The organism is Pseudoalteromonas piscicida, assembly GCF_002208135.1.
Taxonomy (GTDB): domain Bacteria; phylum Pseudomonadota; class Gammaproteobacteria; order Enterobacterales; family Alteromonadaceae; genus Pseudoalteromonas; species Pseudoalteromonas piscicida_A.
The window spans coordinates 3,260,111-3,375,453 of record NZ_CP021646.1 but is presented as its reverse complement, the minus strand read 5'-3'; the positions used below and the strand labels follow the sequence as shown (position 1 = coordinate 3,375,453).

The 115,343-nt window shown below is 44.7% G+C and carries 83 protein-coding genes, 6 tRNA genes and 1 riboswitch (2 of these 90 running past the window's edge); of the genes, 67 read left to right on the top strand and 22 right to left on the bottom strand.

Annotated features, from left to right (window positions below; genetic code table 11):
• The 5 genes from astA to speD form a co-directional block, all read left to right on the top strand.
• Window positions 1-309, top strand: partial view of an arginine N-succinyltransferase gene (astA, locus tag B1L02_RS15495; RefSeq protein WP_088531751.1) — the end only. Its footprint begins 705 nt before the window's first position; 309 of the gene's 1,014 nt are visible here — the last part of the coding sequence; its start codon lies off the left edge, out of view; the stop codon is at window positions 307-309.
• A 15-nt stretch (window positions 310-324) separates the two neighbouring features.
• On the top strand, window positions 325-1,797 hold the full coding sequence (gene astD / locus B1L02_RS15490) for a succinylglutamate-semialdehyde dehydrogenase (protein ID WP_088531750.1): 1,473 nt from the start codon (window positions 325-327) through the stop codon (window positions 1,795-1,797).
• Window positions 1,798-1,949: 152 nt separating this feature from the next.
• Window positions 1,950-2,285, top strand: a complete 336-nt coding sequence (locus tag B1L02_RS15485) for a DUF3802 family protein (protein ID WP_174694580.1) — start codon at window positions 1,950-1,952, stop codon at window positions 2,283-2,285.
• A 104-nt stretch (window positions 2,286-2,389) separates the two neighbouring features.
• Entirely contained in the window at window positions 2,390-2,803 is a 414-nt protein-coding gene (locus B1L02_RS15480) for an OsmC family protein (RefSeq protein WP_088531748.1), read from the top strand.
• An 85-nt stretch (window positions 2,804-2,888) separates the two neighbouring features.
• Window positions 2,889-3,698 carry an adenosylmethionine decarboxylase gene (speD, locus tag B1L02_RS15475; protein ID WP_088531747.1) on the top strand — a complete coding sequence of 270 codons (810 nt, stop codon included), beginning with the start codon at window positions 2,889-2,891 and terminating at the stop codon, window positions 3,696-3,698.
• A 129-nt stretch (window positions 3,699-3,827) separates the two neighbouring features.
• Here speD and B1L02_RS15470 read toward each other — a convergent pair whose 3' ends face one another.
• The 3 genes from B1L02_RS15470 to B1L02_RS15460 all read right to left on the bottom strand — a co-directional run bounded on the left by B1L02_RS15470 (window position 3,828) and on the right by B1L02_RS15460 (window position 5,475).
• Window positions 3,828-4,484: a hypothetical protein gene (locus B1L02_RS15470; protein WP_088531746.1), complete on the bottom strand. Its 657-nt coding sequence runs from the start codon at window positions 4,482-4,484 to the stop codon at window positions 3,828-3,830.
• 33 nt (window positions 4,485-4,517) lie between these two features.
• The gene (locus B1L02_RS15465) at window positions 4,518-4,967 is read right to left on the bottom strand and encodes a hypothetical protein (protein WP_223191986.1); all 450 of its coding nucleotides are present in this window, start codon (window positions 4,965-4,967) and stop codon (window positions 4,518-4,520) included.
• Window positions 4,968-5,124: 157 nt separating this feature from the next.
• Window positions 5,125-5,475 carry a helix-turn-helix domain-containing protein gene (locus B1L02_RS15460; protein WP_088531745.1) on the bottom strand — a complete coding sequence of 117 codons (351 nt, stop codon included), beginning with the start codon at window positions 5,473-5,475 and terminating at the stop codon, window positions 5,125-5,127.
• Window positions 5,476-5,821: 346 nt separating this feature from the next.
• Here B1L02_RS15460 and B1L02_RS15455 point away from each other — a divergent pair, with 346 nt between their 5' ends.
• Complete coding sequence (locus tag B1L02_RS15455; protein ID WP_088531744.1) at window positions 5,822-6,055, top strand: hypothetical protein; 234 nt, start codon at window positions 5,822-5,824, stop codon at window positions 6,053-6,055.
• 126 nt (window positions 6,056-6,181) lie between these two features.
• Here B1L02_RS15455 and B1L02_RS15450 read toward each other — a convergent pair whose 3' ends face one another.
• Complete coding sequence (locus B1L02_RS15450; protein ID WP_088531743.1) at window positions 6,182-8,260, bottom strand: TonB-dependent receptor; 2,079 nt, start codon at window positions 8,258-8,260, stop codon at window positions 6,182-6,184.
• Between the two features lie 111 nt (window positions 8,261-8,371).
• On the opposite strand from B1L02_RS15450, the gene B1L02_RS15445 reads away from it, so the two are divergent.
• The 8 genes from B1L02_RS15445 (at window position 8,372) to B1L02_RS15410 (ending at window position 16,152) form a co-directional block, all read left to right on the top strand.
• Window positions 8,372-8,761 (top strand): acyl-CoA thioesterase, encoded by a 390-nt coding sequence (locus tag B1L02_RS15445; RefSeq protein ID WP_088531742.1) that lies wholly within the window; start codon window positions 8,372-8,374, stop codon window positions 8,759-8,761.
• A gap of 125 nt (window positions 8,762-8,886) precedes the next feature.
• Window positions 8,887-9,306, top strand: a complete 420-nt coding sequence (locus B1L02_RS15440; protein WP_088531741.1) for an META domain-containing protein — start codon at window positions 8,887-8,889, stop codon at window positions 9,304-9,306.
• 68 nt (window positions 9,307-9,374) lie between these two features.
• Window positions 9,375-9,505: riboswitch (TPP riboswitch) on the top strand.
• A gap of 118 nt (window positions 9,506-9,623) precedes the next feature.
• Window positions 9,624-11,576, top strand: coding sequence for a phosphomethylpyrimidine synthase ThiC (gene thiC / locus B1L02_RS15435; protein WP_088531740.1), 1,953 nt, complete (start codon window positions 9,624-9,626; stop codon window positions 11,574-11,576).
• A 269-nt stretch (window positions 11,577-11,845) separates the two neighbouring features.
• Complete coding sequence (locus tag B1L02_RS15430; RefSeq protein ID WP_088531739.1) at window positions 11,846-12,859, top strand: FAD-dependent oxidoreductase; 1,014 nt, start codon at window positions 11,846-11,848, stop codon at window positions 12,857-12,859.
• Window positions 12,856-13,071, top strand: coding sequence for a sulfur carrier protein ThiS (thiS, locus tag B1L02_RS15425; protein ID WP_088531738.1), 216 nt, complete (start codon window positions 12,856-12,858; stop codon window positions 13,069-13,071). The genes B1L02_RS15430 and thiS overlap by 4 nt, the downstream gene beginning before the upstream one ends.
• Window positions 13,055-13,852 (top strand): thiazole synthase, encoded by a 798-nt coding sequence (locus tag B1L02_RS15420; protein WP_088531737.1) that lies wholly within the window; start codon window positions 13,055-13,057, stop codon window positions 13,850-13,852. The genes thiS and B1L02_RS15420 overlap by 17 nt, the downstream gene beginning before the upstream one ends.
• Window positions 13,853-13,886: 34 nt before the next feature.
• Window positions 13,887-15,410 carry a thiamine phosphate synthase gene (thiE, locus tag B1L02_RS15415; RefSeq protein WP_088531736.1) on the top strand — a complete coding sequence of 508 codons (1,524 nt, stop codon included), beginning with the start codon at window positions 13,887-13,889 and terminating at the stop codon, window positions 15,408-15,410.
• The gene (locus B1L02_RS15410) at window positions 15,403-16,152 is read left to right on the top strand and encodes a HesA/MoeB/ThiF family protein (protein WP_088531735.1); all 750 of its coding nucleotides are present in this window, start codon (window positions 15,403-15,405) and stop codon (window positions 16,150-16,152) included. Before thiE ends, B1L02_RS15410 begins: the two co-directional genes overlap by 8 nt.
• 23 nt (window positions 16,153-16,175) lie before the next feature.
• On the opposite strand, the gene asd is transcribed toward B1L02_RS15410, so the two are convergent.
• Together asd and rsgA are read right to left on the bottom strand one after the other, a co-directional pair.
• Window positions 16,176-17,042, bottom strand: coding sequence for an archaetidylserine decarboxylase (gene asd / locus B1L02_RS15405; RefSeq protein WP_088531734.1), 867 nt, complete (start codon window positions 17,040-17,042; stop codon window positions 16,176-16,178).
• Window positions 17,043-17,139: 97 nt separating this feature from the next.
• Entirely contained in the window at window positions 17,140-18,192 is a 1,053-nt protein-coding gene (gene rsgA, locus B1L02_RS15400) for a small ribosomal subunit biogenesis GTPase RsgA (protein WP_088531733.1), read from the bottom strand.
• Window positions 18,193-18,353: 161 nt separating this feature from the next.
• Between rsgA and orn the strand changes: the two genes are divergently transcribed.
• The 20 genes from orn (at window position 18,354) to alr (ending at window position 30,375) form a co-directional block, all read left to right on the top strand.
• A complete protein-coding gene (gene orn / locus B1L02_RS15395) occupies window positions 18,354-18,899 on the top strand; it encodes an oligoribonuclease (protein ID WP_088531732.1) in 546 nt (181 codons plus the stop codon).
• Window positions 18,900-19,064: 165 nt separating this feature from the next.
• Window positions 19,065-19,140: transfer RNA gene (locus B1L02_RS15390), tRNA-Gly, on the top strand.
• A 126-nt stretch (window positions 19,141-19,266) separates the two neighbouring features.
• A tRNA-Gly gene (locus B1L02_RS15385) sits at window positions 19,267-19,342 on the top strand.
• Between the two features lie 126 nt (window positions 19,343-19,468).
• A tRNA-Gly gene (locus tag B1L02_RS15380) sits at window positions 19,469-19,544 on the top strand.
• 115 nt (window positions 19,545-19,659) lie between these two features.
• Window positions 19,660-19,735: transfer RNA gene (locus B1L02_RS15375), tRNA-Gly, on the top strand.
• A 205-nt stretch (window positions 19,736-19,940) separates the two neighbouring features.
• A tRNA-Gly gene (locus B1L02_RS15370) sits at window positions 19,941-20,016 on the top strand.
• A 206-nt stretch (window positions 20,017-20,222) separates the two neighbouring features.
• Window positions 20,223-20,564, top strand: a complete 342-nt coding sequence (rpsF, locus tag B1L02_RS15365) for a 30S ribosomal protein S6 (RefSeq protein WP_010368810.1) — start codon at window positions 20,223-20,225, stop codon at window positions 20,562-20,564.
• 38 nt (window positions 20,565-20,602) lie between these two features.
• The gene (gene priB, locus B1L02_RS15360; RefSeq protein WP_088531731.1) at window positions 20,603-20,932 is read left to right on the top strand and encodes a primosomal replication protein N; all 330 of its coding nucleotides are present in this window, start codon (window positions 20,603-20,605) and stop codon (window positions 20,930-20,932) included.
• An 11-nt stretch (window positions 20,933-20,943) separates the two neighbouring features.
• Window positions 20,944-21,171, top strand: a complete 228-nt coding sequence (rpsR, locus tag B1L02_RS15355; RefSeq protein WP_002962753.1) for a 30S ribosomal protein S18 — start codon at window positions 20,944-20,946, stop codon at window positions 21,169-21,171.
• Window positions 21,172-21,206: 35 nt separating this feature from the next.
• Complete coding sequence (gene rplI / locus B1L02_RS15350; RefSeq protein WP_010368808.1) at window positions 21,207-21,659, top strand: 50S ribosomal protein L9; 453 nt, start codon at window positions 21,207-21,209, stop codon at window positions 21,657-21,659.
• Window positions 21,660-22,094: 435 nt separating this feature from the next.
• Window positions 22,095-22,508: a type IV pilin protein gene (locus tag B1L02_RS15345; RefSeq protein WP_088531730.1), complete on the top strand. Its 414-nt coding sequence runs from the start codon at window positions 22,095-22,097 to the stop codon at window positions 22,506-22,508.
• Window positions 22,492-22,950 (top strand): GspH/FimT family pseudopilin, encoded by a 459-nt coding sequence (locus B1L02_RS15340; RefSeq protein ID WP_088531729.1) that lies wholly within the window; start codon window positions 22,492-22,494, stop codon window positions 22,948-22,950. Before B1L02_RS15345 ends, B1L02_RS15340 begins: the two co-directional genes overlap by 17 nt.
• A complete protein-coding gene (locus B1L02_RS15335) occupies window positions 22,941-23,363 on the top strand; it encodes a type IV pilus modification PilV family protein (protein WP_088531728.1) in 423 nt (140 codons plus the stop codon). The genes B1L02_RS15340 and B1L02_RS15335 overlap by 10 nt, the downstream gene beginning before the upstream one ends.
• Window positions 23,360-23,848 (top strand): PilW family protein, encoded by a 489-nt coding sequence (locus B1L02_RS15330; protein ID WP_088531727.1) that lies wholly within the window; start codon window positions 23,360-23,362, stop codon window positions 23,846-23,848. The genes B1L02_RS15335 and B1L02_RS15330 overlap by 4 nt, the downstream gene beginning before the upstream one ends.
• Before the next feature lie 4 nt (window positions 23,849-23,852).
• Window positions 23,853-25,592 carry a DUF7305 domain-containing protein gene (locus tag B1L02_RS15325; protein WP_088531726.1) on the top strand — a complete coding sequence of 580 codons (1,740 nt, stop codon included), beginning with the start codon at window positions 23,853-23,855 and terminating at the stop codon, window positions 25,590-25,592.
• Between the two features lie 210 nt (window positions 25,593-25,802).
• Complete coding sequence (locus B1L02_RS15320) at window positions 25,803-26,354, top strand: RNA polymerase sigma factor (protein ID WP_010368802.1); 552 nt, start codon at window positions 25,803-25,805, stop codon at window positions 26,352-26,354.
• On the top strand, window positions 26,347-26,826 hold the full coding sequence (locus B1L02_RS15315; RefSeq protein WP_088531725.1) for a hypothetical protein: 480 nt from the start codon (window positions 26,347-26,349) through the stop codon (window positions 26,824-26,826). Before B1L02_RS15320 ends, B1L02_RS15315 begins: the two co-directional genes overlap by 8 nt.
• A 10-nt stretch (window positions 26,827-26,836) precedes the next feature.
• Window positions 26,837-27,775, top strand: a complete 939-nt coding sequence (locus tag B1L02_RS15310) for a DUF4097 family beta strand repeat-containing protein (RefSeq protein WP_088531724.1) — start codon at window positions 26,837-26,839, stop codon at window positions 27,773-27,775.
• 118 nt (window positions 27,776-27,893) lie between these two features.
• The gene (gene dnaB, locus B1L02_RS15305) at window positions 27,894-29,273 is read left to right on the top strand and encodes a replicative DNA helicase (protein ID WP_088531723.1); all 1,380 of its coding nucleotides are present in this window, start codon (window positions 27,894-27,896) and stop codon (window positions 29,271-29,273) included.
• A gap of 19 nt (window positions 29,274-29,292) precedes the next feature.
• On the top strand, window positions 29,293-30,375 hold the full coding sequence (alr, locus tag B1L02_RS15300; protein ID WP_088531722.1) for an alanine racemase: 1,083 nt from the start codon (window positions 29,293-29,295) through the stop codon (window positions 30,373-30,375).
• An 11-nt stretch (window positions 30,376-30,386) separates the two neighbouring features.
• On the opposite strand, the gene B1L02_RS15295 is transcribed toward alr, so the two are convergent.
• The 4 genes from B1L02_RS15295 to B1L02_RS15280 form a co-directional block, all read right to left on the bottom strand.
• Entirely contained in the window at window positions 30,387-30,818 is a 432-nt protein-coding gene (locus tag B1L02_RS15295; RefSeq protein WP_088531721.1) for a secondary thiamine-phosphate synthase enzyme YjbQ, read from the bottom strand.
• Window positions 30,819-30,839: 21 nt separating this feature from the next.
• The gene (locus B1L02_RS15290) at window positions 30,840-31,310 is read right to left on the bottom strand and encodes a chemotaxis protein CheX (RefSeq protein ID WP_010368796.1); all 471 of its coding nucleotides are present in this window, start codon (window positions 31,308-31,310) and stop codon (window positions 30,840-30,842) included.
• 80 nt (window positions 31,311-31,390) lie between these two features.
• Entirely contained in the window at window positions 31,391-31,825 is a 435-nt protein-coding gene (zur, locus tag B1L02_RS15285; RefSeq protein WP_010368795.1) for a zinc uptake transcriptional repressor Zur, read from the bottom strand.
• A gap of 126 nt (window positions 31,826-31,951) precedes the next feature.
• Complete coding sequence (locus tag B1L02_RS15280) at window positions 31,952-34,414, bottom strand: EAL domain-containing protein (protein ID WP_223191987.1); 2,463 nt, start codon at window positions 34,412-34,414, stop codon at window positions 31,952-31,954.
• Between the two features lie 261 nt (window positions 34,415-34,675).
• Between B1L02_RS15280 and ggt the strand changes: the two genes are divergently transcribed.
• From ggt to B1L02_RS15220, 15 genes are all read left to right on the top strand, one after another.
• The gene (gene ggt, locus B1L02_RS15270) at window positions 34,676-36,370 is read left to right on the top strand and encodes a gamma-glutamyltransferase (RefSeq protein WP_088531720.1); all 1,695 of its coding nucleotides are present in this window, start codon (window positions 34,676-34,678) and stop codon (window positions 36,368-36,370) included.
• A 110-nt stretch (window positions 36,371-36,480) separates the two neighbouring features.
• Complete coding sequence (locus B1L02_RS15265) at window positions 36,481-38,496, top strand: amidohydrolase family protein (protein ID WP_088531719.1); 2,016 nt, start codon at window positions 36,481-36,483, stop codon at window positions 38,494-38,496.
• A gap of 945 nt (window positions 38,497-39,441) precedes the next feature.
• On the top strand, window positions 39,442-49,383 hold the full coding sequence (locus B1L02_RS15260; RefSeq protein ID WP_088531718.1) for a hybrid non-ribosomal peptide synthetase/type I polyketide synthase: 9,942 nt from the start codon (window positions 39,442-39,444) through the stop codon (window positions 49,381-49,383).
• Window positions 49,383-59,066, top strand: coding sequence for a non-ribosomal peptide synthetase (locus B1L02_RS15255; RefSeq protein WP_232003101.1), 9,684 nt, complete (start codon window positions 49,383-49,385; stop codon window positions 59,064-59,066). The genes B1L02_RS15260 and B1L02_RS15255 overlap by 1 nt, the downstream gene beginning before the upstream one ends.
• Window positions 59,067-59,083: 17 nt before the next feature.
• Window positions 59,084-59,209 (top strand): hypothetical protein, encoded by a 126-nt coding sequence (locus B1L02_RS24585; protein ID WP_232003100.1) that lies wholly within the window; start codon window positions 59,084-59,086, stop codon window positions 59,207-59,209.
• On the top strand, window positions 59,209-71,268 hold the full coding sequence (locus B1L02_RS15250; protein ID WP_088531717.1) for a non-ribosomal peptide synthetase: 12,060 nt from the start codon (window positions 59,209-59,211) through the stop codon (window positions 71,266-71,268). Before B1L02_RS24585 ends, B1L02_RS15250 begins: the two co-directional genes overlap by 1 nt.
• Window positions 71,269-71,300: 32 nt before the next feature.
• Window positions 71,301-72,269 (top strand): TauD/TfdA family dioxygenase, encoded by a 969-nt coding sequence (locus B1L02_RS15245; protein ID WP_088531716.1) that lies wholly within the window; start codon window positions 71,301-71,303, stop codon window positions 72,267-72,269.
• 81 nt (window positions 72,270-72,350) lie between these two features.
• On the top strand, window positions 72,351-73,727 hold the full coding sequence (locus B1L02_RS15240) for a serine hydrolase domain-containing protein (protein WP_088531715.1): 1,377 nt from the start codon (window positions 72,351-72,353) through the stop codon (window positions 73,725-73,727).
• Window positions 73,728-73,992: 265 nt separating this feature from the next.
• Window positions 73,993-74,553 carry a YcjF family protein gene (locus B1L02_RS15235; protein WP_088531714.1) on the top strand — a complete coding sequence of 187 codons (561 nt, stop codon included), beginning with the start codon at window positions 73,993-73,995 and terminating at the stop codon, window positions 74,551-74,553.
• 77 nt (window positions 74,554-74,630) lie between these two features.
• Entirely contained in the window at window positions 74,631-74,810 is a 180-nt protein-coding gene (locus B1L02_RS23800; RefSeq protein ID WP_151201435.1) for a hypothetical protein, read from the top strand.
• 155 nt (window positions 74,811-74,965) lie between these two features.
• Window positions 74,966-75,877 (top strand): ABC transporter transmembrane domain-containing protein, encoded by a 912-nt coding sequence (locus tag B1L02_RS24580; protein ID WP_232003099.1) that lies wholly within the window; start codon window positions 74,966-74,968, stop codon window positions 75,875-75,877.
• 155 nt (window positions 75,878-76,032) lie between these two features.
• Entirely contained in the window at window positions 76,033-76,626 is a 594-nt protein-coding gene (locus B1L02_RS24575; RefSeq protein WP_232003098.1) for an ATP-binding cassette domain-containing protein, read from the top strand.
• A complete protein-coding gene (locus B1L02_RS15225) occupies window positions 76,623-77,450 on the top strand; it encodes a prohibitin family protein (protein ID WP_232003097.1) in 828 nt (275 codons plus the stop codon). The genes B1L02_RS24575 and B1L02_RS15225 overlap by 4 nt, the downstream gene beginning before the upstream one ends.
• Before the next feature lie 17 nt (window positions 77,451-77,467).
• Complete coding sequence (locus B1L02_RS24570) at window positions 77,468-77,695, top strand: hypothetical protein (RefSeq protein ID WP_232003096.1); 228 nt, start codon at window positions 77,468-77,470, stop codon at window positions 77,693-77,695.
• A gap of 75 nt (window positions 77,696-77,770) precedes the next feature.
• Complete coding sequence (locus B1L02_RS15220) at window positions 77,771-78,832, top strand: DUF6765 family protein (protein ID WP_088531713.1); 1,062 nt, start codon at window positions 77,771-77,773, stop codon at window positions 78,830-78,832.
• Between the two features lie 557 nt (window positions 78,833-79,389).
• On the opposite strand, the gene B1L02_RS15210 is transcribed toward B1L02_RS15220, so the two are convergent.
• From B1L02_RS15210 to cutA, 6 genes are all read right to left on the bottom strand, one after another.
• Window positions 79,390-79,466: transfer RNA gene (locus B1L02_RS15210), tRNA-Ile, on the bottom strand.
• Between the two features lie 609 nt (window positions 79,467-80,075).
• Entirely contained in the window at window positions 80,076-81,422 is a 1,347-nt protein-coding gene (gene accC, locus B1L02_RS15205; RefSeq protein ID WP_045987969.1) for an acetyl-CoA carboxylase biotin carboxylase subunit, read from the bottom strand.
• Window positions 81,423-81,442: 20 nt separating this feature from the next.
• Window positions 81,443-81,907 carry an acetyl-CoA carboxylase biotin carboxyl carrier protein gene (accB, locus tag B1L02_RS15200; protein WP_069021388.1) on the bottom strand — a complete coding sequence of 155 codons (465 nt, stop codon included), beginning with the start codon at window positions 81,905-81,907 and terminating at the stop codon, window positions 81,443-81,445.
• 19 nt (window positions 81,908-81,926) lie between these two features.
• Complete coding sequence (gene aroQ, locus B1L02_RS15195; protein ID WP_088531712.1) at window positions 81,927-82,388, bottom strand: type II 3-dehydroquinate dehydratase; 462 nt, start codon at window positions 82,386-82,388, stop codon at window positions 81,927-81,929.
• Between the two features lie 195 nt (window positions 82,389-82,583).
• The gene (locus B1L02_RS15190) at window positions 82,584-84,410 is read right to left on the bottom strand and encodes a protein-disulfide reductase DsbD (RefSeq protein ID WP_088531711.1); all 1,827 of its coding nucleotides are present in this window, start codon (window positions 84,408-84,410) and stop codon (window positions 82,584-82,586) included.
• Window positions 84,410-84,730 (bottom strand): divalent-cation tolerance protein CutA, encoded by a 321-nt coding sequence (cutA, locus tag B1L02_RS15185; RefSeq protein ID WP_088531710.1) that lies wholly within the window; start codon window positions 84,728-84,730, stop codon window positions 84,410-84,412. The genes B1L02_RS15190 and cutA overlap by 1 nt, the downstream gene beginning before the upstream one ends.
• A 129-nt stretch (window positions 84,731-84,859) precedes the next feature.
• Between cutA and B1L02_RS15180 the strand changes: the two genes are divergently transcribed.
• The 11 genes from B1L02_RS15180 (at window position 84,860) to B1L02_RS15125 (ending at window position 98,186) form a co-directional block, all read left to right on the top strand.
• A complete protein-coding gene (locus B1L02_RS15180; protein WP_088531709.1) occupies window positions 84,860-85,372 on the top strand; it encodes an FxsA family protein in 513 nt (170 codons plus the stop codon).
• Between the two features lie 156 nt (window positions 85,373-85,528).
• On the top strand, window positions 85,529-85,816 hold the full coding sequence (locus B1L02_RS15175) for a co-chaperone GroES (protein ID WP_010368755.1): 288 nt from the start codon (window positions 85,529-85,531) through the stop codon (window positions 85,814-85,816).
• Between the two features lie 50 nt (window positions 85,817-85,866).
• On the top strand, window positions 85,867-87,513 hold the full coding sequence (groL, locus tag B1L02_RS15170; RefSeq protein WP_088531708.1) for a chaperonin GroEL: 1,647 nt from the start codon (window positions 85,867-85,869) through the stop codon (window positions 87,511-87,513).
• Between the two features lie 1,328 nt (window positions 87,514-88,841).
• Window positions 88,842-89,351: a DUF3016 domain-containing protein gene (locus tag B1L02_RS15160; protein WP_088531706.1), complete on the top strand. Its 510-nt coding sequence runs from the start codon at window positions 88,842-88,844 to the stop codon at window positions 89,349-89,351.
• A gap of 354 nt (window positions 89,352-89,705) precedes the next feature.
• Window positions 89,706-90,290 carry a TetR/AcrR family transcriptional regulator gene (locus B1L02_RS15155; protein ID WP_167651261.1) on the top strand — a complete coding sequence of 195 codons (585 nt, stop codon included), beginning with the start codon at window positions 89,706-89,708 and terminating at the stop codon, window positions 90,288-90,290.
• Between the two features lie 156 nt (window positions 90,291-90,446).
• On the top strand, window positions 90,447-92,813 hold the full coding sequence (locus B1L02_RS15150; protein ID WP_088531704.1) for an efflux RND transporter permease subunit: 2,367 nt from the start codon (window positions 90,447-90,449) through the stop codon (window positions 92,811-92,813).
• A complete protein-coding gene (locus B1L02_RS15145; RefSeq protein ID WP_088531703.1) occupies window positions 92,794-93,585 on the top strand; it encodes an outer membrane lipoprotein-sorting protein in 792 nt (263 codons plus the stop codon). The genes B1L02_RS15150 and B1L02_RS15145 overlap by 20 nt, the downstream gene beginning before the upstream one ends.
• Before the next feature lie 8 nt (window positions 93,586-93,593).
• Entirely contained in the window at window positions 93,594-94,772 is a 1,179-nt protein-coding gene (locus tag B1L02_RS15140; protein ID WP_088531702.1) for a hypothetical protein, read from the top strand.
• Window positions 94,773-94,781: 9 nt separating this feature from the next.
• Window positions 94,782-96,395 carry an NAD(P)/FAD-dependent oxidoreductase gene (locus B1L02_RS15135; RefSeq protein ID WP_088531701.1) on the top strand — a complete coding sequence of 538 codons (1,614 nt, stop codon included), beginning with the start codon at window positions 94,782-94,784 and terminating at the stop codon, window positions 96,393-96,395.
• 16 nt (window positions 96,396-96,411) lie between these two features.
• Window positions 96,412-97,392 carry an L-tyrosine/L-tryptophan isonitrile synthase family protein gene (locus tag B1L02_RS15130; RefSeq protein ID WP_088531700.1) on the top strand — a complete coding sequence of 327 codons (981 nt, stop codon included), beginning with the start codon at window positions 96,412-96,414 and terminating at the stop codon, window positions 97,390-97,392.
• Window positions 97,392-98,186 (top strand): TauD/TfdA family dioxygenase, encoded by a 795-nt coding sequence (locus B1L02_RS15125; protein ID WP_088531699.1) that lies wholly within the window; start codon window positions 97,392-97,394, stop codon window positions 98,184-98,186. Before B1L02_RS15130 ends, B1L02_RS15125 begins: the two co-directional genes overlap by 1 nt.
• 371 nt (window positions 98,187-98,557) lie before the next feature.
• Here the strand turns inward: B1L02_RS15125 and gph are convergent, their stop codons facing one another.
• Entirely contained in the window at window positions 98,558-99,217 is a 660-nt protein-coding gene (gene gph, locus B1L02_RS15120; RefSeq protein WP_088531698.1) for a phosphoglycolate phosphatase, read from the bottom strand.
• A 56-nt stretch (window positions 99,218-99,273) separates the two neighbouring features.
• Window positions 99,274-99,567, bottom strand: a complete 294-nt coding sequence (locus tag B1L02_RS15115) for a prephenate dehydrogenase (RefSeq protein ID WP_088531697.1) — start codon at window positions 99,565-99,567, stop codon at window positions 99,274-99,276.
• A gap of 185 nt (window positions 99,568-99,752) precedes the next feature.
• Here B1L02_RS15115 and B1L02_RS15110 point away from each other — a divergent pair, with 185 nt between their 5' ends.
• The gene (locus B1L02_RS15110) at window positions 99,753-99,962 is read left to right on the top strand and encodes a hypothetical protein (RefSeq protein ID WP_010368721.1); all 210 of its coding nucleotides are present in this window, start codon (window positions 99,753-99,755) and stop codon (window positions 99,960-99,962) included.
• A 93-nt stretch (window positions 99,963-100,055) separates the two neighbouring features.
• Here B1L02_RS15110 and epmB read toward each other — a convergent pair whose 3' ends face one another.
• Window positions 100,056-101,072, bottom strand: a complete 1,017-nt coding sequence (epmB, locus tag B1L02_RS15105) for an EF-P beta-lysylation protein EpmB (RefSeq protein WP_088531696.1) — start codon at window positions 101,070-101,072, stop codon at window positions 100,056-100,058.
• A 42-nt stretch (window positions 101,073-101,114) separates the two neighbouring features.
• Here epmB and efp point away from each other — a divergent pair, with 42 nt between their 5' ends.
• Window positions 101,115-101,681, top strand: a complete 567-nt coding sequence (efp, locus tag B1L02_RS15100) for an elongation factor P (RefSeq protein ID WP_010605834.1) — start codon at window positions 101,115-101,117, stop codon at window positions 101,679-101,681.
• A 67-nt stretch (window positions 101,682-101,748) separates the two neighbouring features.
• Entirely contained in the window at window positions 101,749-102,723 is a 975-nt protein-coding gene (gene epmA, locus B1L02_RS15095) for an elongation factor P--(R)-beta-lysine ligase (protein WP_088531695.1), read from the top strand.
• On the opposite strand, the gene B1L02_RS15090 is transcribed toward epmA, so the two are convergent.
• From B1L02_RS15090 to B1L02_RS15080, 3 genes are all read right to left on the bottom strand, one after another.
• On the bottom strand, window positions 102,720-103,934 hold the full coding sequence (locus B1L02_RS15090; RefSeq protein ID WP_088531694.1) for a methyl-accepting chemotaxis protein: 1,215 nt from the start codon (window positions 103,932-103,934) through the stop codon (window positions 102,720-102,722). The two genes, epmA and B1L02_RS15090, sit on opposite strands and share 4 nt — an antisense overlap.
• A 93-nt stretch (window positions 103,935-104,027) precedes the next feature.
• The gene (locus tag B1L02_RS15085; protein WP_088531693.1) at window positions 104,028-104,750 is read right to left on the bottom strand and encodes a glycerophosphodiester phosphodiesterase; all 723 of its coding nucleotides are present in this window, start codon (window positions 104,748-104,750) and stop codon (window positions 104,028-104,030) included.
• Window positions 104,747-105,610, bottom strand: a complete 864-nt coding sequence (locus B1L02_RS15080) for a DMT family transporter (RefSeq protein WP_088531692.1) — start codon at window positions 105,608-105,610, stop codon at window positions 104,747-104,749. The genes B1L02_RS15085 and B1L02_RS15080 overlap by 4 nt, the downstream gene beginning before the upstream one ends.
• A 246-nt stretch (window positions 105,611-105,856) precedes the next feature.
• On the opposite strand from B1L02_RS15080, the gene B1L02_RS15075 reads away from it, so the two are divergent.
• The 4 genes from B1L02_RS15075 to B1L02_RS15060 form a co-directional block, all read left to right on the top strand.
• Window positions 105,857-106,837 carry a sensor histidine kinase gene (locus tag B1L02_RS15075; protein WP_223191990.1) on the top strand — a complete coding sequence of 327 codons (981 nt, stop codon included), beginning with the start codon at window positions 105,857-105,859 and terminating at the stop codon, window positions 106,835-106,837.
• Window positions 106,834-107,436, top strand: coding sequence for a response regulator transcription factor (locus B1L02_RS15070; protein ID WP_088531690.1), 603 nt, complete (start codon window positions 106,834-106,836; stop codon window positions 107,434-107,436). The genes B1L02_RS15075 and B1L02_RS15070 overlap by 4 nt, the downstream gene beginning before the upstream one ends.
• Before the next feature lie 106 nt (window positions 107,437-107,542).
• Window positions 107,543-109,729: a hybrid sensor histidine kinase/response regulator gene (locus B1L02_RS15065; RefSeq protein WP_088531689.1), complete on the top strand. Its 2,187-nt coding sequence runs from the start codon at window positions 107,543-107,545 to the stop codon at window positions 109,727-109,729.
• Window positions 109,730-110,609: 880 nt separating this feature from the next.
• Window positions 110,610-115,343, top strand: the beginning of a protein-coding gene (locus tag B1L02_RS15060; RefSeq protein WP_167651260.1) for an SdrD B-like domain-containing protein. 6,909 nt of this gene lie beyond the right edge of the window; 4,734 of the gene's 11,643 nt are visible here — the first part of the coding sequence; it begins with the start codon at window positions 110,610-110,612; its stop codon lies beyond the right edge, outside the window.

The following is a 115,343-nucleotide window of genomic DNA, read 5'->3' as shown; positions in this document are numbered from 1 at the left end:
GCTATTGAGCTACTAAAAAGCGAAGGTTTCACATTTAATGGTTATGTTGATATCTTCGACGCGGGTCCAACGGTAGAAGCGAAAGTGGGGAATATCCGCACGGTTCGCAATAGTGAAACTCGTACTGTGAAAATAGGTGAAAGCAACGGTGGATTCCCTGTTATGGTCGCAAATGGTAAACTTGTTGATTATCGCGCGGCGGTGATCGAGTTAGCCCTGACTGATGGCAATGAAGTAACACTTGCTCCACATGTTGCCGCGGCGCTCAAAGTAGAAGAAGGCGATCAAGTAAGCCTAGTGAAGATTTAAGATTGGGAACAGATTATGACAACACACGCAGCACAACTAATAAATGGTGAGTGGATTGCAGGACAAGGCGTAAGCTTTAGCTCTGTAAACCCAGCAAACAACGACGTTATTTGGAGCGCAAACGCAGCCACAGCTGAGCAAGTGGATAGCGCGGTAAAAGCAGCTCGTGAAGCTTTCTATTCATGGAGCGACATGAGCTTTGAAGCGCGTCTAGAAATTGTTAAGCGTTTCGCTGAAGTACTAAAAGAAAATAGCGAAGAGCTGGCTATCGCAATTGCTAAAGAAACGGGTAAGCCACTTTGGGAAACTCGTACAGAAGCGGGTGCTATGGTAGGTAAAATCGCGATTTCTGAGAAAGCCTATCAAGAGCGTACAGGCGTTGTTGAAAATCCAATGCCAGTTGGCCGTGCCGTGATCCGTCACAAGGCACATGGTGTAGTTGCTGTATTTGGCCCATATAACTTCCCAGGTCACTTACCTAATGGCCATATCGTACCTGCGCTACTTGCTGGTAACACGGTTATCTTTAAGCCATCTGAACTGACGCCATATGTTGCTGAGCTAACGCTTAAATACTGGCAACAAGCAGGTCTTCCTGCTGGCGTGATTAACCTAGTTCAGGGTGAAGTTGAAACAGGTAAAGCACTTGCGTCACACGCGGGTATTGACGGCTTATTCTTTACTGGCTCTTCTCGTACGGGTCACTTGCTACATGAGCAATATGCAGGTCAACCGGGTAAGATCCTAGCGCTTGAAATGGGTGGTAATAACCCACTCATCGTAAAAGATGTAGCGGATACGAAAGCAGCAGTGCACGACATTATTCAATCTGCGTTTATCTCAAGTGGTCAACGTTGTACTTGTGCTCGTAAACTATTCCTTCCTGCAGGTGAACAAGGTGACACAATCCTTGAGCAGCTGATCAAAGCAACTAAAGCGATTAAAGTGGGTAACTTTGACGATACAGATCAACCGTTCATGGGTTCAATGATATCAAATGCAGCAGCCGCAGGCATGGTAAAAGCACAGCAACAGCTTGTTGAGCTAGGTGGTGAGTCGCTTATCGAGCTAACGCACACAGAGGGCACAGGCTTTGTGACGCCGGGGATCATTGAATGTACGAATATTTCTGACTTCCCTGATGAAGAGCACTTTGGTCCGTTATTAAAAGTATTCCGTTACACAGACTTTGACGCTGCAATCGAAAAAGCGAACGAGACGAGCTTTGGCTTATCAGCAGGTCTGCTTGGCGACAACGAAGCTGACTACGACCGTTTCTTACGTCGTATTCGTGCAGGTATCGTAAACTGGAACCGCCCAATCACTGGCGCTTCAAGTGCTGCTCCGTTTGGTGGTATCGGTGCGTCAGGTAACCACCGTGCAAGTGCATACTACGCGGCAGACTACTGTGCATACCCAGTGGCTTCTGTGGAACTAGAAAAGGTAACTTTACCTTCTAGCTTGAGCCCAGGTTTATCTTTGGATTAAAATGCCAATATTGAGGTTTACTCAATAAAAATTGATAAGAAAAGCAGCTTCGGCTGCTTTTTTGTGTCTACTTGACTACAAAAGTAGCAATCGAAAAAACTTTCTGCTTAAATCAATAGGAGATGTCTTTGATAGGTTCGGGTGAGCAAAGTATGGTTTTAGATAAACAAGGGTACGATGATTTAGTCATGTATTTGACGCAAAACTTAGCCTTGTTTGAGAAGTCTGGGACGGTTGAACCAGGGGCTCCAACAGTCATGGAATTAATCGAAGATGTAATCGCTGAAAACGTTATCCGTATATGCGAGCAGCACACCGAGTTATCTACAGAGCAGCGTAGCATGATTGTGCGTGAGGTAGATGGCATTGTGTATGACTTACAAGAAGTGCTATCAAGTGTTGTTGATAGACGTGTCACCGTAGAACAAAAAGAATTTATCAAAGAATTCGCAGGTTTGGTCAAAAACCTGTTTGATTCTGCTGTATAGCTTGGCACAATCACTATCGACAGTGTAGACAAACACACTTAGAGGCAATTCTAGGTTTAAGATACACCGCCATTTGGCGGTGTTATGCGTTATAGAGGATAACTATGTTAGCTAGCGTAAAATGGGTTGAAGGAGATACCTTTATCGGTCGCTCTGCGTCGGGACATAATGTGGTATTTGATACCGGTTCAGACAGTGCAGCGCCAAGTCCAATGGAGATGGTATTAATGTCAGCGGGATGTTGTTCTTCAGTCGATGTAGTCAGCATTCTACAAAAGGCGCGTCAGGATGTTACCGACGTGGAAGTAAAGTTAACCGCAGAGCGCGCAGAAAGCGCTCCTCGGGTTTTTACCAAGATCAATTTACACTTCGTGGTGAAAGGGCGCAATGTCTCTGAAAAACACCTAGAAAGAGCCGTAAGTTTATCCGCTGAAAAGTATTGTTCAGTGGCATTAATGCTTGAAAAAGCAGTAGAAATTACGCATAGCCATGAAGTGGTTGAAATTGACGAAAAATAACGCTTTTTCATAGCGCTATTTTCGTATAAAATCCGCGAACTTTTGTTTCTGCAGCGCAGATTTTTTGTATTAAGGTGGGTCTATCGTGAACAAGCCCTTTGATAAAATTAAACTCCATGGCTTTAACAACTTAACTAAGAGTTTAAGCTTTAGCATTTACGATATTTGCTACGCCAAGACCGAGCAGCAACGTAAAGAATATCTAGAATACATTGATGAGCAGTACAGTGCTGATCGTTTGACGGATATTCTAAAAGACGTAACGGATATCATCGGTGCAAACGTACTGAATATCGCACGTCAAGATTATGAACCACAAGGGGCGAGTGTGACGATCTTAGTATCAGAAGAGCCTGTTGATCAACAGACTTTTGATAGTAATGAAGCACCAGGTCCATTGCCTGATTCAGTGGTAGCACACTTGGATAAGAGTCACATCTGTGTTCATACTTATCCTGAAGCGCACCCACATGACGGCATCTGTACTTTTAGAGCAGATATCGAAGTTTCAACGTGTGGCATTATTTCTCCACTTAAAGCGCTTAACTTCTTAATTCACTCTTTAGAGTCTGATGTGGTGACGATTGACTATCGTGTTCGTGGATTTACTCGTGACGTTAACGGCGTAAAACACTATATCGACCACGCAATCCACTCGATCCAGAATTACATGACGGAAGATACTAAAGACGCATACCACATGGTAGACGTAAACGTGTATCAAGAGAACCTATTCCATACTAAGATGATGCTTAAGGAAACAGACCTAAATGCATATCTATTTGGAATTAGTACTGATGATTTAGATGCAGACGAAGAGGAAGAAATTCGTCTTAAGCTGAATCGTGAAATTCAGGAAGTGTTCTACGGTCGCAATTTACCAGAAACTGAATAATCAGCGGTAAATTGAGGTATTAAAAAAGGCGCGCAAGCGCCTTTTTTAATGTCTGAAATTCCTTGCTAAGTAGTCATATAAGCGCATAGAGCAAGACTGTGCCCGCTTATATGGGGGATGGTAAAAGTACTAAGATTCGCTATCTAACTCCTCATCTGGCGTATCAGGGCGCTGCCGTTCGACAAAAATAGTGGCCAGTAGGGTGGTGATCACACAGGATAGTAAAATCGACTTTAGGATTTCGTAGTTTTTATATACCCAGCTCCAACTCCAAAAGGGCTTAGATGCCTCTTCGGACACACCAAAAAAGAGATCCATATAGCGAATCAAGTTTTCACCAAAAGCGGCTAAATCGACCAATACAAATGCAAAGAAAATACCGTATAGAATTGGGTCAGCATAAGTCATATAAATGGATCGCCAATTGTCAGGATTAGTAAAGCGCATATACCTTAAGGAAAGTCGAACTCGGTACTTCAGAATCACTAGTGCAATAAAATCACATATCAGGTGTAAGCTATATATGAATGCATTTGTCTGATAGCCAGGTAGTCCTGCTTTGTTAAGATTCATAAAGTAATTAAAAAAACCATATTCAATAAAGCTCAACACCAATAGTATCAGTACAATATGCTTAATATTTTCTTGGCCTCTTAAGAAGAAGCTAGTCATAGCTATGCTACCCATAAATAACAAATGCAGGGAATTTATAGACTGATAGTGCAAACCGATAAAAATAAGGGCTAGGACTACACAAAATAGCAACACAAACCAAGAACGCTTCATTTATTCCTCTCTATTTTGTTGTGTTTTCATAACTTAGCCACCTTCCTTTACTCTTGGATCCTCAGCCTGACCACCAGTACTTCCTCCAACCACTTTATTGAATGAACTAGCCTCTAGAGGTGACTTTTTATCTAATTGAACTGTTGCGCCTTTTACTCTCGGATCGCCGCCTTTATCTGCATGGCTTCCACCAATCACCTGATTAACTGAGTCAGCACTAAGTGATGATTTTTTATTTGGTGTTATGGAATCGTTTTGTACTTTAGGGTCATCAGCTTGTCCTCCTGTACTGCCACCAATCACCTGATTAACTGAATCAGCACTAAGTGATGATTGTTTACTTGGCGCTGCTGAGTCACTTTCGACTTTTGGGTCTTTTACTTTTGGCCCAAGCGATCCACCAGATACCCTGTTAGCTTGTTTTTGGGAAAGTGCTGTTAAAGTTACGAGTCGGTTAGCTATATTTTTTATAAAAAAGCGCATAATGACGTCCTTTCTAAGTTAAGTTTTGCGGTGTTCAGTTTCCACTCCACTTTACTCCTTAACAATAAAGTTGAAAACATCGTGTTGCAAATAGACCTTATTCGTAACTTTATTGTTTGCCATTTTAATGAGGGGCGATGAAAGTGCGCGTCTTTCATTAGCCGTTATCCTCGTTACTTGATTTGCTATTTCGTGGTGTTGGAGACTTGCGCCATAATTTGGCATCGTCAATTTTGTCTCTTAAGGCAAGGATTTGTTCTCTAAGTGGATTAAGGTTGATGCCGCAGGCGTCGCACCATACTTCAAAGTATTCGTAGGGAAATTTGCTTACGCCTTTTTCATAGTTTTCGTAAGTGCCACGCTCCACGCCGACCAAGTTAGCCATTTCTTGCGTGGTTTTGCCGGCGACTTTGCGCATGCGGCGCAGGTCGTCTCCTGTAAAGCGCTTATCAAATTTCCCCACCAACTCAATCCTTTTTGCCTGTCGCACTCGCATCACAAACAGCATCAATCCCTATATAGCCGGATGTATGCTATTTGCTTGTCTCTATTGTTCGCTTAACTAAGTTGCATTTTTGTATCTAAACCGTAAACACGAGTCTATCGTAGAAAATTTCTTTTTCAAGTGTATTCAGTCTAAAAATGAACATTTTGTTGCATTTAATTAATCTTCGCTCGATTTTTTAGGCGAAGCCTGAGATGAGTAACTCATTATTTAACTGAGGTGTTGCCATGATGGTGCTGGCGTTTTTAATTAATTTACAAATAAATTCAAAAAAGTTTTCTTCGCGCAGATTTTTGCTCGAAGCTTTTGTTACTTTAGTGTGAAATAAAGTGACATGTTGGAGAGCAATATGGATTATCTACGCCAATATCATGACTTAACGATTTATTACGATGCCCTCAAGAAGGCGGCAAGGCAGGGTAACGATGTGCCAGACACCACAACCAAATGGTTAGCACTGGTGGAAACAACCTTGTTTGAACTGCAAGAGCTTGCCCATATGGAAAAGGCTTACATGCAGAAGTCAAAAACGATGAATAATCTGGTTGAGTTGGTGTATTCCAGTGCCCCAAGCATGGAGTAACTAAAATGGTAATTGCTTTTTGAGTTTTTGCGGTGAGGGGGAACGTTTTACTCTAATTTTACGTTCCCCCTTTTTCTTTTTTGTGCGCGTTTATCGTCTAGTGTAATAGACGATAAACGGGTCTTACTACAGTTCGTAAGTAAAACTTAGACCATAAACGCGCGGCTCGCCGTACTGTACATAGGTATTGTCTTGCCAGCCGTCTAGTGGATTATTACCAAACCTAAAGCCACGTACCACAATGTCTTCGTCTGCAAGATTTCTACCCCAAGCCGTTAATGACCAGTTGTCACCATAGTAACTAAGGCTTGCGTTGATCAGGTTATGATTACGCGCTTGCTCGTTGTGACTATCCGAGAGGTAATAGTTGTCTTTGCCTTCCACACCTAATTCAACCACTAGGTTATCCATTAACTCGTAATTGACGGCAAACGAGTATTGATAATTTGGCGCTTGTGCTTGGTCGCGACCATCAAGGTTGAGGCCACTGGCAGCCACAAAGTCTTCAATCTCGGTCTCTAAATAGCCTGCGCTATAGCTAAAACCAAGGCGGTCCGTGTATTGTAGGTTGCCTTCAACTTCTAGGCCGTAGTTACTGCCTTTACTGGCGTTGTCGATGTAGCCTGCAAATTGCTGGTTAGAAACTTGCCATTGCTTTAACTGGATATCATCGCGTTGCATATAAAAAGCGGTAACCCGCACAAGGTGACGTTTGTCTTCAGATTCACCTTTTACGCCAAACTCAGCGTTCCAAACATACTCAGGGTCAAAGTAATGGTGTTCGGCCGGAATGTTTAAACCTTCATCTTTGGCTTTTGCCAGTGCTTCGCCGTTTACACCGCCGACTTTGTAACCGCGAGTAAGGCTGGTGTAGATCATCGTGCGCGGTACAACTTGATATTCAAGTGCAACTTTTCCGCCCCACATTACATCATCGGTTTCAATGGTAAAGCCGTTACTATCTAAATAGTCAGCATCATATTGCTCCGCGCGAAGGCCACCGATAAGACGGGTTTTGTCAGATAGGTGATGTACGTATTGACCAAAAACTGCTCTACTTTCTACGGTGTATGCTGACGTAAATGGGTTCTCAAGCCAAGTGTAATGACGGGTCAAATCAACATCGTTACGCTTTGCAAAAACACCTACCACCCAGTCATTTTGTTTATCTTTGATTAAAAACTCTATGTTGCCATTTTCATGGCTACGCTCGTAGGCATCGGTTGAGCTGTATCCTTCTGGGTGCAAACCTGCTGCACATAGCGCTGGTTGAGCTGCGTCGTTACATACCCAATCTTCGTCGTAGCTATATAAAGTATCAGCATCTAGCCCAGATACTTTAAATTCAACATTGAATAAGTCTGAGCGAGTGTAAATTCCGCGTAGTGAAAACGCATCGGAGCTGAGGTTGTCTTGGCCCGGGGTATCAGCGACGCTGTTACGTGAATTATCCAAGGTAAAACCGTCGTACCCGTTTTCAGTATCAATATGGTGATAAGCGAACTCTAGTGCGAGGTTGTCGCTCACTTGAGAGTTAAGTTTCACTCTTGCTACTTGCTCGTCTTGTTGCTGAGTGGGTTTGTTTAGGTAGAGGTTATCTACGTAACCGTCAGACTCTCGCTGATAAAGGCTGACGCGCACAGCGGTGTCGTCGCTCAATCCTGTGCCCGCAGCAAGGCCTGCTTCATAACTACCGTAATTACCTGCGCCTAACTTCACTTTTAATGATGGCGCTGTGGTGGCGGCTTGGGTATTTACTTCAACGATTCCTGCTAAAGCATCTGAACCGAATTTAGTGCCTTGAGGGCCGCGATACACTATCACTGATTCAGTATCAAAAAGCAGCGCACTTGCGCCTAATCCTGAATAATTAATACCGTCAATTAATAAGCCAACGCTGGGATAAATAGGATCAACAAACTGTGAACGTAAGCCGATACCACGGATTTGCATAAAGCGACCACGAGACGCACCTGCCGTAAAGTTAACGTTAGCGGTGGCACCTAGTATCTCATCTAAATATTGCGCACCACGCTTAGCGATAGTGAGTTCGTCAACCACCGAAGCGCTTGCACTTAATGTTTGGATAGTTTCATTCTGAAAATCGCCAGTGACGACAATGGTTTCTAGGTTATCTTCAGCAAGTACCTGATGAGAGAAAAATGGCAGCAGTGCCAAGGTGATCGTAGAGAGTTTTAACTTCATGCTTAATCTTTGTCCCATTTTTAATTGGGCACAGTTTAACAAAAGCCAGACCAGTTGACAGTGAAATTGTGTTATATGTTAGCCCGCAAATGTTAAACAAATAGGTCTGATATGAGTTTTAAAGTCGATTTTAAAGTACGAGATTACGAGTGTGACTTACAGGGAATAGTTAATAACAGCGTCTATTTTAATTATTTAGAGCATGCAAGGCATGAGTTTTTATTGGCGAATAACGTTGATTTTGCAGCGCTTGCAGAGCAAAAAGTGAACTTAGTCGTTATTCGTAGCGAAATGAATTACAAAGACTCGTTACGTCCAGGCGATGAGTTTTATGTTGAAGTCGCACTTGAGCGTGAAAGCAGAGTAAAATTCGCATTTAAGCAAAAAGTGATAAGAGCGAATGACAATAAGCTCATGCTTGATGCTGTGGTGACAGGGACTTCGGTGAATGAGCGCGGTAGACCGTTTTTACCAGACGCTATTACGCACTTATTTAATTAACTACCACGATATGTAAACATGGCGACGGTAAAATACTCAATTGAGTGATTTTTACAGAATTTTACTGCTATTTTTGTGTCTTGAAACGTTATAATAAACTCAGGGCATAAAATAGATGGTTTACCATGAAATTCATCAGCATAATCGGCGCAATAATGGCGCTTAGTGGATGTATATCAACAGGGAAGGTAGACACGGAAGCGCTTAAGTATTCCGCTTGGCAGTTACAGAGTATTAATGGCCAAAATATTGCGCAATTGCAATCAGACGCTGGGCTTGGTAAAAAGCCGATTAATATTCGCTTTATCGATGCGCTACAAGTCAATGGTTTTGCGGGTTGTAATCGCTTTTTTGGTGAAGGCGAAATTGTCGAAGGACAGCTAAAAGTTAAAAACTTAGGCATGACACGTAAGTACTGTGGTGAAGAAATCGCTCAGGTTGAATCACAGCTTATTAACCAATTACAAATTGGCGTCTTGCTTGAAGTAAATGCTAATAAGTTGACCTTAAAAGGAAAACCTCAGTTTAGTTTTATTAAACAATAAGCTGAAAATAAGAATTCCAGTGTCAGTGCTTGCGAGCTTTCGTGTTAGCAAGTAGACTGGCGCTAATTCGTTACTTGTCGGAGTGCCTTGAGTTTTTGCAGCAAAATTGTTTGCAGATATTCGGGCTGAGATCGCTTTTTGCGGGATCCGTGGACCTGATCAGGTTAATGCCTGCGTAGGGAACAAGACAGCAAACGCGCTGCGTTTGTCTGTAGCAATAGTGGTTTATTGCTATCCACCTTACCCGAGGACTATCCTCGTCTCTCTCCTTTTGGAGATCTGACAAGACACCTTTGTATGAAAATAAGAGGGACGTCATGTCAAACAATAGTAGCAAGCTAAGTCGTCGTGAAGCGCGAGCAGCCGCGGCAGAATTTATCCATAATCTTAAAGGCCAACCTTTTCCAAACTCACATAAAGTTTATGTGGAAGGCGAGCAAGCAGGCGTACGCGTTGGTATGCGTGAAATCACGCTAAGTGATTCGTTTGTTGGTGGCACCGAAGAAAATCCGGTATTTGAATCAAACGATCCCATTCGTGTTTATGATACTTCAGGCCCATACACAGATCCTGAAGTACCGGTTGATGTTCGTGCTGGTCTTCCTAAATTTAGAGAGCAGTGGATAGTTGAGCGCGATGATACCGAAATGCTAGAGTCGGTGACGTCACAGTTTTCTCAGCAGCGTATGGCGGATGAAGGGCTTGATCATATTCGCTTTGAACACCTACCTAAAATCCGTCGTGCCAAGGCGGGTAAAAATGTCACGCAAATGCACTACGCCCGCCAAGGCATAGTGACGCCTGAAATGGAATATGTGGCGATCCGTGAAAATATGGGACGCGCTAAGCTGCGTGAAGAATTGCTTGCGCAGCAACACAAAGGCCAATCGTTTGGCGCCAGTATTCCTGAGTTTATTACGCCTGAATTTGTGCGTGATGAAATTGCCCGTGGCCGCGCCGTACTACCAAACAATATTAATCACCCTGAGACTGAGCCGATGATCATCGGACGTAACTTCTTAGTCAAAGTTAACGCCAATATCGGTAACTCGTCAGTGACCTCTTCTATCGAAGAAGAAGTGGAAAAGATGGTATGGTCGACCCGTTGGGGTGCAGATACCGTAATGGATCTGTCGACAGGGCGCTACATTCATGAAACCCGCGAGTGGGTGGTACGTAACTCTCCAGTGCCAATCGGTACGGTTCCAATCTATCAGGCGCTTGAAAAAGTGAATGGTGTTGCCGAAGATCTAACGTGGGAAATCTTCCGCGATACCTTGATTGAACAAGCAGAGCAAGGTGTGGATTATTTTACTATCCATGCAGGGGTACTACTGCGTTACGTGCCGATGACGGCAAAACGCGTGACGGGTATTGTGTCTCGCGGTGGTTCAATTATGGCGAAGTGGTGTTTAGCGCATCACAAAGAAAACTTCCTCTACACCCACTTTGAAGATATTTGCGAAATCTTAAAACAGTATGATGTTTGTTTCTCGTTAGGTGATGGCTTGCGTCCGGGTTCTATTGCCGATGCCAATGATGAAGCACAATTTAGTGAACTGCGCACCCTTGGTGAGTTGACTAAGCTTGCGTGGAAACACGATGTTCAGGTCTTTATTGAAGGCCCAGGACATGTGCCGATGCATATGATCAAAGAGAATATGGAAGAGCAGCTAAAGCACTGTGATGAAGCACCGTTTTACACGCTTGGCCCTCTCACCACAGATATCGCTCCGGGTTATGATCACTTCACTTCAGGGATCGGTGCGGCGCAAATTGCGTGGTATGGCTGTGCGATGCTGTGCTATGTGACACCAAAAGAACATTTAGGCTTACCGAATAAAGAAGATGTAAAAGAAGGTTTGATCACCTACAAGATCGCGGCGCATGCAGCGGATCTGGCGAAGGGCCATCCGGGTGCTCAAGTTCGTGACAATGCGTTGTCTAAAGCACGCTTTGAGTTCCGCTGGCACGATCAGTTTAATCTCGGTCTAGATCCGCAGCGTGCTCGTGAATATCACGATGAGACCTTGCCGCAAGAGTCGGGTAAAGTCGCGCATTTCTGCTCTATGTGTGGTCCTAAATTCTGCTCAATGAAGATCACTCAGGATGTGCGTGACTATGCAAAAGAATTAGAAGCGCGAGGCATTGATCCTAATAATGTAGGTGAAGAGATCAGCATTAAAATGGTGGATGTTGAAGCCGAGATGAAAGCAAAGTCAGAAGAGTTTAAGCAATCAGGCTCAGAGCTTTATCACAAAGCCTTATGATACCACTTTGTCTTAATACTTGCTCAATTTGAGGGAGCAAATCTGACGCTAACTGCGTTAAAAGTTTCTTATTTAGAACAACTAAATAGCAAAACTTTTGCCTTGCCTACAGGACGTAGGTACCTCGGCGTGAGCAGGACGCGGAAGCGGTGTTATCGACAAGATTTTCTTGCCTCAAAATTAGATCACTTAATAAAGCAAATTGGTATAACTCATCCCATCATAGCCACCTTGATCCCCGTCGGGTGGCTAATTTTAGGAGTGTAGCTATGTCTACTCATGCACGTGTTGCTATCTTGGGTTTTGGCTTAACAGGGCGCATCGCCGCGTTGATGCTCGCTGAGCGTTATCAAATCAGCGTATTTGAACAAGCAAAGCAAGGTACTGAGACCTCAGCAGGTAGTGTCGCGGCGGCCATGTTAGCGCCGTTGGCTGAGTCTGTGGTATGCGATGAAGCATTGGCGCTGCAGGGAATGGAGTCCATGAAACTCTGGCCACAATTACTGTCGAAGCTGGAAAGCCCGGTATTTTTCCAGCAGCAAGGCTCTCTTATTGTGGCGCATGGTCAAGACCGTGGGGATTTAGTGAGTTTTCAGCAGCGCTTAAAACCGTTAAAAGATCACAATGCAGAAGCGGTGAATGGTGCTCGGATCGCGCAATTGGAGCCGGAGCTTAGCGGTTCGTTCCACCAAGGTCTGTATTTACCTTGCGAAGGCCAGCTTGATAACCAGGCGTTTTATCAAAGTAGTGCGGCAACACTTTCTAAGCAAGGTGTAGAAGTTAACTATGGTGTTCATTGTGATGAAGCGCAAAAGGCGCAGCTTAGCCAAGCGTATGACTGGGTGATTGATTGTCGCGGTCTTGGTGCGAAAGCTGCGTGTAATGGGCTTCGTGGCGTACGCGGCGAAGTGGCCAGAATTTATGCTCCAGAAGTGACCTTGACTCGACCTGTGCGCTTGATGCACCCAAGATATCCCATTTACATTGCGCCAAAACCGGAGCATCAGTTTGTTATTGGTGCGACGGAGATTGAATCGCAAGATAATGGTGAGATAACGGTACGTTCTACACTCGAATTACTCTCTGCAGCTTATTCAGTTCATCGTGGGTTTGCCGAAGCGCGAGTATTATCTTTATTAGCAGGGCTTAGACCTGCGTTTAAAGATAATCACCCCAAAATTGAACAACAAGGTAATGTGATCAGTATCAATGGTCTATACAGACACGGTTATCTGCTGGCACCGCTTATCGTGAAACAAGCACTATCTAAGGAGTTATTATGAAAGTCGAATTTAATGGCGAAACGATTAATATCAACCGCGAGCAAAATATTCAGGAATTTATTGAAGCCAGAGGCGCCAAACCGCCTTTTGCCGTCGCGCTTAATGGTACTTTTGTTTCCCGCACGGAGCTGCCAAGCGTGACACTGAGCGACGGTGATAAGATTGAGCTCTTATCACCCATTCAAGGGGATAAACATGCAGTCTTTGACTGATACTAAGCTCACTATTTATGGTGAAAAATTTACTAGCCGCATGTTAATTGGCTCGGCACTTTATCCCTCTCCAGAGGTGATGCAGGCTGCTATAAAAACATCTGGGGCTGAGATTGTCACTGTGTCGCTGAGACGCCAGCAAACTAAGCAGGCGGGTGATGACTTTTGGACGCTTATCAAAGAGATGGGACTGCGAGTCTTACCAAACACGGCTGGCTGTCATAGCGTAAAAGAAGCGGTGACATTGGCGCAGATGTGCCGGGAAGTGTTTGCCACGGATTGGATTAAACTTGAACTTATTGGTGATGAATATAACTTGCAGCCAGATCCAGTCGCACTGCTCGAAGCCACCGAAATCTTGATAAAAGACGGTTTTAAAGTATTGCCCTACTGTACTGATGATTTGGTACTGTGTCAGCGTTTAGATGCGCTGGGATGTGAAGTTCTAATGCCATGGGGCGCACCAATTGGTACGGGAAAAGGGCTGTTAAATCCATATAACCTGCAAACTATTCGCACACGTTTACCCCATCAAACCTTGATTGTAGATGCGGGACTCGGCTTGCCGTCTCATGCTTGCCAAGCACTTGAGCTGGGTTATGATGCCGTCTTATTAAATTCGGCAGTGGCAGGGGCGGGTTGTCCTATTACCATGGCAAAAGCGTTTGAAGCCAGCACGCTTGCAGGGCGTCTGTCTTATTTGGCAAAAGCAATGCCACAAAAAGAGGTGGCATCACCTTCTACGCCAACCTTAGGCATGCCTTTTTGGCACGCAAACTAACTTGAATTACGGATAACTACATAAGGAGTTCTCTTTGTCACACATCGTTTGGAGTATTGCGGGTTCTGATTCTGGCGGCGGCGCTGGTATTCAAGCGGATATCAAAGCAACGCAGAGCTTTAATGTTCATTGTTGTACCGTAGTAACTGCGTTGACGGCGCAAAATAGTTTAGGGGTGGAAGCGTTAAACCCGGTTTCGACCACCATTATCGACTCTCAGTTAACGGCGCTTTCGCAAGATATGCCTGCAACGGTGATAAAGATTGGCATGCTCGCCAATGTTCAGCAGATCCAATTGATTGCTGAACACCTCGTGCATTACAAAGCAACATGGGCAAAACCGCCGCTAGTGGTTTATGACCCAGTAGCCATCGCGACGAGCGGCGATTCATTAACCGAAGAAGACACGGTGGATGCGTTAAAAACCCATTTATTGCCGCTGGTGGATATCATTACACCCAATACGCATGAAACTCAGCTGCTGACCGGCGTGTATTTAATTGGCCCTGATGCGGTAAAAGAGGCTGCTGCCAAATTACGTGAATTCGGTGCAAAGTCAGTGATCATTAAAGGCGGTCATTGGGATTACCCAAAAGGCTACTGCATTGATTATGGCTTAGCGGGAGATACCGAGTATTGGCTTGGCAATGAGAAAATTCAAACACCGCATAGCCACGGTACTGGGTGTAGTTTATCGTCAGTGATCGCGGCATGTATGGCCAAGGAGTACCCATTTAAAGATGCTTTTATTCTCGGCAAAGCGTATATCAATGCAGGGTTAAAAGCGGCGATACGTTATGGTGAAGGTGTGGGCCCAGTTGCGCATACGAGTTTTCCAGTTGAGCTCAATGATTACCCGCAAGTGATAGAAGCGGGCTCTTGGCTTGCTGATGAATTAGAGTTTGAATTACCCGAAGCGTTTAATTTTGCCGCAGGCTTTGCCAGCATTGATGACCCTATAGGGCTTTATGCCGTGGTAGACAGTGCTGACTGGGTGGAAAAATGTCTAGCTATTGGGGTCGATACAGTTCAGTTAAGAATTAAAGACCCTGAGCAGGCTAATCTCGAAGCGGAAATACAAACCGCCATTGCGCTTGGACAAAAATACGATGCTAAGGTGTTTATTAACGACTACTGGCAGTTAGCGATTAAGCATGGCGCCTATGGCATTCATTTAGGCCAAGAGGATATCGATAAGGCAAACTTAATTGCCATCCGAGAGGCAGGGCTGCGCTTAGGTATTTCGACCCATGGTTTTTATGAAATGCTCAGGGCACATAACTATCGCCCAAGTTATTTGGCTTTTGGTGCAATCTACCCAACCACGACCAAAGACATGACTGGCCAAATCCAAGGGTTGGAAAAACTGACGCACTTTGTACCTTTGATGCAAAGCAGCTATCCAACAGTCGCTATTGGAGGCATTGACCTTAGTCGCGTGCCTGAAGTCGCTGCAACTGGCGTATCTAGTATCGCGGTGGTCAGGGCAATCACTGAAGCCCAAGATCCACAGCAAGCGGTACTTGAATTAAAACAGGCGATGACACAGCATGACTGATCTGAGTGACAAAGAACGACTAAGATATAGTCGTCATTTGCTATTAAAAGAGGTTGGTGAACAAGGACAGCTGGCTTTAAAGCAGGCACATGTTGCTGTGGTTGGGTGTGGTGGACTGGGCAGTCCCACGCTGTTTTATCTAGCGGCCAGTGGCATTGGCAAGCTTACATTTATTGATCACGATGAAGTTGAGTTGTCTAACTTACAGCGGCAAATTCTGTATAAAGTAAATCACTTAGGCCAGCAAAAGGCTAAAGCTGCGGAAAAGGTACTGGCAAGTCTCAATAACGAGATCACGTTAGTACCAATTAACACAAGGTTGACTGATAAGAACGTCGCCGAGTTACTTTGTAATGCCGATATTGTCTTGGATTGCAGCGATAACTTTACTACCCGTTATTTGCTCAATAGGTATTGTTATCAAGCGACCAAGGTGTTGATCGCGGGAGCTGCGATTGCCACGCAAGGCCAACTAATGTGTTTTGATTTTAGAGCTGAGTCGCCTTGTTATGCCTGCGTTTTTCCAGAAGGTTCACAAGCACCCAGAGAGCATTGTGACAACTTTGGGGTAATTAGCCCGTTATTGGGGATGATCGGTGCGCAGCAAGCTTTATTGACCGTAAATGTGCTACTTGGACATCATCAAGGAAGCGTATTTTGTACGCTAGATGGTTTGAGTTTGCAGCAAAAGCAGTATGGACTCAGTAAAAACCCTGAGTGCGAATGTTGTGGCTTGAAGTAGTTTCAAGCCACGAATACAGTAGTCTACTCTGCTATTTTTGCAAACGGTGTACCCATACGTGTTACTGTTTCTGGGTTTTGACCGTCAAGGAAATCCGCTTTTTCAGCGCCCCACGCTAAGATCACTGTTGAGCCAAGTTTAAAGCGACCCATCTCTTCGCCTTTTTTCAGCGTTATCGCGTTGTCACCTTCTGCTGGATATGTCCAAGTAAAGACGTCTCTTCCGGCTGGTGGTGTCACTGTACCGGCCCAAATCGTCTCAATGCTAGCGACGATAGTTGCACCCACCAATACCATAGAAAGCGGACCAATCTCAGTGTCAAAAATAGCAACAACTCGCTCGTTACGAGCAAATAAATTAGGCACATTTTGCGCAGTAAGTGGATTTACTGAGAATAAGTCGCCCGGTACATAAATCATTTTACGAAGTGTGCCATCAACCGGCATGTGGATACGGTGATAATCCTTTGGTGCTAGATAAATCGTTGCAAACTTACCACCAACATAAGGCGCAACGTCTTCTTCTTTACCGCCGAGCAGCGTCTGTAAGCTGTAGTTGTGACCCTTAGCTTGGATAATCTGACCATCGACGACATCACCAAGTTGGCTGATTGCGCCATCAACTGGGTGGGCAAGGATATCGCTATCTTCTGCCAAAGGACGGATCCCTGGCTTCAGTGGCCGGGTAAAAAACTCGTTAAAGGTTTTGTAGTGAGCTGGATCTTCGTGCAATGCCTCGCTCATGTCGATTTTATATTGTTTGATAAACAGCTTAATTAGCTTTGTGGTTAAGGCGCCAGCTTCTGCTGCGGCAAGCTTACCAACCAAACGAGAAACCGCATGTTTAGGTAATGCATATTGCATGGCAATTTTTAGTTTATCCAAATTCACTTTAACAGTTCCTAATTATTAGTCTTGCCACTCTCGCTTTTTTATATTGCGAAGTGGATATCGGGCTCAAGTCATTGAGCCAATTTAGCAAATATTATCAGACTCTAGGCGCGCGCGCACCTGCGCGGCCATCAGCCATAGATTCTAAAATACGATGGTAACTTTCAAAACGTAATTCGCTGATTTTACCTTCATCTACGGCTTCCCGAAGTAAACATCCGGGATCGTTCAGGTGTTTACAGTCTCTAAAGCGGCAGCCGCCAATAAACTCCCTAAACTCTTTAAAGCACCAAGTGACACGATCCACGTCTAAGTGCCATAGGCCGAACTCACGGATCCCAGGGCTGTCGATCAGGTTTCCACCGGACGGCAAGTGGTGTAAGCGCGATACTGTGGTTGTATGTTGCCCTAAGCCACTATTTTCGGAGACTTCTTTGGTGAGAATATCTGCATTGGGTAGTACCGTATTGACCAGCGTTGATTTGCCTACTCCAGATTGACCAACAAAAATATTATTTTTGTCCTCAAGCATGTGTTTTAACTCGTCAATGCCTTCGCCTGACTTTGTACTGACTAACAGCACGCGATAGTCAAGCTCACGATATATATCTAAGACTTCATCAACATATTCGAGGCTTTCTTGGTCAAGCAAATCAATTTTATTGAGTAATAAAATCGGCTCTATCCCCATATCCTCACAAGCGACCAAATAACGGTCGATGATTTGAGGCGTAAATTCAGGCACAACCGCCGACACCATTAATATTTGGTCAATATTCGCAGCGACAACTTTAACACCGTCATAAAAATCCGGACGAGTGAGTTGTGTACGCCTTTCATGCACCGCCTCAATTACACCGGCTAAGTCACCATCACTGACCTTGGCACGACGAAAAATGACTTCATCGCCGCAAACTAAGCTTGTTACGGTACGACGGATATTGCAACGCAAGACTTCTTGGTCTGTGGTTTCTATATCCGCATGTTGGCCGAAGCGGCTTATCACCACTGCGGCTTCTGTTGGCCCTAAGTTATCGTTTTGCCATGAAACATCAGATACTTCTGCCTCTTTCGCTTTATCGATGCGCTTCTGATGATTGGCTCTAATCCGACGAGATTGGCCCTTACTGAGTTTCTTTTGTTTTGCCATGTTTATAATCTGTTTAAGCTTTAGCGTGCAGAGCGTTCAAATTTAGGCTATAAATCAATAAAACGCCGCGCATGGTAAAAAAAGCTTTAGGTCCAGTGTTTAAACTAATATGATATATCTAATTGCATTGGATCTAAAGGAAAGTACCGCTAAGGTAAAGTATGTCTTTTCATGAATCAAACTTGATCTGGCTCGATCTCGAGATGACGGGGCTGGAACCGAAAACAGATAAAATCTTAGAAATCGCGACGGTGATCACAGATGGTGCTCTCAATGTTTTAGCTGAAGGTCCAGTTGTGGCAATTCATCAAAGTGATGAGCTGTTGGACAATATGGACGAGTGGTGTACCAACCAACATGGTCGCTCAGGTCTAACTACTCGCTGTAAAGCAAGTAAGTTTACGGAAGCGGATGCAGTTAAGCAAACACTAGATTTCCTTAAAGAGTGGGTGCCACCAGGTGCCTCTCCAATGTGTGGTAACTCTATTGGTCAAGACCGTAGATTCCTCAACAAATACATGCCAGAGCTAGAAGCTTATTTCCACTATCGCAATTTGGACGTCAGTACGATAAAAGAACTTGCGAGACGCTGGAAGCCTGAGCTTTTGGGTGAGATAAAGAAAAAAAGCTCTCATTTAGCACTCGATGATATCAAAGACTCCATCATGGAGCTGAAAGTTTACCAAGAAAAATTCTTCAAAGTTTAAAAAATACTTGCAAAGCAAATTTTATCTTGTAGAATCCTGCCCCGCTTGAGATGACAAGCCTCGCGGGCTTTCTTGAGCATTATTAAGGCAGTACTAGCTCAGCTGCTACAGGTAAGAACGCGACCTAGCGTAGTTATCGACAACATAACGAGCTAACTATGGAATGCGGCACTAGCTCAGCTGGTAGAGCGCGACCTTGCCAAGGTCGAGGTCACGAGTTCGAACCTCGTGTGCCGCTCCAAATTTCTCAGTTTGTATTCGACTGAAAAAATAAAGAATATAATGTGATGTGGCACTAGCTCAGCTGCTACAGGTAAGGACGCGACCTAGCGTAGTTACCGATAAATCCAGAGCTAAATATTGTGATGCGGCACTAGCTCAGCTGGTAGAGCGCGACCTTGCCAAGGTCGAGGTCACGAGTTCGAACCTCGTGTGCCGCTCCAAATTTCTCAGTTTGTATTCGACTGAAAAAATAAAGAATATAATGTGATGTGGCACTAGCTCAGCTGCTACAGGTAAGGACGCGACCTAGCGTAGTTACCGATAAATCCAGAGCTAAATATTGTGATGCGGCACTAGCTCAGCTGGTAGAGCGCGACCTTGCCAAGGTCGAGGTCACGAGTTCGAACCTCGTGTGCCGCTCCAAACACTTACTTTAGGTGTATAAACTAGAAAATGTGATGCGGCACTAGCTCAGCTGCTACAGGTAAGGACGCGACCTTGCGTAGTTACCGATAAATCCAGAGCTAAATATTGTGATGCGGCACTAGCTCAGCTGGTAGAGCGCGACCTTGCCAAGGTCGAGGTCACGAGTTCGAACCTCGTGTGCCGCTCCAAACTTCTCAGTTTGTATTCGACTGAAAAAATAAAGGATATTATGTGATGCGGCACTAGCTCAGCTGCTACAGGTAATCAACGCGACCTTGCGTAGTTATCGACAACATAATGAGCTAACTATGGAATGCAGCACTAGCTCAGCTGCTACAGGTAAAGACGCGACCTTGCGTAGTTATCGATAAATCCAGATCTAAATATTGTGATGCGGCACTAGCTCAGCTGGTAGAGCGCGACCTTGCCAAGGTCGAGGTCACGAGTTCGAACCTCGTGTGCCGCTCCAACTCTCCTAAATATTCTTATTTTTCAATTATTCTTAAAAAACCTTTCAAATATAGTCTTATTCCACCAATTTTTCACAACAAACTGATTGCTTAATTTTAGCGCTACACGTAAAATACGCGCTCTTTCGGCCCTACTATTATCGTTCCTTGCCTTACCCCGACTGGCCGAAACGGGACAAGGCTATACTAACCGTAAGGAATATCCATGCGTCATTACGAAATCGTATTCATGGTTCACCCAGACCAAAGTGAGCAAGTACCTGGTATGATCGAGCGTTATACTGGTGCTATCACTGAAGCTGGCGGTACTATTCACCGTCTAGAAGACTGGGGTCGTCGTCAACTGGCTTACCCAATCGAAAAGCTTCACAAAGCACACTATGTTCTATTGAACGTTGAAGCACCAACTGAAGTAATCAACGAGCTTGAAACTTCTTTCCGCTACAACGATGCAGTGCTTCGTAACCTAGTTATGCGTACTAAAAACGCGGTAACTGAAGCGTCTCCTCTTGCAAAAGAAGAGAAAAAAGAAGCAGCTTCTGCTTAATCGTTGTTGATTTCGGATTTGACTAACCTTCCGAGGTAATGGTGAGTACTCAGGTTGACCTGTATACCAATCAATATCTGCTTTCGGGCGTGATTTGTAAAACACCTAAATTTAGTCAAAGCCCAGCTGGGATCCCACATTGCATATTTGTACTTGAGCACAAATCAATGCAATTAGAGGCTGACCTTACTCGAAATGCCTACGTGCGTATTCAAGTAGTTGCCAGTGGAGAACAGTTCCGAAACCAAACAGAGCATTTATACGTTGGGCAAGCATTACAAGTTCGCGGTTTTATAAATCGCCACGAGAGCCGAAATGGCTTGAGTCAGCTGGTATTGCACGCACAACATATTGAAAGAATTAATTGAGGAAATTACTCATGGCACGTTATTTCAGACGTCGTAAGTTCTGCCGTTTTAAAGCGGAAGGCGTACAACAAATTGATTACAAAGATCTGGCTACTCTTAGAAACTACGTAACAGAAAGTGGCAAAATCGTACCTAGCCGTATTACAGGTACTAGCGCTAAATACCAGCGTCAGCTAGCAACTGCTATCAAGCGTGCTCGCTACCTAGCCCTTCTTCCATACACTGACTTACACAAGTAAGCAGCTGATTACTAGTTTTTAAAAGGTGTAGAGACATGCAAGTTATTCTACTAGACAAAATTGCAAACCTAGGTAGCCTAGGTGATCAGGTTAATGTTAAATCTGGCTTCGCACGTAACTTCTTATTCCCTAAGGGTAAAGCAGTTCCTGCAACTAAATCTAACATTGAAACTTTCGAAGCACGTCGCGCTGAGCTTGAAGCGAAAATCGCTGAAGAGCTAGTTGCTGCACAGGCACGCGCTGAAAAACTAGAAGCACTAGCTGAAGTAACTCTAGTTTCTAAAGCGGGTGACGAAGGTAAGCTATTCGGTTCTATCGGTACTCGCGATATTGCTGATGCTATCTCTGCAGTAGGTGTTGAGGTATCTAAGTCAGAAGTTCGTCTACCTCTTGGTACTATCCGTGAGACTGGCGAGTTCGACGTAGCTATCCAAGTACACTCTGACGTTACAGCTACGATCAAAGTAATCGTAATTGCTGAAGCTTAATTTTTAATTGAGCTTAAAAAAGCCGTGTATTTTTATACACGGCTTTTTATTCACTTAACTTATCTAAATTGGTTCGAATTTCGGACAATAAAAACCGAGTTAATAGATATTCTTAATGCCGAAGGCATTAAATATTAAAAATATTGGTTTTGTTGACATCCAAACCTTAGGTTGAATTCAGTAACCCCTCGAAAAAATCATAATAATAATCTTATTCATACCAATTTAAGGTGTGACATGGATGATCCTCTCGCTCAAAGTTTGCCTTATATCAAGAGGTGATACTGCTGTAATGTGGTGTAATAAGTTTCCGTTTTAGAAACTTTCGCTCCATGTTATGTTTACATATTATAGGTTAGTCCTTTTCTTTGTCTTTTGTCTGTCATAAAGTGGAATAAAATGACAGCGCTATCAATTTAGTGGTGGAATAATTAAATGTCTGTAAATAAAGGTTTTACGCTTACGGAGCTATTAATTGCCGTTGCAATAGTTGCGATCACAGCCAGCGTGGCATATCCGTCATATGTGGAATACGTTCAGGATGGACGTCGTTCGCAAGTACAGCAGCAAATGTTGGAAATGGCGGGTGTGATTGAACGCATATACAGCCGCAATAGTGGCTACCCTGATGCGAGTTTACTTACAGATCTGCCAGAGTCTAAATTCTACACGTTTAAATATATTCCCACTGATAAACCAAATGGCGCAGTTGGGCAATACCGTAATTTGGGATATCAATTTACAGCCACGCCAATAGTGGGAAAAGCACAAGCGACTGATAAGTGTGGTGTGCTAAGTATCAACCATCTTGGTGAACAAGGACCGAAGAACAATGATTGCTGGCAATAGACATTTAGGATTTACCTTGCTTGAGCTGCTTATTTCCATGGCAATACTTGCAATTTTAGCTTCTATAGCTGCGCCTAGCTTTATAAAGCAAATTCAGCAAGACAGACTGACGACGCATGCTAATCAACTGCAGGCGGTATATCGCTTGGCCCGCAGTGAAGCGGTTAGACGTGAGCAGCAGGTGTCACTGGTCGTTGAGGACAGTGACTGGGTTGTTAAAACCAATGAAAATGGACAATTGACCGAAGTGGGGCGGTTTTCTATTAAACATAGCTCGATAGAAGTGTCACTTGCCGACCAGGTTGTGCGCGAAAGTGGCGAAGTGCTGGCGACAAACAATATATTGATCACCGACAACATTACCGATACGCAGGATTATCGTTTATGTGTGTTGGTCAGTGGTCAAAGTTGGTTAGCTGAGGCGGAGCAAAATTGCAGTTAAGTAAGGGATTTTCTCTCATTGAGGTGGTGGTGTCGATGTTGGTGGCTGGCTTAATGTTGCTCGGTCTTGCAGCGACGCAGCTTAAGTCATTACAGTTTGCCTCCAATAGCTTTCAATACACGATGGCGTTAATTCATGGCCAAAATGCAATTGAGAGAATATGGCCTTTGTTATGTGAATTACAACGTAACAACAATGATATGACGCTTGCTAATCCGCTTATTCAGCAGCTGCATCCAGCGGATGATCGCTTTACGTTAGTGCTGCCTGCGACATATAGCAATAACATGCAGCTTACAGTGAGTTGGGAAGATAAGCGGGTAAAAAACCCCGCTGAAAACCAAATTTCTTTGACCACCAGTTACCCAAATGTTGCGGATACTTGCTCTCCACCACCAGGAGGTGGCTCATGAAACAGATAAAGGGGTATACCTTACTGGAACTCATGGTTGCGATGGTTGTTGGGTTGGTATTGGTTATGGGGATTGCAACGTCATACACATCGATAAAAGAAACAGTGATGACAAGCCAACAGCTCGCAACATCGCAAGAGATTGTTCGCTATACCAATCGAGTGATGATGCGCAGCATCAAGCAAACTCAGGAAATCCCTACGGTGACGGCGACCGATATTACGATCCGCCAATTGGCTGGGGTGCCCGCTTGTGACGGCAGCGTACCTACAGCTGATTACACTGAGCGCTATTTTTTACAAGATGGGTATTTAGTGTGCGATCGCGGCACTGGTGATATCAATCTTTTGAAAGGGGTAACTGGACTCGCGTTTGCAACCGATGCCAGTGGTCAGTTAATTACAGTGACAATACAAGGTAGTAGTTTTCCGACACAATACGGTGCAGGCATACAGATGAATTTTTACGCTGGATTAGGTAGCTAATACGATGAAACAACAAGGTTTTACACTGGTTAAAGTGATGCTGCTTGGCGGCATGGCTAGCGTTGTGGTATTCGCTTCCCTCAAGGAAGGTGTTGTACAAGAAAGATTAAGTGGTAACTTCCAAAAAGACATTAATGCAAGATTAGTGGCTGAACAAGGGATCAGAGAATATCGTCAAAAGCTGGATGCGGCGTTAAGTGGCAACCCACAAGATGTCAATGCGCTGATAAATGGTATCGACAAGACAGGTAGTGGGACGATCGCGGATTCGCAATATCAGATCTCGGTAAATGCCAATGGCAATGAATTTGAAATTGAAAGCTTAGGTCAACGTCATGGTGAGCACGCAAATCATCGGTTAGTTGCGCGCTTCGAGTTACAGCCAGCAGCGAAAGAGTCCATATTCCAAAATGCGGTTACTGGCTGTAAAGGTGTGAATCTATCTGGTAGTGGATCTGTCGATAGCTATGACTCATCGAAAGGCACTTACGAAGAAACAAAAAGCCATGATGGTGATGTACACACTGTGGTAGGCGATGCAGATGTGGTGCTATCAGGCCACTCTCCGATTAAAGGCGATGTTGAAGCATCTGGTGTGATTTACTTAAAAGGTTCTTCACCTATTCTCGGTGATGTCAGATCAAATACTGGGGTAGATATTTCGCCGTCATCGAGTGGTATTCGCGTGGAAGGTAATGTCTATAGCCGTGGTTTTTTTACACATAGAGGCGGCAAGATCCAAGGCTATGTACGTGCAATGGGTGACGCGAAAATGGAGTGGGGCGCTGAGATCCTCAACCAAAATGGCGATGCGTTCGATATTCAATATACTGGCAGCGGTCAATTTAAAGACACTGGCTTGCAAGTTCAAGATGGTGTGCATTACTCAGATTCTAAATTTAGAGTCGCTGATTTAGTGGTTGAACCGGTAAAGGTGTACGATCCAGACTCTCCCGACTATGACCCTGCAAAGCCTAATAAAGAGTGTGATCCTTTGGCGTTGCCTTTTAATATGGATAGCATTATCGATCCTCGTAATCGATTCACTCCTCTAAATGTAGGCGCTCAACAAATCTTACACTTTAAACCGAAACAGGCAGTGTATGAACGTAATGGATCGAGCGTATATGTTGCAAAGGAGCACACCATTTATTTATTCCAAGGGGTGGATCAAAATCTAGGTACAGCGACAGAAAAAACGCAGCTTGCGTTCCCATTTAAAGGGTTGAAGTTAGGCTCTGACGGCAAAATAAAGATCTCTGGTGGCGATGTTATTTGGTTGATTGATGGTGATCTCACATTATCTGGCGACACCCATATCTGGATAGAAAAAGAAAGTTCTCTGACCGTGTTCACTACTGGCAAAGTGTCTATTGGCGCAAGTGCTAAGGTTATTGCTGAGCAAGAAGGCTTAACCAAGAAGAGCAAACTGCCTGTGTTTAGTGTGTATTCTTCATTTGATGGCCCTGATGGTTTTGTATTTAGTGGGGCGTCGTCTCTATATGCTGCTATTTATTCACCTTTGACTTCCATTCTATTGAATGGCAGCGGTCAGTTTTATGGTACGGTTCGAGGTGCTTCTATAACCGGTACTGGTGGTACAGGGATCCACTTTGATCAAGCATTAAAAAATGCAGGTGTTGGCGTACAGCCACCGGGACAAAAGCCAACATTAGTCTTTAAGGGCTGGCACTATAAACCTTACCAAGTTGCCGACGATAGCAAATCTAAAAAGACCAAGTAACTTTCCTGAGTGGAGCGCCAACGCTCCACTTTTTTTGCTGCCAAATACGAAAAATGAAATTTTTTCCAACTCCTTTTAAACCATTTCTTATTTAACCTGCGTCTAAATGAGTACTTTACAAAAAGTAGAAATTGGTAATTGAGCGTTGGTGACTTTGTTTGTTCCATTCGATATGCGAAGATGAAGGAATCAACCCAAAGGAACAGACGCATGATAATTAATGCCAAAGAGGCATTTACACAAGAACAAACTGATGCGCTAGTGGCTAGGTGCCAGCAAGGGGACCAAGGTGCATTTCGCGAACTATTTGAGCAACATCACCGTCGCGTATATGCATTATGTCTTAGATTGCTCGCTGAGCCCGCCCATGCAGAAGATGCATGTCAGGAAGTCTTTGTGCAATTGTGGCAAAAGATAGACCAATTTAAAGGACAATCACAATTTACGACTTGGCTTCATAGTGTGACCAGTAATATCGCTATCAGTTATCTTAGAAAGCAAAAAAACTGGCTTCAAAAGGTCGTAAGTTTTGAGCAATCCGGACTTGATGAACAAGGTGCTGAGCAGCTAGGAGAGCTAAATGGCTTAGACAAACTCATTGTCAGATTGCCAGAACGCGCCAGATTGGTTTTCGTATTACATGCTGTCGAAGGGTATCGCCACGAGGAAATTGCCAATATGTTAAATATGGCCGTAGGGTCGAGTAAATCGCAATATCACCGAGCACGTAACTTATTACAGGAGTGGTACAACAATGACTAAACCATCTTTTGATGAATTTATGCATACCGCACTGAATGACGAACAGTCGCAGCCAAAGCCACAACGTGACTTATGGCAAGGCGTTGAGCGTGCAATCAATCAAGCACAACCGATGCAGCCGTCCAAGCAAAATAATTGGCAAAAGTTATCTGGTATTGCGGCGTGCACTATTGCGGGCTTACTCGCTTGGCAAGTCATTATGAATCAGCCCAAGCAAGACTCACTGGCTAATATTAGCGCTTTTTTTGAACAACAAAAGCAGTCGTTACTGGTTCAATATGAAACACAGCCAGCGCTGACTTCTGATTGGCAAACACAATTGCAAGAGCTCGAGCAAGCGGAGCAAGCGATCAAGCTGTCTTTAAAGCAAGATCCTGAGAACGCTGCGTTGTTAAAAATGTTAGCTCAGGTTTATCAGCAGCAACTCGACTTAATCAATAAGGTTCATCAACCTCGTTGGCAACAAATTTAGGAGAATTAGGATGAAAGCATTAATTATTGGCCTCGCGGCGCTACCGGCAATAGTGTTCGCCGGAGAATCTATCGATAAAGAACTGTCGATCCCTGCAGATGGTAAAGTTGTCATCGAGAATCAGCGCGGTGACGTAACGATAAAAACATGGGACAAGAATGTTTTTAAAGTGACTGGCGAGTTAGACGATAAAGCCGAAGGTTATAAACTAGAAACCTCTGGTGAGGTAACCGAGTTTATCGTGAAGATGCCAAGACGCTATAAAAGTTGGGGCGGGGGTGATGGCTCTAAACTCACCATTTATATGCCTCGTAGCAGTGAATTAAACTTTGAAGGGGTGGTGGTTGACGTCGAAGCCTCAGATTTAACGGCGGGTGCCCGTATCAAAACGGTCAACGGTAATATTAAAGCGAGTAAAATCAGCGGTAAAATTGCGTTAGAAACCGTAAATGGTGATATTGATAGTCGTGACTTAGATGGCAACATTCAGTTTGAAACCGTCAATGGGGACATTGAAGATATTGCTTCTAACGGTAAGCTAAGATTTAACGCGGTTAATGGCGAAATTAAAACGCAAACCACCGCAACGGAGCTTCGCTTAGAAAACGTCAATGGCGAAGTCGAATTGAAGATGGCGGAGTTAAAAGACTTACGCCTATCTACCGTTAACGGAGAAATTGCGGTGTATGCGGCAAAACTACTGGATAACGCTAATATTAATATGGACAGTGTTAGCGGTGATATTGAGCTTTATTTTCCTGCGGATGTATCAGCTAGGTTTGAAATCAACGCGCATTCAGGTGGCCATATCACCAATGAGCTAAGCGCTGAGGAAGTTAAAAAAGCAAAATATGGCCCTGCTCGGTCATTAGAGTTTGTGCTTAACGGCGGTAATGCAGATGTAGAAATTGATACTGTTAGTGGCAATATTGAGCTAAAACGCAATTAATACGAACATTTATCAAATTAGTAAGGCCAGAGTTTCCCCCAAACTCTGGCCTTTTGTTATTTGCACTTATGGGTAGACCAGATACAATATAAGGCCTTCAATTTCTCAATGTTGTGATATGGCTAAATCAGATATACAAGTCGATACCTTAAAAGTTCCCCCGCACTCAATTGAAGCTGAGCAATCTGTGCTCGGTGGCTTGATGCTAGATAATGAAGCCTTTGACCGTGTAGCGGAATTGGTGGTGTCTCATGACTTTTATACCAGAACTCATAAGCTGATCTTTGAAGCAATGGAAAAGCTGGTTGAGCTCAGTCAGCCTATCGACTTAATCACCATTTCTGAGAATCTAGAGAAGAACAATCAGTTAGAAACCATTGGTGGTTTCTCATATCTTGCTGAGATTGCTAAAAACACGCCAAGTGCTGCAAATATTGATGCATACGCTAGTATCGTGCGTGAGCGCGCGGTTGTTCGAGAAATGATTGGTGTGGCGAATGAAATTGCAGAGGCCGGTTTTAATCCCGAGGGACGTGATAGCCACGAGCTGTTGGATTTAGCTGAGAGCAAGGTATTTAAGATTGCAGAGCAGCGTACAAAAAGCACCGAAGGTCCGCAAAGCATTCACCACATCCTAGAAAAAACCGTTGATAAAATTGAAGAACTTTACCAATCTCCACAGGATGGTGTTACGGGGGTAAGTACAGGCTACGGTGACTTAGACAAGATGACTGCTGGATTACAGCCTTCTGACTTGATCATAGTTGCGGCGCGTCCATCGATGGGTAAAACCACATTTGCGATGAACTTGGCTGAACATGCCGCTATGACGCAAGATAAGCCGGTGCTGATCTACTCGCTAGAGATGCCTTCAGAACAGATCATGATGAGGATGCTCGCCTCATTGGGCCGTATCAACCAGACCAAGGTACGTACGGGACAATTAGATGATGATGATTGGGCTCGCCTTTCATCAACTATGGGTCTGCTGATGGAAAAGGGCAAGATGTACATTGATGATGCATCGGGCCTTACACCAACAGACGTGCGTTCAAGAGCCAGACGAATTGCACGTGATCACGGTGGGATCAGTATGATCATGGTGGATTACTTACAGCTCATGCGCGTGCCAAGCCTTTCAGACAACCGTACGCTTGAGATCGCGGAAATTTCTCGTTCATTAAAGGCGCTAGCCAAAGAATTGCAATGTCCAGTTATCGCGCTTTCTCAGCTTAACCGTACGCTAGAACAACGTGCAGATAAACGCCCAGTAAACTCCGACTTACGTGAATCAGGCTCTATTGAGCAGGATGCCGACTTAATCATGTTTATTTATCGTGATGAAGTATACAACGACGACAGTCCAGACAAAGGCACGGCCGAAATCATCATAGGTAAGCAACGTAACGGTCCGATCGGTAAGGTTAGGTTAACCTTCCAAGGTCAATACTCTCGATTCGATAACTATGCAGGTCCAGCAATGGACGACGAATATTAACTTTCAATTGAGTAGTGAAATGCGACTAGCGAGTGCTGAAGTAGATTTAACCGCGCTGAGAGAAAACTTACAGCTAACGCAAAAGTTGGCGCCAAAAAGTAAGATTATGGCGGTACTTAAAGCCAACGCGTACGGCCATGGTTTGGTTAAAATAGCTCAACATTTGCAAGATGCGGACGCATTCGCTGTGGCGAGAGTTGATGAAGCACTTGCGCTTAGAACTGGGGGCATCACTAAACCAATTGTCCTGTTGGAAGGTTTTTTTCATCCCTCTGATTTACCTATTCTACTTGCCAATAATTTGCAAACCATAGTACATGACATTTCTCAGCTTGAAGCCATTGAGCGTGCAAATTTAGACGCACCGCTCACAGTGTGGCTAAAAGTAGATACCGGTATGCATCGTCTCGGCGTTGAACCTGAAGAGTTCGAAGCATTTTATGCCCGTCTTAAGCGCTCAAAAAATGTTGCTGATAGAATCCATTTAATGACCCATTTTGCTTGTGCCGACGATATTAAAGACAACAAAACCGAAGTTCAACAAGTGCTATTTAAGTCTTTAGTTGGCCCACGCCACGCACCATTGTGTTTGGCAAACTCTGCGGGGATCATAGGTTGGCCTCAATCTCACGGTGATTGGATCCGTCCGGGCTTAATGCTATACGGTGTTTCGCCTATGCTTGCGCGCGTTGGCCAACAACATGGTTTAAAGCCTGTGATGCGCTTGACAACTAAAGTTATTGCCATCAAGCGTGTGAGAGCACATCAGGCAGTGGGTTATGGTGGGCGTTGGCGCTGTGAACAAGACACCTACCTTGCCGTTATTGGCGTTGGCTATGGAGATGGTTATCCAAGGCACGCTAAAATTGGCACTCCCGTGGTTATTGGTAACCAGCGTTACGGCATAGTCGGCACAGTGTCTATGGATATGATCAGTGTGAATATTGGTGATAATCCCAATGGTATTCAAGTTGGTGACGAAGTAGAAATGTGGGGGCCAAACCTACCAGTAGAAGAAATAGCGCAATGTGCAGGTACTATTCCATATGAGCTGCTGTGCAATGTCACACCAAGAGTAAGCTACGAATACATCGAAGGCTAAGCGCTGAGAGCCTAGCCTGTTCTGTCACCTTGAAGTGTTGCGATAACGCGTCTTGCACCGCCATGGTCGCGATGTTCTCCTAGATAAATCCCTTGCCACGTACCTAAGTGTAAACGGCCCTCAGAAATGGGAATGGTTACTTCACATCCTAAGGTGCTGGATTTGATATGTGCAGGCATATCGTCATCGCCTTCATAGTCGTGGCGATAGTAGCTTTGTCTCTCTGGTACAAAGTGATTAAAGTGACTTTCCATATCCATACGTACCGTTGGGTCAGCATTTTCGTTAATCGTTAAGCTGGCGGACGTGTGTTGTATAAACAAATGCAACAGCCCGATACGATAGTCAAGTAGTTCAGGAAGTTGCCCGATAATCTCGTCGTCTACCAAGTGAAAGCCTCGTTTTCGAGGCTTCAAGGTAATATGTTTTTGAGTCCAACTCATAAAAAACGTGTGTTTTACCTGTTAGGCGAGTTTGTCGAAGCTGACTTCGATATTGGCATTACCGTCAGGAGAGGTGAATGGCATAATAAGTTTAGGCCCATCACATTTATGGGTGATGGTATGGCCAGGGCCTGAAACGACAACCGGTGTTGCCATATCAAACTCGTAACCTTTTTCGCCGAGCAGGTTTTTAGCACCGCCAGTTACCATGTTGGTGATTTCACCAACCATATCAGTGACGTCTTCATTAATGGAATCTGGGCGTTCACCAAGCATGCGCTCCATAATGGTTAGCGCTAGGCTCTCTTCAAAGGTGATCGAAAACGACCCTTTTGTCTGTGGGCCAACCATGCCAATCAGACCCGATACATCACCTTGTGCGACTTCGTCTTTCTTCACTTTTGGCTTACCCGGCGTCAATTCTGTTTGCGCCATAGTAGCCAATACATTGATTAGAGATGATAAAAAGGGGTTGATGAACTCTACATTCATATGGACTTTCCCTTACGCATTTTTAATAAATTAGTGTCGCTCTTAGTGATAAGTGTAGTGGGCTTTTTTGCTCACTGCACTTAATCTTTACATTTTTCGCAACGGCCATGAGCCTCAATGGTTTGCTCTGTAACCACAAATCCAGTCTCGGCAGCTAGGCTGTTCAGTTCATGCGAAATCGTGTTTGAGTGTAACTCTTGAACGTTACCGCAACTATCACAGATCAGTAACTGCACTGGATGTGTGTGGTCGAAGTGGTGGCAAAGCATAAACGCATTAGTACTTTCTATTTTATGGATAAAACCCAATTCAGAAAGAAAGTCTAAGGCACGATATACGGTAGCTGGTTTTGCAGCCGCTTCCGTCAACTTGAGCTCTTCAAGTAAGTCGTATGCGCCAACGCCACCTTGTTTAGAGGCGAGTAGTCTAAATACTTTTTCTCTAATAGGAGTAAATCGTGCACCACGGTTGTCACATACTTGCTTGGCTTTGCTAACTAGTAACTCTATATTCATGATTTAAAATCCTTACACTGCCTTGCAATACTAACATATTATTTTTATTAGTCTTGTGTTTACCCAGATTTATTATCTCAAGTTGATATTCGGGAGCAATGTTGCTTTTAAAGTTTGTTTTTCTTGCTAAGAAGAGCGTTTAACTGGTTCGATCTTAGTATGGTAAAAAGTTTCAAATTGTGCCGCGGAAAGCGGTTTGCTGATAAGGTATCCTTGACCAAAATCACAATCGAGCTGCTGCAATAAACGCAATTGCTCCAACGTTTCTACTCCTTCGGCGACCACTTTCATCGATAAATTATGCGCCATGGCAATAATGGTTTTAACTAACGCTTTAGACTCGTGAGTTGCGAGCATATCGTTAATAAAACTTTGGTCTATTTTGAGTAAATCAAAAGGATAATGACGAAGATAATTCAGTGACGAATAGCCCGTACCAAAATCATCTAAAGATAATTTAAACCCTAACTGATGTAATTGAATTAGCGTCTGCTTTACCTGCGTTTGTCCAGAGAGCAGCACACCCTCTGTGATCTCCAACTCAATAGAGCGATTGGCAATCGGAATGTCTTTTACTAATAGCTCTATCTGTTTCAATAGGCTTGGGTCTTTAAACTGCCTAGGTGATAAATTTATAGCGATGCGGATATCGGGATCTAAGTGTTGCTGCCATAGGTGTGTTTGGTTAATTGCTGTAGAAAGCACAAACAATCCGATGTCGATGATCAAACCGCTTTGTTCCGCAATAGGAATAAACTCCGCAGGAGAGACATTGCCCAATGTTTTACTGTGCCAGCGTAGTAAAGCTTCCGCGCCAAATACATTACTGTCTTCAATATAAAACTGGGGTTGGTAAAACACTTCAAACTCATGCTCACTCAGTGCTACGCGCAGTGCTTCCTCAATTTCAATGCGCCGTGATAACTGCTGACTCATCTTTTGATTAAATAGACAGTAATTGTTGCGACCGTTATTTTTGGCATTGTACATTGCGGTATCAGCGCAGCTAAGTAGCTCTTGAGGGGAGTTTGCGTCTAAAGGATAGATAGCAACACCTATACTGACTGAAATATTAAAATCCTTATTGTTGATAATAATGGGGTGATGAAAAAGTTTGATGAGCATATCGGCAACAGACGTAATGTTTGAGGTATGTTTAAATCCTCCCATCAACACGATAAACTCATCACCACTAAGGCGTGACACGGTATCTTGCTCACGTAGCGATTGCTTGAGCCTTTCCCCTGAAGCGATGAGAATTTGATCACCCGTTTCGTGTCCGAGTGAATCATTGATCCTTTTAAAATCATCTAAATCAATAAAAAACACCACCGCAAGCTCATCGTTGCGTTCGGCATCGAACAGTTGCTGCGTTAGCCGCTCCATCGCCAAAAAGCGATTTGGTAAATCGGTCAATGAGTCATAAAAAGCGTGATGTAAGATGACTTCCTCTTGACGCTTTTTCTCTGTGATATCACGCACTGCGATAACCAGTTGATCTGTCGCTGGAATAGGGGATAACCGGGCTTCGAATAGCTTCACTTGATCAGCAATTGTCAGTGGATATTCTATTTGAGTTAATTGATGGCGCTGATTGGCAGACTTGATGGCTTGGCTAAATTGTTTTGCTGCGTGGGAGGGAAGTACCTCCGCCATTTTTTTATCAATAAACTGCTCTGGCGACATATACAAGTCGTCTGACTTTCCGGTATGGCATTCTAAGATGGTACCGTCCGTATTGATTATAAAGAAAATATCCGGCAAGGCCTCAAAAACACTATTAATAAGTGCGTGGCGGCGTTGCAACTCTTGGTTGCTTTCTAATTGTTGTTGCCAGTTTTTCTCTAATGTTTGTGCCATGATATTGAACTGCTTGGCGAGGACTCCAAGCTCGCCGTGTCCTACGATGTCAGCTCTGCAGCTCAAAGACTTCGTGGATAACTCATCGCCTACTTGGATCAGCTTCTTAATTGGTTTATGAATGAAGTAATGGGTAAAGCTTAGTAGCGCGGTAATGATGAGTAATAAAAACACCGCTAAAATACTCGCTTTGGTTATCAGTTGCTGCCTTAATGAGAGAAAAACGGGGCTTACGTCATAGATAGCAATTAGCCTTATCAAATCCTCGGACTCAACGACAGGAACTGTGGGGGAAATGGGAATTGCCGCGAGAAAGTGCTGCTGATTAGGGTCAAACGTCACCTTGAGATCAAGTGTGCGTAGTGTTGCTGTGGCTCGTTCCTGACTGATAACTTGATTAAATACTTGTAATCCAATTGCAGAGAGTTGAGTTTCGTTGACGAGCGTTTCTCCTTGAATAAGGAATAGTGCTTTATATTTACTGTCGGAATAATAATCCTCGAGTGTCAGGTTGATTTGATTATTGTTGCCTTCCAAAAATTCAGTAAAAAGATGTCTACCTAAATGGGATAAATTTTGTCTTAGTTTTGTCTCATAGGTATCGAGAAGCATGTCTCGCTGGCTAACATATGAAATGGAGATAATAAGAGATGAGATCACCAAGCCACAGAGTACCGTGCCCCAAGTCAATGTTTGTTTTAAATTTATAGAAATAACTCTATTACTCATAAACAACCAATTCAATTACCCCGATTCCGTTGCGTTTATTTTTTTCCTGCAGAGCGCTTCAACATTAGTGTAGTCCAGCTGCAAAGTCCTGTATTAAATTTGTGCAAATATTAATGTGATAGACCGTGTGCTATGGCGATAGCGTGTTGAGTTTCGCATTAGGTCCAATCTCGTTTTATTTCGCTTTGACCGCAAATTGATTGCCGTAAGAGGATTGGCTTTTTATATTGGTTAAAAAGAAAACAATAAAAGAGAAAATCAATGAATAAGGTAGTTAAATGCACGCTAGTTAGTATGCTTTGTGCGTCAGTAAGCTCTGCAGCTCTCGCTTATGACAGGATCACGGGAAAAGCCTTTGCTAGCCGCTCTGAGATTATTGCAACTCAGGGCATGGTGGCAACTTCTCAACCACTGGCAACACAAGTCGCGCTTGATGTATTGAAGCAAGGTGGAAGCGCCATAGATGCTGCAATTGCGGCCAATGCTATGCTTGGCTTAGTGGAGCCTACAGGTTGCGGTATCGGTGGTGATTTATTTGCCATTGTGTGGGACGCAAAGCAGCAAAAGCTGTTTGGTCTCAATGCATCAGGGCGCTCACCAAAAAGCCTTTCGCTAGCAAAGTTACAGCAACAAGGCGATAAAATTCCAAGTTATGGGCCACTTCCCGTTTCTGTGCCTGGCGCGGTCGATGGCTGGTTTGAACTACACAGCAAATTTGGCAAATTGCCAATGAAAGAGTTGCTTCAACCTAGTATCGACTACGCCAGAAGCGGCTTTCCAGTTTCTGAGTTGATTGCCTATTATATGCAGCGCTCGGTGTCGGCTCGTGAGCAGTATTCCGGATTTAAAGAAGTATTCATGCCTGAAGGTGAAATGCCTAAAAAGGGAGAAATATTTAAGAATCCGGCACTCGCTAATACCTATGAGTTACTTGCAGAGAAAGGCCGCGATGCTTTTTATAAAGGCGAAATTGCTAAAGAAATCGACCGTTATATGAAGGCCAATGGTGGATACTTGAGTTACCAAGACTTGGCTGAGCATCACAGTGAGTGGGTCGAACCCGTAAGTGCTGATTATCGTGGTTATACATTATGGGAATTACCTCCCAATGGTCAAGGCATTGCAGCCCAGCAAATTCTCAATATTCTAGAAGGCTATGATATCAAGGCTATGGGATTCGACAGCCCAGAATACATTCACACCTTTGTTGAAGCAAAAAAGCTCGCCTTTGCGGATAGAGCAAAATACTACGCCGATCCAGACTTCAATGAGATACCAGTCACGACGCTTATTTCTCAAGAGTATGCCGATAAAAGACGTGCATTGATTGATCCAAATAAAGCAGCTAAACGCGATCATGCGGGCCCTGTAGAAGGGGATACTATCTATCTCACGGCTGCGGATAAGGAAGGTAATATGGTGTCGCTAATCCAAAGTAATTTCCGTGGTATGGGCTCAGGCATGACTCCAGCTAAACTTGGCTTTGTCTTGCAAAATAGAGGCGAGCTATTTGCGTTAGATAAAAACCACTATAACGGTTATGCGCCCGGTAAAAGACCATTTCACACCATTATTCCTGCCTTTGTCACAAAAGATGGGAAACCTTGGATGAGTTATGGCGTGATGGGAGGTGCGACTCAACCGCAAATGCATGCGCAGATCCTCATCAATATGATTGACTTTGGTATGAATCTACAAGAAGCGGGCGATGCGCCTCGAATTTTGCATAGTGGTTCATCGCAACCAACCGGTGAAATCATGACGGATGGAGGGTATGTTAGTCTCGAGTCGGGCTTTTCGATGGAAACTCGTAGAGAGCTGATAAAAAAGGGTCACAAGTTACAAGAAGCCGTTGGTCCTTATGGCGGTTATCAAGCGATTATGCGAGATAATAAAACTGGGGTTTACTACGGTGCATCTGAAACAAGAAAAGATGGTCAAGCTGCGGGTTATTAAAGCCTAATAGGGTGGTGAAACCACACGAATTGTAACAGTTAAAGCACTTCGCTTTTTGTTATCTTGATGTAATATCATTGTTGTTAAACGGAAATGAAAGGAACAATCACATGACAAAAATAATAACAAAGCGAAGTGCCTTGTCGGCAATCGTTGCGGCGCTTTTAACTACTCAAAGTTGGGCGGTATTTGCTGACACCATTACCAATAATGTTTACTCAGAAAAGGGCTTAGCTGGCACGCTAACCCAAGAAAAAATCGACGATCAAAACTATAAAGCCAAAATTGAGTTTGGCTGGAACAACCGTCGGATCCTAATTGATGAAACCTTAAAGTTGAATGAAAAAGGACTACCTATCAATTTTAGTCTTAAAGGGCGTTCTGCTTTTGGTTCCACGATTGACGAAACGTTTAGCTATAACAGAGGCATCGCACAGTGGAAAAGCGTCAATGAATCTGGCATTAAGGCTGACGCGACACTCGATTTCTACGTACCGTCGAATAACCACCTTGCATTAGATAACGCGACGATGCGTTATGTTCTAAAAAATAATAAATACGAATTAGATGTTTACCCTCAAGGTAAAATGCTTATCGAAAAAATGAAGACGATGAAGTTGGGGGAACAAACCGTTCATCTGTTGGTTACGAGTGGTCTTAGCCTTACTCCTAATTTTGCATGGTATGACGACGATGGTAATTATTTCGCGCAAAGTTGGGGGCCAATGTATGTTTTGCGCGACGGCTACACAAAAGCACAGTTTGAAGAACTTGAGGCTATCCAAAAACAAGCCGAACAGCAGCATTTAGAAAACCTCGCCAACAAGTTGACACACGATGTCCCAGCTTTACTTATTGAAAATGTTGCTGTCTTTGATGGTGAGCAGAAAAGACTGCTGAAAAACCATGATGTGTTGATTAAAAACGGCAAAATTGTAGAAATAGCTAAACATATTAAAAAGCAAAAAGGCGTGGTCAGCCTTGATGGGAAAGGGAAAACCTTGATCCCGGGACTTTGGGATATGCACGGTCATTTATCAAAAGAGAACGGTATTCTTAATATTGCAAACGGTATTACCAGTGTTAGAGACATGGGTAACGAGCATGACAATATTATGGAAATTGAAGCGCTCTTTAATACCAATCAGGTGCTGGGTTCTCGTGTGTATCGTGCTGGCTTTATGGATAAATACAGCGAAAACTCAGCTGGCTTAAGTGTAAAGTCATTGGAAGAAGCGCTCGAGACGGTCGATTTCTTTGCCGATAATGGCTATGTTCAAGTGAAGCTCTATTCTTCTATCGCCCCGAACTGGGTAAAGCCTATTTCTGAACGTGCACATAGCCGAGGATTGAGACTTAGCGGTCACGTACCAGCGTTTATGACAGCAGAGCAAGCCATTGCAAATGGTTATGATGAAATTCAGCATATTAATATGCTGTTCCTGAATTTTCTTGCTGGTGAAGAGGTAGATACCAGAACACAAAAACGGTTTTCACTGATGGGTGAGCAAGCCTCAGGTTTATCACTAGATAGCCCAGAGATGAATGCTTTCGTTAAGCTGCTAAGCGATAAGCGCATTGTTGTGGATCTTACGGTCTCTACTTTCAGAAGCTTATTGATGTCAGAAGATCAAAAGATCAATCCGGAATTTGCTGCTATTTCAGATCATATGCCAATTGCATTCGCTCGTGGTTTAAAAGGGGCTGAGATGCATGTTGATGAACAGTTTAAACTGAGCTATCAAGAGTCGGGTGAAGCGATGCAAAAAATGCTTAAAAAGCTTTATGATGCTGGTGTTCCTATGGTGCCTGGGACGGATAATATTGCCGGCTTTACCTTGATCCGTGAGCTAGCGCTATACGTTGATGCGGGCATTCCTGCGGCTGATGTGCTGAATATGGCAACGCTAGAAAGTGCCAAATTGATGGGCGTCGCACATCAAACCGGTTCGATTGCTAAGGGTAAAGTGGCAGATCTAGTGTTGATCGATGGCGATCCACTGCAGGATATTACAGCACTGCAAAAAGCAACATTGGTAATTAAAGGTGAGCAAGCGTTCAAGCCTGCCGAAATTTACCAAGCGATAGGAGTCAAACCGTTTACTACCTCGCCTTCGCTAAAGTAATAGTTTGATGCTATGAGACCAGTGCAAAAAATATAAGACTTGCACTGGTTTTATTTTCGTTACCTTGATATCAGGCTAAATTGCATTTCTGATTTTAATAAAAAGTTTTTATAAAACATAGGTTTATTAAATAAATAAACAAATCATTCTGACTTTCCTGTTACTACCTAACCTGAGGTTTGGAGAAGGAATGAGCTAACTCATTGTTTTTTAATCACCTTAAACTATCTTCTTATCTAGCCCGAGAGTTTTGGGGATAACTCCGATCTCGCGTCCTGCTACCGCCCTGGTACCTACACCCTTGTAGGCAAGGCTAGTTTACGCACTAATAGCTGGCTATTGGAAGTGAATTCAACGCAGCTAGCGCTAAAACTGGCTGCTAGAAAGGCATTAATTATCCGAAGCCCAGATTACCTAACAAAGTACCTAAAAATGGTTCGGTGTAATCTTGTGTAATGGGTAAATTTACTTTTTTGTTAATAAAGCGGTTTATTTATCAGTTTCTTGTGCTAGCCTTTTTCATTACAGATCATGAGTCGTTGATGTGAAGCCACACTGGTTGTGTGTGTTTTACCTGCTGAGTATGGTCTCTTTTTAATAACTCTATTTGATACTTTGAAGTCGTCAATCCTGCGTACGAAGGTGGTAAAAAAGTTTCCATATTCAAGCGTTAAAGTGACAGTGAGTGATTACAGCAATGTTGTATATATGCTGCAAGCAAATAGCAAAAGGTGCTGTTGATTAACTTGGCTCGCGGTTTTAGCGGTTAGTTAACCTTTATAGATATACCCTACAAACGTTTCCCTACTTAGGTAGGTATTGTGTTTGTTGCGGTTAAGTAATTGATTGGTTTTTTACAACGTTACTGATGGTTAACTGTCGCAAGCCAAATTGACACTGCTCGCGCTGTTGCCAAAGGAATCCCAACCAAGTTATGGGGATGGCATGAATACAAATATTGTTACTATACTCGCGGGTTTAGCGCGTACCCGATCTCAAGATATTGCCTATCAGTATTTTTACGATGAGGCATTGCCAAGTAAAACCATTTCCTACCAAGAATTGCATGTGCGTGCAGCCTCTATTGCTGAGACATTGAGTGAATATTTTGAACCGGGTGACAGAGCATTATTACTGTACAACTCTGGATTTGAATTTATTGAAGCCTTTTTTGCTTGTTTATACGCAGGGATAATTGCGGTACCGGTCTATCCACCTAAAAAGAATCAAAATGTTGATCGTCTGCGTGCCATCATCGAAGACGCAGGTGCCAAAGGTGCGCTTACCAGTGAAAAGATCAATGAAATCGCCAAGCCATTGCTTGATTCTGAGCCAAGTCTAGCGCAGTTAGCACTATTTACTACCGATAACATTGCACTTAAATCGACGACTCAACAGTGGCCTCGTGCACAAATCCGTGGTGAGCAACTGACATTTTTGCAATATACCTCAGGCTCGACGGGCACACCTAAAGGCGTAATGGTAACCCACGACAATATTCTTGATAATCAGGCGCTAATGAAAGAAGCGTTTGGTCACGATAACAACTCTTCGATTGTAAGTTGGTTGCCTCATTTCCATGATATGGGGCTGATTTTTGGCATTATGCACCCAATCTACATCGGTGCGACAGCCGCGCTGATGAATCCAGCCTATTTCCTGCAAAAACCACTACGTTGGCTAAAGCTACTTTCACAAACCAAAGCATTGACGTCAAGCGCGCCAAACTTTGCCTATGACCTGTGCGTGGACACCGTCAAAGATGAAGACCTTAAAGACTTAGATTTGTCCCATTGGCGCTCAGCATTAAATGGCGCAGAACCAGTGCGTGCCAGCACGCTAGAGCGTTTTTATCAAAAGTTTAAAGTGTGTGGCTTGCAAAGAGAGAGTATCGCACCTTGTTACGGCATGGCAGAAACCACCTTATTTGCAACCGGTGGACGTCTTCTAGAAAAGCCAAGGATATTACGTATTGATGCGACCAAGCTACAGCAAGGTAAAGCCGAACGAGTCGCAGATGAAGATACAGTAGATGCGTTTTATGCGTTAGATGTGGCTGATGAACAGCAGCCTTATTACGCCGTATCTTCTGGCGTGAGTTGGGGCGAGCATAGTATTGCGATTGTTAACCCAGAGTCTTTTGAAGCCTGCAATGATGGTGAAACCGGAGAAATTTGGGTAACTGGCCCAAGCGTGGCAAAGGGGTATTGGAATAACCCAGCGGCAACCGCGGCTACATTTCATGCCCGAATTAAAGGTGCTGACGACCGAGATTACCTCCGCACTGGCGATTTAGGCTTTATGCAGCGTGGGGAATTATTCGTTACAGGACGCGCCAAGGACGTGCTTATCTTCCGCGGTAAAAACTACTACCCGCAAGATATAGAACTTACGGTTACAGAAGCAAGCGATAGCTTAGAGCAAAATGGCGGTGCGGCGTTTTCGGTAGCTTCCAATGGTGATGAAGAACGCTTGGTGATCGTGCAACAAGTTAAGCGTACCGCACTGAGAAAGTTAGATACTGAGAAGGTATTGCAGCAGATCACCGCTGCGATCGTTGAGCACCACGGCATTACGCCTTATGACATCGTATTGATAAAGCCAGGTCGCATTCATAAAACATCGAGCGGTAAAATTCAGCGCCAGGAGAATAAACGCAGTTATTTAGCCGATAATTTTGAAGTAATTGCGCGTGCCCGTGAAGAAGCTACGCCACAACAAGCTGAGGTGCCATCATCCTCGTCGTCACTGCAGCAAATTCAGCGGTTATTACAAGAGTTAGTCGCACAAGAAATCGATAAGCCCGCGCGTAGTTTGGATATCGACGCGCCATTCTTAGCATTAGGTGTAGATTCGATGAAAGCGGTACGGATCTCAGGGGAGTTAATGGAAGTACACGAGCTAGATCTTGAGCCAACGGTACTTTACGAATATCCCTCAATTCGCGAACTAGCCCAGTATTTAAGCCAGTTTAGTACGCTTACTCAAGCCCTAGGAGAGACAGAGCTTAACGAGTTGGAAGGTGCCAATGAGCAAGCGAATAATACACAAGCCTCTCGCCGAACAGAACATATTGCAGATACAGATATTGCCGTGATTGGCATGGCTTGTCGTTATCCTTCAGCAAATGGACTTGATGCATTTTGGCAGCTGTTATGCCAACAGGGTGATGGGATCACCACGCCAGATCCTAAGCGCCAGCAGCTTTGCCCTCACCTTGAAGCTGACCGACTTGGTGGCTATTTAGAGAATGTCGATGAGTTTGATGCTGCATTATTTGGCATCTCGCCACTCGAAGCTAAGCATATCGACCCACAGCATAGATTACTGCTGCAAACGACTTATCACGCCATACAGCATGCTGGTTACCAACCAGCCACGCTCGCAGGTAGCGATATTGGTGTGTATGTTGGCATATCGCAAAATGACTACTTTTTATTGTCGCAACAGCAGCAAAAAAGTACCGCGTATTTAGGCACAGGGACGGCGTTGAGTATTGCTGCAAACCGCATTTCTTATAGCTTTAATTTTACCGGCCCGAGTGTGGCGATTGATACTGCGTGTTCGTCATCGTTGGTGGCGCTTCATCATGCAATTCAAGCACTAAGAAATGGAGAAACGAACGCGGCATTGGTGGCGGGCGTTAATCTTATTCTGAGCGATGATGTGACTAAGGCCTGTGAAAGCGCACAAATGTTGGCGGCAGACGGCCATTGCAAAACCTTTTCACAGGCAGCGGATGGCTATGTGCGAAGTGAAGGAGTTGGGGTGGTGATGCTAAAGCCGCTACAACAAGCCATAACAGATAATGACCCGATTGTTGGTGTACTCAAAGGCAGTGCAATTAATCAAGACGGTCGCAGTAATGGCATTACCGCACCAAATAGCGCCGCGCAACAGGCTGTGATCAATGCCGCACTTGGTAATGCCAGGATGCAGGCGGAAGATATCCACTATGTGGAAACTCACGGCACGGGTACGGAGCTTGGCGATCCTATCGAGATCACCGGACTAAACCGCACGTATGGAGAACACCATAGTCGCCATGATCCGGTTATTCTCGGTGCGGTAAAAGCGAATATTGGTCACCTTGAATCCGGTGCGGGCATTGCTGGGCTTATCAAAACGCTACTGTGTTTACAGCATGGGCAAATTCCCGCGCAGCGTTATAGTGAGGTGTTAAACCCGCATATTCCATGGCAAAAGCTCCCATTTATGGTGCCGCAAAGCATGCAGACATGGCCTGTACAACATGGGGGAATAAGAGCCGCTGGATTAAGTTCTTTTGGTTTTGGTGGTACTAATGCACATGTGATCTGCGCACAAGCACCAGTGCTTGAACCCTGCACACAAGCTGAAGTAATTCCACCTTCGTGTTATCTATTGCCTCTGGCTGCCAAGTCGACAGCTGCATTGCAGCAACTTGCAGGTCTCTATAGTGAACGATTATTGAACCTAGCTCCTCAAGCGTTTGATGACTTTTGCGCACAAAATGCCGATCAAGCACCGCTTAAAGGTGTGCATAAAACGTTTTACGGGGTTAGCAGAGAAGCACTCATCGCTCAACTTGATATACCCGTTATTGGTGAGCGCCCATCAGCAAACACAGCACCTGAAGTCGCGTTTTTGTTCACAGGACAAGGTTCGCAATATCCCTTGATGGCTCACTCTTTATATCAACACCATGCGGTGTTTCGTAGCCAGTTAGATGACATTGACAGTCTGGTTGGCACGCGCTTTGGAGCTCGCCTGTTGGATGTGTTATTCGACGAAAAGCACAGTGAACTTCTGGCGCAAACGCGTTGGACGCAAGTGAGCTTGTTTGCCGTTGAATACAGTTTGGCAAACTTACTGATGCATTATGGGGTGAAGCCATCCCTGCTTCTCAGTCATAGTGTTGGTGAGTATGCGGCTGCTTGTATTGCTGGCGTGTTCTCGCTTCGTGATGGCGTTGAGTTGATTGTGGCGCGTGGTCAGCTAATGCATGAATTACCGATAAAAGGCAGCATGATCGCCGTAAGGTGTGATGAAATAGCCGCACGTAATTGCTTGAGCGAGATTCAGGGGCAAGTGGTTATCTCAGCCTTCCATGGTGAGGCTGGGGTCGTATTCTCTGGTGCTGATGAAGCAATCACAGCCCTCAGTGATGTACTTGCAGCACAGCAAATTAAAGTAAAAGCGCTGCATACGGCAAACGCTTTCCATTCTCCACTGATGACTCCCATGTTAGACGCCTTTAAGGAAGTCGCTGAGCAGGTTAGATTTCAACAGCCTCGGCTGCCTTTTGTTTCGTCCATGACGGGGCATGTAGAGACTGCACGCATTGCAACCGCTGAGTATTGGGTTGAGCAAATTATGGCACCAGTTCACTTTGTTGACTGTGTAACTGCGCTTGAGTCACTAGAGCATGGCTTAGCGATTGAGCTTGGTCCCAAACCTATTTTGAGTGGCTTACTACAAGAAAACAGCAATAACAAAGCGCTCAATTATGCCCATGTATTGAATCCTAAAGGCGATGACTGCATGAGATTCGCCGAGTGTTTGGGCACATACCTCGATTTAGGCGGGCCGCTCAAATGGCAACAGGTGTATGGCAATCGCCCGAGCGTTAGAGCGAGCTTGCCGAAATATCCATTTGATTGCAGTTCATACTGGATTTTTGGTACTGAACAATCACAGCTCGAAGCACAGACAGTGGTAGAAGCGAGTGACCGTGATGCTCAGATCCGCAGCTTTGTGCTCAATACCCTAGCGGGACTCTTGTCGATGCCCGCTGATGCTATCCAAACCAACCTTCCGTTGTTAGAAATGGGGGTTGATTCGTTGATGATCATGCAGGCCGTTAGAGTATACGAGCGGGAATTCGGTTTAGAGTTTAGTGTTCGTCAATTTTATCAAGAGCTCAGCGATGTCGATAAGTTAGTAGCATATATTCAACGCCATAGTGACTATCTCAAAGCACCGCAAGGTCCTCAACAAGCGGGCAGTTTGCCATCACCTGTATCGGGCACGACTGATACGCCAAAAGGTAGTGTAGTAGGGGCTGACAATCACACGCTTGTCGCTATCTATCAGGCGCAATTGCAGGCGGCAAGCACTGTGACCAACGCTGAAGCAAGAGCCGCGTTAGAAGCTGTAGTAGGGCAGCAGTTACGCCATATACAGGGCGTGAAAGTTGAAAACAGCGCAGTTACCACGACAGCAACCACCTCGACAGCAACCCTGGTATCAAAACCCCATCCAAGCAGAGCCCAATCTGTATTACCTGGGGCACAACAAAAACAAGTGCAGCGTGCCAATAGTAGCCCGGCCATACGCCAACATCTTGCTGCATTGAGTGATGCTTACATTGCGAAAACGCACAGTTCAAAAGCGCTAGTGAGCGAATATCGCGCACGCCTTGCGGATTGCCGTGCTTCGGCGGGTTTTAGACTGTCGAGCAAAGAGCTACTTTATCCGGTGTTCTCTAAGCGCTGTGAGGGCGCATATATCTGGGATATCGATGATAATCGCTATATTGATATCACCATGGACTTTGGTACTAACTTATTTGGTCATAATCCTGACTTTATCAAAAAAGCACTGGCGCAACAGCTTGAAGCTGGGATGCAACTGGGGCTTGCAAGTCCTGATGCGCCTGAGGTTGCTGCACTTATCTGTGAGCTGACTGGGCTTGAGCGTGCATCGTTTTGTAACTCTGGTACAGAGGCGGTCATGACGGCGCTACGCTTAGCAAGAACGGTGACCAAACGCGATAAAATTGTTCAGTTCTCAGGCGCGTACCATGGCCACTATGATGGTACTTTGGCAACTGAGTCGCCAGAGCAAGGCGTAGAGGCAATGTGTGCTGGAGTGCGTTATGGCGCAATCGCCGATAATCTCGTTTTACCTTATGGTGATGATGAAGCGCTTGAGACCATTACCCGAGAGGCGCAACATATTGCCGCAGTGATTGTTGAACCGGTACAAAGCCGTCACCCTGAAAATCAGCCTTGGGCGTTTTTACGTAAACTTCGTACACTCACTGAAGCACATGGTATTGCCCTTATTTTTGACGAAATGATCACTGGCTTTAGAGCACATCCCGGTGGTGTTCAAGGCTTGATAGGGGTTAAGGCCGATATGGCAACCTATGGCAAAATCGTCGGTGGTGGTATGCCAATTGGTGTGGTTGCGGGGGCTGCTACCTATCTCGATGCCATTGACGGTGGCAATTGGCAATACGGAGATGATTCCTACCCTCTGACCGATACCACCTTCTTTGCTGGGACTTTCTGCAAACATCCAATGACCATGGCGAGCGCCAAAGCGGTGTTGCAAGCTATTAAGTCGCAAGGCCCAGCGTTACAACAAGGGATCAACGACAAAACCGCGGCATTTAAAGCACATCTCAATGCGTTTTTTGAAACCCATGACGTGCCTATTCGAATTGAAGCGTTTGCCTCATTATTCCGTTTTCGCTTTTCGCAAAATCTTGATGTGTTCTTTTATGAAATGCTAGAGCGCGGTGTGTTTATCTGGGAAGGACGAAACTGCTTTTTCAGCGCCGCCCATACAGATGAAGACATTGCAGCGGTGATAAATGCAGTTGAAACCAGTGTACTTAGCTTAAAACGCGCGGGCTACTTTGGTGAAACGAGCCAAAGTGATAACGCTGCTGCATTTCCACTTAGTCATAGCCAGCAGCAGCTATTAGCGATGGCGTTGACCTCTAGCGAAGGGGCGAGTGCATATCAATTACAAGCGATATTAAAGCTCTCAGGTAAGCTCGATTTAACGCGGCTGCAACAAGCCGTTACTGCGGTTTGCCGTGACTTCCCAATCCTGCGTTTTGGCGTCGATAGTGACCGCTTAATGCAATATTGCCGAGTGGAAAAAGCCGAGTTGCATGTTGAGCCATGGAGTGAGGACTACCAAGTAACATTGCAAACGCGGTTATCCGCGCTGCGTTATCAACCGTTTGATTTTGCAAAAGACCCACTTTGTAGAGTGACGCTGCTGAGTGATGGCAAAGCACAGCACTATCTAAGTGTTGTGGCCCATCATGTGATCTGCGATGGGCTTTCACTACAGATGGTGCTGGCAGCAATCGCTGAGCGCTACAATCAAGATGCAAAACAAAATGAGGTGGCAAGCCGAGCTGTCTCCTTTAGTCACTACGTTGATAGCTTGCAGGCATATTCGCATTCACCGGAAGCTGCAAAAAACCAAGCTTTTTGGCATCAGTGCTTAGCTAGTTCCACACCACTTGAGCTACCAAAGTCAACGACGGTGAGCGCGGCTTCATACCAAGTCAATCAGCTCACATTACCCATTTCATCGAGTGCAATCCGAAATACTGAGACCCTTGCTCAATCTTTGCGTTGTGGGCAATTTGCGACAATGCTTGCACTTTATTGCTTGTGGCTACACAAGTTAAGCGGCCAGACTGTGATAAGTGTAGGAGTGCCGGTATCAGATAGGCAACGACTGGCATCGCAGTTTGAGCCTGAGTTACTCGACCAAGCGTTACTGGGCTATTGCACCAATATCTTGCCCATTGTGGTTGATATCGCTGGCCTTAGCACTATCGGTGAGCTGGTACAGCGGGTGCAAAATACTTTACTTGATGCCTTTGATCACCAAACTCACCCGTACTCAAGCCTTGCCGATGACCAGCTTATTCTACCTAGCACTTTGTTTAATCTAGATAAAGTCACTGCTTTGCCGAGTTTTAATGGATTAGAGGTTGAGGTGCAGCCAAGTGTGGCTAAATTCGGCCAATTTGAACTGACGACAAATATGACCTGTGTTGCGGGCCAATGGTCACTGTTAGTGGAGTATCACACTGCGCAATTTGATACCGAGTTGATGACCCAATATATAGCTAAGTTTGTCCACTTGCTGTCGCAGGTTAAGAGCAATACACCAATAGGGCCTCAAAGTGAGTTGATGCAAAGCAGTGATGATATACACCGATTAGTCGAGTTACCGCTACAACAAGAGCAATCGGTCAAGGTCGCGATGAGCTTCGTTGAAACGTGGCAGCACAATATGTCACGTTTTAGCGGACGCACAGCGCTGGTAACTGATGATGTGAGTCTTAGTTTTGAGGCGCTCGATGCGCGTGTTAACCAGCTCTCTCACTACTTGATGAAGCAGCAGGTAACGCCCAATAGCATCGTCGCGGTGGCATTACCACGCCGGGTGGAGCTGCTGATCGCACTGATGGCAGTGATGAAAGTTGGGGCGGCATTTTTACCGCTTGATCTCACCTTCCCTGACGAGCGCATCGCGCATATCTTAGAAGATGCCAAAGTGAGAGTTGTGCTGTGTGATGCCACCAGTGCAGAGTCAGCGTTATTTAATTATGGTCGTTTCAAACGAGTATGCATGGACAGGGATGCCGAAGACATTGCCAAAAGTGCGGTTCGCAGCCCTAGTTTGCTAATTCAAGCTCAGCAGCGTGCTTACGTGATTTATACCTCTGGTTCCATGGGGTTACCCAAGGGCGTTGAGGTCAATCACGGGGCATTTGCTAATCTGCTTGCATCTATGTGCCGTGAGCCGGGGCTGGTGGCAGATGACCGCTTATTGGCTATCACCACAGTAGCGTTTGATATTGCCTTGCTTGAGTTGTTTGGGCCATTACTGGTTGGCGGATCTGTGGTGCTGGCAAGCGATGAAAGTATTAGCGATCCTGCTGTGCTTGGGGCACTTATCGAACAGCAACAGATCACGGTGATGCAAGCAACGCCAACGCTATGGCAACTCGTGTTAAATGCAGCGCCAACATGCACCTCTGGCGTAAAGGTATGGAGTGGCGGTGAGCCTTTACCTCAGGCACTGGCCGCGCAGTTACTTAGTCACAGCAAAGCGGTTTATAACCTATATGGACCAACAGAAACCACGATTTGGTCAGCGGTGGCGCATATCGACAACAGCGCGGAGGTCACCATTGGTAAAGGGATACAAAATACCAGCTTATTTGTGCTCCCAATTGAGTGTCGTGGTGAAGGGTTGCCTTTACCCGACGGCGTGTGGGGCGAGTTATACATTGGTGGCAGTGGTGTTGCTATGGGTTATTTACATCAAGCAGAGCTGACCCAGCAGCGCTTTATCAATCATCAATTTACCGCTTCCATTAACCGCCGCTTATACAAAACGGGAGACAAAGCGAGGCGTTTAGCTGATGGGCGCTTTGAAGTAAAAGGACGTTTAGATAATCAAATTAAGCTCCATGGTCACCGTATAGAGCTTGGAGATATTAGCCATCACTTGGGGCGCATACTCAATAGTAGTGAGGTCGATGTTTGCGTACAAACCCTAGAAACTGGTCCGTGTCTGTGTGGTTATATGATTGATGATGGTGAGTTATCTGCCGAGTGGTCTTCGCCTCATCTGCGTCAAGCGCTCGCTGAATGGTTACCTAGTTACATGGTGCCTGAGCATTTTGTTTGGCTAAGCCAATGGCCGATGACGCCAAATGGTAAGCGCGACCGAAAAGCACTACCAAAGCCTGCTGCTGAACAAGTATCAAAAATAGACGCGTTAGCTCCCCGCACTGAAACAGAAAAACAGCTGCATCAACATTATCTAACGCTACTCCCTGTTAAGCAGTTGGGTGTCACAGCACGGTTTGTGGATAGTGGCGGTAACTCTGTGATTGGTATGCAGTTGGTATCGAGACTCAACCGAGCCTTCAATATTAAATTGACCATTGGCGACATCTTTGAGCATGCCAGTATTGCCGAGCTTGCCGAGTGTATTGAAGTGCTAAAACAAGCCCATGATGCTATATCGGTAGAGACGCAAACTCCAAACGTAGAGAAAGTCAGTGATGTCTTGAGCGATCGAGATTTGAGTGCTGCTCTAAGTGATAAATCTATGACGGAGATGGACTTGTAATGATGGATAACTTAGCGATTAAACAGTGGTTAGATGAGCTCGACCGTCAACAGGTTTATGTTTATTTACAGCAGGATAAATTAAAACTTAGAACACCGCTTGGGCAGCTGCCTGAGGGTATTCTGGATAAGATAAAGGAGAACAAAGCTGCGCTTATCACCTACCTTCAGGGACAGCAAAAGCAATCTGGTGCGCTCTCGGCAGCGCAGCAAAGAATGTGGTTTATTGATAAGTATGAAGGGGGCACTGCGGCATACAATATGGCTGGGCTAGTTAAATTATCGCAGCCATTTTCAGTCACGGACATTGAACAAGCGTTGAGCCGCTTGGTAGCTAAGCACGATATTTTAAGAGCACGATTTATCACGGTTCAAGGAAAGGTGGTTCAGCAAATTGAACCTGCTGAAACGATGAAGATTGCGGTGATGACAGTGGATGAAGAAGCACTACCCAATCAGCTTCCAGAGTCGATTGAACAGGCTGCGCGGTATCAGTTTGATCTTGCCAACGAGTCGTTGCTGCAAGTGACGGCTTTGGTGAGCAACTCTCACGCCACTTGCCGCTGGTTACTAGTTAACATGCATCATATTATTAGTGACGGCTGGAGCGTGGCCGTGTTTATCAACGCACTGCTGTATGAGCTAACGGAGTCGTGTGTTGAGCTTCCCGAGTTACAGTATGTTGACTATGTGCACTGGGAGCAGCAATTAAGACAATCCCCAGCCTATCAACAACAAATGGCTTATTGGACTGAGCAGTTAGAGGCCTTTACACCGTTTGAGTTGCCCACCAGCTATCCAAGAAAAAAAGAAAAACAGTACCAAGGTGATACGGTTCGCTGTGTGTTCAATGCGGAGCAAATACAACAATTAGATGAAGCCTGCCACCGCGACGGCATAACCCATTTTACCGCCTTGCTTGGCGTGTTTTACATCTTGCTCTATCGCTACAGTGAGCAAGCCGATATTACTTTAGGGGTGCCGGTTGCAAACCGTCAGCAAAGCGAGTTTGAAGCTATGCTTGGCTGCTTTATTAATACCTTGCCACTGCGTATGCAGATAAACGGTCATCACTCCATGAGTGAGGCGATTAAGGCGCTGCAATACAAGGTATTGCAAGGGCTTGGTAATCAAAACGCTGCCGTGGAAGACATCATTGAAGCGCTGGAGCTACCTAAATCCGCTGCGCATTCAGCCTTGTTTCAAGTCTTGTTTAACTACAATGGTGTAGCAAGTAGTAAAGTGTCGGTAAATAACCAATTAGAAGCTGAGTTAATAGCCCTAGATAATGACACTGCCAAATTTGACTTAACGCTATCTGTTGATGATACAGATGAATACCTTGTGTGTGACTTTGTTTACGCAATAGGGCTCTATGACCGTGTGCTTATTCAGCAATTTGCTGATGATTATTTGGCACTCGTCCAGTGCTATTGTGCTAAAGAGGCGCTGCCGATTGACGACTTGGTGCTTAAATCAACGAGCGCACCGATAAAGGCGGCAGACATAAACCACAACATTGGCCAGCCAGCGCTTGTGCTGCAAGCAATAAGAGATATAGCGCAAACCCAAGGTGAGGCGATTGCAGTGGTTGTGCCAAGCAGCAATGGCGAAGCATCACGCACCCTGACGTATCAGCAGCTACAATCTCAAAGCCTACAAATTGCCAACAACTTACATGTTCCAGCGTCAATCATTGCACTGATAACAACGGGTGATATGAGTGACATTGTCACTATGCTTGGCGTAATGCAAAGTGGCCGCGCGTATTTACCCATAGATGCTAATATGCCCGCCGCCAGAGCGCTACAAATGCTAGCGCAAGCCGAGTGTAATGCGGTGGTGGTAAGTGTAGAAACGCCACTTTGCCAAGCGTTACGGGAAGCTGACATCCAGGTGCTTGATTATAGCGAGCTGAGCCAAAACAAGGGCGCACCGCTGCAAATTTATTCACCAAGTTTCGATGATAGCGCGTATGTGCTGTTTACTTCTGGTTCTACTGGCACGCCCAAAGGGGTAGAAGTCAGCCATGGCGCGCTGAGCCATTATTGCAGCAGCATCGCAGCGCGATTGAGTTACAACCAAGATACGCGAGCAGGCGTGGTCACAGGGCTTGCCACTGATTTATGCTTAACGGCTATCTATCCGGTGCTTACTCATGGCGGCACTGTGGTATTGACTCTTGCAAACCAAGCGCCAGAACCGACTGAAATCGCAGCCAAGTTAGTGGCCGAGCAAGTTAATTTGATTAAATTAACCCCTTCTTTTGCCGCGGTGCTTTTGCCTCAGTTTACTGAGCAAAAACCCGCTATTTCGCAGTGGGTGTTAGGTGGAGAAGCATTAGGTGAGCAGCTTGTTGATAGCATTCGTGCGCTGACACCAAAGGCGCGTATTTTCAACCATTATGGGCCGACGGAAGCTTGTATTGGAGTGGTTTGTCATGAAGTCACTGGCAGCAAGCCAACCGGCCACAGTTACCCGATCGGTACGCCGTTGGCACATGTCACCACCTGCGTACTCAACAAACAGGGGAAGCCAACCCCTGCGGGTATGCCCGGTGAGCTTTATATTGGTGGGGCAAGTCTTGCCAAAGGGTATATAAATGCACCTTCAGAGACCGCAGCTCAGTTTACAGGCGTTTTGCAAAATAGCGGTCAATGCATGCGTTTTTACCGCAGTGGTGATAGCGTTAGGGTGAATACGAACGGCGAGCTTGAATTTCTCGGTCGAATTGACAAACAAGCGAAAATTCGCGGTTACCGCGTTGACCTTAATGAAATAGAAGCTGCACTGTTAGCGCTTGATGAGGTAACGCAGGCTGCAGTCGTGGTGCGCAAGCTCGGCAAACAAGATGCTTTGGTTGCTTTCGTGGTAAGTGTTGATGGCAGCCAGTGCGCCGCAACCAATCTGCGCGAGGTGATCCGTCAAGGCTTGAAGCGTCGCTTGCCTGAGCCGATGATCCCAAGCTGGATAGAGCTTTGCCAGCACTTACCCACCCTGAGTAATGGCAAGATAGACCGCCAACAATTACAGTCTTTGGCATTAACTTCTCAAAGCCAAAGTAGTAAGGTGACAAGTGCGTTGCAGCGACAGTTAATCGCGCTCTATCAAACCTTAACGGGCGCACCAGAAGTGGGGCTGCACGATAGCTTTTTCAGTATTGGTGGTCACTCTTTATTGGCCATGCAATTACTCAATGAGCTAAGAGCCCAGCTCTCGGTGGAGGTGAGCTTAAAGCAAGTATTTGCCAATCCGAGCGTATTCGAACTAAGCGAGATGTTGGCTAACGCTCAGTCTCAAGCTTCATTACCAAGTCTACAACCTGCGCCATCACAGCCCAATTATCCTTTGTCATTTGCACAGCGGCGTTTGTGGTTTGTTGACCAACTGCAAGGGCACAGCAACCAGTATAACCTACAGGGCATATTTCAATTGCAAGGCAAGCTGAATGCTGAGGCCTTAGAGCAAGCCTTTATTACTGTGATTAGGCAACATCCAGTCTTGGCCTTTAATTACCATCAAAATGCGCAAGGAGAACCGTTCCAAAGCATTAACCTTGATGCTCGATTTACCTTGGTTAAGCACGACTGGACAGATAAATCCGCAGAGCAACAAGCGCATGCGTTAGAGCAGGCTATCGCAGAAGATTACGCAACCAGCTTCGATTTAAGCCGTGATTTGATGCTACGCGCCAGTCTTTATCAGCAGCAAGCCATGCAGGCTACCCTTGTGATCACCTTACATCATATCGCTGCCGATGGTTGGTCTATTGCCTGTTTGAGTGACGCTTTAAGACAGGCATACAAAGCTGCGCTCAGCAGCGAAACCTTACCGCTACAAGAGGTGCATTACGTTGATTATGTAATGTGGCAACAGCAGCTGGAACAGAGTTCGTTATGGCAACAGGAACTAGACTATTGGCGTATGCAATTACAAGGTCTGCCCAAAGTTCATGAATTACCGCTTGATTACCACAGAGAAGCGAAAATTTCACCTCGCGGCGCCTTAGTGATTGAGTCCATACCTGCGTCGCTGGTCAGTGCGCTTCGAGCGTATCAAACTCGCTCAGGACAAACCTTATTTGTGTTACTGCAAACGCTATTTTCATTGTGGTTAAGCCGCTTTTCTCAACAGCGCGATGTGGTTGTTGGTACGCCGGTATCAGGACGTCACCTCAAAGCATTTGAAAGTATGATTGGTAATTTTATCAATACCTTAGTGCTTAGAAGCGAATGGAGTGAAGACACCAGTTTTACCCAAGCGCTACAGCAAACCCAAGGCTTACTCAATGACGCGTTGCAATATCAACATATTCCCTTCGATGTGTTAGTGGATGAGCTAGACATTGAACGCTCAAGCGCCCAGCATCCGCTGCATCAAATCGTGTTTCGGGTAAATAATCAGGTAAATGAAAACCTTACGCTAGCGCAACTGGAAGTGACGCCCTGCCAAAGTAAAGTACGCGGTGCCAAACTAGATTTAGAAGTCGCAGTGATAGACGAGGGGGATGTACTCACCGTTGAATGGCTTTATGACAGCAATTTGTGGCAAGAAGCGAGTATAGTTAGTTTCCATCAGCAGTTTTGTTATGTGTTATTGCAGTGTCTTGCAGAGCCAAATACTCCGTTGTCAGCATTGTCATTGTGGCCCGCTGAGCAGCAGTTAGCGCTATTAAAACAGCAGCAAAGTGTTACGGTAGAAGTGACAGAGCAACAGCCATGGGTGACTCAGTTTAGTCAGGCGGCTCTTCAGACACCACTACAGACTGCGGTGCGTATGGGAGAGTTCACTTGTAGTTATCTCACCTTAGAAAAATGCGCGAACCAACTCGCTAATAGCTTATTAGAAATGGCATTTGCCGAGCAAAGTCGCATTGCTATTTTACTGCCGTCTTCGAGTTACATGGTGGCCGCGGTGCTGGCAATATTAAAAGCGCGCCATACCTATGTGCCCATTCATCATGACACGCCAACCGATACCTTAGCCTATATCATGGATGATGCAGACATCGTATTGACGCTGGCGCTAAGTGAAGATGCCGAGCGCTTGATTGAAGCCGGTAGTGACTTTTTGTTGCTTGATGATTTGTTCGAAGCCGAAGGGAACTTTGCGTTTTACGATACTAGTTTGCTGGTAGATGAAGACGCAGCAGCATTTAACCAAGCCGAGCTTGCCTATGTTATTTATACCTCAGGTTCAACCGGGCAGCCAAAAGGGGTGCCCATTAGTCATGGCAACCTCAATCATTATCTGCGTTTTGCTTGTCAGCGCTATCTGCCACAATCGGGTGGCATAACCAAGGCTGTACTCAGTACACCGCTGGCGTTTGATGCGACGGTGACCGCCTTAGTGCCTATTTTGATGCGAGGCGGTGAGCTTGAGCTGCTCCCTACGGACGCCGAATTGTTGCCTGCGTTACATGAACAGATTTTTGCCGCTACGGAAGCCAAGTTATTCAAGTTAACACCGGCTCACTTACGCGCGGTATTTGCATTAAGTGACGCACAAACTCATAACAATATCGCCCACCGATTTGTGGTTGGCGGTGAGGGGCTAAGCGCAGCTTTGGTTGATAAGCTGATGGATAAGCTCCCTAATGCCCTGTGGACAAACGAATATGGCCCAACTGAGGCAACAGTCGGCTGTAGTGTCTATGCTGTAAGCCGTGAGTCGCGCCACTTGTTAGCGGGCCATGAAGAAGTGCCTATTGGTCATGCTATCGATAATATGACCCTTGTGGTAGTCGACGAATTTGGTGAACTGGCCTTACCTAATATGCCCGGAGAGCTTTGGCTGGCGGGAGATGGGGTGTGTGAAGGCTATATTAATCTCGCGAGTGTGACGCAAACACGCTTTGTTGAGCAAGCAGTGCCTGAGTCTGGTACTTCAAGCATGCGTTGGTATCGCAGTGGCGACAAGGCAAAGTGGCAGGCGAATGCGCGCGGAGAGGCTGACTACCTTTGTTATTTGGGACGGTTAGACGAGCAAGTAAAACTGCGAGGCTACCGCATTTCTCTTGTGGCAATCGCTCATCAAATCGACGCGTTGGCACAGGTAAAAAGCTGCGCTGTGAGTGTTGATGTAGCACAAGAAAGCCTAGTGGCTCATGTGGTTTTAAATGGTGAGGCTAAGCTCACACTCGTGCAGTTGCGCCAAGCTTTATCGCAGTCGTTGCCCAGTTACATGTTACCTGCCGCGCTGGATATCGTTGCTGATATTCCACTGACCGCAAACGGAAAAGTAGACAAGCAAGCACTACAGTTTGCCTATCAGGCACAGGCGAAAAGCCATGAGGTCGCCGAGGTAATTGATGGATCTAAGCTCACAGATATACAGCGTTATTTACTTGAGTTATATCGTGAGCTACTACCGAGCCAAGTACAGAGTATTAACGATAGTTTCTTTGACCTAGGCGGGCATTCTCTGCTTGCCATTAAAGTGATAAGCCGAGTGCGCAGTGAGCAACGGCGAGATATCACTTTGCCACAACTCTTTGATGCGCCAAGTATTGCAGCGTTTGCTGAAGTGATAACCGCAAGTTTGATGATTGCGCACAGCAATACCATTGAGCCAGTATCAAGGGGCCAAGCGTTACCTCTGTCTTTTGCCCAGCAGCGTTTGTGGTTAATTGACCAGTTACATGAGCAGAGTGTGCAATACCATATGCCAGCGAGCTATTGGTGTGAGGGAGCCCTTGATATTGACGCCCTAACAAAAGCGTTAAGCGCAATTGTTGCGCGTCATGAAGTGCTCCGTACGGTCATCGTCCCCGCAAATGGTGAGCACGGTGCCGTGCAGCAAGTTCGTGATCAAGTTGCCTGTCCTGTGGAATTAGTCGATTTGTCTGGGCTGAATAACGCAGAGCAACAGCAGCGTTGGCAAACATTACAGCAGCAATCGCTCAGCAAACCTTTTGATTTATGCCAAGACACTATGCTGCGCGTTATATGTGTACAGTTTAGTCGCAACCAATATGGACTCTTATTTAACATGCATCACATTGCCAGCGACGGTTGGTCGATGGCGCTGCTTGCCAAAGAGTTTGTGGCGTTTTATCGGCACTTTAGTGAGGCGCCAGCGTATCCGTTGCCGGAGCAATACGCTAAACCGCTGGCGGTTCAGTATGCAGACTTTGCCTACTGGCAACAGCAACAGCAAGATAGCTATCAGGCGGATCTTTCCTATTGGCAAACTCAGTTGCAGCAGTGTCCTGTTGTTCATGAATTACCGCTGGACTTTGAGCGACCACACGTTCAGTCCCTTGATGGTGAGTGTATTCGTCATACTCTTACGACGTCGCAAGTTGAGTCGATAAAAGCGCATTGCCAAGCACAAGGGGTGACCTTGTATATGTGGTTGCAAAGTGTCTTTTCGCTGTTGATGCTTCGTCTTAGCCAAGCTCAGGATATTGTCATTGGCTCGCCTATTGCCGGACGTGAGGTGAAAGAGTTAGAGGGCTTACTGGGCTGCTTTGTGAATACCTTGGCTATTCGCGCTCGCAAAGTGGGGTCGCCTTCGTTTAACGACTGGTTAAGTGAGCAAAAACAGGTGATCTTGGCGGCGTTTGCCCATCAGAGTTTACCTTTTGAGCAGCTTGTCGATGCCATTAATCCTCCGCGCAGCCTAGCGCATTCGCCCGTATTACAAATACTCTTTGCACTACAAAATAACGAACAAAGTGACTTCAAGCTACCTCATCTTAAAATCGAGCAACAGCTTGATCTTAAGCCTGCAATGAAGTTCGACTTAGAAGTGAATGCACAAGAATCGGGCAGTGAGGTAGCGGTGCAATGGAATTATGCCAAAGCCTTGTTTAAACACACTAGCGTACAGGCGATGGTTGATGCTTTTGTGACGTTAATTGATGCTGCGCTGACAAGCCCTGAGCAAAGTGTAAATACCTTACCATTAGTCGATAGCAAAACACTCAGCCAGTTAGAGGCTACTACGCAGACGCCGCTACAATCGCCTTGGTTTATCAGCGATAAAATACGGCATTTTGCTCAGCACCGGTCGCACCACCATGCCGTGCGAGATATGGCTGGTAAACGATTAAGTTTTGGCGAATTGGAGTCCCAAAGTAATCAGCTAGCGCGTTACTTGATTGAGCAAGGCGTGACAGCAAGGTCGCAGGTTGCAATTAGCTTAACGCCAAGTTGTGAACAAGTGGTGGCACTACTGGCAACTTTAAAAGTCGGGGCCGTGTATGTGCCGCTTGACCCCAATGCACCGAGTCAGCGTCAGCAGTATATATTGCGTGACAGTAAAGCGACTTGCCTTATCACCACCTCAGCGCTACTTCAAAACGCCAAAGAACTCAACTGTCGTTTGGTGCTAATGGACACCGCACTGCATTGGCAGAACATGCCTGTAGAAGCGCTTGCGCCGTTAAGTGATATTGATGCGCCGGCTTATATAATTTATACCTCTGGTACCACTGGGCAACCCAAAGGCGTGGTGGTCAGCCATCGTAATCTACACCTTTATCTTGAGCACGTTAGCCACAGTTATCTCCAAGGCGATATACAAGAGAGTGTTGTCAGCACGCCTTTAGCGTTTGATGCGACAGTAACGAGCTTATGGGGAGCGCTGGTTAATGGCCTTGGAGTTGTACTGTTAAGCGATGGTGAGCAGTTAATCACAGAGCTTAGTGCGTGTTTAGCACGCGAAGAGGCACTGTTGTTTAAGTTAACTCCGGCTCACTTGCAAGGCGTGTTGGCACGATTACAACCGAGCAATGCAGCGCACCAAATTGTGGTGGGAGGAGAAGCTCTATCTAGCAGCGTGGTTGCTCAAGTTGGGGCACTGTTGCCACAGGCTCATTTTTATAACGAATATGGCCCAACAGAAGCAACAGTCGGGTGCTGTGTGTATCGCTGTAACGGCCAAGATGCGGTTTCGCTTGCACAGCAATCGCAGCGCTTTGTGCCAATCGGTAGCGCCATTCAAGGCACTCATTTGGTGGTGCTGGATCAGCATCAACAGCCTGTGCCTATGGGCATGCCCGGTGAGCTATACATCGCAGGCGATAATGTGGCTCAGGGATATTTTGGGTTGCCAGAGCTCAGCGCCAGTAAATTTGTGTCATTGTCTTTGATGAATAACTCGCAGCGTTATTATCAGACGGGCGACCAAGTGCGTTGGCTGCTAGATGAAGAAGGCTGCCCTTGCGTGCTGCAGTTTATTGGTCGTCGAGACAACCAAGTTAAACTGCGTGGTTATCGCATCGAGCTTGAAGAAATCGCGGCGCAACTTGAGCAACTAGATGCAGTGCAACAAGCACAGGTGTTACTCAACGAAAGTAAAGATAACTTACTGGCCTGTGTGGTGCTAACTACACCATCGCACAATGATGCCATTTATGAGCTTGACCAGACGCTACATACTCAGCTATTAGCCTCGTTAGCAGAGGCCCTACCAAGTTACATGTTGCCTTACAAGCTGTATGCACTGGCTGCTATGCCGCTTACCAATAATGGCAAAGTAGACGCGGGAGCTCTTGCACAACTGGTGCAATCGCAACAGGCGCAAGCGCTTACTGCACCTTTAGCGCCAATGACTGAACTACAAACGCTGCTGGCAGAAATTTTTGCTCAAGTGCTTAATACTCAAGTTCGAGATCTTAACAGTAATTTCTTTGAGTTAGGGGGCACTCTTTATCAGCAAGCCAAGCGGTTGCCTTAATTGAGCAGACACTTGAGGTGCCCATCACCTTAAAGGTGCTCTTCGAGCGGCCAAGTATAAGTGCACTTGCAACTTGGTGTGAGATCCACCGTGCAGCCAAAGTGGCGGACGAAAACGGCCAGTCTGAGGAGATGTTTTTGTGATGAATGAGCAGCAAAGACAGATAGAGGCACTGATTGCAGAAGCATTGGCAGCTGGCGTGACCTTGTATGAAAAAAACGGTGGCTTGGCATTTAAGCAAACCGCTGGATTTCCTCCACAGTTAAAACAGCAGGTGGTTGAATATAAATCAGAGATCATTGCTTACTTTCAGCAGCAAAGCCGTGATGTGGCGAAATCTTCACCGCACATTATCGCGCAGCCAAGCGCGGGGAAAATCTTACCGCTGAGTTTTGCACAGGAAGGACTGTGGTTTATTGAGCAACTGCAAGGTAGCAAGCAGTATTATATGCCCGCCGAGTTTTTGTTACACGGCAAGCTTAATATTCAAGCAATGCGCAGCGCTGTACAAGATGTGGTGCAGCGCCACGAAATACTGCGCGCTAGGTTTGTAAAAAATGAACAAGATGGCCAACCCCAGCTGCAAATAACGGATGATATTAGTGCGCCGTTCGAGTGGCTTGATGCCAGTCTAGCAGCTGAGGAAACACGGCAAGCCTATATTACTTCACACCTTGAGGCCCATCAGAATAAGCCTTTTGACTTGGCTTATGATTGTTTGCTTCGCGTGCTGGTGGTGAGTGATGGAGATGAACATCACCTTGCATTTAATATGCATCATATTGTCTCTGATGGGGCATCAATGGCCCTACTCGCACATGAGATAGAAGCTGGCTATTGCAAACACGTTGGCGAACCGTATACGCCGCTGGCGAATATTAACGTGCAATATAGCGATTTTAGCCAATGGCAGCGAGCACAGCTAACGCCAGAACGCATCGATGCACCACTGGCGCAATTAAAACAGCAATTTAGCGAATTAGCGCCGTTGCAGTCATTGCCTTGTGATTTTGTCCGTCCTGCGGTGCAGTCGTTAACGGGGAAAGTATATCGCCAAGCGCTCGATGCGTCGTTATTTGCGGCGATCTCGACACAGGCTAAGTCGCTCCAGCTCACACCCTTTATGTGGCTGCTCAATACCTTTATGTTGTTTATCGCAAGGCTTACGCAATCGCAGCAGGTGGTTGTAGGAACGCCAGAGCTTGGCCGCCATCATCCTGAATTAACGCCGTTAATCGGCTTGTTTGTTAATACCTTAGTGATGCATGCAAAGCTCGAAAGTGATATGCCATTTAGCCAATGGTTGCAGCAACAAAAAGCCCTCAACCTAGCAGCGTTTGAATACCGCGATATTCCTTTTGATAAAGTGGTTGAAGCGGTTGGCGCTCCAAGAGATTTAAGTCACCATCCACTAGTGCAAATATTATTTACACTGGAAACCCGTGATGAGCGTGCTTTTACGCTTCCGGGATTATCGGTTCAAGAAGTGCAAAAACAACAGGCGGATAGCATAGCGGTAAAATGCGACTTAGAACTTAATGCCGTAGTTGATGAGCAGGCACTTTATTTACATTGGAAGTTTGATAGCCATCTTTACACAGAAGAGACCATCAAACATTGGGCGGATTGCTTTCACACGCTGCTTCAAGCTTGTGTTACAGCCCCTCATACCGCCGTTGGTGAACTTGCGTTACTGAACCAAAAACAGCAGCAAGCTTTAATAACGGACGCTCAATGCCAAGCGGCAACTTGGCCTAAGCAAGACACCATCACCAGCTTATTCACGCGCTACGCCGAGCACTTTGCCACACGCACTGCGGTGCAAGATAGCACGACTGTGCTGAGTTATCGTGAGCTTAACGATCGAGTCAATGCGCTGGCGATAATGCTGTTACAACAAGGCGTCACGCCACGAACCATGTTGGTGGTGAGTGTATCGCGCAGCGTTGAGATGATAGTGACCTTGCTGGCAGTGCTTAGAGTTGGTGCTGCCTACGTGCCAGTAGATCCCGACTACCCTCAAGAACGCATTGAGTATATTTTGGGAGACGTGCAAAGCCCATGGCTGCTTTGTGACAACGCTACGCAGGCACAGTTTAGTCAGATTTCATACCAGCTAATTAATGTGTCACAGGCAGAGCCTCAGGCCAGCCGAGAAGCCTTTAAGCAGCTTGATGCTATTCAGATTGAGCCGCGAGACTTGGCTTATATGATCTATACCTCTGGCACCACAGGGAGACCAAAAGGCGTACAAATTGAGCATCGTCATGTGGTGCGCTTACTTCATGTTGAGCCCAACTTATTCGATTTTAATGAGCAAGATGTTTGGACCTTGTTTCATTCCTTCTGCTTTGATTTCTCAGTGTGGGAAATGTATGGCGCGTTGCTCTTTGGTGGTCGCCTTGTGGTTGTGGATAAAGCGACTGCGCAAGACACTCAAGCTTTTGCTCAGTTGTTGGTTGATGCTCAGGTTACGGTATTAAATCAAACACCTAGTGCTTTTTACGCGCTACAAGCCACGCTACTCAATGACAGTCAGTTGGCGAGCCAATGTGCAGTGCGGTACGTGATTTTTGGTGGTGAAGCGTTGCAGCCGAGTAAGCTACAACCTTGGGCACAGCACTTACCAAATTGCCAGTTAATCAATATGTATGGCATTACCGAAACCACGGTACATGTTACGTTTAAGGCGCTGGAGCCTGCGGATCTGACGCTTGGCACCAGTAATATAGGTCGTGCTATTCCGACTACCAGCTGCTATGTACTTGATGACAAGCAAAGGCTCTTGCCGCAAGGTGCCGTGGGCGAGTTGTACGTAGGGGGCGAGGGGGTTTGTCGGGGGTATTGGCAACGTGATGAATTAAACGCGACCCGCTTTATTCAAAACCCATTTAGTGAAGCGTCTGAGCAGCGATTATATCGCTCAGGCGATCTCGTGCGCTTAATGGCCAGCGGAGAGCTGAGCTATGTTGGTCGAATTGACGACCAGGTAAAGGTTCGGGGTTATCGCATTGAATTAGGCGAAATTGAAAACCAGTTGCGCCATCATCCCGAAGTGGCAGAGGTCACTGTGCTGTTAAATCGGCAAGACCCAGAAAATGTCTGGATCTGCGCCTTTGTGGTGTTACATAAACAGGTCGAGTTCGATGACATCACTTTAGTCATGCAACAGTTTTTAAAACAAAATTTACCCGACCATATGTTGCCTGCCAAAGTTCAAGCGGTGGCAGCCATGCCACTGACCAGCAATGGCAAAGTAGATAAAAAAGCACTATTGCAGCAACTTGATACAAGCTTTAACGAAAACACTTATGAAGCACCGATTGGCGAGCTTGAAACCCAACTTGCATGTTATTTTGCCGAGATACTGCAGCGCGAGTCGGTTGGTCGTTATGACGACTTTTTTAGACTCGGCGGGCACTCGCTACTGGCTGCAAAACTGGCAAATCATATTCGCAAGACGCTGCACATTGAGTTACCGCTGCAAGCAATTTTTACGCACCCTACAGTACAAGGTTTAGCGGCAGCACTTGAAAAGCAAGACGCGCAGCTAAGTACAATTGCTGTGGTGGATAAAACTAATGGTGTGGTGCTGTCTTTTGCTCAGCAGCGTTTGTGGACATTAGATCAAATGCAGCAGGGCAGCCAGCAATATCAAATTCAAGCGTTATTGGCGTTTTCAGGAGCGCTTGATCTGAGCGCATTCGAGCAAAGTTGGCAAAAGGTGCTGTCACGGCATCAGGTGTTGCACTCGGCTATCACCAACACGAATGATGGGCCTAAACAGTACCTTGTGGCTTTGCCTGAGCATTTTGTTACGCTCATTGATGTCTCCACACAATCGCCGCTTTGGCAAAACTTGGTTTGGCAGCGCGCGGTACGAGACGACCAAGCGCAGGGTTTTGATCTTAGTAAAGCGCTAATGATCCGCGCAACTCTAGTTCGATTTTCATCAGGTTATCATCGCCTTATCGTCAATATGCACCATATTGCTAGTGATGCTCGCTCTATTGAAGTATTAATGCGAGAGCTTACGCAGTTTTATGCCCATTACACCCAAGGCTGTGGACTTGCCCATGACTTAATTGCGCCACCTGAGGTGCAATACGCGGATTATGCGCATTGGCATCGATCACTGTGCCAAGGCGCGCAGCAAAGTGCAGACATGGCATTTTGGTCAGCGCACCTTGACGATGCGCCGCCACTGCACCAATTACCGCTAGATACGCCGCGTGGGCAAGCGGTGAATAATAGCGCGCAAGCATTTAATGAGCAGCTAAGCGCAGAGACTTGGCAACGGCTACAACAGCATTGTCAGCGCTTGGGAATAACCCCGTTTATTTGGTTGCATAGCGCGTATGCGGTGGTGCTCGCTAAGTTTAGCCAAGTGGATGATATTGTGGTTGGTGCGCCATTTTCAGGGCGGCATCACCCGCAAGTGGAGCAGTTGATTGGCTTTTTCGTCAATGCCTTGCCTATTCGCGTGAAGGTCGATTGGCAGCAGAGTTTCAGTCAGCTACTCGATATACAAAGAGAGCAGATTGAGCAAGTACATCAACATCAATCACTTCCCTTTGAGCAGCTCATTGACCATCTTGGTGTTAGCCGTGAGCTGAGTCACCAAAGTGTTTTCCAGTTGAGTTTTGCGTTTAATCCGGAGCCACAGCACACACCGGAGTTTGTAGGCCTTAGCACGGAAGTTTTAGCGTCGGAAAACGCGCGTGCCAAGTTTGACCTAGAGCTCAGCGCAACAATAAATGGGCAAGAGTTAAGGTTGCACTGGCTATACAACAGTGGATTATTTGAAAAAGAAACTGTGGCTAGCATTGCAGAGTGTTTTAATGTTGTGATCGCGCAGTTACTCACGCAGCCTTATTGCGCACTTGCGGATATAAAACTTTGGAAGGATCAGCTGCTAGAGAATCATGCAATTTCAGGTAAATCAGCACCTGAACACTTGGATCTGTCAGTGCTTGAGCAAATTGAGCGAAATTTGGCTGTGCCCACGCAGGCCAAACAGATAGCGGTAATTGACACAAACTCAAATCAAACCTTGAGTTATGGTGAGCTTACTGAAAGAGCCAAGGCATTGGCGGCGCTGTTATTAAGTGAAGGGCTGCAACCCGAGCAGCCTGTGCTTGTTGCGATGACGGGTAGCGCAGATCTCATTGTGGCGATGTTGGCTGTGTTAAAAGCGGGTGGATGTTATGTACCTGTAGATCCTCATTACCCTCAAGCGCGAGTCAATTACATCGCTAAAGACAGCGGCGCAGCGCTGGTTTTAACAAAGTGTGAGTTTGCCGCTCGCTTTGAGATAGCTGAGTTAGATGATAATCACCTTGAGGCTGAATATCGCTCCTCACATGTCATTTGTGTTGATGACGCCAACGTGCAAGCGCGCCTTGCGACAATAGCATCACCTCAGCAGTTTCCAAAAGTTAAAGCGGATCAGCTAGCCTATGTGATTTATACCTCTGGCACGACTGGTAATCCTAAAGGCGTGATGATAGCCCACCAAGGGTTGGCGAATTTATGTGGTTGGCACCGACGTGCTTTTGCGGTGGATAATCATAGCGTAGCGAGTCAAACCGCAAACCCCGCCTTTGACGCGGCAACATGGGAGATTTGGCCTTATTTATGTGCTGGCGCGAGCTTAGTGTGTGTGACAAAAGCCGTGCTACAGTCACCGGCCGAATTAACAACTTGCTTCAATACGCACCAAGTCACGCATAGTTTTATTGCAACGCCAATCGCTCAAGCGCTGCTCACTGAGCCTTTGTTTAACCCGCAAAGCTTGCGCTATTTGCTGGTTGGCGGCGATAAACTCGGTGCGCTGCAAGCAAAAGAGTACGGATTTACCCTAGTCAATAACTATGGCCCTACCGAAGCTTCGGTGGTCGCGACTTCTGGCGTGGTTAAGTTTGACGAAAAGGTGCCAGATATCGGCTTGCCTATCGACAATAGTCAGCTATTTATTTTAGACCCACAACTGCGGGTTGTGCTACCGGGGATGATCGGTGAGTTATACGTAACAGGAGCGGGACTTGCCAGAGGATATTTACATCAACCACAGCTTAGTGCTGAGCGTTTTATTGAGCTACAAGTCTCTCCATCGCAAACGGTGCGAGCCTATAAAACAGGAGATTTGGTCCGCCTGCTGAGCAACGGCCGTATCGCCTATATGGGTCGTAACGATGGACAAGTAAAACTGCGAGGTTATCGTATTGAGCTGGCCGAAATTGAACAGCAAATTGGGCTGCTATCGAGCGTACAAGAATGTGTAGTTCAGATAACCACAAGCGCGTCAAGGCAGCCACAGTTACAGGCATTTGTGGTGGCAAACACTGAGCCTCAAGTGCTTCAAGCCCAGCTAAAGGAGAGACTGCCAAGTTATATGGTACCAGAGCATTATGTCATGCTCGCAAGGCTGCCTTTGACACCGCATGGCAAAGTTGACCATCGTGCCTTGGCAACGCTTAGTAAAACTCAACAGACTACCACAGTAACCGAGCAGAGCGTGGTCACACCGCAGGCTAACAGCATCGTAGCCCAGTTACTGGCGATTTATCGGCAGGTATTAAATACGCCATCCATGACCGCTGAAGACGACTATTTTGCGTTGGGCGGCGACTCTATTTTGAGTATTCAAGTCGCAAGTAAAGCCAAAGCACTCAAGTTACCTGTTAGCGCTACCGACGTGTTTACCTACCCCTGTGTTTCAGCACTTGCAGCAAGACTTGCCCAGCAAGATATTCACCTGCCGATGGGTAAAGAAAGGCAGCCATTGGTTGGTAAACTCGATAAATTACCAATTCAGCATTGGTTTTTTGCCCAACAATTTGCCAACCCCAGTCATTGGGATCAGAGCGTGCTGGTGAGTGTGGATAAATCCGTTACACCAGCGCAGCTCATGCAAGTGATAGGGTACTTGATAGCCCAGCACGATGCGCTACGTTTGGTGGTTGCGGATGAAAATACCCTATTTATACGTGATGGCATTGATATTCAAAAGGTATTTACGGCGCATACGCTTGAGCGTGACGCATGGCAAGCTGAGCTGAGCGAGTTCAGTGAGCAAGTGCTGCAAGGCTTTGCGTTTACTAGCACGCCACTGTTTAAAGCGGTGTTATTTGTGACACCTGACAGTGAGGCCAATAATCGCTTGCTATTTAGCGCGCATCACTTGCTAGTGGATGGCGTCTCTTGGCGTGTGTTACTTGAAGATGTGAGTCAGCTACTACAGCAGCAAACAAACAATGTGCCGCTGGAGCTTCCAGCCGCAAGCGCAAATTTAGCTGAACTTGCCGATTTTTATCGTGAACTTGCAACCGATGAGCGCGATTTGCGCAAATGGCAGAAGGTGGCTGCACTGGCTGAAACCTCACACTTATTGAGTCTTAATGATACAAGCGCGACCCCAACCATAGCCAAAGTTCGCCATACACTGTCAGCAACGCACACCCGTGCGCTACTGGGAGCCGCCAACACCAGTTATGGTACAACGGCGCAAGCATTGCAGCTCAGTGCGCTTGCCTGGTGTGCGCAAAAGCGTGGTGCAGGCAGTGAAGTGATCATGCTAGAAGGGCATGGTCGCGAGTTACTGACGGAGGCATTGGACAGTAGCCGAACCATTGGCTGGTTAACGGCGCTCTATCCAATACAGTTATTTAGTAATGGCAGCCGCTTGCATGATGTGATTTGCAGTATCAAGGCGGAGCTTGAAAGGAGCGCTAAAGTCGCCAGTAGTTATGGCGCTGCGCGGTATTTACACCCAGAGCCAAGCGTTCGCTCATCGCTTGAGATTGATACCCGCGGCTTACTGTTTTTCAACTATTTAGGCCAGCTAGATACAGTTATTGAGCAACAAGGTTTGCTGGGAGATGCTCGTGAGTCGACTGGCGCTTTGGTTGCAGAGTCAAACCTCAGTTACTTTGGCGCACAGCTAACCGCAGCGGTTGTCGATAGTCAATTGGCGCTAACGTTAGAATTTGACCGTCAGCGCTTGGCACCAGAAGAAGCAGAGCGGTTAAGCAAAGCGATACTCGAAAGTCTAATTCAGGTCATCGAGCATTGCCAATCCCAGCCTCAACGTCATTATACAGTCAGTGACTTTCCATTTCTCAGCGGCATTTCTGAACGGCATTTGCAACGGATACTTGGGCAAGTTGAGGGAGAGGTTGAGGATATTTACCCCCTTACAGGCTTACAGCAAGGCATGTGGTTCCACAGTCAAACGGCACGTGAGGCGCACACTCAAAGCACGCTACCTTACGTAGAGCAAACCAGCTTATTGCTACAAGGTTGTGTGGATATTGAGGCGTTGAGTTACGCTTGGCAGCAATTGATTAAACAGCACAGCATATTACGCTCGGCCTTTATCAGCGTCGCGGGTGAGCCGCTGCAAGTGGTCTGTAAACATGCCGATGTACCACTGACGCTGCTGCGCAGTGATGCCATCGCAGAAGAACAATCGCACATGGTGAAATCACAGACTGAGGTGGAGTTTGCCGAGCCGCTTACGCTCTCAAAAGCGCCCTGTATGCGATTGAGCTTAATTGCTTTTGAGGATGGCAATGTCGGGGTGGTGTGGACCTATCACCATCTCATTATGGATGGCTGGTCGCTGCTGGTTCTATTTGCTGAATTATTGGCATTTTATCAAGCCCGTTGCCAAGGGGAGTTACGGCCCATTGTGGTAGATAATTTCCGCGATCATATCGAGTACTTACATAATACGCATGCTGATAGTGATGAAGCGTTTTGGCGAGAGTATTTGGGTGAAGTTACTGCGCCCACATTACTCAGCGAAAAGGTACTACACACTGAAAATCAAGCGGCCGGTGTTAAAGAACTCAGTGTGACTTTACCGCAATCGCTGCAAGATGCCGTGACTCGCTTTACAGGCGAGCAAGGTCTTACCGTCAATCAGTTTATCCAAGGGCTCTGGGCTTATTGGATGGCAAGTTGCTGCAACGAACCGTATGCCTTATTTGGTCAAACCATCGCGGGTAGACCTACAGCGCTTAGTCGAATGGCGCAGCGCGTTGGCTTGTATATCAATACGCAAGCGGTCCATGTCACGATAGATCAAAATGCGCGTGTGAAAGATTACCTGCAAGCGGTGAAGTCGCTGCTTACGGCATTGGCGCAGCACCCGCATACACCACTGACACAAGTTCATCAGTGGTCGGGTATTGAGAACGACAGTCCACTGTTTGATTGTTTATATGTATTTGAAAACTATCCGCAAGACCCACTGCAAAATAGCGCAGCGCTGCCATTTATCGCAACAACCTTAAGTGAAGTTGACGAAACACACTATCCATTGACCTTTGTGGTCGGCGTTGGGGCGGGTTTATCGTTCACGCTGAGTTATCAGCAGCAATGCTTTGATGAAGTGTTCATCGAGCAAAGCCTTGCGGCTATGCAGCAGCTAATTTTAGCTGCGACACAACAGCCTGAGCAAACACTCGGAAAATTGTCTTGGCAGCCTCAACACGCGTCGTACAGCAAGGCATTGCCACTCCCTACTTTTGCACTGACGCAAGCGGCGAAATATCAAACGCCAAATTTACCTATTCAGCGATTATTTGCTCAAGTTGCTGCTGAATTTCCTGAGCATATTGCTATTCGTGAATATAGTACCGCCTCTGGGGAGGCACGCTGTTATCACTATTCACAGCTGGATAAAGACGCCAATCAGCTCGCCTATTACCTTGCTTCACGACTAGAGCCGAGTACAGCCCCCGTAATTATTGCGCTGTGTTTAGAGGCGAATTATCAGCTTATTGTGGCTATGTTTGCGGTGCTCAAATTGGGCGCGGCTTATCTACCAATTGCACCATCACTACCCGAATCTCGACGTCGTTTACTGTTGCAAAATGCCAATGCAGCCATGCTGGTTACTCAATCAAAACATTGGCAGGACAGTTCGCAGCAAGTGGTGCCGCAAGTCGATTTAGATAGTATTCAGGGCGCTTTGGCTGAGCAGCCTAGTTGTTGCTTAACTGCGCCATGCCAGATTGACGACCTCTGTTATGTGATTTATACCTCGGGCACCACGGGTATGCCAAAAGGGGTGATGGTGGAGCATGCCAGTGTCGTTAATTATGTGCAGGCATTAGCCTCGCAATATGCGATTACGCCAAGCGACAATTACCTGCAATTTGCCAGCATGAGCTTTGATGTGTTTGCCGAAGAAGTTTTTTGTACTTTACTTCATGGCGCAACGCTGGTAATGGCACCGACAGACGACATGCTAGATCCCAACAAACTGGCGCAATTAAGCCTAGATGCTGAGCTGACACTGATGAGTTTACCAACGGCGTATTGGCATCAACTTGCAGCGACTTCAGTCGCCTTGCCAGACTCGTTACGGATCATCACCATAGGTGGCGAGCAAATGCAGATTGCCGCGCTCACCGATTGGCAGCAGCGCTATGGCGACCGTATTCGAATTATTAATGCCTATGGCCCGACCGAAGCAACTATTTCTGCAACCCTTAATGATGTCACACACTTCAGTGGTGCACGCGTACCAATCGGTCAGCCCGTCGCGGGTTTGTCTTTATATTTACTTGATGAGCAGCTCCGAGCAGTGGCCACCGGTGTGGAAGGCAATTTATACATTGCGGGTATTGGCCTTGCCAGAGGCTATCTCAATGACAAAGAAAAGACGCAGCAGGCCTTTGTCATTGAGCCAGATAGCGGCCAGCGACTTTATAAAACCGGTGATCGCGCTTGCTGCTTAGCCTCAAATGAATTGCTGTATCTAGGCCGAGGTGATGACCAAGTTAAAGTGCGCGGGTACCGCATCGAATTGGGAGAAATTGAGCGACAGCTTCAGCTGATAGACGAAGTTGCTGCTGGTGCTGTGATGGTGCGTGAAGATAGCAGTAGCAACGCGCAATTGGTGGCATTTGTGCAGCCAACGCAGCACACGGAAATTAGCGCGGCCTCACTGCGGGCGCAGTTACGCGCAGTACTACCCGCTTACATGGTCCCTGAATTGTTCCAATTAGTTAGCCAGCTTCCGCTGACAACGAATGGCAAGATAGATCGCAAACAGCTCATTGCACTGGCAGGTTCATACACTCCGCCTCAATCCTTGCGGCAAGAGGCTAAGCTGGAAAGGCTCACACCACTACAAACTCAATTAGCGCAGCAGTTTGCCTGTCGTTTGCAGGTGGATGGAGTGTGCCTTGACGATAACTTTTTTAATTTAGGTGGTCATTCGCTATTAGCGATGCGTTTAGTGGGTGATATTAATCAGCACCTACAACTCAATTTGCCACTGTCGGCACTTTTTGAGCATCCGACTGTGCGTGGGCTCAGTCAGTATGTTCAGGCATTGAGAGATAGCCTCGGCGAGCACCATGGCGAACCTCAATCGCTTGAAACCTTAGTGTGTTTGCAAGAAGGCGAGCTTGGTTTTACACCTGTGGTATTGATTGCAGGAGCGGGAGGTTGGCTAATGGCATTTCATGCGTTAGTGAATGGGCTTGATAGCCGTATACCCGTTTATGGCTTGCAGCCAGAGGCGCTTGCTGAGGAACCCGAGACGCTAACCTCTATTGGCCGCACCGCAGAGTATTACTTGAGTGTATTAGCCGACGCTAAGCTTGGTGAACAGGTGCATTTGGTCGGACATTCTTTTGGCAGCTTTATTGCCTATCAACTTGCCACTTTACTTGAGCAACAAGGTCGAATTGGCTGCTCGGTAACTGTGATTGATACGCCTGTACCGAGCAGCCCAGCGCTTAACTTGGATGAAGCGCAAATCGCACAAATGATGCTGGATAATCTGGTGGCGTTTTTTCGCCTTAGTGTCTCTGGTGCTGAAATCAGTGTCTATAAGCAAGGTGATGCTTCGGTACGTATTACCTATCTTAATCGTTGGATACATCAAGCTGGATTTAATTTTAGTGATGCGCATCTACGTCACTTTCAACAAGTTTTTAGTGCCCAACTGCGAGCAAATATTGAGATGCCGTCTATGCTTAGCGACACCCCAATCTGCGTTGTAAAAACGCAGCAAACGCAAGAATTTGAAGGCCGTCCTGTGAATCAAGACATGGGGTGGAAACCATTTAGTCACACTCTCTCTTGTTATGAAGTCAAAGGAGATCATTTGTCCTGTTTGCAAGCCGAGCAAGTGTGGCAGTTGGTTAACATAATTGAGCGCAACTATGTGTTGCACTAGCAAAAGTACTTACTTTTAAGGATGGGAAAACAATGGATCACGCACTTTCTTTGGAATTGGATCCGACAACGATTGCAGCAGAACCTCGGATACATGACTTATCTGAGGTTAAACAAAGCGGCATGGCCTGGGTGAAAAACCACGTTCAAGAGGTGAATAACTGGGTTGAGCGAGATGGTTTTGCATTGCTTCGTGGCTTAAATATTGTGAGCACGAATCAGTTTAGCGCCATACTTGAGACCTTGTTTGGTGAGCGTTTAAGCCAGTATGTTTATCGCTCTTCGCCACGAACGGCACTGAACAACAATATTTACACCACCACGGAATATCATGCCGATCAAGTGATCCTGCAGCATAACGAAAATGCTTACTCCAATGTTTGGCCGATGCGAATGGGCTTTTTTTGTATGATCCCAGCAACCACGGGAGGGTGCACACCACTTGCCGACAGCCGTGAAGTATATCGTCGTATTCCCAGTGAATTAAGAGATAAGTTTGAGCGTTTAGGTGTGCAGTACGTGCGTAACTACGGTGATATTGACCTACCTTGGCAAGAGGTTTTTCAGACTGAGAGTAAAGCCGAAGTTGAGCAATATTGCCGACAAAATGAAATCGAATTTACTTGGCTTGATGATAAAAGGCTACAAACCAAGCAATGGCGTCCGGCGGTCATGCGCCATCCAAAAAGTGGTGAAAAGGTATGGTTTAATCAAGCTCACTTGTTCCACTGCTCGAGCCTAGATAATCAACTCAGTGCACAAATGCGTGACAGTATCGGCAGCGAATTTTTACCTCGTAACGCCTTTTTTGGTGATGGTAGCGAAATAAGTGACCAAGACATCAAGCTCATCAATCAGGTTTATCAAGACCTCACTTTTGCTTACCCGTGGCAAAGAAACGATATTTTGCTGCTGGATAATATGCTGTTTACTCATGGCAGAGAGGCCTATACAGGCACTCGTAAAGTACTAGTTGGCATGGCAAATATCGCGTCAGCATAACTAGTTGGTACTCATTCCGATGAAAGTCGGGCAACAACATTTGTTAGTGGTTACGTGGTTGGCAATGTAAGGAATGAAAAAATGAAATGGCTAATACAACTACGGCTAAGAATGATGATGCTATTTTGCATCACCTTAGCACTGGCTTCTTGTTTGCAGAAAAAGAGCATTGCAGATAATCACACGATTATGCCTAATCAATTAGAAATGATAGAGGCGGTGGTGAATGAATATTGCGATGCCAACCTATTCTTTGGCACGGTTTATATCACTTCAGTAGATAAAGTGGTGTATCAGTCCAACTGCGGACCACAGAACATGCAGTATGATGTTGATAACAGCGTTAAGTCCAAATATCGCATCGGCTCCAATACCAAAGCGTTTTCGGCCGCTATTTTAATGAAGATGTTAGATGGTAAGGATTTACGACAGGAAACCATTGGCGATCACTTGCCTTGGTACCCAGATAACCAATGTGCGGATGTGTCGCTACATCACTTGCTTACCATGTCGTCTGGGATCAATAACTACAGCGACAACGAAGCCGTGTACGATAACTACGGCTGGCGGCCTTATTTGTACAACGCAAATCTAGACCTTAACGGTCCGGAAGATTTTAGTAACCGCTTTTGTACTTGTGGTACCGAAGCGGGGCAAAGTGGCACACCGTCATTTACACCAGGTAGTAAGTATGAATACAGCAACTGTAACTACTATCTTATCGGTAATATCATCGAGCAGTTAGCGGCTGGCAAACAAGGCAATATTGGTCGTGAGCATTGGTTTGCCAATATCGTTCAAGAGCAAATTCTAAACCCGCTTAGTATGACGGACAGCGGCTCTTACAGTGCGATTGGTGTCTATTCAAATATGACCACAGGTTATATCTATAATCAAAACCAATACTTATCGCTTGCTAATGGTCGTCCACCAGCAACTGGCGGACCTGCACCTTACGAAGATATTTTAGTGAATCCATATAGCAACCCTTTGGTGCTGTATTCGGCTGGAGATTTGTATTCCACAGTGGAAGACATGCATAAATGGGATCAAGGCTTGTATGGCACTCAAATCTTAAACGATACCCAGAAACTAGCGGCCTTTGCTCCCTACTCTAACACCGGTAGCAGCGAAGAGTGTGAATACTATGGCTACGGCTGGTTTGTGACTTATGTCGACCCAAACCAGTACGGCAAAGTGGCGAATTGCCCCGAAAACCCAGCCGATGCAAATCTCAGAATGTATGAAAAATTCTTACAATACTCAGGTAGTTACCCCTATTCATGGGTGACCAGTTTTACTCGCTTACTGGAACGAGACCAAAGCATTATGGTGTTTAGCAACTATGTGAAAGAGGGGATTGAGTCAGATTGTATTGCCAAGGAGATCCGCAACATTATCTTCTATAGTGATAAACACCGTACTGAGCAATGTCAGCAAGACTTGAATCAGGCATAACGCGGTACGGAAAAGCACCGAGCTGTCGCGCTCGGTTAAACAAATTAATAGAACGCCAGCAGTAGGTGGCAACGTTTCGCTCAGTTGTATTTGTGACACTGTGCAAATCCTTGGTTGTTCTTAGGTTTACTTCTTCATCATGGATGAAGGCGGTAAAGCTCAGAGTTAAATAAGTGCAGCTTGTTTGATTTTGGGTACTAGGGCAAGTACCAATATGGTGCTTGATGGGTTCGACAACTGTTTAAATAAATCATGAGGATGAATTATGGCAGTGACAAAAACAGCGAAGGATGACAAGGCGAGCGAAGCTCCAGAACAACAGGAATCACAACTTGTTGCTGATGAAGACAGAGCAGCCGTTGCTCAGCTGATTGTCGACAAATACACAAAATGGTCGTTTGGCTCTGGGTTTATTCCCGTTCCTGCGGTTGATTTAGTGGCGTTGACAGGGATCCAAATGAAGATGATAGGCGAAGTAGCAAAAGTCTATGGTCAATCATATGGTGACAACAAGCTGCGTGGCACAGTGAGCGCATTGATCGGCGGCTCTTTTCCACAAACCTTAGGGGGCGCGGGACTAAGCAGCTTTTTGAAGGCGGTTCCTGTCATCGGCACGCTAAGCGCAATCGCATTTATGCCAGTTGTGTCTGCGGCATCAACACACGCAGTAGGCGCAACTTTTGTTCGACACTTTGAAAATGGCGGCACGCTGATAGACCTGAATCTAGCAAGTATGAAAGGGGATATCGCAGACATTGCAGCTAAGTATCGTGCAAATAAAGGGAATGCGGACGCAACAGCTACAGCGGAAAAAGCCACAGTATAACCGATACTGGCAGACATAAACCGGCAGGCAACTGCTGGTTTATTCTTTGTACCGAATTTATCAACAACTTGGAGAAAATGATGCTTGTCGCTTTATATTTAGTGTTATGCATTTTAACTGGCTACTGGGGACGTAACACTTTTGCAGGACCCGTGGGCTTCTTTTTAATTTCGTTGGTGTTTACGCCCATTGTTGGCTTGATAGTCTTATTGGTTGGGCAAAAGCGCAAGCCCACAGAGATGAATGACGAAGAGTGACACCTTAGATTGCCAGTAAAACTGATAGATTTATAAATATAACCTAATGTTTTAATGAAATATTTATTTAAATCCAACAGGCAGTTTTAGTTTTTAGGGACTATGCTAAGTAGCATGCGTGGGCGGTAGCCCAATAACAATAAAAGATAATAACAATGGTATTGTACGAATTAATTCGCCGACATATTCAGATAAAGAAAAGGACCTTTATTGCACTGGGGTGCATTTCTGGTTTGGCCAATGCGTTGGTGCTTGCGCTTATCAATAACGTAGCAGCCAATATCTCTGATATTAATAAAGAAAACCATATTCTTTACTACTTAGTGCTATTTACACTGACGATTGCAATATATGGGTTCACTCAGCAAAGATTGATGACTAAAGCCGCGCAAATGGTGGAGCGCGCTATAGACAAATTGAGAGTCGATCTGTTTGAAAGCATTCGTCATACCGAGCTGTCAACGCTAGAGAAAATTGGCAAAGAGCGGATCTTTAATACCATCAGCAAAGAGTTGCAGACTATATCTCAGTCGGCGCAGCTGTTTGTGATCATTGGTCAATCCATCAGTTTGGTGTTTTTCACATCGCTCTATATTGCCTGGCACTCTTTTGTGGCGTTTATGGTTGTCTCGACACTGATTTTGGTCGGAGCGAGTATTCACCGTTTACGCGCCAATGAAATCCAGCGCAACATGCGCATTTCTTTTGAAAGCGAAAACCAGCTTATTCAACGCTTATCTGACTTGCTCGATGGCTTTAAAGAAGTCAAGCTCAGTGAGCCAAGAGCGGAAGATTTAGAGCATGAGTACCGCCGTGATTCGAATCGTGCAAGGCGTGCAAAAACCAAAACCCAAACCTTGTTTGCGACTGACTTTATTCTGTCGCAAATCACCTTTTTCGCAGCGACGGGCGCTATGGTGTTTATCGTTCCTATGCTCTCTGACGTATATACCGATGTTGTCATTAAAGTCACCACCGCATCGCTATTTTTAATCGGCCCTATCACCAGTATTGTTGGTGGGATCCCGTTTTCACCACCGCCACAGAGGCGGCGCAAAACGTTTTAGCTCTGGAGCGCGATTTAAAAAATGTCCATGATGAGCAAGAGGTTAAACGACCTGAGCCTGGTGACAGCCTAACCTCATTTAATGCCATCACCTTAGCGGGGGCGTTTTATCAACATCAGAAAAAATCGAGCGATCGTCCGTTTGCTGTGGGGCCGGTGGATATCACCTTTGAACAAGGAAAAACTACTTTTATTACCGGTGGTAACGGTAGCGGTAAAACAACGTTTATCCGGATGTTGACTGGCCTTTATGAATTACAGAGCGGACAAATCCTTTTGAATGGCAAAGCGGTTACGGAAGACAATCGCCTTGCATATCGAAGCTTATTCACAGCTGTTTTTGCGGATTTTCATTTGTTCCAGCAGCTTTATGGTATTCGTGACTTAAGCACTGAAGAAATCGACGAATGGTTGGACTTTTTAGAGATGCGCGCCAAAGTGGGTATTCAAAATGGGGCCTTTAGCACCATAGATTTATCATCAGGTCAGCGAAAGCGTTTAGCGCTTTTGAGTACCATTTTAGAAAATCGTCCCATTTACATCTTTGATGAGTGGGCGGCAGATCAAGATCCTATCTTTAGGCGAAAATTCTACGAACAAGTGTTACCTCGTTTAAAAGCGCGTGGTAACACCATTATTGCCATCACCCATGACGATGCCTACTTCCATTTGGCCGATGTGCACTTAAAAATGGAGGAAGGTCAGTTGTTAGCACACCACGACAGTGAAAGTAATGGAGTACCATCATGAACATTAATATTTCAGGGGATTTTGCTTTACTCGTCGCCGGCGGCTTGATACTCGCGCTGATCCTATCTAATTTGCTCATGCGGGTGTTAAAGCGTTACAAGCCCAAGTGGCATAAGCGTATTTTGTCTTGGCGTTTTCGTGCAGGTGTGACGTTACTTATTTTACTGTTTATTGTCGTTGCATTGGTCAAAGTCATTTTTATCAAGGTTGACTCAGGTCAAGTTGGAGTACTGTGGAAGCGCCTTGGTGGTGGTACATTCGTAGAACATCCATTTTATGAAGGCACGGTGCTGGTTTATCCTTGGGATACGTTGACGATTTATTCGAGTCGATTCCAAACCGCGACCACCGAGATCCACGCCATTACTTCCGAGGGACTCAGGATCAAAATGGAAATAACAGTGCGGTACCGTCCTGTCGTGGAACATATCCCCTATTTACACAAGTTAGTTGGAGCCGACTATCTTGATGAAATTGTGATCCCTGAAGTTGCATCAGCGGTGCGCATGATTGTTTCTGATTATACTGCTGAAGAGGTCTATGCTAATCAGCGCTTAAGGATCCAAGAACGGCTGTTGTGTACTGTGTTGAGAGAAGTTCAGCTAAAAGAAAAGTCGATACTCAAACAAGAAAAAAGCGAAATGCAAGGGCACAACTTGGTGAATTTAGACGATATGCTTATTCGTCATGTTGATATTCCAGAAGGGGTACATAATGCGATCGTTGCGAAAGTGAACCAAATGCATTTATACCAAGAATATAAAATGCGTTTAAAAGTAGCCAAAAAAGAGGCAGAACGGAAAAAAACCGAAGCTCAGGGATAGCCGACTTTCAAGAAACGGTGAGTGGCGGGATCTCTGAAACCTACCTAAGATGGCGTGGCATAGAAGCAACCATAGAATTGGCGAAATCTAATAACGCAAAAGTGGTGGTAATAGGCAGTGGTAAAGATGGTCTACCATTGATTTTAAATACGGAGGGCAGCACATCTGCTTTGCCTGCCTCGGTTAACCCAAATGCTACGGATCCACAAAGCCAAGAGCCACAAACACCTAATGCGACTAAATGAAAGTAAGGAATAGTTACATTTTGAGCATCGCGGACTACACTGTGGCGATAAAGGAAAAGAGAAGGACAACGAAAAATGCAAATTGATTTACATCATGGCATGACGTGGGTGGTCGCACGCGCGGCGGGATTCACTGACCAAGAGGCTGAAATTATTGCTTACGCGGCACAATACGTAGACGATGCAACAAACTATGGTCACATCAAGTTTGATAACGGTGCTGCTTATGAGCGCATCGCAACCGCCCACAGGATGCTCGATTATAAAAGCCTAGACAGCTTAAAGAACAGGAAAGTGTGGGTACCTTTTCATTTCCTACCGGGTAATGGCGGTTTACCTGCTGGGCAAAATCCGTCGGGCACCTTTATTCAAAAGCTAGTGTGTAAGCCACATTCTCACGTAGCAAAAGATATGGTCGCTGAGTGTATTGCAGATAAGCATAGGCCTTATGGACTGCACCGCCTTGGTATCACCTCTCATGTCTTTATTGATACTTGGGGCCATCAGGGATTTGCTGGCATACAGCATAAAGTTAATGAAGTGACTGAAATAACGGACTTGAATGGTGAAGCAGAAGAGACTTGGCGCGAGCGAATTAGCGAATACTTTTTAAATGTTGTTCAAGATGATATTCCAAGTTTAGGGCATGGACAGGCGCTTTCCCACCCTGATCAGCCTCATCAGCAGTGGAGCTACATCAACGGATTGGGCGAAAAAGTGGTGCGAGATAATCCAAGCGATTTTCTAATCGCAGCCGATGAGCTTTGCAAAGTCTATCAAGACTATCGAGGCGAGGTTATCAGTGGCTTGAGTGAGTCATTAAAGCAAGAAATAGCGCAATGCTTTGCTGAATTTGATATGGATGATGGTGAAGAACGTCATCAACTGTGGCTTGATGCCATTGAAGCTAACCGGTTTGGACTTGGAAGTTATACCCTAACTTACATTGCAAAAGGTGAGGGGTCTTGGAAACACCAAGCGCTAGGTACAACCCGTGCTAAAGGTGACGACGATAGCTATTCATTCCGCAGTGAATTTTTAACTTCTAACTGGAAGTATTTTCACGATGCAGCCAAAAAGCATCGCCTCTGTGTCATTGATGATATTTTACCCAAATACGGAATTTGTGTGAGCTAAGCTTCAGATAGACGAGTCTAGCGGTAAAGTAAGTGCAGCTAGGCTGCACTATTTTTGTGTTTAAAATAGCTCGGAAGAAAGCTCTTGGGATTGTGAATTTTGGTTAATATGCCAAGTTTCGACAAGGCGAGTCGTACCACCCGAGTTTTTACAAATTAATTCTGTCACCAGCACTTTATAAAAACCACTGTATTTAGCCTCACCCACAACATTCAAGACATCACTATAAAACTGGCCTCTAAGCCGCCAGTGAGCATATGAAATTACTCAGTTGTGCCTGCATGTGCTGAGATAAAGTCAACAGGTTCGCCCTGTTAGTGCGAATGCTCTCCCGCACCATCCTGATCATAAAATACCTGAGTAGCCAAAACAGAAGTGGAACTACAAGGCAATAGCATCGCAAGTAGTCGAGTATTGAGTGTAACCATAGTCGTTTAGTGATTAGGAGTCATGGGACCAATACGTTTATAGTTTGCAATCGGATAGGATTTGAGTGTTGATAATTGACTTCAGTAAGTCATTAAAAAGAACCAAAAAGATGGAGGATAAGAAAAGAATGGTGGCCCCACCTGGACTCGAACCAGGGACCTAACGATTATGAGTCGTGCGCTCTAACCAACTGAGCTATAGGGCCATTTTGTGTTGTAAGTGCTCATTAAATTCATCCATGAAGCAATATCCTGTCGGCGTCCTGCCTCCACCTCATCAAGCTGCGAAGCGGTGCTTCGGTCTTGATTCGCCCAACTGAGCTATAGGGCCATTTTGTGTTTTTTGCGCTTTATATTCGTCCATGAAGCTTGGTTCCGGTCTCGGATTCAACACTCAGGGTCGCTGCGCTAATATCCCCTCGCTTCCTCGACGTAAACTTTCTTTGAAAGTTTACCCAACTGAGCTATAGGGCCATTTGCTGTAGTGGTTTAAAGATAAATCACTGAAAGCGCAGGCAGTATAAAAATTTTTAACAGGCTTGTCACTATTAAAACGCGAAAAAGTCGGAACGAATGGATTGATTGCTTAATATTAAGCCAATGTTATCGTGGTTACGGTGTTGAGCTGTGCAGATCGTTAAAATGACGAAGTAAGGGTTAGTCTGGTTTTACAGTGTAAAAAATAGGGTCACTTAGAATCCGAGTTAGATTTTTGCTGCAAACACAAGATAAGCAAGCAGTAACATTCAGAGGGAGTAGGGATGGGATAAAAGAAGCCGGCAATTGGCCGGCCTCTTTTAGGAGAACGAATTAGGTTATTGATGCATGCCTAGTTTTTTCTCTAAGTAGTGGATATTCGTGCCACCGTTTTGGAAGTTCTCGTCTGACAAGATCTTCTTGTGAAGCGGGGTATTGGTTTTAATCCCGTCAATCACTAGCTCATTCAGTGCGTTTTTAGCACGAGCGATCGCAACATCACGGTTCTCACCATAAGTGATTAACTTACCGATCATTGAGTCGTAGTGTGGCGGTACTGTGTAATCAGCGTAAATATGGCTGTCCCAACGGATCCCAAGGCCACCTGCAGGGTGGAAACGCGTAATTTTACCCGGTGAAGGGATAAAGCTCTCTGGATCTTCTGCGTTAATACGGCACTCGATTGCGTGACCACGGATCACCACGTCTTCTTGTGTGATAGAAAGCGGTTGGCCAGCTGCAATCTTAAGTTGCTCTTTGATTAAGTCTACGCCAGTGACCATTTCTGTGACTGGGTGCTCAACCTGAATACGGGTATTCATTTCAATGAAGTAGAACTCGCCGTTTTCGTATAAGAATTCAAACGTACCTGCGCCGCGATAACCAATCTCGATACACGCACGAGTACAGCGATCACCAATGTACTTACGCATTTCAGCTGTGATCCCTGGTGCAGGTGCTTCTTCCACTACTTTTTGGTGACGACGCTGCATTGAACAGTCGCGCTCACCTAGGTGGATTGCATTGCCCTGACCGTCAGCGAGTACTTGTACTTCGATATGGCGTGGGTTTTCTAGGAATTTTTCCATGTAAACCATGCCGTTACCGAAGAACTGCTTCGCTTCTTGTTGGGTTAAGGCGATAGAGTTTGCAAGTTCTTTTTCGTTGCGAACGACGCGCATACCACGACCACCACCGCCGCCAGCCGCTTTGATGATAACTGGGTAGCCGATACGCTTAGCGATCTGCGTATTGCGGTCGTTGTCATCAGTCAATGGACCATCAGAACCTGGCACGCAAGGTACGCCTGCTTTCCTCATTGCTTCAATTGCCGACACTTTATCACCCATTAGACGAATAGTGTCGCCTTTTGGACCGATAAAGATAAAGCCACTTTGCTCAACTTGGTCAGCAAAGTCGGCATTTTCAGAAAGGAAACCGTAACCTGGGTGAATAGCAACCGCATCTGTGACTTCTGCTGCTGCGATAATACGAGGAATATCAAGGTAGCTTTCGCTTGCCGCAGGTTTTCCGATACAAATGGTTTCATCCGCAAGAAGAACGTGTTTTAGGTCGCGGTCAGCTGTTGAGTGCACAGCAACCGTCTTAATACCTAGCTCCTTGCAGGCACGCAATACGCGAAGTGCAATTTCACCTCGGTTTGCAATGACTACTTTATCTAACATAACGTTGACCTTCTGCGTAATTATTCGATGATGAATAGCGGTTGGTCGAATTCTACTGGCTCACCGTTTTCAACTAGGATTGCTTTCACTACACCAGCTTTGTCTGATTCGATCTGGTTCATCATCTTCATGGCTTCAACGATACAAAGTGTGTCGCCAACATTTACTTTTGAACCTACTTCAACGTATGCCGCTGCTGTTGGAGAAGAAGCTGTGTAGAAAGTACCAACCATAGGAGACTTAACTTGATGACCCGCAGGTGTGCTGCTTTCTGCTGGGGCTGCTTCTACTGCTGCAGGAGCCGCCGCTGGTGCTGCTGGTGCAGGTGCCGCTGGAGCTGCCATGTATTGTTGAGGTTGTGCATAAACTGGTGCACTGCTGTGGCGATTGATACGTACTGACTCTTCACCTTCAGTGATTTCTAGCTCTGCAATACCTGATTCTTCTACTAGCTCGATAAGTTTTTTGATCTTGCGAATATCCATACAATGACCCGCCTGTTAGTTAATTTGAGTTATTTTGTTTTCGCAATTGCGCTAACGCTGCATCAAATGCAGCACGATAGCCCAACGCGCCTAATCCACATATCACGCCTTCCGCCACATCAGAAAAATAAGACTTGTGACGAAATGGCTCTCTGGCGTACACATTAGTGATGTGTACTTCATAAAAAGGGATGTCCACACTGAGTAAAGCGTCTCGAAGGGCAATGCTCGTATGGGTAAATGCGGCGGGATTAATGATAATCGCATCGCATTGTGCATATTGAGCGTGAATAGCCTCGATTAGCTGCGCTTCACTATTACTTTGAATGTGTGACAAGCTGACTTGCTGTGTTTCTGCATATTCAGTTAATCCGTCAACAATCTCGTTGAGCGTCTGCGTGCCGTACTTGTGCGGCTCACGGCGACCTAGCATATTCAAATTAGGGCCGTTTACTAATAAAATCTTTAATTTTGCAGACATATTACGCGAACTTCCTTTAACTAAAGCATTAGCCAAAAATTTAGACTGTATGGCTTGTTAACTTAAGCCGAATTCCAGCAAATAGCAAATATTTCTCCATTTCGTGGAGTATTATAGAGAGTTCGAGGTAAATAGCAGCAAAATACTGGTCTAATCAGAAGGGAAGAGGGGCAAATAAGCTTGCCCCTAAAATGGTTACTTTGCGTCCTGCTTGGCCTTTTCTAGGTGGGCTGCAAAGTCTTTTGCGTCTAAAAAGCCTGTGATGCGGTGTGTTGGCATCTCATTACCTTGGCTATCAAAGATTAAAATAGTCGGTAAACCAAACACCGTAAATGCTTCCATGATCTCTTGGGTGTTGTCATTGGCTTTGGTCAAGTCGAGCTTTAATAGCTCGTAATCTTTGAACTGTGCTTGTACTTCAGGTTTCGGGAAAGTGTATTTCTCAAACTCTTTACACGCAACACACCACTCTGCGTATAAATCAACGATAGGCACTTTGCCCTTAGCATTTGCTTCTGCAACGGCGACTTTAAGCGCGGCTAAGTCAGGTAGTAACTTAAACTTCTGCTCTCCTGTAACGACCTTAGCTTGAGTCGTTGCGGTACTTACAACGGCTGTAGGTGCTGGAAACAAGCTTGTTTTTAATGCGTATAAGCCAACAATAAACAAGGTGATCGCAAAGCCCCACAATGTGGTTTTACCTTTGCCTGCCTGTAATTGGCTTTGCCAATAATGCAAGTAGAGTGCTGTCGCTACGGCAAGACCACCGGCAAGTGAGATAATCACTGTCGTATCTAGTATGCGCTCTAGTAGGATAAGCGGTACGAAGAGCATCACAAAACCAAATAGCGTTTTGACCTGATCCATCCAGCCACCGGCTTTTGGCAGTAATTTTCCACCTGAGGTACCTAGCAGTAATAGCGGTAGGCCCATGCCCAAACTAAGTGCGTATAGCGTTACCGCGCCCACCACATAATCACCACTTTGCGCGACAAATAATAGCGCGCCAGAAAGTGGAGCTGTGGTGCAAGGCGATGCAATAAGTCCAGAAAGCACACCCATAATGAATACGCCCCAGTAATTGCCGCCTTTTTGTTTGTTACTGAGCTGAGTGAGTTTATCCATCATGCCGCTAGGTAAACGAATTTCGTAAACCCCAAACATAGATAGCGCGAGTGCGACGAACAATATACTAAAGCTGATAAGTACCGCTGGATGCTGCAAGTAGCCTTGAATTTGGCCACCGAAATACGCAACGACTAACCCAAGCGCAGCGTAAGTGACCGCCATACCTTGCACATAGACAAAAGATAGACTGAAGGCTTTTTTAGTCGAAAGGCCTTGTTGACCAGCTATGAGGCTCGACAAAATCGGGAACATCGGGAATACACAAGGGGTAAAGGCAAGACCAATACCGAGGCCAAAGAACGTCAAAATATTCGCAAGCAAGCTGCGCTGCATTAGCTGCTCAGTGAAAGACAAGTTAGCGCTATCTACAGGCGCGCTTTCGCTTTGAACTTCTGCTTTTGTCTCAGGTGCTTTTGTTTCAGGAGCTTTGGTTGAGGTGGTCTTTGGCTTTTCTCCGGCAATCGTGCTTAACGGCACTTCAACAATTTCTGGCGGATAGCAAAGTCCAGCTTCGGCGCAGCCTTGATAGCGTATTTTTACGATTGCACCTTGCTCGATATTACTGAGCTTAGAGATAACAGATAAGTTATTAAAGTAGACTTCAGTGCGACCAAAAAACTCATCTTCAATCATCTTTCCTGGTTCAAGCTCCGGCACTTGGATGTCGGCTTGCTTGGCGATAATTTGAAGATTCTTCTTATATAAGTAATAGCCGTCGGCGATGTCCCAACCCACAAACAAGGTGTTGCCTTGCTGGTCAAAATCGAACTTGAATGCTTCTTTTACTGGTAAAAAAGTCTGTTGTTTAGGAGCCAGTAAGCTGTCTAGCACCGCATTGTTTGCTTGCGCGGGAAACCACATCAGCAATGAGAAAAGAACTACTAAGAGTCGCATTACAATAATACCTCGTCCATCCATTTGAAATAAGCTAAGTTGCCGCTGGTGACATCCACGACTTGAATTTCTGGGACATCATAACTGTGTAAGTCGCGAATAGCGGCCATTACTTGCTCTAGTTTTTCGGATTTTGTCTTGATTAACAGCTTGGTTTCTTGTGCATGTTCAACCTGACCTTCCCAAACATAAATAGATTCCACTGCTGGGATTAGGTTCACACAAGCTGCAAGTTTTTGCTCTACAAGTTGCGTTGCAATCTTACGCGCTTCAGCAACTGAATCGCATGTAGATAAGACGAGTTTATATCTTACGCCCATTGCCATTTCCATTTTAGGGTTAGTAATGGCATCTTAGCGGATAGCGCCTCTTTTCTAAAGCGTCTTACTTGTATCGCTTGAATTAAGACCTTAGCACCCATATTTATCTTTCGTAGATTTGGAGAAAGTATGTTTAGATTCTTATTTATTTTATTTATCGCTATTCCGATTATTGAAATTGCTTTGCTGATCCAAGTCAGCGAGGTGATAGGCGGTTTTGCTACCATTGCGCTTGTAATTGGTACCGCTATTTTAGGGGCAAGACTGGTTAAACAGCAGGGTCTTGGCGCTTATGTCAACGTACAGCAACAGATGTCTCGTGGGCAATTGCCTGCACAAGATTTATTTACCGGTTTGTGTGTGATCATTGCCGGCGTGCTATTGATGACGCCTGGGATCATGACCGATGTATTAGGTTTTTTACTGTTAACTCCAGCCGTTAGAAAAAAGCTGGCGCAGTCGCTTTTAGCTCATGCCACCGTAAGAGTGCAAACAGGCATGCATTCAGGCCAGTCACCGTTTGCTAATCAATCACGTGACGAGCAATCGGAGCAGCAAGAAGAAATTAGAGATCCATTTAAAAATCAATCGGGTAGAAATTCTTCAACAACGATTGAAGGTGAATACGAAAGAAAAGACTAAATTTTTTTGGTTTTTTCTCTTGGGTTTTAATTTGCCCATCCCCATAAATGAAAGCAATTAAAATTGCGTGTGTTAACCACAACCTGTGGATGTAACAGCGCCTTAAAAAAGCATTATTTCTGTCATTGTTCAGAAACTGTTAGGAGAACTATATAAATGAACATTCGTCCTTTACATGATCGCGTCATTGTTAAGCGTCTTGAAGAAGAAACAAAGTCAGCTGGCGGCATTGTGTTAACTGGTTCTGCAGCTGAAAAGTCTTCACGTGGTGAAGTGGTTGCAGTAGGCAACGGCCGCGTGTTGGACAATGGTGAAACTAAAGCACTACAAGTAAAAGCTGGCGACACAGTGTTGTTCGGCTCTTACATCGAAAAAACTGAAAAGATCGAAGGTCAAGAGTACCTGATCATGCGTGAAGATAACATCTTAGGCATCGTAGAATAATTAATACTTTTTAGTTTAATCGACAACAGAATTTAAGAGGAATTTATAACATGGCAGCTAAAGAAGTTCGTTTTGCAGGTGACGCTCGTACAAAAATGCTAAAAGGCGTAAACGTACTAGCAGACGCAGTAAAAGTAACACTAGGTCCTAAAGGCCGTAACGTTGTTTTAGAAAAGTCATTCGGTGCACCTACTATCACTAAAGACGGTGTATCTGTTGCGAAAGAGATCGAGCTTGAAGATAAGTTCGAGAACATGGGCGCACAAATGGTTAAAGAAGTTGCGTCTAAAGCAAATGACGCAGCGGGTGATGGTACAACCACTGCAACAGTACTTGCGCAAGCTATCGTGAATGAAGGCCTAAAGTCAGTTGCTGCGGGTATGAACCCAATGGATCTTAAGCGTGGTATCGACAAAGCCGTTATCGCTGCAGTTGAAGAACTAAAAACGCTTTCAGTTCCTTGTTCAGACGCTAAAGCGATTGCACAAGTTGGTACGATTTCAGCTAACTCTGACAAAGAGATTGGTGACATCATTGCTGAAGCAATGGAAAAAGTAGGTCGCGAGTCTGGTGTTATCACTGTAGAAGAAGGTCAATCACTACAGAACGAACTAGATGTAGTTGAAGGTATGCAGTTTGACCGTGGTTACCTTTCTCCGTACTTTATCAACAACGCTGAAAAAGGCCAAGTTGAGCTAGATAACCCACATATCCTTCTAGTAGACAAGAAAATCTCTAACATTCGTGAACTTCTACCTACACTAGAAGCAGTTGCTAAAACAAGCAAGCCGCTACTAATCATTGCTGAAGACCTTGAAGGTGAAGCGCTGGCAACTCTGGTTGTAAACAACATGCGTGGTATCGTGAAAGTTGCAGCGGTTAAAGCGCCTGGCTTTGGTGACCGTCGTAAAGCGATGCTACAAGATATTGCGACACTAACTGGTGGTACAGTTATCTCTGAAGAAATTGGCCTTGAGCTTGAGAAAGCTACGGTTGAAGACCTAGGTACAGCGAAGCGCGTGGTTATCACTAAAGACGACACAACTATCATCGACGGTGCTGGCGAGCAAGAAGCAATCGATGGTCGCGTATCTCAGATCAAAGCACAAATCGAAGAAGCAACTTCTGACTACGACAAAGAGAAACTACAAGAGCGCATGGCAAAACTTGCAGGCGGTGTTGCAGTAATCAAAGTTGGCGCAGCAACCGAAGTTGAAATGAAAGAGAAGAAAGACCGCGTAGAAGATGCACTACACGCAACTCGCGCAGCGGTTGAAGAAGGTGTAGTACCTGGTGGTGGTGTTGCGCTAGTTCGCGTTGCGAGCAAGCTTGAATCGCTAACAGGTGACAACGAAGACCAAAACCTCGGTATCAAAGTGGCACTTCGTGCGATGGAAGCACCACTTCGTCAAATCGTTTCAAACGCAGGTGACGAAGCATCAGTTGTGGTTAACGCAGTTAAAGCAGGCGAAGGTAACTACGGTTACAACGCTGCGACTGGCGAATACAGCGACATGATCGAAATGGGTATCCTAGACCCAACTAAAGTAACGCGTTCTGCACTACAGTTTGCAGCATCGGTTGCTGGTCTAATGATCACTACAGAAGCGATGGTTGCTGAAATTCCGAAAGAAGAAGCTGCTGGTCCAGATATGGGCGGCATGGGCGGAATGGGTGGCATGGGCGGTATGATGTGATAAACATCACTTCCTAAGCACTAAACGCTTTAGAAAAACCCTAACACATTGATGTTAGGGTTTTTTTATGTCTGAAATTTGCTAAAGCTCCATCATTTTAGGGGTATAAAGTGGGGTATTGATTTAACGCCCATGTGTTGTTTTTAGAGTGAAAAAAGTGCGCTGCAAAGTTTTACATTACTTTCTTTTAGTGCCTCATGTTAGAGGAGGTAGACACGCCCTCGACGGAACATGTGGTCGTATTTTCGATATGAATAGCATTAAACCCGGCCCAATCTAGTTGCTTCGTGTCACAATGCTATCCGTGGTTAGTGCAAAGCGCTTCCCATAACATCACAAGTAAATTGAGATTATTGCTTACTGCAAAAATCGTGATGGACCTTAATAATATGTAGGTGAACAAGGGGGCTCCTTCTTTTATACAAGAGGAAATATATGCTTAAAATGAGAAAAAACTTGCTGAACCTTGAGGTTGCTAGTTCGTTGTATTTCACGTTGTATGGCATATTTCTGCACTTTAATCCGGAGTCTATTGACCATAGCAAGATAGAGATACTTTACTTTTTGACCCCCTATTCTTCCCATATTTTATTTATTCACTCACTCGATCCTTTAAGTCATACAAAACAGTAAGCTTGTCTCATGACCATTTGTCTTTAGATGAAAATACTATAGATATGAGTGAAATTGAGTTTGTAAAGATTGATATTATTTATGCTTTTGAGTCTATTGACTGGATTAGAAAAGTTGAGGTTTACTATAAATATATTGATGGTAGATATTGTTACTTTTCAGGGTTTTATAAATTAAACTTGAACTACAAAGAACTTACTAATCTATATAAAGAGAATCATAAGATAACGATTGAAAAGAGTAGCTGACAATCAATGTGAAATGTTTACGTTTTTCTATTGGTCGGATTTATCATGCAGGGTAAGTAGCAGTGGTTTGATGGGGGGATAAAAGAGCATAGAGATGAAACTACTCGATTGCTTGTAGTCGTAAAGATCCTGCTTTGATTACATTCGTTTGAGAACGATTTACCCTAATTTCGGTCTTACTAATTATAAGCTAACTTGAACGCTAGCAATTGTGAATCCTTAAGAGTGCTTTAACTTTGTTTTTAATAGCCCCGAAAACCTATATTGCTTTTGAGAAAGCACTTTTCTAGGGTGGAATAAATAGTATCGGTGAACTTAGTTTTTTCATTCAGTTAGCTAACTGACTTCTGAGTACAGTTTCAGGTTGGTTATGTAAATGTAGTCAAATGTCACACTGCGTAAAAGGGTGTGATCTTGCTTTACTTCGCACAATGAAGGAGTAAGGTGATGGTAGAGTTTGAAGGAGATCCAAAGATGAAAACACAAATTGCAATACTTGCTTTATTTATGACTCCCTTGTTTGTCAATGCCGGTGAGGTCGCTGTGACTTGGAAGGACTTTAAAGAGTATCGCGATGTTAAACCAGGTAATGAAACGCGAGGTTCATTTCATAAACGGGTTGAAAAGCAACTGCAGAAACACCTAGAAGAATTAGCGACTAAATTACCCGAGGGCTACAAGCTCGCAATTACCTTTGATGAGATAGACCTTGCTGGTGATGTTCATTACGGTACCACTGATATTCGGGTGATTAAACCAATCCATTTCCCCCGTTTTGAAATTAGCTATAAGTTAACAGATAAGTCTGGTAAAACCATCGCAGAGGAAAATGGCGTGACGTTAAAAGATATGTCGTTCATGGATAGAATAAAAAGAGGCATGGACGAATCCTTTTATTATGAAAAGCGTCTTTTAACTGACTGGTTTGAAGATGACTTGATGAAGAAAGCTAGTTGAGTTGAACAACAGTTATGGTGACCTTGATGAGAGCGCCGAGATTGGGCATTCTCATCTTCTTTTAGCTGAATATTAGTAAGTTAGATGAGTGCTACTACTGGTACTATATTGTGGGAATTTTTAGTTTTATACCTCAAAATATTTTGCCTACCTCAAATACGTGTTACTGTTCCTTGGAGTTGTGAAAAGTTCTAATCGTAATTCACTACTTATTTCGTACTTAGGTTGGATGCTTTTATAAGCACCTAAGCTGAACTAAAATCGTAACAATCCAATTGTTACGGTTTTATTATTTTGTTGTGATTTTGTTGACTTTTTTATTTCAGAATGTATATTCTGTTTTTTGAGGAGCCTATGGGAAGAACGCGAGAGTTTAATGTCGATAAAGCATTGGAACAAGCGACAATCCTGTTTTGGAAGCAAGGGTATAGGAATACTTCCATGGAACAGTTAGTCACTTGTACTGGTGTTAGTCGGTACGGGTTTTACCAAGAATTTGGTAATAAAAAGGAATTGTTTCAACGCTGTTTGCAGGAGTATTCTCTGCGTAAAATTGGACCTGGGCTTAAGCGTTTAAGTGCAAGCGATGGCTGTTTGGCAGACTTAACTGCATTTTTTAACTTGTATAGTCAAAACATTGCAGCGCATGGTGCTAATGGCTGCTTGATTTGTAATACGGCCACAGAAGTGGGTGAGTCCGACCCTGATATGAATTCAGCGGTGCAACAGGTCTACAGTGCGTTGAGTGCGCAGTTTCGAGATTTCATTGAAAAAGCGCAAGCGCAAGGTGAGATTCGCAAAGAGATTGATGCAAACAGTTTGAGCTTTTGTTTACTTGGTGTGCTTCAAGGTGTAGCCGTGATGGCAAAAGGAGATTTCCATCGTGAAACTCTGAGACATTACTTAACTACGATTTTTGACATGATGGCGCAGAAGTAACGAAAGATAATACGTCGTGATAAAGATTTGAATTGAGTGATCAGTAAAGATTACCCAAAGCGTTTGCTTAATTGCTAGAAGTGATCGTGAAGAAAAGCTTTTAGCTATTTTTTTATTTTATATCAGAATGGTTGTTCTGTTATTTAAGGAGAGACAATGGGATCATCGCTAGAAGGAGTTGCTAAGCGACTCGGTGAGTTTGTCACTAGATATAAATACTTGTGTTTACTATTCAGTATCATGTCTTGTATTGCAATTGGTATTGGGGCAAAAGGCTTAACATTTTCTAATGATTATCGGGCATTTTTTAGCGCTTCAAACCCCGAACTACTGGCTTTTGAAGCTTTTCAGGACAAGTACACCAAGAACGATAATATTCTTATTGTTGTGCATCAAAAAGAGGGTAACGGTTTATCCAAACAACACGCAATGGTGGTTGAGCAGCTGACAGAGGCTGCGTGGCAAACACCCTATGCTAGTCGAGTCGACTCTGTGACTAACTTTCAGCATAGTTACGCGGAGGGAGATGAGCTGATAGTTGCGGACTTGATGAAAAACATCCAGTCATTAAGTGAAGAAGACATTTTACAAAAAGCGGAAATTGCACAACAAGAACCCTTATTAAAACAGCGCTTGATCGCAAATAACGGTAAGACGACAGGTATCAATATTACCGTTCAGTACCCAGGTGAATCACTGACTGAGGTACCGACAGCGGTAAAGCATGTTCGCGAAATAGTTGCAAAAGCACAGCAAGAGAATCCTGATTTAGTGTTTGCGCTTTCTGGAATTTCGATGCTAAACAATGCGTTTAGTGAGTCAGGGCAGCAAGATGCCGAAACCCTTACGCCTATCATGTATTTGGTTTTGATCATTGTAATGTACTGTGGATTACGCAGTTTTCCAGGAACTATTGCAGCTGTATCTGTGGTGATTTTCTCAAGTGTTGTTGCTATGGGGATCAGTGGCTACGCTGGTATTCAATTAACTCCTATTTCGATAACCGCACCAACTATTATTCTAACGCTAGCGATAGCTGACAGCATACACGTTTTGTTGTCTTACTATGCAGCAAGAAAAGCAGGACACGAAAAAAATCACGCGATAGTGGAAAGTTTACGAATTAACTTCGTTCCCGTATCTATAACTAGCTTGACTACAATTGTAGGCTTTTTAACTCTTAACATGTCGGATGCCCCTCCATTTGCCGATTTGGGCAACATTACAGCATTTGGTATTGCTGCTGCTTGGGTATTATCTCTAATTTTACTACCCAGCCTCATCGCCATTTTGCCAGACAAAAAGAGCTATGCAACTCGTACAAGCATGTTATCTCATTACCTGGGTCGTTTTGGAGGTGTTGTCGCGCAGAAATATCGAGCTATTTTGCTATTTACTGTTGTTGCGATTGCGGCTAGTGCCTACGTGGTCCCTAATATTGATCTCAATGATGAGTTTGTGAAGTACTTTGATCATCGAGTGGAGTTTCGCCGTGATACTGATTTTACCATGGAAAACCTTACTGGTATTTATGTGGTTGAGTTTGATGTTGAAAGTGGCAAAGTAGGTGGGATCAGTGAACCTGAATATCTTACCAATCTGAATCAATTTACACAGTGGCTGAGAATGCAACCAGAGGTGGTTCATGTCTATAGTTACACGGATATTGTTAAGCGTCTCAACAAAAATATGCATCAAGATGACACCAGTATGTATCGTTTACCTGCTGATAGAGAGTTAGCAGCGCAGTATCTCCTGCTTTATGAAATGTCCTTGCCATTTGGGTTAGACCTGACGGACAGGATCAGTATGGATAAATCGGCAACTCGAGTAAGCTTGACTCTAGATAACCTCTCAACTGGCCAGATCCAATCTTTTATCGCTCGCACTGAGGCTTGGCTAGTCGACCATACACCAGATGCTATGCATGCTAAAGCAACCGGTGCGACCGTAATGTTCTCACATATTTTCCAGCGTAACGCAGAAAGCATGCTCAGCGGTAATTTAATTGCCGTTATCGTGATCACCTTGATTATGGTGATGACGCTGAGAAGTATTAAATATGGGATCGCAAGTATTCTACCCAACACAATTCCGATGCTATTCACTTTTGGTATTTGGGCTATATTGGTCGGTCAAGTTGGTGTGGCGGCGGCTACGGTGACTTCAACTTCTTTAGGGATCATTGTTGATAATACCGTGCATTTCCTATCCAAGTATTTACGGGCGAGACGAGAGCAGGGATTGGACCCAGCAGGTGCGGTGAAGTATGCCTTTGAAACCGTCGGTGAAGCTATTTTACTGACCACATTTATTCTGGCTGGCGGCTTCGCAGTGTTGGCCTATTCAACCTTTATGATCAATGCGCAGATGGGGCTGCTAACTGCACTTGCCATTGTCATGGCACTCATCGTGGACTTTTTATTCTTACCCGCGCTGCTTATGTTACTGGCTAAAAGATCAAAGCAAGCGAGCAAAGCGTCTATTCAAGAAGGAGCGAAAAATGAAATCTACAACGTCTAAGTTTTTATCGCATTTAGCAATCGGATTGCTGGTTATACCTTTTGCCAGCAACGCAACGCAAGACAATCTAGGCTACAACATTGCAGCTAAAGCAGATCGTTCAGATCGAGGTTTTGAAGTCAGTTCGGTTGATTTAAAAATGCGTTTGATAGACAAGAAAGGCCAAGAAACCGAACGCTTATTGACCATGAAAACCATGGAAGTGGCAGATGAAGACAAAGGTGACAAAAGCCTTATTATTTTTAACTCTCCTGCAGATGTAAAAGAAACCAAGCTGCTTTCACATGCGCAAATTATAGATGCTGATGATCAGTGGTTATATCTCCCAGCGCTTAAGCGTGTTAAACGGATCTCTTCTGCCAACAAATCGGGACCATTTGTTGGCAGCGAGTTTGCGTTTGAAGATTTTACAGCTCAAGAACTCAATAAGTATAGCTATGAATATGTATCGGAAGAGGCGTGTGGCGAGCTGACATGTGCGGTGATAGATCGGTTTCCAAAATATGAAAACTCGGGATATACCAAACAACGTGCATTAATAGATACCAAGGATTATCAAGTTAGAAAAATAGACTTCTACGATAGAAAAGGCAGTCATTTAAAAACATTGAGCCTAGATAACTACAAATTATATCAACAGGCGTACTGGCGCCCGCTTACCATGACAATGGAAAATCATCAGTCGGGCAAAAAGACGATATTAGAGTTTTCAGACTACCAATTTGATATTGCCTTGAGTGCTCGCGACTTTATTAAGTCGTCGTTGAAATAGGGGGAGGTATGCGATTCAAGGCGATGCTTGCTGTTGTGCTATCTTGCATTCCTTATGCGAAAGCAGAGATGGAGTGGCAAAGTAGCACCAGCATTGACCTTAGCACTCGGCAGTATAATGGCTCTCCAATGAGAGCCTCACAACTTGACCGAGAATTCGATGCTAAATTGATGTGGGAGTTGGATTTTGAAAACCTAAAGACAGGCTTAAGCGGAGGGTTTAAACCTGTATTAAGTGCAGCGAAAAATGAGGGGATAAGGGTATTCGACATTCAAGAAGCATATATCACTAGCTCTTTCTCACAAGGACAGTTGAATGTTGGTGTAAATACTGTTTTTTGGGGAGTTGCAGAGTCTCGTCATTTGGTTGATATCGTCAATCAAAAGCAGCCGACACGAAATTTAGATAACGAGGCTAAGCTTGGAGAGTTACTACTCCATTATCAGCATTTTACTGATAATGGTCACTGGTTTGCCATGTCTTTACCTTATTTTCGTGAGCGTGATTTCGGCCTTCCTGATGACCGCTTGTCGTTGCCACTAGCTGTAACCGATGAGCAATTTGTAGGCCGAGATGCTAATTATAGAGGTAGCTACTTATTAGGTTATCGCGGTGTGCTAGGTGATTGGGATGTTGGAACCTACTACTTCGACGGCATCGACAGGGAGCCCGTTATACGCCCTAATGATAATCAAGAGTTCGATGCTATTTATCGGCGCCTTCAACAAACAGCATTGGACTTACAGTGGACGTCTGAGTATCTGCTTGGGAAGGTTGAAGCGCTACATCGCCATCACCAAATGGGAGGGAAAAGCTGGGCTTATGTCGTCGGTGCCGAATACTACTTTTACGGTATCGCCAATTCCAACAAAGATCTCAGTTTACTCATGGAGTTACATAGAGATACCGAAGAACAGGTGAATCTAAATCGTCTCTATCAAGATGCGACATTTATTGGCATGCGACTCGCGTGGAATGATGTTGATGATACGAGCATGATTACTGGGGTCTTAATTGATAACGACACTGGGGCTCACACCATTAAAACCGAATTTTCAACTAGGCTCTCCAGTCACTTGAGTCTAGCGCTTGAAGCAAACTTGTTTTTAGAGCAAACCCAGCGTGATGCGACCTATGGGTTTAAAGATGATGATTTTATAGAACTTAGGCTGACTTACTACCTTTAAGGAGAAATTATGGTAAGCCAATACGCAGATGTATTGATTATTGGTGGTTCAATGGCGGGGGCTTGCTTGGCAAGACAACTAAAATTGGCTCACCCAGATATGAAAATTACGGTTATAGAGAGAAAGCAGGCGTTTAATAGTTGGGTTGGAGAGTCGACACTGGAGTCTTTTTGGGACTACATGGCAAACGATTTAAAGCTTGGTTTTTACCTTGAAACAAACCACCTATACAAACATGGACTGCGTTTTTACTTTGATAGTGATAACCGCGATTTAAGTGTTGAAGAACTGAGTGAGCTTGGGCGTAGTTGGTATCATGGCATCCCTGCGCATCAAATTGACCGTGAAAAGTTTGATAACGATATGGTGCAGTTTAATCGTGAACTAGGTGTCGATGTTGTAATGGGCACTACAGTTAATGAAATTAGTCTTGATGCGCAGCAAGGACACACTGTAGTTACCAGTGGTAGCACTTATACTTGTCGTTATTTAGTTGATGCATCGGGCTTTAATTCACCGTTGGGTAAACAGCTTGGATTAATTGAATCACAAAATGATCGCCATCCTGTGAGTTCATACTGGGGAAGGTTTAAGCATATTGAGCTGATTGATCACCTTGGAAGTGATGAGTGGCGTGCTCGCTCGAACTTTACGAGTAGAGCACTGGCTACCAATCACTTTATGTACAAAGGATATTGGATTTGGTTAATTCCATTGAATCAAGATACCTTTAGCATTGGGATTACTGCTAAAAATAATGAAGTGAATTTAAATATTCGTTCAGCTGAAGAATTTGAGCAGTTTTTACGCTCTCATCAAGCACTCAATGAAATTCTAGGACAGCACGCTGAATTATTAGATTACACCTCGATGAAGCGACTATCTAGAAAGGCAAAGCAATCCTTTTCTACAGAACGCTGGTTCTTAACTGGAATGTCATCAGCCTTTTTAGATCCCTTGTTATCACCAGGTTCTGCTTACCTAACCGATGCTAACCGCATGATTGGCGAACTTATTGAGGCGGATATCGCCGAAGATGCAGAAATGTTTGCTGGTAAAACAAAGGCATTCAATGCGTACCTTCTTTCTTGGTATGAGAGTTTTATGTTGCACATTACAGGTAACTACCATGGTAGTTATGAAGTACATAAAACGCATTTTGAAGCATTACTAATGCATTGGTTTGGTTTTATTTTACCGTCCTCTATGTCTCGTCGTTATGGTTATTGCCCAAGCCTGCATGGAATGAGTCAAGACGAAGTCAATCAAAAAGCTATCGCGATGGTAGAAAATGCAGCGATTGCAAGGATTCACGTATTAAAAGATGAGTTTATTCAATTAATCAAAGGATATGAATACCGCTACAATCGTGGACACTTTTTCGATATTGAACTCACGCGACAACGTATGAAACACGCACACACAAGAGGTGCAATGTTAGACGATGCGGCGATTGCAGAGTTAGATCATGCACTTTTGGAAGTCACCTATCAGGGGTTTTTACGTAGCTTATGTGAAATTCAAAAGGTCGACTTTGACGAAGAAAAAATGCCGATGGTAGTTCAAGCCGCTATCGAAGATAAATTATCACTTACCCATGCTATGCAGCTTTTTCACATATAATAATTAGGCAAAGAAAATGGAAAATTTAGCTACCAAACACCGCATCCAGGATTGTCAAATACAGTCGTTAGCAGAAGATATTATTTCACTAATTTTTGAGCAACGCCGTTTGTTACCTATAGAAGATAACGCACCATTCACTGAGCAGATCGCGGGGCATGTAGAGAGGGTTGAGCAATTCATCGCAAATAACGAACCTATTAATATGGTATTGCCAGCTTTCCCTGCAAAGTCACCAAATAGAACGAAAACACTGGGTTTCTTGCCTGATAAAGGAGAGTTCTATGCATTTGAACGCTTAGTCAATCTCTGTAAACAGATTGAATCTATTTATGAACCCGGTGCAAAAGTCACTATTTGTTCTGATGGTCGTGTTTTTGCCGATATCATTCATGTCACGGATTCACATGTCAGCCAGTACGTAAATACACTACGCCAATACGCGGCTCGTCATTACCCTAACTATTTTGAATTCTTTAACTTAGAAGATGTATTTGACAAAGTTGATGACTTTACTGTACTTCGTGAAGAGCTGATGATCCGCTACGGAGAGAGCTTGTCAGACTTACGTCAACGCGTGAAAAATGAAAAAGAAGCGTCCACGATGTATAAAGGCATAACACGCTTTATGTTGGAAGATTTCTCTGGCATTGACAAGTTTTCGGATTATAGCCGCACAGCGTTGCAAAAAGTTGCTAAAACAGCTGCCTACCGAGTGATCCAAAGGAGTAATGCATGGAGTCGATTGTTGAAAGATCACTTACCTGAAGCGTTACGTCTATCAATTCACCCTCAATACTTGGTGTCTGAAAAAATTGGTATTTCTTTAGTTTCACAAACTGATGTCTGGACAACGCCATGGCATTCAGTATTGGTGAAAGATAATACAAGTTATCAACTCATGCCGCGTGAACAAGCTGAGAAGTTAGGTTGTGTATTGGTGTTCAACGAAGGGCGTGCAAGCCATTTTGAGCGTATTCATCGAGGAGCGGAGTGATGGATACAATTAAAGCCTTGGATAGCGTTGGAGTTGTCATTGATGCAACTTCTATGGCTTGTCAAAGAGTTGAGCGTCTTAATATCGCTTCATTGATCGATGAAATATTTTCTCAAGGACTGGTTGTGCTCAAAGGATTTGAGCCCCTCAATGATACTGATATGGAGCTAGTAGCTAAAGAGATCGGTCCGCTTTTACAGTGGGACTTCGGTTATGTACTTGATTTAAAAATACAAGAACAACCGCAAAATCATATTTTCAGTGAGGGTAAGGTAGAGTTGCACTGGGATGGAGCATTCGCCTCAGAAGAGCCAAGGTTTAACTTCTTTCAATGCTTGCAGAGTAGTTCCAACTCCGGTGGTGGAGAGACTACATTTTTGAATACAACACGGTTACTAGAAAGTCTACCGAACGATACCATTGAGCAATGGAAGCAAATTCGGATCCGTTATGAAACGGAAAAGAAAGCCCACTATGGAGGGGTGATTGAAGTTCCTTTAATAAGCCGTCACCCTAAGACAGGCAAGCTTCGCATGCGTTATATTGAACCTTTCAATGAAGATAATATGGCAGTGAATCCAGTTGAGACACAGGTGATAGGTTTTGATACTTATCAAAGTGATGTCTTTTTGAAAGAAATGAACTCGTTACTTTACTCGTCGAACTACTTTTATAAACATAGTTGGAGGAAAGGCGAGTTTGTGTTTGTGGATAATCTGGCTTTATTACATGGACGCAGTCGCTTTGAAGGAAGCGGCTTAAATCGTCATCTAAAACGGGTTCATATTTTATAGTAATGTATTTACTTTCTCATAGCTCACAAGGATGTGAGCTTTTTTATCTAAGATTATTAGGGCCTGTTTATCTTTCAAGTTTGTTTTTGCAGCAGTTTGATTGGTATTTATACAAGGCAGAGCCTGCGTAGCATAGTTGTTCTATGTGAGTCAGGCGATAAAGACTTTGTGCTCCTGCAAAGTCACCTTACCCCACATCCTTGTGGGGCAACACAGTAGAAATGCCAATCAAGCGCAGCCCTTTGGGTTCACCTGAGTGCGCTTTGTTCATTGTTGCTCAACTTTTGCCTAGATTACTAGGCGGCAAGTCGAGCGTCGCGACCAAAACACACTCAGGAGAACAAAAATCAAACAGCAAAGGTCAACAGGCCCTAATTGAATAGTGCTAATACTTCCGATAAATCACTAATAATAGCGTCAGGCTCACTTTGTGAAATTGGATTGCCATGATTATAGCCATAGTCAACGGTAACAACTTTACAACCTGCATTTCGTGCAGTTGCCACATCGTTGATGGAGTCACCAACATAAAACCCATCTTGTACTTCGCAATTCATATTATTTACAGAGGTGTATAAAGGCAGTGGATCTGGCTTTTTCTTTTTCAAAGTGTCAGCACACACAATTGTGTCAAACATCGTTTTAATTTCTAAGTGCTCTAATAACTTATGAGTATGTGAAGTATTCTTGTTGGTGACTAAAGCGAGTTTAATTCTTTGCTGATGTAAACTCTGCAGTGTAGTTTTTGCATTAGAGAATAAACTGGATGAGCGTGTGACACAGTCATCGTAAATGGTTTCAAGTAAACGAGTCGCTTCGGCTCTGTCAATATTGGTATTGTTATGGAAGTCTAACGCACGTTCAGTCAGCTTCGTTGTACCATTGCCAATCCAAGTTTTAACAAGGGCAAGTTCAATATCCGGCAAATAGTAATGGTTTAATGTTGTGTTTAAAGCGTAGGCGATATCTTCAGCGGTACTGACTAAAGTACCGTCTAAATCAAAGCCAACCCAAGTTGGGTATGTAAACATGATTTCATTCCTTGTACATTATAGAGGCCCCAAACAACAGAACCAGAATTGATAAATTATTTAAAAGTTGCGAGTAGTTGTAATAGGCTTTGTAGCTTTTTCACAACAAGTGCAAGTTTTTGCTCGTCAATTTCTTCAGTCGTCGATAGACCTTCAACGTCGGCTGCAACATCTAAAACATAAGGTTTAAAGCGTTTTGCTTCAAACGTAAACCCCGCTTCTTCTGTAAATAGCGCTTTAAACTTACCATGACCTTGCTGCTGCAATTCATCGAGTTTTTTATCCGCATCCAGTGCTTGGCGGTATATGAGCTTGAGATTTTCATTGAGTTTTTCGATAACGGCTTGCATGGTCAGTCCTAATCGCCCTACTAAAAGGCCCTATTTTAAGGGTTTCATTTACAAATGTCAGGTGTAAATCTACCCTTTTATAGGTAGTACAAAGGAATTGGAAATTTATCTCGTAATTTATCCTAAAGGTTTAAATTTATACGCCGATAACCAATCTGATCCATCAAAAAGTCAGGTAATCACTTATGAATATTTCCGGAAGTAACCTACCTGCTATGTCTGGAGCGGGTCAAAGCGGTGAAGTATACAGCGCCGTTTTGGCAAAAAAGCAGCAGAAAGCAGATGGACAAGCCGCACTTGCTTTAATTGAATCTGCGGGCAGCAGTGCAGCAGCACAAACGCCAGCTAAATCAGTGACAGCAACGCTGGGCAACAACATCAATACATACGCGTAAGCTTATGTCTGATGGCACGTTGTCTTCGGCATGTCCGATAGATATGTGCAAAGCAATCGGTGCTAGGGTCATTAGCACCGATTTTTTGCGCGTTTAAGGGAGTAAATTTAGGTCAATCGGCGTTTTACTTGGCTGCCCACCAATTTCTCGTACTAATTTAGGCACCAAAAACCCCGGCAGCACTTCTAAAAGCTCAGCCATTATCGCCTTGGCTTCACGCTCTTCTACATCAAAATGACTAGCGCCTTCTACCTTATCGAGTAAATGCAAATAATAAGGCAGTATATCTGCATCGAATAGGGCTTCACTCAGTTGAGCTTGGACCGCAACATCGTTATTAATTCCTTTAAGTAGCACTGCTTGGTTTAGTAAGGTCACATTGGCTTGTTTAAGCTTTTGCATTGCCGCTTTAAAGGTATCATCGATTTCATTTGCATGATTAATGTGATTCACCAAAATCACCTTTAAATGGCTGTTTGCTAAACGTTGGCACAATTCTTCGGTAATTCTCGCTGGGATCACTACCGGTAAGCGACTGTGGATACGCAAACGTTTAATTTGTGGTATGGCCTCTAATTGTTCTAACACCCAAGCTATCATGTCATCTTTGGCCATCAGCGGATCACCGCCACTTAAGATCACCTCATTGATTTCATGATGGGCACGCAAATAATCAAATACCGGCTCTAAGGTTCGTTTGTTGACTTGATTATCCTGATAGGGGAAGTGGCGTCGAAAACAGTAGCGGCAGTTGACCGCACAACCTGTTTTGAGCATGAGTAATACCCTAGAGCGGTACTTATGTAACAAACCAGGTACAGGTGCATCTTGTTCTTCGAGTGGATCTTTACTAAATCCCGCTTCAGTTAAATATTCCTGATGTACAGGTAACACTTGTAGTAGCAAGGGATCATAACGGTCTCCGTGGCGCATTTTAGCGATAAATGGGCGAGGTACTCGCATAGGAAACAAGCGCTTAGCTGCAAAGTCTCGTGCATCAAATTGATCATGCAACCCCAAGATGTTGAGTAGCTCTTGTGGGTCAGTGACAACATTTGCTAATTCTTTTTGCCAGTTAGTCTGCAAATTTACTTCATTTATTTGTATCATTAGCAGGTTAATTACTCGAATATACGTAGATTAGAGGATACGATGGCGAATTATAGCACCAACGAGTTCAAGGGCGGCCTAAAAATTATGATGGACGGCGAGCCTTGTTCTATCTTAGAAAATGAAATGGTCAAGCCTGGTAAAGGACAAGCGTTTAACCGCGTTAAAATCCGTAAGCTTATCTCAGGTAAAGTACTAGAGAAAACATTTAAGTCTGGCGACTCAGTGGAAGGCGCAGATGTAATGGATACTGATCTGGCGTATCTATACACTGATGGTGAGTTCTGGCATTTCATGAACAACGAAACATTTGAGCAGATCGCAGCTGATGAAAAAGCAGTTGGCGATAGCGTAAAATGGTTGGTTGAAAATGACGTTTGCACTATCACACTGTGGAATGGTAACCCAATCGCAGTAACGCCGCCCAACTTCGTTGAACTTGAGATCACTGAAACAGATCCTGGCCTAAAGGGCGACACAGCCGGTACTGGTGGTAAGCCAGCAACACTAAGCACAGGTGCAGTTGTTCGTGTTCCTTTGTTCGTGCAAATTGGTGAAGTGATCAAAGTTGATACGCGTAGTGGCGAATACGTAAGCCGCGTAAAATAATAGCGTAAAGCAATTTACGACGTTTTATAAATCCCAGCATGTTGCTGGGATTTTTTTGGAGTAAAAAATGACGGTGAATAATTGGCAGCCGAGTGCAACGATAGACACACTTAGGCATAGAGCTGCAATTTTAGCGAAGATACGGCACTTTTTTGCTGAGCGTGAAGTGATGGAAGTCGAAACGCCGAGTCTTTCACAGGCCTCAGTAACCGATCCTCACTTAGATACTTTCCAGACTCGTTTTGTTGGCCCAAATCACAGCCAAGGCTTGCCTTTATTTTTACAAACGTCGCCAGAGTATGCGATGAAAAGACTACTTGCCGCGGGCAGTGGTGCGATTTTCCAATTATGTAAGGCGTTTCGTAACGAAGAGTCAGGGCGTCATCACAATCCAGAGTTTACGATGCTAGAGTGGTATCGTCCGGGCTTTGACGAATTTGACTTAATGGCTGAAATCGACGAGCTGATGCAGATGTTATTGGACTGTCCGGCTAGTGACTCGATGACTTACCAGCAAGCCTTTGAGACCCATCTTGGATTTGACCCCTTGAGCGTGTCGCTAGCGGAATTAAAATCGCACGCTAATAAATACGGTTACGGTGATATTGCAGCCATCGAGAATAATCCAGATACTTTACTGCAATTGCTATTTTGCATGGAAATTGAGCCTAAAATAGGTCAACTGAAACCTTGTTTTGTTTATCACTTTCCCGCATCGCAAGCAGCGCTGGCAAAACTTAATCCGAAAGATAATCGCGTTGCTGGGCGCTTTGAGCTCTATTATCGCAACATGGAGCTGGCCAATGGATTTAACGAATTGACGGATGCGGTAGAGCAAAGAGCGCGCTTTGAGCAAGATAACCAACTCAGAGCCGAGATGGGATTACATCCAGTGCCTGCGGATGAGCGGTTATTGGCTGCACTCGACGCGGGGATCCCTGATTGTGCTGGCGTTGCACTTGGAATAGATAGACTGATCATGCTTGCGCTGAATAAAGCGAGTATCAGCGACGTACTCGCATTTGATGTTTCGCGGGCTTAGCGCCGCGAAACAAAGCGAGTAAGTTCTTTTTGAGTGGTTTCCGTGAGCTTTTGCGCACTTTGGCATTCAGCTAGCGCGCCATCAATTTGTGATTTAGACTGTTGACCTAATTCGACAATTTGTTGCACCGCTTGGTGGGTATGTTTTTGTGTTTCTTCAAGTTGGTGCACCGCACTAACGATTTCCTCTAGTTGCGCTTGATTGCGCTCAAAGTCATCACTCATGGAAATAAAGCCTTGAGAGGTATCGCTGATGGCTTTCTCTGCTGAGCTTGAGTGAGAAATCAATTGTTCTGATTCTTGATTGGTTTCACCAACCAGCATGTTCATTTGATTGATAAAATCGCTGATCTGGCGGGTGGCCGCATTGACTTTGACCGACAGCGCACGAACTTCATCGGCAACCACTGCAAAGCCACGCCCAGCTTCACCTGCTCGAGCCGCTTCAATTGCCGCATTGAGCGCAAGCAAGTTGGTTTGGTCGGAAAACTCTTCAACCATTTTTAGAATGTTGCGGATATTCTCACTATTTTCTTTCAGACCGGAAACCGTCGATGAAAAGTTACCTAGTAGCGTGGTGATTTGTTTTACTTCAGCGACAAGCTTAGTTAGCGACTGTGATGAACCGCGAACAAAATGCAAGCTTTCGGTATTGGCCTGATAAACCTGATCGGTATTGTGCACAATACTTTGTAAACTGTGGCTGACCTGATCGGAAGCGGCAATAATTGTGTCGCCTTGACTCAGCTGCTGCTGTCCATACTTTGCGGTACTTTGCATGGAACTGGTGATATCGCAGTTGCTTTGTGTCGCCGCAGCAGCACTTTCATATGTTTTTTCCAAAAGGACACTAAGGTGGGTGGTAAAGGTGTTGTACTGCTCACTTAAGTCTCTAAATTCGTCATAAGTGAATTGTGGCAGCTTTGCATCTAAGTTACCGTCTTGGCGGTTAACACGCTCCAATGACTCTTTCATCGCTTGTACAGGTCGCACGATTAAAAAGCGCATATAGAAGACGGTAAACGCAAACGCAGCAACAATCACAATGGTGATCAGCCAAAATAGCCCCATATTCGCGCCAGATTGGGATAGCTCCGAATACAACCAAAATAAACTAATTGCTTGAAAGAGAAGTAAAAAACCTAAATTGCCAACAATTTTGCGTGTTAGGGTAAAGAAAAACGTCTCTTCTAAAAAATTATAAATGCGCATATATAAACTCATATTGGGCTCATCATTGTGCCACTTTATTTGTCTCAGTATAGATGAGCTAAATGGAATAACAATGCTAAAGCGATCAAGCAGTTACTCAATTGGGGTGGCGTAAGCACCAATGCCCTGTAAATACATTTTGGTTTGGCATGGGAAGTTGGTGAAAATACCATCTACGCCAAAATCTAGCATCATATCTATGTCTTGTTGTTTATCGACCGTATAAGCAAATACCTTTAGTCCGCGAGATTTTGCGTCCAGAACATATTCATGATTAATAAAGTTTTTATCCATATGAATACTGTAAGCATGAAGTGATTCGGCAAATTGCGCATAATGTATTGGAATAGAAGCGGTTAACGCGCCAATTCTTACCCAAGGTAATTTTTGCTTCAACCACAATAGTTGGTGATGGTCAAAGGAAGAGATGAGTAGCTGCTCTCTGGTGATCACGCCTTGCTGGATATGTTCTTCAATATAAGTAACGAATTTGTCTAAGCCAAAGGTGTGTTTTAATTCTAAATTGATATCTGTCTGTTTACCTATCGTGGCGAACACTTGCTGCAGTGTTGGAATCGATTGCCCTTTACCGGCATCAAGCGTGGCAAGGTAGGCCTGAGTTTGCTCATTGACTCTACCCACGCCGTTAGTGGTTCTGTCTAGCCACGTGTCGTGGATAATGGCGTAATCATCCGCGCAACTTTGCACATCCAACTCAATACCATCAACGCCAATATGGAGAGCTGCTGCTATTGCAGCAAGTGTGTTTTCTGGATAGCTGCCACTGGCTCCACGGTGCGCTAAGACTTGAATCATGCTTTTTTCCTTGTAATAGACCAAGTTTCAAAACAGGCTGCACTAACGACCAACAACCCGCCTAGTAATGTTGTAAGTGTTAACGTCTCGTGTAACAGAATATAAGCTAATAGCGTTCCATACAATGGTTGTAAACAAGAAATTAACCCTGCTGTGGTGGCAGATAAATAACGCAGGCTAGAGGCAAATAAAGCGTGAGGAATGGCCGTAAATATTGCTCCTGCAAGCAAGATTAACCAGAGGTTTTGTGTAGTCACTTGTTGAATTGGCACTTCCACAAATGCCAACAGCATGAGGCATGCAACAAGCGTTTGATAAAGCATCGTGTGCGGGCCACTATAATGAGAAAAGAAACGTTTTTGAAGCAAGTTGCGTAGTGCAAAAAGTGCACCCGAGAATACACCTGTGATAATCCCCAGTGTAACTTGGTTGCCAAGGTTAGCTTCGGGTACTAATAGGTAGATACCAAATAACACGGCGCTGGCACTGATAAAATCTTTTAGCTGTACACGGCTGCGAGTGAAGAGTGGCTCTAAAAAAACGGTGATCACGGGGTAGGTGAAAAAGGCAATGATCCCAACAGCAATTCCCGCCAACTGCATGCCTGCAAAGTAGGTCACCCAGTGGAGTCCCACAATGACTCCAAGAACTAAAGCCGTAAGATAATCTTTTTTGTGTGTTAATTTAAGCGGCTGCCGTTGTATTTTTAGTAAGAGGAGTAGCACAATGAAAGCAACGGAGGTACGGTAAACGGTGATATCCAGTGCTGAGAGTGAAATTAATTTTGAAAATAATGCTGTTCCACCAAATAATAAAACGGCACTATGGAGCGAGAGCAAAGCGGATTGTTGTGGGCGCATATTGGATATTAGAACTGTTTTTTAACAGTCTATCATTTAATCGCTTTGGGATGACAAGATTGTTGACACTTGTCACTCAACATTTTGCGCTTAAACGGAAATAATAATAAAAAAAGTGAATCAGAGAAGCTTGTGTCCATTACCACAGAATTTACCCTAGTAGAAAAGCGGCGCTCATTTTGGAATGCCGGACCCCTAATATTTTCAACCTTTTATTTTTTCCCATTAATATTTAACTGGGCACAATTGAGCGCAGTTATTATTGCGTTGCAAGTTATTGTGTACCTTAGCTTTGTCCTGCTCTATTGGCAGAGTATTACAAAAACGGGCAATGCGTTGGTGATGAATTTAGTGCTGATGGCAGGGCTTTGTGTCGCAGGTAGTTGGGTGACGACCGGGACGAGTTCATTATTTGGCTTTATTGCTTTTTTCTGCGGTTTTAATTTTCTGCCTCGCTATAAAATCATTGCGATGCTAATCATCATTGCGCTGGTATTGCTAACGGCTAAATTTATCGCCACCCAGCAAGCGGTTTATTTCTTGATGCCAGCTCTATGTGTGGCATGTGGACTCTTTATTTTTGGCTGGATGTCACACCGAGAGCGAGTACATAAAGAGCTGCAGAGGCAAAGTGAAGAGGAAATTAAGCGATTGGGCGCCGTGGCTGAGCGAGAGCGTATTGCGCGCGACCTACATGATTTACTAGGCCATTCACTCAGCTCAATAGCATTAAAGGCGGAGCTGGCGAGTAAATTTGCTGCTGCAAATGCATTAGAGCAAGCGCAATCAGAAGCGCAGCAGGTAGCAGACTTAGCGAGAGAAGCACTAAGCGAAGTTCGCCAAGCTGTCACAGGCTACCATCAACTTGCACTTGATGCCCAGCTGCATATCTTGGCATCAAGGCTAAAAGATAAGGGTATTGCCGTAACACTAGAATTACAGGCAGTCACTTTGGATAAAGTAAGCGAGGCATGCTTGTGCTTTTTTGCTAAAGAAGTATGCACCAATATTATTCGCCACAGCGACGCTGATAAGGTTTGCTTCACCCTGCGGCAAGACAAGAATAATGTTTTTGTGGAGATTAAAGATAACGGTTCTATAAAGTTCATAAAAGAAGGAAATGGTTTAATGGGGATCCGTACCAGATTGAAAGAATGTGGTGGCCAATTATTTTATAACACCGAACAGGGCGGATACTTTAAGGCGGTACTAGGGGAAGCAGGATGATCAAAGTTTTTATTGTTGAAGATCAAGCATTAGTAAGAGGAGCTATTGCGGCATTATTGAGCTTAGATAGAGAGATTGAGGTGGTTGGCGAGGCTGAAAACGGTCAAGTTGCAAAGGAAAAGTTAGCAAAGTTAACGCCTGATATCGTGCTAACGGATATTGAAATGCCACAAGTCACTGGGCTTGAGCTTGCTCAGCACTTACAACAAAAAATGCCAGACACAAAAGTGGTAATCATGACAACCTTTTCAAAGGCGGGTTATATTCGTCGCGCTATCACCTTAGGGGTAAATGGCTTTGTATTAAAAGAAGCGCCTAGTGAGTACTTGCTATCAACGCTAAAGAAGGTAATGAATGGACATAAGGTCATTGACCCAGAGCTCGCCCTGTATGCATTAGAGGATGCTGATCCACTTACCGATAAGGAACGCAAAGCGTTGCGTTTAGCGAGCGAGGGATTAAAAACGGCTGAAATCGCAGGACAGTTATTTTTGAGTGAGGGAACGGTAAGGAATTATTTATCTGATGCAATCGCGAAATTACATGCGACAAACCGAGTAGATGCGGCAAGAATAGCTAAGCAAAAAGGGTGGCTGTAACTAGGTGTAATAGCATATATCCAGTTAATACTTCAAAATAATCCTGTGCGGTAATATACTGCATCATTCACTAAGTAATAATAATGTATTAATTTTGAGTGCGATAATGGATCCTAAATTACTTATTCAAGTTACCGCAATAACGACTGTGGTTTGTACAGTTTTTATGGCCGTAAACTGGTTGATTAATAAAGGTCTACCCGGCACTCGAGATTGGCTTGTTTTCATTGCGCTGACCGCAATTGGTTGTGGTCTGTTAGCAGCCCATGCGCTGCCAATTACGTTCTCAATTTTTATTCCTAATCTCACTATCGCATTTGGGCTTTTTTATCTTGCTCGTGGTGTCGACGCATTTTTTGCTGTGAAAAGTAACTATATGCCTTGGTATGTTTTGGCCGCATTGGGCATTCCAAGTTTTACTTACTTTCTGTACGTGGACTTTAATTTTGTTGCTCGTGTTGTCATCAATTATTTTGTATGGGCAATGGCCATGCTCTACTGTCTGCGAGCGTTGAATAAAGGGCAAACGTTATTGTCTAAGGAGTTCAGTGCGGCACATTGGGCATTTGGTCTTTCGTGTTTGAGCTTACTGGCAGTACTTACTTTTAGAGTGCTAATGATTGGCGGCTACTCAGTGACAGATAGCCTTGTTTCGGCAAATTGGGTGAATCAATTTTTCTCTGTTTCAGCGAGCACGATGCCGTTGTTGTTGTGCTTTTCTTTATGTCTTTTATGTAGCAGCCGTCGTGAAAAAGAGCTGGATATGTTAAAAACTGCTGCTGAGCAGTCAGCTTTAATCAAAGGTCAATTCTTAACGCTATTGAGTCATGAACTACGAACGCCACTGAATGCTATTGTTGGTCATGCTGAGTCGCTTAAAAAAGTGCCGCGAGAGCCAAACCGCCATGCCCAGTTGTGTGATGTTATCGTTCATGCTGCGATGTCGATGTCAGACTTGGCTAATCAAGTCTTACTGCAAGCGAAGGGGGAGTATGCTGCGCAAAACCGCGTATCTGTTTCGCTTTATAGTCTTTCGCAAGAGTTAGTACGCCTCTTACAGCCGCTGGCGTTGGCCAAAGGGCTGAGTTTAAGGGTTGAGGTTAAAGGGCTTTATCCGCAAGACGTTCATGTTGTCGAGCAAGATACATTGTCCTTGGTACTAAGAAACTTGCTCTCTAACGCGATTAAATACACAGATAAAGGCGTGATTACACTTATTCTCGAAGGTACAAACCGTGCTGAGGATATGCAAACGATCCGTTTTGCGATTAAGGATACGGGCAGAGGGTTGACCGAAGTGCAAATGGAAAAGATCTTTGAGCCCTTTGTCACTTTAAATACCGAACAATCCATCTCGCAAAGTGCAGGATTTGGGCTGGCGTTATGTAAGCAACTATTGCAAGGGCTTAACTCTGAACTTAACGTCGATAGTAAACTTGGCAATGGTACCGTGTTTAGCTTTAAGTTAGATTGCCAGTGTAGCGATATTCCGTTAAAGAGCGCGGAGTTTAATACAGAAAAACTAGCACTCAATGTGCTTGTAGTTGAAGATAATGCCATGAATATTGAGGTGATCAGCACCTATTTAAACGATATGGTAAGTGAGTTTTCTATTGCTAAGTGTCTTGCAGAAGCTGAAGTCGCGCTATTAGAACACAATTTCGATATTGTTCTATTAGACATGCGATTGCCTGATGGTAATGGTCTTGAGTGGTTTAAAGAGAGCTTCAAAGAAATTGGCTTTACCTCTAGCGTAAAGGTTGTCGCGTTAACGGGTGATGGCGATCCTGAATTGAAGAGGCGATGCCTCCGAGCAGGTATGCAGGACTGTTTAACCAAGCCTATTATGCCAAGCCGTTTATATGCAGCACTTGAATGTGCCACAGTAAAGACAGCATCGCGTTTAGAATGTAAAACGTTAATTGATCAATCAAGATTTATGGATCTCGCAAACCGTGAAAATTCAGGTGTGCTGGCGACAAAATTGATGTATTTAGCAGATCGATTTGAGTACGAAATTGCGCAAATCAAAGGACTCACAGAGTTGAATATAACGGATTTAGCCGCTGATAAACTAGCCTACATTGAAAACGAAGCGTTAGAGCTGGGTATGGTGAATTTTGCAGAGCTTGTTCAAGCTGCAACTGTGCAGCTAACTTACTCGGAAGAGCAAGTTGATTGGGACGGTCTTGCTATGGTAGCTAGACGTTCGGTTGAGCGATTGCTTGAATTACATGCCCAAATTGCGATTTTAGAATCACCATCAAATACTGCAGAAAATTTATCTGCATAGGAAATAACTGAACATACTTTGTTATTCGGTCCAATCTGTTTTACGCAGTTTTGGTTTGTTATCGTAAAGTGATAATGTGGCCCGTTTTTCAGCCCGAAAACCTCGTCAATAGTCAAACAAGTTAAACCAGAGTTTGGATAACAAATGAGAAAGTGCATTGTTATCGAAATTAACCTTTCACTAATTTCTTGTTTAGCAGATTTAATACCAATTATCTTAATTAAGTGGTCTATTTTGAGGCGAGAAAATCTTGTCGATAACACCGCTGCCGCGTCGTGCTCACGCCGAGGTACCTACGTCCTGTAGGCAAGGCAAAGATTTTGCTATTTAGTTGTTCTAAATGAGAAATTTTTAACGCAGTTAGCGTCAGATTTGCTCCTTCAAATTGAGCAAGTATTAAGACTAATTGGTATAATCCTCAGAATTGAGCCGATCTCAAGTGAGATTGGTTTTTACCATCAAGGCAAAGCTATACCTAAATCCGCCTTTCAATAGCAAAAAACACAGTCGAGAACATGAATTAGAACTATTGACAAAGAAAAATAGTTCTTTATCTAGAGCAGATTGCGCTCCTGATGTTCCGATCTTATGAACAAAAATTACTACTTTTTTATTTTCAGTAAATGCTTTTATCGTGTTTTTCAAAATTACACTGTATTACACCTATATTTGAACAATAAAATAGGTACAAATCTCATTCTAATGCATGAGGTATTGTTATTTTATTGCTGAGTTATCTAGGTGGAACGTGTTTAAATCCCTGAGAAAATTAGTTTATTTGTTATGTTTATCAACACTATCCTGGGCGTCGCTTGCTTCTGACGTCCAGCTAACCTCACTTGGGGATACTAAAAACGAAACTGTAGCTCGTGGCGGACAGGTGATATATGACGTTGTTTTCAAAAATATTGACGCCGCAACGGCTAATGATGTTTCAATACTTTTTACATTCCCAGCAACCACCTCGTTTGTTTCTACCTCCATCCGAGGGTGCGCAGCAGTAACTGCACAAAATACCGTTAGGTGTAACATCGGCACTATGGTTGGTGATTCTTCACAAAGTGGAGAGTTTGTCATTCAAACGTCAAAATCAACTGGGGATGCAGTCACATTTCAAGCTGAGATTGAAGCGTCTAATGAGCTACCTGGTACGGGCAACAATAACGTTGCTGAGCAGATCACTTCAGTAGTTGCAGGAGCCGATCTGCAAGTTGTGACTTCTGCGCCTAATACAGTGTACGTCGGGGATGCGTTTGATTATCAGGTAACAGTCAAAAACCAAGGGCCTAATTTAGCTTCTAATGTCACGCTTGAGCATACACTTCCAAGTCTTGCGACATGGAATAAAAATGCCAGTGTGACTACTGGTTGGGCGTGTGCACCCTTAGGTCAAAAGGTGCAATGTACACGACGAGAACTTGATGTTGATACTACAAGTACCCTAAAAATAAATGCAACTTTAAGCGGGTTGGCATCGGGTAATGTAACAGGTGCATCAGTTATTGCAGCACAAACCCAAGATGGAAATAATAGTAACAACAATGATAGCGTTGTATCTAGAGTGCTGCAACAAACTGATCTGGCGTTATCTATGTTTACTACGACGGGTTCCAGTAGAGTCGACTGGGAGCATACCCGTAAAGTTGGCGAAGGATTCAATTTTGTTTTTGAAGTGAGTAACAAAGGTCACTTTGCTGATAAGAACACTGAAGTTGTGGTTGATTTTAATACCAATATTAACGTTAACTTGAGCCAATATCGATTTACCGGTAACGATGCTGCGAACTGGTCTTGTCGTGCAGAGGGTTATCGACTACTCTGCCAAACCTCTTCTACATTTGCTGCAAAGAGCAGTGTGACTTTGACTGTACCCGCTAAGGTTGAGCGGATATTCAACCGGATTTCGACACGTGCCTACGTTACTGCCAAAGCTATTTATGAGCCAAATGTCAGCAATAATAATGATTCGATCATTATATCATCTGAAGATCAAAGAGTTAGGACTGCTAAAAGTGTGCTGAATAAACCTGCTGGAGCGGCGTTTGTCTTGAATGAGACGGTGAAATTTCAAATTAGAACAACCGTTGATGACCCAGATGTTGAGATCTCTCAACTACGAGATACGTTAGACCCTGCATTACGTTTTGTGAGTGTTACAAGTGAACACTGGAACTGCGCTGAAGCATCAAAGGTTATAACGTGTACACCTAAGTCTAATGTTGGTAATCACCCTCGTACAATGGATGTGATTATTGAGTCTACACTTATCAGCAATGCTAGCACAACGGTGAGTAATACTGCTTACGTTAATGCGATAGGCAAAACGTTAAGTGCTTCGACCAGTATTAATGTCCAACCACCAGCACCTGAATTACCCGATTTAACAGTAAGTAAAACATCGGACTATGAATGGTCTGCGTATCGTAGCGCCAAGCCTGAGATGGGATCTATTCTCACTTACACCTTTAAAATTACGAACAGTAACACAGGCGCCACGGCAAGGAACTTAACTCTGACAGATACATTTGAAAATTTCGATGTATTAGAACGTGTAGAAGTACCGCAATCTAACGGTAGCTCAACAATTCTCACGCTTAATGCCGAAGGTGGAAGCTGTGATTTTGATTTATCTTCTAGATTATTGAGCTGTGAACGAGCCGAGCTTGCACCTGGGGCAACGTGGACAGTATCGGTACCAGTAAGGGCGCTATTCAAACCAACCAGCTACTCAGTCAATAATATCGCTTGGCTAAGCTACACCGGTGCTACTGGAGCGGGTCTTGAACTGAAGTATGCGCCATGGAATTTGAATTTACTCAATAATCTAAGTTTACAACTACACAAAGCGAAGAGTTCAAGTCAAAGTAACAGCATCTCAACTGAGCTTGCAACGGGTCCAGTGACCGAAAACGGACTTATTTACAATTATTTTGTGGTTAAGAATAATAGCCAAGTGACCACTCCTGGAGTGATTTCGGTAAGCCATACGCTCAGTACCAAAGAGCGTTTTGTAGAAACGAAAAATAATTATGGGACAAATTGGCAGTGTCAGCAGACATCAGCTGCTAATATTTCACACGGCGGGATTGTATCGTGCGAATATAAAGATTCCGGCAATACGCTGAATATTGCGCCCGGAAAACAGTCGACCTTATTGGCTATTCAAACTCGGGCTGTTGCAATTGGCGTTATAGAAAGCACAGCCGTGGCTAGAGATGCTTTAGCACAGCGTCAATCAGAAGTGGTTACAAGAAGTATTAAAGCTGCGCAATCTGCAGATCTGAGTATTCGTAGCAACGCACCTGATACTTTGCTTGCTAATACAGCCACTATTACCTACCAGTTAACGGCAAAAAATGAGTCTGGTAGCGACATTGATTCACAACAAGGTGGCCAAGTTGAAATTGTTAGCCAGTTTAAGTCTGCGTACTTCAAAAAATATACGTCACCAACCAGTAATATAACGACAATCAATCAAACAGGCTTTTCGGTACCAAAGCAAGTTACAGCTTCAATGGGGGCTATTTTTAATTGTGATGACAGCGCTGTAATTAATGCACAAACAAAAAATATCACCTGCCGATTGGCAAGCGGCTCTAAGTTTAAAGTAGGGGAAACATTACAGGTTGATGTTGAGGTTAGTCGTCCGTTTAGTGTGCCTGCAGGCAAAATCACCAATACCGCAACCATTGCAACAACATCACATAGCGATGCAAACACGGCCAATAATACCGCAACTTCAGTCACTACAACACGCTCATTGTATAACTTAGTTTTACTGAGCAATGCAATTACTCCTAACAAGGTATATAGCGGCGACCGTGCGATACAAACGATTGAAGTGGGTAACTTTGGTGCACTAAGTGCAACGAATGTTTATGTAACTCACGTTTTAGATGCGCAGGCGGGGGAACTTGTGAGGCTGCTATCACTACCACCAACATGCAGCGAAATTGAAGGTGGGGTGAGTTGTGCTATTGGCACGTTGGCGCCAGGAGAGGTGAAAACACTAGAAATCCATCTACGAGGTAAAAGCAGCCCAACAAAGCAAGCCTGGGATTTAAACACCATTTCAGTGGTAGCAAGTCAGCAAATGCGTGCTGCTGATGTGCGTGCAAATACGACTATCATTGACGAAAATGAATGGAGTGTGACGGATAACCGCAAAGTTAATAAACTCATCATTAATCCAAGAATGGTAAATCTTAAAGTTGAGGTGAATGAAAACAGAGATCCTCTTCCTTGGTTTGCTCAGCCAACTAACACGCAAAATAATAGTCTAAGCGCGGTCAATCAACGCCTTTCTTCAGCATTGAATACTGCCAGCAATCAAGAAGCTAAAGATAACCGTTTGGTGTATCAAGTTGATCTTGAATATTTGAGCGACAACCAAGGTGGTCTCTCTGTTGCAAGTGGCGTGCGCTATAGCTTTACTATGAACCCCGGCTCTAATGCCGAACTACAGTTCCTTTGTGATTCAGATAATCCAAAGTCATGTAGCAATCAAACCAATCGCTGTGACAACCTCGCTGCTGTGATTAAAAGTACAACCTCCATACAGTGTCAGGGACCGCTCAACGCAGGAAGCGCTACGCTGGATGAGAATGACCTACAAGAAAGTTTAAATAGTACCGGCAGCGCTACCCAAAAAAATATTTACCGTAGATACATGCATTTTAAAGCCTTGGTACAACCTAAAGACACGGCTGATGTTGTACATAATACCGTGACTGTTACCTCTAACGAGTCAGAAGAGTCGACAACGGATAATACTATTCCTGTGACTACTTCTATCCGTGTTGCCGTTGATCTTGCAATCCAAAAAACCGTATCCAAGTCAGAAGTTGCACTGAACGAGGTATTTACGTACACCTTAGATGTTGTAAATCAGGGGCCAGGAGATGCCGTAAACAATACTATTTTTGATGTATTGCCTGAGTATTTAGAGTTGGTAGGTACGCCAACTATCGGAGGTACAAATTGTGTAGTCGATAGTGTTGATAGTAAAACACGGATCCGTTGTAGTAATGATCGCTTAAATGCGGGTGAAAGCGTACAAGCTAAGATCTCGGTGAAAGCAAAGTCACAGCCGAGTGATAAGACACTGACAAACACGGCAACGGTAGAAACGGACGGTGCCGATACTAATTTAGCCAATAATACCTCTACTATTTCGAACAAAGTCAATGACACGCTGATTGCCAATGTTATCTCAGGGCGTGTGTTTGTCGACACGTTAGCCGCAAATGGCAAACCAGACGGTCAATATCAAGATACCGAAAAGGCACTCAAAGACATTAAAGTCGTATTGAGTTGGCAAGCCGGTGGAACAACACAAACGCGCGAAGTGCTAACAAGTGCAAGTGGGGAGTATCGTTTTGACAATCTCCCTGAGGTTGCTGAGGGTTATACGGTGACTCAACCAGACACAATCTCAGGTTACTTAGCGGGGCGCAGCTATGTTGATAACAGCACCGAAGGGGTAGCCAAAAACAACATCACAGGGCTGACTTTTACGACCAACAGCGCCCGTGTAGTTAACTTCACCAAGCTTCAAGCAGGCTCTATTTCAGGACGTGTGTTTGTCGACACGTTAGCCGCAAATGGTAAACCA

Coding starts and splice junctions, on each gene's coding strand:
- astD (WP_088531750.1), top strand. CDS start 325: ATGACAACACACGCAGCACAACTAATAAATGGTGAGTGGATTGCAGGA.
- B1L02_RS15485 (WP_174694580.1), top strand. CDS start 1,950: ATGGTTTTAGATAAACAAGGGTACGATGATTTAGTCATGTATTTGACG.
- B1L02_RS15480 (WP_088531748.1), top strand. CDS start 2,390: ATGTTAGCTAGCGTAAAATGGGTTGAAGGAGATACCTTTATCGGTCGC.
- B1L02_RS15470 (WP_088531746.1), bottom strand. CDS start 4,484: ATGAAGCGTTCTTGGTTTGTGTTGCTATTTTGTGTAGTCCTAGCCCTT.
- B1L02_RS15465 (WP_223191986.1), bottom strand. CDS start 4,967: ATGCGCTTTTTTATAAAAAATATAGCTAACCGACTCGTAACTTTAACA.
- B1L02_RS15460 (WP_088531745.1), bottom strand. CDS start 5,475: ATGCTGTTTGTGATGCGAGTGCGACAGGCAAAAAGGATTGAGTTGGTG.
- B1L02_RS15455 (WP_088531744.1), top strand. CDS start 5,822: ATGGATTATCTACGCCAATATCATGACTTAACGATTTATTACGATGCC.
- B1L02_RS15450 (WP_088531743.1), bottom strand. CDS start 8,260: ATGAAGTTAAAACTCTCTACGATCACCTTGGCACTGCTGCCATTTTTC.
- B1L02_RS15445 (WP_088531742.1), top strand. CDS start 8,372: ATGAGTTTTAAAGTCGATTTTAAAGTACGAGATTACGAGTGTGACTTA.
- B1L02_RS15440 (WP_088531741.1), top strand. CDS start 8,887: ATGAAATTCATCAGCATAATCGGCGCAATAATGGCGCTTAGTGGATGT.
- thiC (WP_088531740.1), top strand. CDS start 9,624: ATGTCAAACAATAGTAGCAAGCTAAGTCGTCGTGAAGCGCGAGCAGCC.
- B1L02_RS15430 (WP_088531739.1), top strand. CDS start 11,846: ATGTCTACTCATGCACGTGTTGCTATCTTGGGTTTTGGCTTAACAGGG.
- thiS (WP_088531738.1), top strand. CDS start 12,856: ATGAAAGTCGAATTTAATGGCGAAACGATTAATATCAACCGCGAGCAA.
- B1L02_RS15420 (WP_088531737.1), top strand. CDS start 13,055: ATGCAGTCTTTGACTGATACTAAGCTCACTATTTATGGTGAAAAATTT.
- B1L02_RS15410 (WP_088531735.1), top strand. CDS start 15,403: ATGACTGATCTGAGTGACAAAGAACGACTAAGATATAGTCGTCATTTG.
- rsgA (WP_088531733.1), bottom strand. CDS start 18,192: ATGGCAAAACAAAAGAAACTCAGTAAGGGCCAATCTCGTCGGATTAGA.
- orn (WP_088531732.1), top strand. CDS start 18,354: ATGTCTTTTCATGAATCAAACTTGATCTGGCTCGATCTCGAGATGACG.
- rpsF (WP_010368810.1), top strand. CDS start 20,223: ATGCGTCATTACGAAATCGTATTCATGGTTCACCCAGACCAAAGTGAG.
- priB (WP_088531731.1), top strand. CDS start 20,603: ATGGTGAGTACTCAGGTTGACCTGTATACCAATCAATATCTGCTTTCG.
- rpsR (WP_002962753.1), top strand. CDS start 20,944: ATGGCACGTTATTTCAGACGTCGTAAGTTCTGCCGTTTTAAAGCGGAA.
- rplI (WP_010368808.1), top strand. CDS start 21,207: ATGCAAGTTATTCTACTAGACAAAATTGCAAACCTAGGTAGCCTAGGT.
- B1L02_RS15345 (WP_088531730.1), top strand. CDS start 22,095: ATGTCTGTAAATAAAGGTTTTACGCTTACGGAGCTATTAATTGCCGTT.
- B1L02_RS15340 (WP_088531729.1), top strand. CDS start 22,492: ATGATTGCTGGCAATAGACATTTAGGATTTACCTTGCTTGAGCTGCTT.
- B1L02_RS15330 (WP_088531727.1), top strand. CDS start 23,360: ATGAAACAGATAAAGGGGTATACCTTACTGGAACTCATGGTTGCGATG.
- B1L02_RS15325 (WP_088531726.1), top strand. CDS start 23,853: ATGAAACAACAAGGTTTTACACTGGTTAAAGTGATGCTGCTTGGCGGC.
- B1L02_RS15320 (WP_010368802.1), top strand. CDS start 25,803: ATGATAATTAATGCCAAAGAGGCATTTACACAAGAACAAACTGATGCG.
- B1L02_RS15315 (WP_088531725.1), top strand. CDS start 26,347: ATGACTAAACCATCTTTTGATGAATTTATGCATACCGCACTGAATGAC.
- B1L02_RS15310 (WP_088531724.1), top strand. CDS start 26,837: ATGAAAGCATTAATTATTGGCCTCGCGGCGCTACCGGCAATAGTGTTC.
- dnaB (WP_088531723.1), top strand. CDS start 27,894: ATGGCTAAATCAGATATACAAGTCGATACCTTAAAAGTTCCCCCGCAC.
- alr (WP_088531722.1), top strand. CDS start 29,293: ATGCGACTAGCGAGTGCTGAAGTAGATTTAACCGCGCTGAGAGAAAAC.
- B1L02_RS15295 (WP_088531721.1), bottom strand. CDS start 30,818: ATGAGTTGGACTCAAAAACATATTACCTTGAAGCCTCGAAAACGAGGC.
- B1L02_RS15290 (WP_010368796.1), bottom strand. CDS start 31,310: ATGAATGTAGAGTTCATCAACCCCTTTTTATCATCTCTAATCAATGTA.
- zur (WP_010368795.1), bottom strand. CDS start 31,825: ATGAATATAGAGTTACTAGTTAGCAAAGCCAAGCAAGTATGTGACAAC.
- B1L02_RS15280 (WP_223191987.1), bottom strand. CDS start 34,414: ATGAGTAATAGAGTTATTTCTATAAATTTAAAACAAACATTGACTTGG.
- ggt (WP_088531720.1), top strand. CDS start 34,676: ATGAATAAGGTAGTTAAATGCACGCTAGTTAGTATGCTTTGTGCGTCA.
- B1L02_RS15265 (WP_088531719.1), top strand. CDS start 36,481: ATGACAAAAATAATAACAAAGCGAAGTGCCTTGTCGGCAATCGTTGCG.
- B1L02_RS15260 (WP_088531718.1), top strand. CDS start 39,442: ATGAATACAAATATTGTTACTATACTCGCGGGTTTAGCGCGTACCCGA.
- B1L02_RS15255 (WP_232003101.1), top strand. CDS start 49,383: ATGATGGATAACTTAGCGATTAAACAGTGGTTAGATGAGCTCGACCGT.
- B1L02_RS15250 (WP_088531717.1), top strand. CDS start 59,209: ATGAATGAGCAGCAAAGACAGATAGAGGCACTGATTGCAGAAGCATTG.
- B1L02_RS15245 (WP_088531716.1), top strand. CDS start 71,301: ATGGATCACGCACTTTCTTTGGAATTGGATCCGACAACGATTGCAGCA.
- B1L02_RS15240 (WP_088531715.1), top strand. CDS start 72,351: ATGAAATGGCTAATACAACTACGGCTAAGAATGATGATGCTATTTTGC.
- B1L02_RS15235 (WP_088531714.1), top strand. CDS start 73,993: ATGGCAGTGACAAAAACAGCGAAGGATGACAAGGCGAGCGAAGCTCCA.
- B1L02_RS23800 (WP_151201435.1), top strand. CDS start 74,631: ATGATGCTTGTCGCTTTATATTTAGTGTTATGCATTTTAACTGGCTAC.
- B1L02_RS24580 (WP_232003099.1), top strand. CDS start 74,966: ATGGTATTGTACGAATTAATTCGCCGACATATTCAGATAAAGAAAAGG.
- B1L02_RS15225 (WP_232003097.1), top strand. CDS start 76,623: ATGAACATTAATATTTCAGGGGATTTTGCTTTACTCGTCGCCGGCGGC.
- B1L02_RS15220 (WP_088531713.1), top strand. CDS start 77,771: ATGCAAATTGATTTACATCATGGCATGACGTGGGTGGTCGCACGCGCG.
- accC (WP_045987969.1), bottom strand. CDS start 81,422: ATGTTAGATAAAGTAGTCATTGCAAACCGAGGTGAAATTGCACTTCGC.
- accB (WP_069021388.1), bottom strand. CDS start 81,907: ATGGATATTCGCAAGATCAAAAAACTTATCGAGCTAGTAGAAGAATCA.
- aroQ (WP_088531712.1), bottom strand. CDS start 82,388: ATGTCTGCAAAATTAAAGATTTTATTAGTAAACGGCCCTAATTTGAAT.
- B1L02_RS15190 (WP_088531711.1), bottom strand. CDS start 84,410: ATGCGACTCTTAGTAGTTCTTTTCTCATTGCTGATGTGGTTTCCCGCG.
- cutA (WP_088531710.1), bottom strand. CDS start 84,730: ATGGGCGTAAGATATAAACTCGTCTTATCTACATGCGATTCAGTTGCT.
- B1L02_RS15180 (WP_088531709.1), top strand. CDS start 84,860: ATGTTTAGATTCTTATTTATTTTATTTATCGCTATTCCGATTATTGAA.
- B1L02_RS15175 (WP_010368755.1), top strand. CDS start 85,529: ATGAACATTCGTCCTTTACATGATCGCGTCATTGTTAAGCGTCTTGAA.
- groL (WP_088531708.1), top strand. CDS start 85,867: ATGGCAGCTAAAGAAGTTCGTTTTGCAGGTGACGCTCGTACAAAAATG.
- B1L02_RS15160 (WP_088531706.1), top strand. CDS start 88,842: ATGGTAGAGTTTGAAGGAGATCCAAAGATGAAAACACAAATTGCAATA.
- B1L02_RS15155 (WP_167651261.1), top strand. CDS start 89,706: ATGGGAAGAACGCGAGAGTTTAATGTCGATAAAGCATTGGAACAAGCG.
- B1L02_RS15150 (WP_088531704.1), top strand. CDS start 90,447: ATGGGATCATCGCTAGAAGGAGTTGCTAAGCGACTCGGTGAGTTTGTC.
- B1L02_RS15145 (WP_088531703.1), top strand. CDS start 92,794: ATGAAATCTACAACGTCTAAGTTTTTATCGCATTTAGCAATCGGATTG.
- B1L02_RS15140 (WP_088531702.1), top strand. CDS start 93,594: ATGCGATTCAAGGCGATGCTTGCTGTTGTGCTATCTTGCATTCCTTAT.
- B1L02_RS15135 (WP_088531701.1), top strand. CDS start 94,782: ATGGTAAGCCAATACGCAGATGTATTGATTATTGGTGGTTCAATGGCG.
- B1L02_RS15130 (WP_088531700.1), top strand. CDS start 96,412: ATGGAAAATTTAGCTACCAAACACCGCATCCAGGATTGTCAAATACAG.
- B1L02_RS15125 (WP_088531699.1), top strand. CDS start 97,392: ATGGATACAATTAAAGCCTTGGATAGCGTTGGAGTTGTCATTGATGCA.
- gph (WP_088531698.1), bottom strand. CDS start 99,217: ATGTTTACATACCCAACTTGGGTTGGCTTTGATTTAGACGGTACTTTA.
- B1L02_RS15115 (WP_088531697.1), bottom strand. CDS start 99,567: ATGCAAGCCGTTATCGAAAAACTCAATGAAAATCTCAAGCTCATATAC.
- B1L02_RS15110 (WP_010368721.1), top strand. CDS start 99,753: ATGAATATTTCCGGAAGTAACCTACCTGCTATGTCTGGAGCGGGTCAA.
- epmB (WP_088531696.1), bottom strand. CDS start 101,072: ATGATACAAATAAATGAAGTAAATTTGCAGACTAACTGGCAAAAAGAA.
- efp (WP_010605834.1), top strand. CDS start 101,115: ATGGCGAATTATAGCACCAACGAGTTCAAGGGCGGCCTAAAAATTATG.
- epmA (WP_088531695.1), top strand. CDS start 101,749: ATGACGGTGAATAATTGGCAGCCGAGTGCAACGATAGACACACTTAGG.
- B1L02_RS15090 (WP_088531694.1), bottom strand. CDS start 103,934: ATGCGCATTTATAATTTTTTAGAAGAGACGTTTTTCTTTACCCTAACA.
- B1L02_RS15085 (WP_088531693.1), bottom strand. CDS start 104,750: ATGATTCAAGTCTTAGCGCACCGTGGAGCCAGTGGCAGCTATCCAGAA.
- B1L02_RS15080 (WP_088531692.1), bottom strand. CDS start 105,610: ATGCGCCCACAACAATCCGCTTTGCTCTCGCTCCATAGTGCCGTTTTA.
- B1L02_RS15070 (WP_088531690.1), top strand. CDS start 106,834: ATGATCAAAGTTTTTATTGTTGAAGATCAAGCATTAGTAAGAGGAGCT.
- B1L02_RS15065 (WP_088531689.1), top strand. CDS start 107,543: ATGGATCCTAAATTACTTATTCAAGTTACCGCAATAACGACTGTGGTT.